The organism is Streptomyces griseoflavus, from assembly GCF_014649995.1.
GTDB classification, from domain to species: domain Bacteria; phylum Actinomycetota; class Actinomycetes; order Streptomycetales; family Streptomycetaceae; genus Streptomyces; species Streptomyces griseoflavus.
In genome coordinates, this window is the sequence record NZ_BMUC01000006.1 from 103,601 (window position 1) to 215,766 (window position 112,166).

At 74.6% G+C, this 112,166-nt stretch carries 101 protein-coding genes and 1 pseudogene (1 of these 102 cut by a window edge); 40 read left to right on the top strand and 62 right to left on the bottom strand.

What is annotated here, in order from left to right; all coding sequences use genetic code 11:
• The 5 genes and pseudogenes from IE172_RS34535 to IE172_RS14910 all read right to left on the bottom strand — a co-directional run.
• Positions 1-867: pseudogene (locus tag IE172_RS34535) on the bottom strand (hypothetical protein); the annotation flags it as partial.
• A complete protein-coding gene (locus IE172_RS14895; RefSeq protein ID WP_190097698.1) occupies positions 864-3,770 on the bottom strand; it encodes an SCO1167/SCO6262 family helicase in 2,907 nt (968 codons plus the stop codon). The pseudogene IE172_RS34535 and the gene IE172_RS14895, both read right to left, overlap by 4 nt.
• 97 nt (positions 3,771-3,867) lie before the next feature.
• Positions 3,868-4,437 carry a sugar kinase gene (locus tag IE172_RS14900; RefSeq protein ID WP_190097699.1) on the bottom strand — a complete coding sequence of 190 codons (570 nt, stop codon included), beginning with the start codon at positions 4,435-4,437 and terminating at the stop codon, positions 3,868-3,870.
• Positions 4,434-5,582, bottom strand: a complete 1,149-nt coding sequence (locus IE172_RS14905; protein WP_190097700.1) for an ROK family glucokinase — start codon at positions 5,580-5,582, stop codon at positions 4,434-4,436. Before IE172_RS14905 ends, IE172_RS14900 begins: the two co-directional genes overlap by 4 nt.
• Before the next feature lie 127 nt (positions 5,583-5,709).
• Complete coding sequence (locus IE172_RS14910) at positions 5,710-6,459, bottom strand: GntR family transcriptional regulator (protein WP_190097914.1); 750 nt, start codon at positions 6,457-6,459, stop codon at positions 5,710-5,712.
• A gap of 116 nt (positions 6,460-6,575) precedes the next feature.
• Here IE172_RS14910 and IE172_RS14915 point away from each other — a divergent pair, with 116 nt between their 5' ends.
• Positions 6,576-7,598 carry a Gfo/Idh/MocA family protein gene (locus IE172_RS14915; RefSeq protein WP_190097701.1) on the top strand — a complete coding sequence of 341 codons (1,023 nt, stop codon included), beginning with the start codon at positions 6,576-6,578 and terminating at the stop codon, positions 7,596-7,598.
• Between the two features lie 44 nt (positions 7,599-7,642).
• On the opposite strand, the gene IE172_RS14920 is transcribed toward IE172_RS14915, so the two are convergent.
• Both IE172_RS14920 and IE172_RS14925 read right to left on the bottom strand, forming a co-directional pair.
• Positions 7,643-8,317, bottom strand: coding sequence for a response regulator transcription factor (locus IE172_RS14920; RefSeq protein ID WP_190097702.1), 675 nt, complete (start codon positions 8,315-8,317; stop codon positions 7,643-7,645).
• A 69-nt stretch (positions 8,318-8,386) separates the two neighbouring features.
• Positions 8,387-9,646 carry a sensor histidine kinase gene (locus IE172_RS14925; RefSeq protein ID WP_438817015.1) on the bottom strand — a complete coding sequence of 420 codons (1,260 nt, stop codon included), beginning with the start codon at positions 9,644-9,646 and terminating at the stop codon, positions 8,387-8,389.
• A gap of 171 nt (positions 9,647-9,817) precedes the next feature.
• Here IE172_RS14925 and IE172_RS14930 point away from each other — a divergent pair, with 171 nt between their 5' ends.
• A complete protein-coding gene (locus IE172_RS14930; protein ID WP_190097704.1) occupies positions 9,818-10,018 on the top strand; it encodes a hypothetical protein in 201 nt (66 codons plus the stop codon).
• A gap of 4 nt (positions 10,019-10,022) precedes the next feature.
• Here the strand turns inward: IE172_RS14930 and IE172_RS14935 are convergent, their stop codons facing one another.
• Both IE172_RS14935 and IE172_RS14940 read right to left on the bottom strand, forming a co-directional pair.
• Complete coding sequence (locus IE172_RS14935; RefSeq protein ID WP_190097915.1) at positions 10,023-10,910, bottom strand: universal stress protein; 888 nt, start codon at positions 10,908-10,910, stop codon at positions 10,023-10,025.
• Between the two features lie 111 nt (positions 10,911-11,021).
• The gene (locus IE172_RS14940; RefSeq protein ID WP_190097705.1) at positions 11,022-11,648 is read right to left on the bottom strand and encodes a dihydrofolate reductase family protein; all 627 of its coding nucleotides are present in this window, start codon (positions 11,646-11,648) and stop codon (positions 11,022-11,024) included.
• A 146-nt stretch (positions 11,649-11,794) separates the two neighbouring features.
• Here IE172_RS14940 and IE172_RS14945 point away from each other — a divergent pair, with 146 nt between their 5' ends.
• On the top strand, positions 11,795-12,556 hold the full coding sequence (locus IE172_RS14945) for an SDR family NAD(P)-dependent oxidoreductase (RefSeq protein ID WP_190097706.1): 762 nt from the start codon (positions 11,795-11,797) through the stop codon (positions 12,554-12,556).
• Between the two features lie 62 nt (positions 12,557-12,618).
• On the opposite strand, the gene alc is transcribed toward IE172_RS14945, so the two are convergent.
• Together alc and allB are read right to left on the bottom strand one after the other, a co-directional pair.
• Complete coding sequence (alc, locus tag IE172_RS14950) at positions 12,619-13,713, bottom strand: allantoicase (protein WP_190097707.1); 1,095 nt, start codon at positions 13,711-13,713, stop codon at positions 12,619-12,621.
• Positions 13,710-15,086, bottom strand: a complete 1,377-nt coding sequence (gene allB / locus IE172_RS14955) for an allantoinase AllB (RefSeq protein ID WP_190097708.1) — start codon at positions 15,084-15,086, stop codon at positions 13,710-13,712. The genes alc and allB overlap by 4 nt, the downstream gene beginning before the upstream one ends.
• 263 nt (positions 15,087-15,349) lie before the next feature.
• On the opposite strand from allB, the gene IE172_RS14960 reads away from it, so the two are divergent.
• Positions 15,350-16,153, top strand: coding sequence for an IclR family transcriptional regulator (locus IE172_RS14960; protein ID WP_190097709.1), 804 nt, complete (start codon positions 15,350-15,352; stop codon positions 16,151-16,153).
• Positions 16,154-16,183: 30 nt separating this feature from the next.
• Here the strand turns inward: IE172_RS14960 and IE172_RS14965 are convergent, their stop codons facing one another.
• On the bottom strand, positions 16,184-16,444 hold the full coding sequence (locus tag IE172_RS14965; protein ID WP_229886079.1) for a DUF5955 family protein: 261 nt from the start codon (positions 16,442-16,444) through the stop codon (positions 16,184-16,186).
• Positions 16,445-16,708: 264 nt separating this feature from the next.
• On the opposite strand from IE172_RS14965, the gene IE172_RS14970 reads away from it, so the two are divergent.
• Together IE172_RS14970 and aceB are read left to right on the top strand one after the other, a co-directional pair.
• Positions 16,709-17,326 (top strand): nucleotidyltransferase family protein, encoded by a 618-nt coding sequence (locus tag IE172_RS14970; RefSeq protein WP_190097711.1) that lies wholly within the window; start codon positions 16,709-16,711, stop codon positions 17,324-17,326.
• A 185-nt stretch (positions 17,327-17,511) separates the two neighbouring features.
• Complete coding sequence (gene aceB, locus IE172_RS14975; RefSeq protein WP_190097712.1) at positions 17,512-19,137, top strand: malate synthase A; 1,626 nt, start codon at positions 17,512-17,514, stop codon at positions 19,135-19,137.
• 28 nt (positions 19,138-19,165) lie between these two features.
• Here aceB and IE172_RS14980 read toward each other — a convergent pair whose 3' ends face one another.
• The 4 genes from IE172_RS14980 to IE172_RS14995 form a co-directional block, all read right to left on the bottom strand.
• Positions 19,166-20,101 (bottom strand): HipA family kinase, encoded by a 936-nt coding sequence (locus IE172_RS14980; RefSeq protein ID WP_190097713.1) that lies wholly within the window; start codon positions 20,099-20,101, stop codon positions 19,166-19,168.
• A gap of 84 nt (positions 20,102-20,185) precedes the next feature.
• Positions 20,186-20,434 carry a hypothetical protein gene (locus IE172_RS14985; protein ID WP_190097931.1) on the bottom strand — a complete coding sequence of 83 codons (249 nt, stop codon included), beginning with the start codon at positions 20,432-20,434 and terminating at the stop codon, positions 20,186-20,188.
• 51 nt (positions 20,435-20,485) lie between these two features.
• Complete coding sequence (locus IE172_RS14990; protein ID WP_190097916.1) at positions 20,486-21,445, bottom strand: TerC family protein; 960 nt, start codon at positions 21,443-21,445, stop codon at positions 20,486-20,488.
• 81 nt (positions 21,446-21,526) lie between these two features.
• Positions 21,527-23,080, bottom strand: coding sequence for an IucA/IucC family protein (locus IE172_RS14995; protein ID WP_190097714.1), 1,554 nt, complete (start codon positions 23,078-23,080; stop codon positions 21,527-21,529).
• A 109-nt stretch (positions 23,081-23,189) separates the two neighbouring features.
• On the opposite strand from IE172_RS14995, the gene IE172_RS15000 reads away from it, so the two are divergent.
• From IE172_RS15000 to IE172_RS15010, 3 genes are read left to right on the top strand one after another with little or no spacing between them, the layout of a single operon-like run.
• Complete coding sequence (locus tag IE172_RS15000; RefSeq protein ID WP_190097715.1) at positions 23,190-24,695, top strand: IucA/IucC family protein; 1,506 nt, start codon at positions 23,190-23,192, stop codon at positions 24,693-24,695.
• Between the two features lie 45 nt (positions 24,696-24,740).
• Positions 24,741-26,012, top strand: a complete 1,272-nt coding sequence (locus tag IE172_RS15005; RefSeq protein WP_190097716.1) for a VWA domain-containing protein — start codon at positions 24,741-24,743, stop codon at positions 26,010-26,012.
• Positions 26,012-26,818 (top strand): hypothetical protein, encoded by an 807-nt coding sequence (locus tag IE172_RS15010; RefSeq protein WP_190097717.1) that lies wholly within the window; start codon positions 26,012-26,014, stop codon positions 26,816-26,818. Before IE172_RS15005 ends, IE172_RS15010 begins: the two co-directional genes overlap by 1 nt.
• Positions 26,819-26,864: 46 nt before the next feature.
• Here IE172_RS15010 and IE172_RS15015 read toward each other — a convergent pair whose 3' ends face one another.
• Complete coding sequence (locus tag IE172_RS15015; protein WP_190097718.1) at positions 26,865-27,500, bottom strand: winged helix-turn-helix transcriptional regulator; 636 nt, start codon at positions 27,498-27,500, stop codon at positions 26,865-26,867.
• Positions 27,501-27,581: 81 nt separating this feature from the next.
• Between IE172_RS15015 and IE172_RS15020 the strand changes: the two genes are divergently transcribed.
• The 6 genes from IE172_RS15020 (at position 27,582) to IE172_RS15045 (ending at position 32,354) form a co-directional block, all read left to right on the top strand.
• Positions 27,582-28,790 (top strand): pyridoxal phosphate-dependent aminotransferase, encoded by a 1,209-nt coding sequence (locus tag IE172_RS15020; RefSeq protein WP_190097719.1) that lies wholly within the window; start codon positions 27,582-27,584, stop codon positions 28,788-28,790.
• A 46-nt stretch (positions 28,791-28,836) separates the two neighbouring features.
• The gene (locus IE172_RS15025; protein ID WP_190097720.1) at positions 28,837-29,163 is read left to right on the top strand and encodes a hypothetical protein; all 327 of its coding nucleotides are present in this window, start codon (positions 28,837-28,839) and stop codon (positions 29,161-29,163) included.
• Between the two features lie 176 nt (positions 29,164-29,339).
• The gene (locus IE172_RS15030) at positions 29,340-29,969 is read left to right on the top strand and encodes a hypothetical protein (protein WP_190097721.1); all 630 of its coding nucleotides are present in this window, start codon (positions 29,340-29,342) and stop codon (positions 29,967-29,969) included.
• Positions 29,970-30,034: 65 nt separating this feature from the next.
• Positions 30,035-30,457 (top strand): acyl-CoA thioesterase, encoded by a 423-nt coding sequence (locus tag IE172_RS15035; protein WP_190097722.1) that lies wholly within the window; start codon positions 30,035-30,037, stop codon positions 30,455-30,457.
• A 240-nt stretch (positions 30,458-30,697) separates the two neighbouring features.
• Positions 30,698-31,582 carry a lysozyme gene (locus tag IE172_RS15040; RefSeq protein WP_190097723.1) on the top strand — a complete coding sequence of 295 codons (885 nt, stop codon included), beginning with the start codon at positions 30,698-30,700 and terminating at the stop codon, positions 31,580-31,582.
• A 112-nt stretch (positions 31,583-31,694) separates the two neighbouring features.
• Positions 31,695-32,354 (top strand): peptidoglycan recognition protein family protein, encoded by a 660-nt coding sequence (locus IE172_RS15045; protein WP_190097724.1) that lies wholly within the window; start codon positions 31,695-31,697, stop codon positions 32,352-32,354.
• 47 nt (positions 32,355-32,401) lie between these two features.
• On the opposite strand, the gene IE172_RS15050 is transcribed toward IE172_RS15045, so the two are convergent.
• From IE172_RS15050 to IE172_RS15085, 8 genes are all read right to left on the bottom strand, one after another.
• Positions 32,402-33,616 (bottom strand): glycosyltransferase, encoded by a 1,215-nt coding sequence (locus IE172_RS15050; RefSeq protein WP_190097725.1) that lies wholly within the window; start codon positions 33,614-33,616, stop codon positions 32,402-32,404.
• Positions 33,613-34,413: a MerR family transcriptional regulator gene (locus tag IE172_RS15055; RefSeq protein ID WP_190097726.1), complete on the bottom strand. Its 801-nt coding sequence runs from the start codon at positions 34,411-34,413 to the stop codon at positions 33,613-33,615. The genes IE172_RS15050 and IE172_RS15055 overlap by 4 nt, the downstream gene beginning before the upstream one ends.
• Before the next feature lie 130 nt (positions 34,414-34,543).
• A complete protein-coding gene (locus IE172_RS15060) occupies positions 34,544-35,923 on the bottom strand; it encodes an 8-oxoguanine deaminase (RefSeq protein ID WP_190097727.1) in 1,380 nt (459 codons plus the stop codon).
• A gap of 39 nt (positions 35,924-35,962) precedes the next feature.
• A complete protein-coding gene (gene pucL / locus IE172_RS15065) occupies positions 35,963-36,874 on the bottom strand; it encodes a factor-independent urate hydroxylase (RefSeq protein ID WP_190097728.1) in 912 nt (303 codons plus the stop codon).
• A 6-nt stretch (positions 36,875-36,880) separates the two neighbouring features.
• Positions 36,881-37,288, bottom strand: a complete 408-nt coding sequence (uraH, locus tag IE172_RS15070) for a hydroxyisourate hydrolase (RefSeq protein ID WP_190097729.1) — start codon at positions 37,286-37,288, stop codon at positions 36,881-36,883.
• Entirely contained in the window at positions 37,285-37,809 is a 525-nt protein-coding gene (uraD, locus tag IE172_RS15075) for a 2-oxo-4-hydroxy-4-carboxy-5-ureidoimidazoline decarboxylase (protein WP_190097730.1), read from the bottom strand. The genes uraH and uraD overlap by 4 nt, the downstream gene beginning before the upstream one ends.
• A 131-nt stretch (positions 37,810-37,940) precedes the next feature.
• Positions 37,941-38,309, bottom strand: a complete 369-nt coding sequence (locus tag IE172_RS15080; RefSeq protein WP_190097731.1) for a helix-turn-helix domain-containing protein — start codon at positions 38,307-38,309, stop codon at positions 37,941-37,943.
• Complete coding sequence (locus IE172_RS15085) at positions 38,306-38,557, bottom strand: YkoF family thiamine-binding protein (protein ID WP_190097732.1); 252 nt, start codon at positions 38,555-38,557, stop codon at positions 38,306-38,308. The genes IE172_RS15080 and IE172_RS15085 overlap by 4 nt, the downstream gene beginning before the upstream one ends.
• A gap of 233 nt (positions 38,558-38,790) precedes the next feature.
• Between IE172_RS15085 and IE172_RS15090 the strand changes: the two genes are divergently transcribed.
• The 4 genes from IE172_RS15090 to IE172_RS15105 all read left to right on the top strand — a co-directional run bounded on the left by IE172_RS15090 (position 38,791) and on the right by IE172_RS15105 (position 41,246).
• The gene (locus IE172_RS15090; RefSeq protein ID WP_190097733.1) at positions 38,791-39,027 is read left to right on the top strand and encodes a hypothetical protein; all 237 of its coding nucleotides are present in this window, start codon (positions 38,791-38,793) and stop codon (positions 39,025-39,027) included.
• A gap of 162 nt (positions 39,028-39,189) precedes the next feature.
• Entirely contained in the window at positions 39,190-39,882 is a 693-nt protein-coding gene (locus IE172_RS15095; protein ID WP_190097734.1) for a TIGR04222 domain-containing membrane protein, read from the top strand.
• 100 nt (positions 39,883-39,982) lie between these two features.
• A complete protein-coding gene (locus tag IE172_RS15100) occupies positions 39,983-40,654 on the top strand; it encodes a hypothetical protein (protein ID WP_190097735.1) in 672 nt (223 codons plus the stop codon).
• A gap of 43 nt (positions 40,655-40,697) precedes the next feature.
• Positions 40,698-41,246 carry a GNAT family N-acetyltransferase gene (locus IE172_RS15105; RefSeq protein ID WP_190097736.1) on the top strand — a complete coding sequence of 183 codons (549 nt, stop codon included), beginning with the start codon at positions 40,698-40,700 and terminating at the stop codon, positions 41,244-41,246.
• Positions 41,247-41,292: 46 nt separating this feature from the next.
• On the opposite strand, the gene IE172_RS15110 is transcribed toward IE172_RS15105, so the two are convergent.
• Positions 41,293-42,966 (bottom strand): AMP-binding protein, encoded by a 1,674-nt coding sequence (locus IE172_RS15110; protein WP_190097737.1) that lies wholly within the window; start codon positions 42,964-42,966, stop codon positions 41,293-41,295.
• 337 nt (positions 42,967-43,303) lie between these two features.
• Here IE172_RS15110 and IE172_RS15115 point away from each other — a divergent pair, with 337 nt between their 5' ends.
• The gene (locus tag IE172_RS15115; RefSeq protein ID WP_190097738.1) at positions 43,304-46,114 is read left to right on the top strand and encodes an ATP-binding protein; all 2,811 of its coding nucleotides are present in this window, start codon (positions 43,304-43,306) and stop codon (positions 46,112-46,114) included.
• Between the two features lie 402 nt (positions 46,115-46,516).
• Here the strand turns inward: IE172_RS15115 and IE172_RS15120 are convergent, their stop codons facing one another.
• Positions 46,517-47,635, bottom strand: coding sequence for a winged helix DNA-binding domain-containing protein (locus tag IE172_RS15120; RefSeq protein ID WP_190097739.1), 1,119 nt, complete (start codon positions 47,633-47,635; stop codon positions 46,517-46,519).
• Between the two features lie 202 nt (positions 47,636-47,837).
• On the opposite strand from IE172_RS15120, the gene IE172_RS15125 reads away from it, so the two are divergent.
• The 3 genes from IE172_RS15125 to IE172_RS15135 all read left to right on the top strand — a co-directional run bounded on the left by IE172_RS15125 (position 47,838) and on the right by IE172_RS15135 (position 49,425).
• Positions 47,838-48,020, top strand: coding sequence for a hypothetical protein (locus IE172_RS15125; protein WP_190097740.1), 183 nt, complete (start codon positions 47,838-47,840; stop codon positions 48,018-48,020).
• A gap of 60 nt (positions 48,021-48,080) precedes the next feature.
• Complete coding sequence (locus tag IE172_RS15130; RefSeq protein WP_190097741.1) at positions 48,081-49,010, top strand: polysaccharide pyruvyl transferase family protein; 930 nt, start codon at positions 48,081-48,083, stop codon at positions 49,008-49,010.
• 106 nt (positions 49,011-49,116) lie between these two features.
• Positions 49,117-49,425, top strand: a complete 309-nt coding sequence (locus IE172_RS15135) for a DUF3040 domain-containing protein (protein ID WP_190097742.1) — start codon at positions 49,117-49,119, stop codon at positions 49,423-49,425.
• Positions 49,426-49,450: 25 nt separating this feature from the next.
• Here the strand turns inward: IE172_RS15135 and IE172_RS15140 are convergent, their stop codons facing one another.
• Genes IE172_RS15140 through IE172_RS15165 form a run of 6 tightly spaced genes read right to left on the bottom strand, consistent with a single transcriptional unit; the run spans position 49,451 to position 55,022 of the window.
• Positions 49,451-50,347: a glycosyltransferase family 2 protein gene (locus IE172_RS15140; protein ID WP_190097743.1), complete on the bottom strand. Its 897-nt coding sequence runs from the start codon at positions 50,345-50,347 to the stop codon at positions 49,451-49,453.
• Positions 50,344-51,213 (bottom strand): glycosyltransferase family 2 protein, encoded by an 870-nt coding sequence (locus IE172_RS15145; protein ID WP_190097744.1) that lies wholly within the window; start codon positions 51,211-51,213, stop codon positions 50,344-50,346. Before IE172_RS15145 ends, IE172_RS15140 begins: the two co-directional genes overlap by 4 nt.
• Positions 51,210-52,199: a glycosyltransferase family 9 protein gene (locus tag IE172_RS15150; protein WP_190097745.1), complete on the bottom strand. Its 990-nt coding sequence runs from the start codon at positions 52,197-52,199 to the stop codon at positions 51,210-51,212. The genes IE172_RS15145 and IE172_RS15150 overlap by 4 nt, the downstream gene beginning before the upstream one ends.
• Positions 52,196-53,188, bottom strand: coding sequence for a glycosyltransferase family 9 protein (locus IE172_RS15155; protein ID WP_190097746.1), 993 nt, complete (start codon positions 53,186-53,188; stop codon positions 52,196-52,198). Before IE172_RS15155 ends, IE172_RS15150 begins: the two co-directional genes overlap by 4 nt.
• Positions 53,185-54,018, bottom strand: a complete 834-nt coding sequence (locus IE172_RS35435) for a D-glycero-alpha-D-manno-heptose-1,7-bisphosphate 7-phosphatase (RefSeq protein ID WP_431994481.1) — start codon at positions 54,016-54,018, stop codon at positions 53,185-53,187. Before IE172_RS35435 ends, IE172_RS15155 begins: the two co-directional genes overlap by 4 nt.
• Positions 54,019-54,023: 5 nt before the next feature.
• Positions 54,024-55,022, bottom strand: coding sequence for a glycosyltransferase family 2 protein (locus IE172_RS15165; protein WP_190097747.1), 999 nt, complete (start codon positions 55,020-55,022; stop codon positions 54,024-54,026).
• 284 nt (positions 55,023-55,306) lie between these two features.
• On the opposite strand from IE172_RS15165, the gene IE172_RS15170 reads away from it, so the two are divergent.
• Together IE172_RS15170 and IE172_RS15175 are read left to right on the top strand one after the other, a co-directional pair.
• Positions 55,307-56,083, top strand: coding sequence for a polysaccharide deacetylase family protein (locus tag IE172_RS15170; RefSeq protein ID WP_229886081.1), 777 nt, complete (start codon positions 55,307-55,309; stop codon positions 56,081-56,083).
• A 92-nt stretch (positions 56,084-56,175) separates the two neighbouring features.
• Positions 56,176-56,616 (top strand): SRPBCC family protein, encoded by a 441-nt coding sequence (locus IE172_RS15175; protein WP_190097748.1) that lies wholly within the window; start codon positions 56,176-56,178, stop codon positions 56,614-56,616.
• 75 nt (positions 56,617-56,691) lie between these two features.
• Here the strand turns inward: IE172_RS15175 and IE172_RS15180 are convergent, their stop codons facing one another.
• The 4 genes from IE172_RS15180 to IE172_RS15195 all read right to left on the bottom strand — a co-directional run bounded on the left by IE172_RS15180 (position 56,692) and on the right by IE172_RS15195 (position 61,774).
• Positions 56,692-57,861 (bottom strand): XdhC family protein, encoded by a 1,170-nt coding sequence (locus IE172_RS15180; RefSeq protein WP_190097749.1) that lies wholly within the window; start codon positions 57,859-57,861, stop codon positions 56,692-56,694.
• Positions 57,862-57,924: 63 nt separating this feature from the next.
• Positions 57,925-60,345: a xanthine dehydrogenase family protein molybdopterin-binding subunit gene (locus IE172_RS15185; RefSeq protein WP_190097750.1), complete on the bottom strand. Its 2,421-nt coding sequence runs from the start codon at positions 60,343-60,345 to the stop codon at positions 57,925-57,927.
• 2 nt (positions 60,346-60,347) lie between these two features.
• Entirely contained in the window at positions 60,348-60,884 is a 537-nt protein-coding gene (locus IE172_RS15190; protein WP_190097751.1) for a (2Fe-2S)-binding protein, read from the bottom strand.
• Positions 60,884-61,774 (bottom strand): FAD binding domain-containing protein, encoded by an 891-nt coding sequence (locus IE172_RS15195; protein WP_190097752.1) that lies wholly within the window; start codon positions 61,772-61,774, stop codon positions 60,884-60,886. Before IE172_RS15195 ends, IE172_RS15190 begins: the two co-directional genes overlap by 1 nt.
• Positions 61,775-62,116: 342 nt before the next feature.
• Between IE172_RS15195 and IE172_RS15200 the strand changes: the two genes are divergently transcribed.
• Both IE172_RS15200 and IE172_RS15205 read left to right on the top strand, forming a co-directional pair.
• Positions 62,117-63,820, top strand: a complete 1,704-nt coding sequence (locus IE172_RS15200; RefSeq protein ID WP_190097753.1) for a PucR family transcriptional regulator — start codon at positions 62,117-62,119, stop codon at positions 63,818-63,820.
• Between the two features lie 160 nt (positions 63,821-63,980).
• Positions 63,981-64,748 carry a hypothetical protein gene (locus IE172_RS15205; protein WP_190097918.1) on the top strand — a complete coding sequence of 256 codons (768 nt, stop codon included), beginning with the start codon at positions 63,981-63,983 and terminating at the stop codon, positions 64,746-64,748.
• A 183-nt stretch (positions 64,749-64,931) separates the two neighbouring features.
• Here IE172_RS15205 and IE172_RS15210 read toward each other — a convergent pair whose 3' ends face one another.
• The gene (locus IE172_RS15210; RefSeq protein WP_438817016.1) at positions 64,932-65,819 is read right to left on the bottom strand and encodes a GntR family transcriptional regulator; all 888 of its coding nucleotides are present in this window, start codon (positions 65,817-65,819) and stop codon (positions 64,932-64,934) included.
• A gap of 165 nt (positions 65,820-65,984) precedes the next feature.
• Between IE172_RS15210 and IE172_RS15215 the strand changes: the two genes are divergently transcribed.
• Positions 65,985-66,845, top strand: coding sequence for a (2Fe-2S)-binding protein (locus IE172_RS15215; protein WP_190097754.1), 861 nt, complete (start codon positions 65,985-65,987; stop codon positions 66,843-66,845).
• Between the two features lie 325 nt (positions 66,846-67,170).
• Positions 67,171-68,223 carry a DUF2637 domain-containing protein gene (locus IE172_RS15220; RefSeq protein WP_190097755.1) on the top strand — a complete coding sequence of 351 codons (1,053 nt, stop codon included), beginning with the start codon at positions 67,171-67,173 and terminating at the stop codon, positions 68,221-68,223.
• Positions 68,224-68,293: 70 nt separating this feature from the next.
• Here IE172_RS15220 and IE172_RS15225 read toward each other — a convergent pair whose 3' ends face one another.
• Positions 68,294-68,695 carry an ATP-binding protein gene (locus tag IE172_RS15225; protein WP_190097756.1) on the bottom strand — a complete coding sequence of 134 codons (402 nt, stop codon included), beginning with the start codon at positions 68,693-68,695 and terminating at the stop codon, positions 68,294-68,296.
• A gap of 215 nt (positions 68,696-68,910) precedes the next feature.
• A complete protein-coding gene (locus IE172_RS15230; RefSeq protein WP_190097757.1) occupies positions 68,911-69,543 on the bottom strand; it encodes a hypothetical protein in 633 nt (210 codons plus the stop codon).
• Positions 69,544-69,731: 188 nt separating this feature from the next.
• Between IE172_RS15230 and IE172_RS15235 the strand changes: the two genes are divergently transcribed.
• Positions 69,732-71,423, top strand: a complete 1,692-nt coding sequence (locus IE172_RS15235) for a helix-turn-helix domain-containing protein (protein WP_190097758.1) — start codon at positions 69,732-69,734, stop codon at positions 71,421-71,423.
• Positions 71,424-71,430: 7 nt separating this feature from the next.
• Here the strand turns inward: IE172_RS15235 and IE172_RS15240 are convergent, their stop codons facing one another.
• Positions 71,431-73,176, bottom strand: coding sequence for a pyruvate dehydrogenase (locus IE172_RS15240; RefSeq protein ID WP_190097759.1), 1,746 nt, complete (start codon positions 73,174-73,176; stop codon positions 71,431-71,433).
• 66 nt (positions 73,177-73,242) lie between these two features.
• Complete coding sequence (locus IE172_RS15245; RefSeq protein WP_190097760.1) at positions 73,243-74,856, bottom strand: protein phosphatase 2C domain-containing protein; 1,614 nt, start codon at positions 74,854-74,856, stop codon at positions 73,243-73,245.
• Between the two features lie 181 nt (positions 74,857-75,037).
• On the opposite strand from IE172_RS15245, the gene IE172_RS15250 reads away from it, so the two are divergent.
• Positions 75,038-75,520, top strand: a complete 483-nt coding sequence (locus IE172_RS15250; RefSeq protein ID WP_190097761.1) for a DUF456 domain-containing protein — start codon at positions 75,038-75,040, stop codon at positions 75,518-75,520.
• A 64-nt stretch (positions 75,521-75,584) separates the two neighbouring features.
• Here IE172_RS15250 and IE172_RS15255 read toward each other — a convergent pair whose 3' ends face one another.
• The 5 genes from IE172_RS15255 to IE172_RS15275 all read right to left on the bottom strand — a co-directional run bounded on the left by IE172_RS15255 (position 75,585) and on the right by IE172_RS15275 (position 82,039).
• Complete coding sequence (locus IE172_RS15255; RefSeq protein ID WP_190097762.1) at positions 75,585-76,079, bottom strand: methylated-DNA--[protein]-cysteine S-methyltransferase; 495 nt, start codon at positions 76,077-76,079, stop codon at positions 75,585-75,587.
• Between the two features lie 2 nt (positions 76,080-76,081).
• Entirely contained in the window at positions 76,082-77,521 is a 1,440-nt protein-coding gene (locus IE172_RS15260) for a bifunctional transcriptional activator/DNA repair enzyme AdaA (RefSeq protein ID WP_190097763.1), read from the bottom strand.
• A gap of 9 nt (positions 77,522-77,530) precedes the next feature.
• Positions 77,531-78,634, bottom strand: coding sequence for a ribosome small subunit-dependent GTPase A (gene rsgA, locus IE172_RS15265; RefSeq protein WP_190097764.1), 1,104 nt, complete (start codon positions 78,632-78,634; stop codon positions 77,531-77,533).
• A gap of 350 nt (positions 78,635-78,984) precedes the next feature.
• The gene (locus IE172_RS15270; protein ID WP_190097765.1) at positions 78,985-80,469 is read right to left on the bottom strand and encodes a cellulose-binding domain-containing protein; all 1,485 of its coding nucleotides are present in this window, start codon (positions 80,467-80,469) and stop codon (positions 78,985-78,987) included.
• A 238-nt stretch (positions 80,470-80,707) separates the two neighbouring features.
• Positions 80,708-82,039, bottom strand: coding sequence for a radical SAM protein (locus IE172_RS15275; RefSeq protein WP_190097766.1), 1,332 nt, complete (start codon positions 82,037-82,039; stop codon positions 80,708-80,710).
• A 153-nt stretch (positions 82,040-82,192) separates the two neighbouring features.
• Between IE172_RS15275 and IE172_RS15280 the strand changes: the two genes are divergently transcribed.
• The 3 genes from IE172_RS15280 to IE172_RS15290 all read left to right on the top strand — a co-directional run bounded on the left by IE172_RS15280 (position 82,193) and on the right by IE172_RS15290 (position 87,885).
• Entirely contained in the window at positions 82,193-83,446 is a 1,254-nt protein-coding gene (locus IE172_RS15280; protein WP_190097767.1) for an FAD-binding protein, read from the top strand.
• Between the two features lie 126 nt (positions 83,447-83,572).
• Entirely contained in the window at positions 83,573-84,799 is a 1,227-nt protein-coding gene (locus IE172_RS15285; RefSeq protein ID WP_190097768.1) for an ROK family transcriptional regulator, read from the top strand.
• A gap of 212 nt (positions 84,800-85,011) precedes the next feature.
• Positions 85,012-87,885, top strand: coding sequence for a glycoside hydrolase family 2 TIM barrel-domain containing protein (locus IE172_RS15290; RefSeq protein ID WP_190097769.1), 2,874 nt, complete (start codon positions 85,012-85,014; stop codon positions 87,883-87,885).
• Here the strand turns inward: IE172_RS15290 and IE172_RS15295 are convergent.
• Complete coding sequence (locus IE172_RS15295) at positions 87,828-88,658, bottom strand: isocitrate lyase/PEP mutase family protein (RefSeq protein WP_190097770.1); 831 nt, start codon at positions 88,656-88,658, stop codon at positions 87,828-87,830. The genes IE172_RS15290 and IE172_RS15295 overlap by 58 nt on opposite strands.
• Positions 88,655-89,116 carry a hypothetical protein gene (locus tag IE172_RS15300; RefSeq protein WP_190097771.1) on the bottom strand — a complete coding sequence of 154 codons (462 nt, stop codon included), beginning with the start codon at positions 89,114-89,116 and terminating at the stop codon, positions 88,655-88,657. Before IE172_RS15300 ends, IE172_RS15295 begins: the two co-directional genes overlap by 4 nt.
• A gap of 129 nt (positions 89,117-89,245) precedes the next feature.
• Here IE172_RS15300 and IE172_RS15305 point away from each other — a divergent pair, with 129 nt between their 5' ends.
• Complete coding sequence (locus tag IE172_RS15305) at positions 89,246-89,785, top strand: gluconokinase (protein ID WP_190097772.1); 540 nt, start codon at positions 89,246-89,248, stop codon at positions 89,783-89,785.
• A 29-nt stretch (positions 89,786-89,814) separates the two neighbouring features.
• Positions 89,815-90,909, top strand: coding sequence for a PP2C family protein-serine/threonine phosphatase (locus tag IE172_RS15310; protein WP_190097773.1), 1,095 nt, complete (start codon positions 89,815-89,817; stop codon positions 90,907-90,909).
• 18 nt (positions 90,910-90,927) lie between these two features.
• Here IE172_RS15310 and IE172_RS15315 read toward each other — a convergent pair whose 3' ends face one another.
• From IE172_RS15315 to IE172_RS15325, 3 genes are read right to left on the bottom strand one after another with little or no spacing between them, the layout of a single operon-like run.
• Entirely contained in the window at positions 90,928-92,352 is a 1,425-nt protein-coding gene (locus tag IE172_RS15315; RefSeq protein WP_190097774.1) for a sugar porter family MFS transporter, read from the bottom strand.
• Positions 92,349-93,752 carry a glucose-6-phosphate dehydrogenase gene (locus IE172_RS15320; protein WP_190097775.1) on the bottom strand — a complete coding sequence of 468 codons (1,404 nt, stop codon included), beginning with the start codon at positions 93,750-93,752 and terminating at the stop codon, positions 92,349-92,351. The genes IE172_RS15315 and IE172_RS15320 overlap by 4 nt, the downstream gene beginning before the upstream one ends.
• Entirely contained in the window at positions 93,749-94,606 is an 858-nt protein-coding gene (locus IE172_RS15325; protein WP_190097776.1) for an SMP-30/gluconolactonase/LRE family protein, read from the bottom strand. Before IE172_RS15325 ends, IE172_RS15320 begins: the two co-directional genes overlap by 4 nt.
• A gap of 92 nt (positions 94,607-94,698) precedes the next feature.
• Here IE172_RS15325 and IE172_RS15330 point away from each other — a divergent pair, with 92 nt between their 5' ends.
• Positions 94,699-95,892: an FUSC family protein gene (locus IE172_RS15330; RefSeq protein WP_190097777.1), complete on the top strand. Its 1,194-nt coding sequence runs from the start codon at positions 94,699-94,701 to the stop codon at positions 95,890-95,892.
• A 277-nt stretch (positions 95,893-96,169) separates the two neighbouring features.
• Here the strand turns inward: IE172_RS15330 and IE172_RS15335 are convergent, their stop codons facing one another.
• The 5 genes from IE172_RS15335 to IE172_RS15355 form a co-directional block, all read right to left on the bottom strand.
• Positions 96,170-96,991: a class II glutamine amidotransferase gene (locus IE172_RS15335; RefSeq protein WP_229886108.1), complete on the bottom strand. Its 822-nt coding sequence runs from the start codon at positions 96,989-96,991 to the stop codon at positions 96,170-96,172.
• Positions 96,879-98,330 (bottom strand): diacylglycerol/lipid kinase family protein, encoded by a 1,452-nt coding sequence (locus tag IE172_RS15340; protein ID WP_229886086.1) that lies wholly within the window; start codon positions 98,328-98,330, stop codon positions 96,879-96,881. Before IE172_RS15340 ends, IE172_RS15335 begins: the two co-directional genes overlap by 113 nt.
• Positions 98,331-98,342: 12 nt before the next feature.
• On the bottom strand, positions 98,343-98,789 hold the full coding sequence (locus IE172_RS15345; RefSeq protein WP_190097779.1) for a DUF7144 family membrane protein: 447 nt from the start codon (positions 98,787-98,789) through the stop codon (positions 98,343-98,345).
• 81 nt (positions 98,790-98,870) lie between these two features.
• Complete coding sequence (locus IE172_RS15350; protein ID WP_190097780.1) at positions 98,871-99,341, bottom strand: SHOCT domain-containing protein; 471 nt, start codon at positions 99,339-99,341, stop codon at positions 98,871-98,873.
• Between the two features lie 124 nt (positions 99,342-99,465).
• The gene (locus tag IE172_RS15355; RefSeq protein WP_190097781.1) at positions 99,466-100,107 is read right to left on the bottom strand and encodes an HdeD family acid-resistance protein; all 642 of its coding nucleotides are present in this window, start codon (positions 100,105-100,107) and stop codon (positions 99,466-99,468) included.
• Positions 100,108-100,267: 160 nt separating this feature from the next.
• On the opposite strand from IE172_RS15355, the gene IE172_RS15360 reads away from it, so the two are divergent.
• Positions 100,268-101,671, top strand: a complete 1,404-nt coding sequence (locus IE172_RS15360) for a DUF2252 domain-containing protein (RefSeq protein ID WP_190097782.1) — start codon at positions 100,268-100,270, stop codon at positions 101,669-101,671.
• Positions 101,672-101,687: 16 nt separating this feature from the next.
• On the opposite strand, the gene IE172_RS15365 is transcribed toward IE172_RS15360, so the two are convergent.
• From IE172_RS15365 to IE172_RS15380, 4 genes are all read right to left on the bottom strand, one after another.
• Positions 101,688-101,885 (bottom strand): DUF8691 family protein, encoded by a 198-nt coding sequence (locus IE172_RS15365; protein WP_190097783.1) that lies wholly within the window; start codon positions 101,883-101,885, stop codon positions 101,688-101,690.
• A gap of 143 nt (positions 101,886-102,028) precedes the next feature.
• Complete coding sequence (locus IE172_RS15370) at positions 102,029-102,553, bottom strand: hypothetical protein (RefSeq protein ID WP_190097784.1); 525 nt, start codon at positions 102,551-102,553, stop codon at positions 102,029-102,031.
• Positions 102,553-104,181, bottom strand: a complete 1,629-nt coding sequence (locus IE172_RS15375; RefSeq protein ID WP_190097785.1) for an MFS transporter — start codon at positions 104,179-104,181, stop codon at positions 102,553-102,555. Before IE172_RS15375 ends, IE172_RS15370 begins: the two co-directional genes overlap by 1 nt.
• 13 nt (positions 104,182-104,194) lie before the next feature.
• On the bottom strand, positions 104,195-106,861 hold the full coding sequence (locus IE172_RS15380) for a winged helix-turn-helix domain-containing protein (RefSeq protein WP_229886088.1): 2,667 nt from the start codon (positions 106,859-106,861) through the stop codon (positions 104,195-104,197).
• Positions 106,862-106,961: 100 nt separating this feature from the next.
• Between IE172_RS15380 and mmuM the strand changes: the two genes are divergently transcribed.
• Positions 106,962-107,885, top strand: a complete 924-nt coding sequence (gene mmuM, locus IE172_RS15385; RefSeq protein WP_190097787.1) for a homocysteine S-methyltransferase — start codon at positions 106,962-106,964, stop codon at positions 107,883-107,885.
• Positions 107,886-107,917: 32 nt separating this feature from the next.
• Here the strand turns inward: mmuM and IE172_RS15390 are convergent, their stop codons facing one another.
• Positions 107,918-110,413 (bottom strand): SpoIIE family protein phosphatase, encoded by a 2,496-nt coding sequence (locus tag IE172_RS15390; protein ID WP_190097788.1) that lies wholly within the window; start codon positions 110,411-110,413, stop codon positions 107,918-107,920.
• 368 nt (positions 110,414-110,781) lie between these two features.
• Between IE172_RS15390 and IE172_RS15395 the strand changes: the two genes are divergently transcribed.
• Positions 110,782-112,166, top strand: the 5' portion of a protein-coding gene (locus tag IE172_RS15395; RefSeq protein WP_190097789.1) for a SpoIIE family protein phosphatase. The gene runs 1,048 nt beyond the window's last position; 1,385 of the gene's 2,433 nt are visible here — the first part of the coding sequence; it begins with the start codon at positions 110,782-110,784; its stop codon lies beyond the right edge, outside the window.

Sequence of the window (112,166 nt, forward strand, 5' to 3'; positions counted from 1 at the left end):
CATGCGGAAGGCGTCGGCCAGTGCCGCGCGTACCTCACGCGCCCGTTCCCCGGCGACCCGGTCGCCGCGGGTGGTGCGGGGGACGCGGGGTGCGGGCGCGGCGCGCCGCCGGGCGGGCCCGCTCCGGTCGTCCGCCTGCGCGCGGGCGCGTTCCGCCTCCGCGCGCGCCGAGCGCAGCGCCTCCCGCGCGATGTCCCCGGGCCGCCGGTCCGGGCGGCCGTCCTCGCCCCGACCGGTGTCCGCCGGGTCGCCGGGCCCGGAGGCGGACCCCTCCCTCGCGGCCCCCGCACCCCGCGCGCCCGCCTCCGGCGAGGCGCCTGACCCCGAGGACGGTGTGCTCACGGAGCCGGCCGGTGCCGGGGTGGCCTCGGTCGCCGCGGTCCGCGCCGCGTCCCGCGCGGGCTGCTGGGCGCGGGGCGGTTCGGCCCGTATGACACCCCCGGCGTCATCCACCGTCTCGGCAGCCGCCGTCTCGGCAGCCGCCGTGCCGTCGGACGCTCCCCCGGCAGGGCCGGCCCCGGCCGCACGGGCGTGCGCTCCCCCGGTGGCCGGTGTCCCGGTGGCCGGTGTCCCGGGCCGGGCACCGGCGGGCGGCTCGTCGTCGCGCTTCGGCCCCTCGGCGGGCCGGACGCCGCCGGCGTCCGCCGAGGGGTCGGACAGGCCTGTCCCACTGTCCTCCCCGGCCGTCGGCGCCTCCCCGGGCCGGGCTTCGCGGCGGGCACGGCGGAGCGCCTCCCGGGCCGCGTCGCCCGGACGCTGTGACGGGCCGGCCGGCGGACCGGCCGCGTCGGCCGCCGGTTCGCGCTCCGCCCGTTCGCGTGCCGCGCGCAGGGCCTCGCGGGCCTCGTCGGACGGGCGGGGAGTCATGCCGGCCTCCGCAGGGAGACGAGGTCGGACAGGTCACGGTCGGAGAGTTCGGTGAGGGCCGACTCGCCCGAGCCGAGGATCGCGTCGGCCAGAGCCCGCTTGGACTCCAGCATCTCGGCGATCCGGTCCTCGACCGTGCCCTCGGTGACGAGACGGTGGACCTGGACGGGCTGGGTCTGCCCGATGCGGTAGGCACGGTCCGTGGCCTGCTCCTCGACCGCCGGGTTCCACCAGCGGTCGAAGTGGACGACGTGGCCGGCGCGCGTGAGGTTCAGGCCGGTTCCCGCGGCCTTCAGGGACAGGACGAGGACCGGGGTCGCGCCGCTCTGGAAGCGGTCCACCATGCGCTCCCGCTCCGGCACCGGCGTGCCGCCGTGGAGCAGGTCGACGGGGACCGCGCGCTCGGCGAGGTGCGCGGTGATCAGGCGGGCCATGCCGACGTACTGCGTGAACACGAGGGCCGAGCCGTCCTCGGCGAGCACCGTGTCCAGCAGTTCGTCCAGCAGGGCGAGTTTGCCGGAACGGGCCGCGAGCCGGTCCCCGCCGGCCCCCGCCCGGTCGTCCTTCAGGTAGAGCGCCGGGTGGTCGCAGATCTGCTTCAGCGCGGTGAGCAGCTTCAGCACCAGCCCGCGGCGGCCCATGCCCCGCGCGGTCTCGATGGCGGCCATCGACTCGCGCACCACCGCCTCGTACAGCGCGGCCTGTTCGCGGGTGAGCGGGACGGGGTGGTCGGTCTCCGTCTTGGGCGGCAGTTCGGGGACGATGCCGGGGTCGGACTTCCTGCGCCGCAGGAGGAACGGCCGGACCAGCCGGGCGAGGCGCTCGGCCGCCTCCTCGTCCTCGCCGGTCTCCACCGCGCGGGCGTGCCGGGCGCGGAAGGACTTCAGCGGGCCGAGGAGTCCCGGGGTCGTCCAGTCGAGGAGGGCCCACAGCTCGGAGAGGTTGTTCTCCACGGGTGTGCCGGTGAGCGCCACCCGTGCGGGGGCCGGGATGGTGCGCAGTGCCTTCGCGGTCGCGGAGTGCGGGTTCTTGACGTGCTGGGCCTCGTCGGCGACGACCATGCCCCAGGCGTGCTCGGCCAGGGCGGGCGCGGTGGAGCGCATGGTGCCGTAGGTGGTGAGGACGAAGCCGCCGTCCGCCCCGTCCAGCGTGCGGTCGCGGCCGTGGAAGCGGCGCACGGGGACGCCGGGCGCGAACCGGGTGATCTCCCGCTGCCAGTTGCCGAGCAGCGAGGCGGGGCAGACCACGAGGGTCGGCTCGTCGCGGGCCCGCTTCAGGTGCAGCGCAATGAGGGTGATCGTCTTGCCGAGGCCCATGTCGTCGGCGAGGCAGCCGCCGAGGCCGAGGGAGGTCATGAGGTCGAGCCAGGCGAGGCCCCGCAGCTGGTAGTCGCGCAGGGTGGCGTCCAGTCCGGGCGGTGGCGCGGCGGGCCGCACCCCGGCGGTCAGGCGGTCGCGGAGGGCGGCCAGGGCACCGGTGGGCACCGCCTCGACCGTCTCGCCGTCGATCTCGGCGTGGCCGGTGAGGGCGACGGAGAGCGCGTCGACGGGGTCGAGCAGTCCCAGCTCCCGTTTGCGGGCCTTGCGGACGAGGGCGGGGTCGACCAGCACCCACTGGTCGCGCAGGCGGACGACGGGGCGGTGGGCCTCGGCCAGGGCGTCCATCTCGGTCTCGGTGAGCGGGTCGCCGCCGAGGGCGATCTGCCAGCCGAAGCGCAGCAGGTCCTCGCTCTCGAAGAAGCCGGTGCCGTCGGTCGCCGAGCCGGGTGCCGGACGGACCACCGCCGTGGCGGTGAGGTCCTGGGCGAGGTCCCGGGGCCAGTGCACGGCGACCCCGGCCGCGGCGAGCCGGGTGGCGGCCACGCCGAGCAGGTCGTTCAGCTCGTCCTCGGAGAGCGCGAGCACGTCGGGCGCGTCCTGGCCGGAGAGCCGGTCCAGCGGCGGCCAGACGCGGGCCGCGCGGCGCACGGCGAGGGCGGTGTCCACGCGTGCGCGGGGGCCGAACGCGCGGTCCGCCGCGCCCGTCCAGAGGGCGGCGGCGTCGGCCACCAGGGTCGGGTCGGCGAGGCTGTGCACCTGCACGACCGCCGCGCCCGCGCCCCGCGCGCCGCCCTCGTCGCCGCCCGCTCCCCCGCCGGTGTCGAACAGGTCGTACGCGGACAGGTCCAGGCGCAGTGAGATCCGCACCCCGGCGTCCATCCCGGCGGCGACCTCGGCGGCCCAGTCGTGGGCGGCGGGCAGCCGCTGCGGCGCTCGCGCGGCGAACGGCAGGCCCGACGCGTACGGCGCGGCCGGGGTGCGGGGGAGGGTGTCGGCGACCGCGTCGAGGAAGGCGCGCACCAGTGCCTCCGGCCGGGGCAGCCGGAGCGGGCCCGGTCCGGGGAGCGGGACGGCGTGCCCCTCGTGGGGCAGGGCGGCGGCCACCGCGCGCAGGTGCGCCACGTCGTCCGGGTCGAGCGGGCCCGCCCGCCAGGCGTCGTGGCCGGCGGCGGTCAGTCCGGGGAGGAGCCGGCCGCGGGCCGTGAGCCGCAGCGCGTGCAGGGCGGCGGCGCCCCAGCAGGCGGTGGCGGGGTGGGCGGCGGGATCGTGCCGGGCGCGGACCAGCAGGGGCAGGGCCTCGTCGACGGGGAGGGCGAGGGCCGTGACGGGCCTGCGGCGCACCCCGGAGCCGTGCGCGCGGACGACGGTGAGGTCGGTGCGCCGCGCGGGGGCGCCGGGTCCTCCGGGGAACGGCGGGAGGTCCGAACCCGCGGGGTCCTCGGGGTCGTAGAAGGCGATCCGTCCGTCGCGTGGGAGCGGTGCGGGCAGGAAGACGGCCGCGAGCCGGACCGGGACGTCCGCCGCGTGCGTGTCTCCGGGCCCGGCGCCCGTGTCCCGTCCCGCTGCCGGGATCCGCTCATCCATACGTCCTGTCACCTCCCGCCCGCGTGTCGGCTCCGATCGTCTTCGACTCTACGGGCGGGGTCTGACAACCGGCCCCCGAGGGCCGGTGCGTCCGGGATCAGGGCACGGTGCGCGAGACGAGGTACACCCTCGGGTAGCCGGGCTTGTCGTGGTTGACGACGATGTCGTGGGTGGGTGCCGGGTCCTCCTGCTCGTGGACCAGTCCGGACCAGGTGCCGGGGCCGTCGAAGGTCCAGCCGGTGACGTCCCGGTCGCGCGCGCCGATGGTGAGGTCGCCCCGCTTCAGCTCGCTCTCCTGCACCCCGATGCCGGTGAGGAAGGCGCTCAGGCCGGCGTCGGTGGTCTCGAACTCGACGTACAGGCGGCTGGTCCTCCAGTTGTTGGTCTCGTAGTAGGCCACCCACCAGGCCGGGTGGGGCAGGGGGACCTGGTAGATGCGGCGCTGGAGCTTGGAGGGCCAGCCCTCGGTGAGGCCGGTCGCGGAGTACTTCGCCTCCTTGTCCTTGCCGCTGGCCCGGCTCTGGTTCGCCGAGATCACCAGGTAGCCGGCCGGGACGCCGATGAGCAGCACGATGATCAGCAGGGTGAGGGCCCGGCGGCGGTTGCGGTGGCGCCGGTCCTCGGCGGGGCCGGGTTCGCCCGGCTGCTGGGGGAGGTCGCCGGTCACAGGGACTCCTGGGTGGTGCGGCGGGCCTCCGCGTACCGCTCGTAGCGCTCGTAGCGTTCGACCCGGCGGCGCTTGGCGCGGCGGAAGCGGCGGGCGACCAGGCGGGCGAGGTCGGCGGCGCCGACCATGCCGGCCTCGGGGCCGAGCTGGGCGCGGACGATGTGGGCCTCGGGGCGGTAGCCGCGGCCGGTGAGGTGGCGTTTGAAGGCGTCCCGGGCGGGGCCGATCAGCAGGTCGTCGGCGGCGGAGACGCCCCCGCCGATGACGAAGCAGGACGGGTCGAGGGCGGCGGCGAGATTGGCGATGCCGACGCCGAGCCACTGGCCGATGTCCTGGAGCAGTTCGACGCACATGGCGTCGCCCTCGCGGGCCAGCTCGGTGATCATCGGGCCGCTGATGTCGGCGATGTTGCCTTTGACGTGCTCGATGATCCCGTAGGCGACGGGCGAGTCGGCGGCGGCCAGCTCGCGCGCCTCGCGGACCAGCGCGTTGCCGGAGCTGTACTGCTCCCAGCAGCCGCGGTTGCCGCAGGGGCAGCGGTGTCCGCCGGGGACGACCTGCATGTGGCCGAACTCGCCGGCGACTCCGTACTTGCCGCGCTTGACCTGGCCGTCCTCCAGGATCGCGCCGCCGATGCCGGTGCCGAGGGTGATCATGACGAGGTGGTCCTCGCCGCGTCCCGCGCCGAAGCGCCATTCGGCCCAGGCGGCGGAGTTGGCGTCGTTGTCGACCAGGACCGGGACGGCGAGACGGCCGGCGAGGCGGTCCCGCAGCGGCTCGTTGCGCCAGGACAGGTGGGGGGCGAACAGCACGCGGTTGCGGTCGGCGTCGACCCAGCCGGCCGCGCCGATGCCGACCGCGTGCACGTCGTGCCGGTCGGAGAGGTCCAGCACCAGTTCGACGATGGTGTCCTCGACGACCTTCGGGCTCTTGGACTTGTCCGGGGTCTCCGTGCGGAGCCGCTCCAGGATGTTGCCGTCGGCGTCGACGACGCCCGCCATCACCTTGGTGCCGCCGATGTCGATGCCCACCGTCGGGACGCGGGGCGCCGTCAGGTGGGAGCGGCGCTCCCGGGTGCCGACGGTTCTCAGGACCGGGGCGCGGCGGGAACCGATGGGGGCGGTGAAGTCGCGGTAGGTGCTCATCGTGTGCGATTCTGCCGCACGCTCGCGCCGGGAACCGAACGGATCCCGTGTGCAAGGGGTGCGGATCGCCGCCGCGGCGCACCGTGCCGGCGCCGGTCGCTTTGTCCGGACATTGCGACGTGGGCGGTCAGGAGCGCACGAGGAGCTGGAACTCGAAGGAGTACCGGTCGGGGCGGTAGGTGTGGGTGCCGAACTCCACCGCGCGGCCGGTGTCGTCGAAGGTGACGCGCTGCATGGTGAGCAGCGGGGCGCCGGTCCGCTCACCCAGCCGCTCGGCCTCGGCGGCGGTGGCGGCCCGGGCGCCGATGGTCTGGCGGGCGCTGTGCAGGGTGATGCCGGCGGCCCGCATGAGCCGGTACAGGCCGGTGGCCTCGAGCTGGCCGGTGTCCAGGTCGAGCAGCCCGGACGGCAGGTAGTTGCACAGGTAGGCCATCGGCTCCCCGTGGGTGAGCCGCAGCCGTTCGAGCCGGTGCACCTCGCTGTCCTCGGCCACGGCGAGCGCGGCGGCGACGTCGGCGGACGCGGTGACGACGGTGTTGACGAGCACCCTGGTGGCGGGGCGCTGGCCGGCCGCCTCCAGGTCGTCGTAGAGGCTGCTGAGTTCCAGTGGGCGCTTGACCTGGCTGTGCACCACCTGGGTGCCGACCCCGCGGCGGCGCACGAGCAGGCCCTTGTCGACGAGCGACTGGATGGCCTGGCGGACGGTCGGCCGGGACAGGCCGAGGCGTGCGGCGAGCTCGATCTCGTTGCCCAGCAGGGTGCCGGGCGTCAGCACGCCACGCTCGATCGCGGACTCCAGCTGCTGGGACAGCTGGAAGTACAACGGCACGGGGGAGCCGCGGTCGACGCCCAGCTCCAGTTGTACGGTCGGGTCCACTTCTGGTTTCGGCACGGGCCGAGCGTAGCCGCGTGCGCTGTTGACGGGAAGTCGTGTAGTTCGGTTGTCCGGACATACGGATTGACAGGGGACGGTGCGGGGCCCACTTTGATTCCATGCGCATCGGGGTCATCGGTACGGGCCGTATCGGCACCATTCACGCCCACACGCTCAGCAGGCACCGCGACGTCGGTTCCCTGATCCTCACGGACGTGGATCCGGCGCGGGCCCAGGCCCTCGCCCACCGGCTCGGCGAGACGGCGGCGCCCGGGGTGGACGAGATCTACACCTGGGGAGTGGACGCCGTGGTGATCACGGCGGCCACGTCCGCGCACGCCGAACTGATCGGCCGGGCGGCACGCGCGGGGCTGCCGGTGTTCTGCGAGAAGCCCGTCGCCCTGGACCTCGCGGGCACGTTACAGGCGATCACGGAGGTCGAGACCGCCGGGACGGTGCTGCAGATGGGCTTCCAGCGGCGGTTCGACGCCGGCTACGCCGGCGCGCGCGAGGCGGTGCGCTCGGGCAGGCTGGGGCGGCTGCACACCGTACGGGCGATGACCAGTGACGCGGAGCCGCCGCCGGCCGGGTATCTGGCCCAGTCCGGCGGACTGTACCGGGACACCCTGATCCACGACTTCGACATGCTGCGCTGGGTGACCGGGCGTGAGGTCGTGGACGTCTACGCCTGCGGTTCCGACGCCGGGCCCGCGATGTTCCGGGACGCGGGCGACGTCGACACCGGTGCGGCGCTGCTGACCCTCGACGACGGCACACTCGCCGCGGTCACCGCGACCAGGCTGAACGGCGCGGGCTACGACGTGCGGATGGAGCTCGCCGGGGAGCGGGACCAGATCGTCGTCGGTCTGGACGACCGTACGCCGATCGCGTCCACGGAGCCGACCGGCCCGCCGGCCGCGGACAAGCCGTGGTCGGGGTTCCTGGAGCGGTTCGGGCCCGCGTACGAGGCCGAGCTGATCGCGTTCGTGGAGGTGGTGCGGGGCGAGCGGCCCAATCCGTGCGACGGGCGGGAGGCCCTGCAGGCGCTGCTGGTCGCGGAGGCCTGCGAGAAGTCCCGGCGGGAGCGCCGGCCGGTCCGTCCCTCGGAGCTGCTGAGCGGGCCGGAAGCGGCGCTGCCCTGACGTGCGGGCGGCGGCCCGGGGAGCGTGGACGGGACGACGGCGGGTCAGGGTGTGTCGGTCTCCTCCAGGAGGCCGGCGTCGTGGACGAGCAGGGCGATCTGCACACGGTTGTTGAGGCCGAGCCTGGCCAGGACGCGGGAGACGTGGGCCTTGACGGTGGCGACGCTCATGTAGAGCTCGGCGGCGATCTCCGCGTTGGCCAGGCCCCTGCCGACCGCGACGGCGACCTCCCGCTCGCGGTCGCCCAGGCCGGCGAGGCGCGCCCGCGCGCGGGCGTTGCGGGTGTCGCCGCCGCTCGTGGCCGCGTGTGCCATCAGCTGCCGGGTGACCGCGGGCGACAGCACCGGGTCACCGGCCGCGACCCGGCGGACCGCGGCGACGATCTCGGCGGGCGGGGTGTCCTTGAGGACGAACCCGGCGGCACCCGCGCGCAGCGCGCGGAGCACCTGTTCGTCCGCGTGGAAGGTGGTGAGCACCACCACCTGCGGGGCGTCCTCGCGGTGGCGCAGCGACTCGGTCGCGGTGAGACCGTCCACCGTAGGCATCCGGATGTCCATCAGGACGACGTCCGGGCGGGTGCGGTCCACCAGCGCCTCGACCTCGCCGCCGTCGGCGGCCTCCCCGACGATCTCGATGTCGTCCGCGCCGCCCAGCATGAGGGACAGCCCGGCCCGCACCAGCGGGTCGTCGTCGACGAGGAGCAGTCTGATCGCAGTCATGGACGGTACGTAATCACGACGGCGCGCGACGGGGACACCGGGCCGCCCGGTCCGCCCGGACCCGGCGGCTCACTCCCACGGCAGCCGTGCCCGCACCGCGAACCCGCCGTCGGGGTCCGGCCCGTGTTCCAGGGCGCCGCCCGTCAGGGTGGCCCGTTCGGTGAGGCCGATCAGTCCCTGCCCGGCCCCGGGGACGTGCGGTACGTCCCCCTCCGGCGCCGGGTTGCGCACCGTCACGGTGAGCCCCTCCCCCGGCCCGCCGGCGACCGTCACGGTGACCTGCGTGCCGGGGGCGTGCTTGCGGGCGTTGGTCAGGCCCTCCTGTGCGATCCGGTAGGCGGTGCGGCCGACGGACGCGGGCACGGCGGCCGGGTCGGTGACCCGCTGGTCCAGGGTGACCTGCATGCCGGCCTCCCAGGACTCGGCGGCCAGCGTGCCGAGCGCCGCGAGGGTCGGCTGCGGCCGGCCCGTGTCCTCGGACTCGCCGGCCCGCAGCACCCCGATGATCTCCCGCAGGTCCTGCAGCGCCTCGTGCGCGCTCTCCCGGATCACGCCGGCGGCCCGCGCGATCTCCTCGCGGGGTGCGTCGGGCCGGAACTCCAGGGCACCCGCGTGCACGCTCAGCAGCGTCAGCCGGTGCGCGAGCACGTCGTGCATCTCCCGCGCGATGGCCTCCCGGGCGAGCCGCTGTGCCTGCTCGGCCCGCAGCCGCGCCTCCGTCTCGGCGCGCCGGGCCCGGTCCCTGAGGCTCAGCATGAGCTGGCGTTTGGAGCGGACGAACATGCCCCAGCCGACGACGGCGACGGTCAGCACCACGAGGAGGACGATCGCGGCGACGTACGGCAGATCGGGGTCGGGGCGCCACCAGAAGTAGAGCGGGACGAGCACCGTCTGGACACCGGCCACCCAGGCCACGTACCGGAAGGGCCGGTGCACGGCGAGCGTGAACAGGGCGATCACGGCCACGCCGCCGGAGGTCTCCGAGACGAAGCTCACCGGGACCATCACGACGGCCAGCCCGAGCGGCCACCGCCGGCGCAGCCAGAGGGCGCCGCAGGACAGCGCGCCGATCACATGGTCGGCGGCGACCAGCGCCGGGGAGAGGCGGGGGCTGTCGCTGAGCGTCTCGGCGCCGAGCAGGCCCACCAGGACGGCCAGCAGGAAGCAGGCGAAGTCGACGATCCAGTCGCGCGCGGTGCGCCGGGGCCGCCGCCCGGAGCGGCTCGCGTCGGGGTCGAGTTCGTGGACGAGGGCGGACGGGAAGAACCATCGGCGCCCCGTGAACACCGGGGCGGTCTGCGCCGCCTTGTCACCAGTCACGGTCGGCAAATCTACGCACGGCCGGCCCGGCGGGGTGCCGCCGGGGACGGATCGGCTACCGAAGTCGCGGCGGCGCAGACTTTCGGCGCGGTCACCGGCCCGCACGACCGCCTTCCGGCGGGCCGGCTCCCGTCCCGCGGCCGATGCGGGCGGGACGGCCGCGGGGCGAGAGTCGGTGGCATGAAGCAGACGCTGGAGGTCGTGGGGTTCCTCGCCCTGGTGCAGGGGGTGGCCGGTCTGGTGACCGGGTTCACCGGCTGGAACTGGGGGCTGGTGCACCGGTGGGGGTTCCTCGACGGCTACGAGATCTACGCGAGCATCGCCCTGCTGGTGCTGGCCGGTGCCCTGTTCGCGGCCGCCGAGAGCCGGGGGGCCGGCTGACCCCTCAGTGGCGGTCGCCCGTCCCCCGCACCACCGCGACCGGGCTGTGCGCGTGGTGCAGCAGCGCCTGGCTGACCGACCCCAGCAGCAGTCCGGTGAAACCGCCCCGCCCGCGTGCGCCGACGACGACGAGCTGCGCGGACCGGCTGGCCTCGATCAGTTCCTCCCGCGCCCCGCCCCGTACCGTCCGGTGCTCGACCTGGACGTCCGGGTAGCGCTCCCGGAAGCCGGCGAGCGCCTCGGACAGCAGGCTCTCCTCCTCGCTCACCAGCGCCCCCGGCTCGTTCGCGTACGGTGCCGACGCGTCCTGCGGGGCGGGCATCGGAGCGTTCCAGTCGGTCCAGGTGTGCAGCGCCACCAGCGGCGCCTTGCGCAGGGCTGCCTCGGCGAAGGCGAATTCCACCGCCCGCTGCCCGGCGGCCGAACCGTCGACGCCCAGCACGATCGGGCCGTCCGCCCGCGCTTCCTCGCGCACCACCAGGACCGGGCAGCGGCCGTGCGCCGCCAGGTGGACCGCGGTCGAGCCCACCAGCAGTCCGACGAACCCGCCCATGCCGCGGGTCCCGACCACCGCCAGTTCCGCGCCGCGCGACTGCGCCTCGAGCACGGTGAGGGCGTCACCGGTCACCACGACCTGGTCGACGGTGACCTCGGGCGCCGCCTCGCGGGCGCGTTCGACGGCCTCGGCCATGAGGCGGTCGATCATGTTCCGCAGCCCGCCCTCCGGCGGTCCCAGCGGGGACGGCCCCATCGGTACGTGCATGGCGGGCCAGACGCAGGCGTGCACCACCCGCAGCCCCGCCCCCCGCGACGCGGCCTCCCGCGCGGCGACCTCCACCGCGGCGAGCCCCGACGCCGAACCGTCCACGCCCACGACCACGAGACCGCTCACCATGACTCCTTCACCGACCCGTACTGGCTTCCGTCGTTCCGTCTCTCACGCCCCAGCATGGCGCCCGCGCCCCGCCGTTGTCTTGGGACCTTCGGCCCTCGATGCCTCCGGTCAGGAGCTCTCCGGGAGCGCGTACTCGCCGTACCGGGGACGTCCGTCGACGTCGTAGGACTGGACGGACACGCCCGCGGAGGTGATCCGTCCCCCGGTGTGCCGCAGGGCGGTCGGCGGCGAGCCCTCCGGGAACAGCCGGCGTCCGGCGCCGAGAACGACCGGGAAGGTCAGCAGGTGCAGGGTGTCCACGAGGTCCAGGGCGAACAGGGAGCGGACGAGGGCACCGCTGCCGTGCACCTGGAGTTCGCCGTCGGTGCGCTCCTTGAGGGCCGGGACCTCCCGCGCGAGATCACCCCCGATCACGGTGGTGCCGGCCCAGCCGGGGTCGGTGAGGCCGGCGGAGGCGACGTACTTCGGCAGCGCGTTCAGCTTCCCGGCGACCGGGTTGCCGGGGTCGGTCACCTTCGGCCAGTAGGAGGCGAAGATGTCGTACGTACGGCGGCCGAGGAGGAAGGCGCCCACGCGGGAGAAGACCTCGTCGACGAACCGTCCGAAGTCCTCGTCGCCGTAGGGGACGCTCCAGCCTCCCTGGTCGAAGCCGTCCCTGGTGTCCTCCCTGGGCCCGCCGGGGGCCTGGTAGACGCCGTCCAGGGTGCCGAAGGTGGTCACTACGAGCTTGCCCATGGCGGGTTCCTGCCTTCCGGTGCGTGGGTGGGGTCACGCCGTCATCCGTTCAGACCGGTACGGGGCCCGCAACTCATCGCCGGCCCGGCCAGGTCGACGTCCGTTCGCCGCCGGTGCCGGGGCTGCGGACGCGCTGGGATGGACCCATGACACATCAGACGACGCACACGACGGAGAAGAACCTGCTCGGCAGGGCGGCCCTGGTCACCGGCGGCAGCCGCGGCATCGGCGCGGCGACGGCACTGCGGCTCGCGCGGGAGGGCGCGGACGTCGCGGTGACCTATGTGAACGGCAAGGAGGCGGCCGGGGACGTCGTACGGGCCGTGGAGGCGCTGGGGCGCCGCGGTGTGGCCCTGCGGGCGGACGCCGGCGACCCGGAGGACGCGGCAGGGGCGGTGACGGCGGCCGCGCGGGAGCTGGGCGGGCTCGACGTCCTCGTGAACAACGCGGGCGTCGGCCTGCTCGGCCCGGTGGAGACACTGACCCCCGCCGATGTCGACCGGGTGCTCGCGGTCAACGTGCGCGGGGTGTTCCTCGCCTCCCGCGCGGCGGCCGCCGTGATGCCGCGCGGGGGGCGGATCATCACCGTCGGCACCTGCATGACGCAGCGGGTGCCGGGGCCCGGCGGGACGCTCTACGCGATGAGCAAGTCGGCACTGGTGGGGCTGACGAGGGCGCTGGCCCGGGAGCTGGGTGAGCGGGGGATCACGGCGAACATCGTGCACCCGGGGCCGATCGACACCGACATGAACCCGGCGGACGGACCGTACGCGCAGGGTCAGGCGGCGATGACCGCGCTGGGGCGCTTCGGGACCGCGGAGGAGGTCGCGGAGACGATCGCCCACCTGGCGGGGGCGTCCTACGTCACCGGCGCGGAGTTCTCCGTGGACGGAGGCCACGCGGCCTGACGTGCGTTCCTCCGCCCGGCGGCCGCACGACGGAGGGCGCGTGCCGGTCTCCGGGGGCGCGGTCAGGTGTGCAGGGTGCTCATGCCCTGGTCGGTCAGGGAGCCGAAGAGGCGCAGGCGGGAGATGCCGCCGTCGGGGTGGATGTCCAGGCGGGCGTGGGTGGCGGTCACCGGTTCCGGGAGGACGAAGCGGTGGCCGGTGTCCGGCTGGAGCCGGGTCCGCGGCAGGATCTCCCGCCAGTCGCCGTCGTCGCCGTCCCTGACCGACACCGACGCCCAGCCCGCGCTGTTGCCCTTCAGGTACGCCGTGTCGATCTCCAGGGCCCGGACGCGCGCCTGGGCGACCAGGACGTAGCGGATCCAGTCATGGCCCCGGTCGCGGCGGCGCCGGGTCTCCCAGCCGTCGTCCATCGTGCGGGAGCGCCCGGGCATGATGGTGTGGACGGCCGGTGAGTAGAAGCGGTCGGACACGTCCTCGACGCGGCCGCCGTTCTCCAGGGCGACGGCGTCGAAGGTGCCGAGCGCCGCCAGCCACGCCGGGTCCGGGACGACCTCGCCGTACACGCGCAGCCGGGCGATGCCCCCGTCGGGATGCTGCTTGAGGCGCAGGTGGGTGAGGCGTTCCCCGGCGGTGACGGCGAAGCCGTTGGCCGCGTGGCCGCCCACGGGGGTGCGCGGTACCAGCGTCGTCCACTCGACGTCGTCCGCGAGCAGTTCCCCGGGGGACGGGGTGCCGGAGACGGAGGTGCCCTCGACGGACACCGCCTGCGGGTGGTTGCCGCGGAAGTGGGCGGTGTCCACGACGATGCCGCGGACGATGCCGGGCGCGCCGAGCCGGATCAGCGCCCAGTCGTGGTCCTCGTCCGCCGGCCAGGGATGCCCGGCGGACGTGCCGCGCCGGCGCCGGGTCTCCCAGCCGTCCATGATCTTGCCCTTGTTCCCGAAGTGCTCGGGGTCGAACACGGGGCGTCCCGGCAGCAGGAGGTTCTCGCGCTGGGCGAAGAACTCGTCGTTGGCGGCGATGACCCCGGCGCCGAGCCGGCGGTCGGCGAGGTCGACGTGCTGGGTGAAGGGGAAGTCGGCGGTGCGGTAGTCCGCGTACGGGTCACCGCCGCCGTAGGGGTGCGCGTCGCCGGTGAATCTCTCGATCGCCGTCACGGTGTTCCGGTCCTGCCTCTCGGGTGTCGGTGTCCGTGGGAACGGGTGAGCAGTCGGCCCTTCGGTTCGGTGAACTCTCCGCCGGCCATGACGCGTCGGCCGCGCAGCCAGGTGGACCTGACGACGCCGTGCAGGGTTCTGCCCGCGTACGCCGTCACCCGGTTGCGGTGCTGGAGGGCCGCCGGGTCGACGGTGAAGGTCTCGTCGGGGGCGAGGACGGCGAAGTCGGCGTCGTGGCCGGGTGCGACGGCGCCCTTGCGGGTGCCGAGGCCGGCCAGGCGGGCGGTGTGCGCCGCCATCCAGCGCACCACGTCCTCCAGGCCGTGGCCGCGTGCGCGGGCCTCGGTCCAGACGGCGGGCAGGCTGAGCTGGAGTCCGGAGATGCCGCCCCAGGCGGTCGAGAAGTCGTCCGTCTTGAGGTCGGCGGTGGACGGGGAGTGGTCGGTGACGACGCAGTCGATGGTGCCGTCGGCCAGGGCCTGCCAGAGCAGGTCCCGGTTGGCGGCTTCGCGGATGGGCGGGCAGCATTTGAACTCGCTGGCCCCGTCGGGGATTTCCTCCGCGGTGAGGGTGAGGTAGTGGGGGCAGGTCTCCACCGTGACGCGTACGCCGTCGGCCTTGGCGGCGGCGATCACGGGCAGCGCGTCGCCGGAGGAGAGGTGCAGGACGTGCACCCGCGCGTCCAGGCGTCTCGCCAGGTCGACGAGGTGGGCGATGGCGGTGTCCTCCGCGCGGCGCGGGCGGGAGGCGAGGAAGTCGGCGTACCTGGGTCCGCCGCGCTGCGGGGCGGCGGCGAGGTGGCGCGGGTCCTCGGCGTGCACGGTCAGCAGTCCGTCGAAGGCGGCGATCTCCTCGAGGGAGCGGGCCAGTTGCTCCTGACCGAGGTGGGGGAACTCCGCCACCCCGGAGGGCGACAGGAACGCCTTGAAGCCGAAGACGCCGGCCTCGTGCAGGGGGCGCAGGTCCCGGACGTTGTCCGGCAGGGCTCCGCCCCAGAAGCCGACGTCGATGTGGGCCTTGCCGGCGGCGACCCGCCGTTTGGCGCGCAGGTGGCCGACGGTGGTGGTGGGCGGGAGGGAGTTGAGCGGCATGTCGATGAGGGTGGTGATGCCGCCGGCGGCCGCCGCGCGGGTGGCCGTCCGGAAACCCTCCCACTCGGTGCGGCCCGGGTCGTTGACGTGCACGTGGGTGTCGACGAGGCCGGGCAGCAGGACGTCGTCGCCGAGGTCCTCCAGACGGGCGCCGTCGGGGACGGGCGCGTCGTGCGCGGTGACCGCCGTGATCGTGCCGTCGGCGACCGCGACGGAGGCGGCCCGCGTCCCCTCGGGAGTGACGACGCGCGTCGAGCGCAGCACGAGTTCGGCGTCGGTCACCCGGATCCTCCTGGACGTCCGCCCGTGCGCGGGCACAGGGGCACGAGAACGATTTCAACGTTCCGTTGAAGGAGTGTTCCCCTCGGGTTCCACCCCGTCAAGGGCACCCTTCCCGGCACGACGGCCCGCCGGACACCCCTCTGGACAGTTTCACGAGGCGGAATGAGGATCTCCCCCGGCAGAAGGCGCCCGCGCACCAGCGGGCGGCCGACCGGCTGCCGGGTAGGCTCTGCCCGTCCCGCCAGTCCCGAAAGGAACGCGCCGTGCCGACGTCCAGCGCCAGCACCACCGACTCCGCCCGGTCCGCCGGCGGCGGCGTGCAGTCCCTCGAGCGCGCCTTCGACCTGCTCGAACGGATGGCGGACGCCGGAGGCGAGGTCGGCCTCAGCGAGTTGTCGGCGAGCAGCGGGCTGCCCCTGCCGACGATCCACCGCCTGATGCGCACCCTCGTCACCTGCGGCTACGTGCGCCAGCAGCCCAACCGCCGGTACGCCCTCGGCCCCCGTCTGATCCGGCTCGGTGAGTCCGCCTCCCGGCTGCTGGGCACCTGGGCGCGGCCGTACCTGGCCCGGCTGGTGGACGAGACCGGCGAGACGGCGAACATGGCGCTGCTCGACGGGGACGAGGTCGTGTACGTGGCGCAGGTGCCGTCCAGGCACTCCATGCGGATGTTCACCGAGGTCGGGCGACGTGTCCTGCCGCACTCCACGGGCGTGGGCAAGGCCCTGCTGTCCGGCTTCCCGCCGGAGGAGGTGCGGGCCCTGCTCGGCCGCACCGGCATGCCGGCCGCGACGGACAGGACCATCACCACCCCCGAGGGCTTCCTGGCCGCGCTGGAGGAGGTGCGCCGCCAGGGCTACGCGATCGACGACAACGAGCAGGAGATCGGGGTGCGCTGCCTCGCGGTGCCCGTGCCGGACTCCCCCACCGCGGCCGCGATCTCCATCTCCGGTCCGGCCGGCCGGGTCACGGAGTCGGCGACGGAGCGGATCGTGCCGGTACTCCGGCAGGTCGCCGTGGAGCTCTCGCAGGCCCTCGCGGCCCCGGGCACCGCGCCGGCCGTCTGACGGCACGCGCCGCGGCCCCGGGGCGGTCCGTCAGCCGCGCGGCGACGGGCCGAACAGGTCCACCGCCTCGCGCAGTTCCCGCACGCCCGGCCCGAGGGCGCTGACCGAGCCGATCGCCCCGGCGACCAGCAGCAGCGAGCGGCGCAGGCCGGGAACGTCGGGGTGGTCATCGGCGGCCAGGTCCGCCAGGATGGCGAGTTCCTCCTCCGCGACGCCCCGGTCCCGGAACTCCACGGGATGGGCGGCGAGGAGACGACGTAACCGGGCCACGGCGGAGCGCAGCCCCGTCACCCGTGGATCCACCTGACTGCCGGTCGCACGCCGGTGCTCAACGCTCCGCAACACGGTCCTCCCCCTGACAGGTCGTCGCGCGCCTCCCCGGCCGGCCCCCGCACCCCGCCGCCGGTCGGTGCGCGCCAGTAAACGCCACCACGGGGCCTTTGCGCCAGTCCGCTGCGTCATCGACTTGCTCCACAGCGTGACAGCCGTGGCCCGGGGCCCACGCGTTCTCCGCGCCGCCCCGGCGACGCCCGGCGGGTGCGGTATGCAGGACCCATGACGGACGACGAGGACCGGATCACGGGAATCCTGCTGGCGGCCGGGGGCGGGCGGCGTCTGGGCGGGCACCCCAAGGCGCTGCTCACCCACCGCGGCCGGCCACTGGTGGAGCACGCGGCGGAGGTGCTGCGGGCCGGCGGCTGCGCGCGGGTGCACGTGGTGCTCGGCGCCGGGGCGGACGAGGTGCGCGCCCGCGCCTGTCTGCCCGGCTGCGTCCTCGTCGACAACCCGGCGTGGGAGCGGGGCATGGGCGGCTCGCTGCGCGCCGGGCTGGACTCCCTGGCCGGCACGGGCGCGCGGGCCGCGCTGGTGCTCCTGGTGGACCAGCCGGGGATCGGGCCGGAGGCGGTCTCCCGGGTGCTCGGCGCGTACCGGTCGCCCGCGTCGCTCGTCTGCGCCGCCTACGACGGCGTGCGCGGCCATCCCGTCCTGTTCGGCGCCGGGCACTGGGCCGGCGTCGCCGCGGCCGCGACGGGCGACCGGGGAGCGCGCGCCTATCTGAGGGAACACGCGGACCGGGTCGCGCTCGTCGAGTGCGGTGACGTGGCCGAGACGTACGACATCGACACCGCGGCGGATCTGGCGCGCCTCGATCCGGCCGGGGGCCGCGGGTGAGGGGTACGGACACCGGAGCCGCCTCCCCGCCCCCGGAGCGCCTCCGCGTCAACGGAACGTTGAACTTCCACCATGAGGAAATTACCATCCACCGATCAGAAGTACCCACGTCCGTACGGCCGTTCCGAGCCGCTCCCGCGCCGACCGGCACCCCGAGCCCCGCACGCCGAAGGAAGTGACAGCCGATGTCCGCACCAGCGCCGTCCCCGCTGGCCATCGTCGACGCCGCGCCCCTGCCCCGGCAGGAGGAGGTCCTCACCGAGCCGGCGCTCGCCTTCGTGGCCGCGCTGCACCGGCGGTTCACGCCCCGGCGTGACGAACTCCTCGCCCGCCGCGCGGAGCGCCGCGCCGAGATCGCCCGCACCTGCACGCTCGACTTCCTCCCGGAGACCGCCGCGATCCGCGCCGACGACTCCTGGCGGGTGGCGCCGGCCCCGGAGGCCCTGAACGACCGCCGTGTCGAGATCACCGGCCCCACCGACCGCAAGATGACCGTCAACGCCCTCAACTCCGGTGCCCGGGTGTGGCTGGCGGACTTCGAGGACGCCTCGGCTCCCACCTGGGAGAACGTGGTCACCGGACAGCTGAGCCTGATCGACGCCTACAACCGGACCATCGACTTCACCGACCCGGCGTCCGGCAAGTCCTACGCCCTGCGCCCCGACGAGGAACTGGCGACGGTCGTCGTGCGCCCGCGCGGCTGGCACCTGGACGAACGGCACCTCACGGACCCGGACGGCACCCCGGTGCCCGGCGCGCTCGTCGACTTCGGCCTGTACTTCTTCCACAACGCGGCGCGGCTGACCGAGCGCGGCAAGGGCCCCTACTTCTACCTCCCCAAGACGGAGTCCCACCTGGAGGCCCGGCTGTGGAACGAGGTGTTCGTCTTCGCCCAGGAGTACCTGGGCATCCCCCGCGGCACCGTCCGCGCCACCGTCCTGATCGAGACGATCACGGCAGCCTACGAGATGGAGGAGATCCTCTACGAACTGCGCGAACACGCCTCGGGGCTGAACGCCGGCCGCTGGGACTACCTCTTCTCCCTCGTCAAGAACTTCCGTGACGCCGGACCGAGGTTCGTCCTCCCGGACCGCAACGCGGTCAGCATGACCGCCCCGTTCATGCGCGCCTATACCGAACTCCTCGTGCGCACCTGCCACAGGCGCGGCGCGCACGCCATCGGCGGCATGGCGGCGTTCATCCCCTCCCGCCGGGACCCGGAGGTCAACAAGGTCGCCTTCGAGAAGGTCCGCGCCGACAAGGACCGCGAGGCGGGCGACGGTTTCGACGGCTCCTGGGTCGCCCACCCCGACCTGGTGCCGATCGCCATGGAGTCCTTCGACCGCGTGCTCGGCGACCGGCCGCATCAGAAGGACCGCCTCCGCGAGGACGTCGACGTGCGCGCCGGGGACCTCATCGCCGTCGACACCCTGGACGCCAGGCCGACGTACGCGGGCCTGGTCAACGCGGTGCAGGTCGGCATCCGCTACATCGAGGCCTGGCTGCGCGGACTCGGCGCGGTCGCCATCTTCGACCTGATGGAGGACGCGGCCACGGCCGAGATCTCCCGCTCCCAGATCTGGCAGTGGATCAACGCGGGCGTCGTCCTCGACAACGGCGAGCGGGTCACCGCCGAGCTGGCCCGCGAGATCGCCGCCCGGGAACTGGCGGACATCCGCGCGGAGCTCGGCGAGGAGGCGTTCGCCGCGGGCAACTGGCAGCAGGCCCACGACCTGCTGCTGAAGGTCTCCCTGGACGAGGAGTACGCCGACTTCCTCACCCTCCCGGCGTACGAGCAGCTCAAGGGCTGAGCCCCGCGCCCGGGCGGGTGGCCCGAGGTCACCCGCCCGGGCGCGGCCGTCCGCCCAGGTGGACCGACCAGTCCTGTTCCGCCGCGGGCTTGCCGTGCAGGTCCGGGACGCGTTTGAGCCAGTCGGGGCGCCCCTGCCGCGTGCGGGCCGCGCGCCGGGCGTTCTCCTCGGCGAGTTCCCGCGCGCCGGGGAAGTCGGTGGGCAGCCAGGACGCCGAGGAGCGTACGCGCGCGTGGAGGTACGTCACGTACGCGTCCCGGACCTCGTCGGGCGTGGCGAAGCGCGGGTCGCCGGTCAGCCAGTCGTCGGGGACCTCCGCGGCGACGGACCGCAGCAGTTCCCGGGTCACCTTCGGCGCCAGCTCGGCGTCCGCCGCGCGGACGTCGGGCCCGTACCGGCCCAGGGCGTGGTGCCGGAAGTCGTACGCCTTGGCGGGGTCGGAGCCCTCCCAGCGGTGGTGGAACACGAGGGCGGCACCGTGGTCGATGAGCCAGAGCCGCGGTGGTGCGACGCCGAGCGTCGGCCACACCACCAGGTTGGAACTGTGCACGGTGCGGTCCACGTTCACCGTCAGCGCGTCCAGCCAGACGATCCGCCCGGCCTCCAGCGGATCCACGGGGAAGTCCCGGGCGACCTCCGGGGTGAAGTCCCGGGCCCGCGGCAGGTGGTCCATGCCGAGATTGACGCCGGCGCTGGCGGCGTGCAGTTCCCGCACCTCCTGGTGCGGCTCGCGGGCCGCCACCGCCGGATCGAAGTGCACCAGGACCAGCTCGGGGAACCGCAGTCCGAGCGCCCGCGCCAGCTCCCCCACGATCACCTCGGCGACCAGCGCCTTGCGGCCCTGCGCCGACCCGGTGAACTTGACGACGTACGTGCCCAGGTTGTCGGCCTCGCACAGGCCGGGGACGGAACCGCCGGAGTGCAGCGGCTCGACGTAGCGGACGGCCGTGACCTGCTTCAGCATGCTCCCGGTCCACCCCGTCCTCGTCCGGCGTCCAGTGGGCATCCTAACCGGGCGTGACCTCGGGGCACGGGCGGCAGGGCGCGGTCAGGCGGGCGGCCCGGTCGGTGCGCGGCGGTGGCCGGCCTCGGCGCGCACGGCGCGCGGCGGGTGCGCGGGCACGTACTCGGGGACGTAGTGCTCGCAGTCGGGGTTGTGGCAGGGGCCCGCGGTCCACCGCGGGACGTTGATCCCGAAGGTCTTGTGCCGATGCACGACGGTGTCCACCGGCTGCCGGCACGAGCCGCACACGCGCCCGGCGGACCGGGTCCCGTCACGGTTCCGGTCGCTGCCCATACCACCACTTTATGCCTGCTTTGCTCTTTTCGGGCGGTGGGCGGGTCCCGGTCATCCCCCCTGCTCGGACTTCTTCTCCGGTGGCGGGCGCAGCATGCTGAGCCCGATGGACGCGGCCAGCACGACGACGATGACGGCGAGGCTGACGAGGGAGGGGATCTCGGGCACGGACGTGCTGATCGTCTTGTGGGACGCCTGGAGGACGAGCTTGACGCCGATGAAGGCGAGGATCAGGGCGAGGCCGACGCTGAGGTAGTGGAAGCGGTCCAGCAGGCCGGCGAGCAGGAAGTACAGGGCGCGCAGACCGAGGATGGCGAAGGCGTTGCTGGTGTAGACGATGAAGATGTCACTGCTGACGGCCAGCACCGCGGGCACGCTGTCGACGGCGAAGACGAGGTCGGCCGCCTCGATCGCGGCCACGACGGCCAGCAGCGGGGTCCCCACCCGTTTGCCCGCCTCCTTGACGAAGAAGTGCGGGCCCGCGTACTCGTCCCGGACGGGGATGAACTTGCGCAGCAGCCTGACCGCGAAGCTCTTGCCCGGGTCGAAGCTCTCGTCCTCGCCCTTGAGGATCTTGTAGGTGCTGTAGAAGAGGATCGCCGCGAAGACGAACAGCACGGCCGTGAAACGGTTGACCACGGCCACACCGGCGGCCAGGAAGATGCCGCGGAAGACCAGGGCGCCCAGGACACCGAGGAACAGCACGCGGTGCTGGTAGGCCCTCGGCACCTTGAAGTAGCCGAAGATGAGGGCGAAGACGAACAGGTTGTCGACGGACAGGCTCTTCTCCAGCAGCCAGGCCGTGGTGTACTCCACCCCCGCGTCCGTTCCGACGACGAGGAAGACGAGGCCCCCGAAGGCGAGGGCCAGTCCGATCCAGGCCCCGCTCCAGGCGGCCGCCTCACGGAAGCCGATGACGTGCGCCGTGCGGTGCGCGAGAAGATCGACCGCGAGGGACACCAGCACGAGGACACCGAACACGATCCACAGCCACAACGGCACGTCATGCACAAGCACGCCTCCTCGGGCGCGATCCGCCGGCAGTCACCTCTCAGAGTCTGGGGCATCCGGCGGGTTGCCGCCTGTTCGTCCTCACCCGGTCGCCAGCGGGCTGGGCAGCGGCCGGTAGCGGGCGGCGGCGCCGTCCGCCGCCGTCCAGCGCAGGAGGAGGTTGGTCTTGGCGGGGAGGGTCGGGGCACGGAGCAGGGCGGGGATCTCGGGGAGGTCGTGGCGGGCCAGTTCGCGGCGGACGGCGGGCCAGGGGTCGAGGCCGGGGTGGCGTTCGGCCAGGGCGGCGGCGATCTCCATGAGGTGGTTGACGACCAGGCAGTACACCAGGCGTTCCCAGCCGGCCGCCCGGGACACCGTGGGCAGCGAGGCCGTCCCGGAGGCCCCGCTCAGCAGCTTGACGCCCTCGGCGTCCCGGAACAGGGCCTGGACGGGCATGCCGTCCCGGCCGAAGGCGATCAGGGTGTTCTGCAGGTGGGCCTCCAGGACGACGCCGTGCTCGGCGAAGGCCGTCAGGGCCGGGGGCACCACACGGTCCAGATAGCTCTCCCACCAGTCCGCCGGACGGGCGGTGCCGGCGAGCGGGCTCCCGTCGAAGCCCTCGGCCAGCGCCGCCGCGAGGCAGGGGGTCGCGCCCGGCACGACATGGCCGCGCGGTCCGTCGCGGACGACGACGGCCAGTTGTTCGAAGGCGAAGTCCGCGGTGCGGTGGCCCCGGTCGCTCAGCCAGGCCGCGGCCGCCGGGCCGTCCGGCGCGGCGAAGGCGCGGCGCACGGCCGTGTCCGTCGCGCGCAGTCCGAGCAGGTCGTGGCGCCACAGCCGGCGGATGTCGTTGGTGATGCGCACATCGAGGCTGAACTTGAGGAACAGGTCGTCGCCGGGCGCGTACACCGTGCGGACCGCCGCCGTGGGCCACACCGGGAAGGGGGTCGTGCCCAGCCGGAGGAGGCGGCCGTCGGCGAAGGCGGGGGCGAGGGCGCGGGCGGCGAGGGCGAGCTGCCAGGGGTGCGCGGGCAGCAGGCGGTAGCCGGGCGGGGCGGCGCCCAGACGGTCGAGGGCGGCGGTGTCGCCGTCCTCCACCACCGTGTCCTCGCGCAGGGCCAGCAGCGTCAGCGGGAAACGGGCGTGGGCCTCGGGCGCGTACGGCAGCCAGCGGGCCGCGGGGCCGCCGCCCCTGGCCTTCGGGGCGGGGTGGTGGGGGTGGCCGGTGAGCAGGGACTGCTCGGAGCGCAGGTAGGGGTCGTCGGGCGGGGTGGCCCGCGCGCGGGCGTCCAGCAGCGCGGCCACCGCGTCCCGGCTGTCGAGCATCTCGGCGGGCAGTTCGTGGTTGGCCAGGCCGGTGTGCCGGCGCAGTTCCTCGGCGACGAGTTCGACCAGTTCCGGGTGGCCGACGCGGTGCCAGGCGCCCGCGGTGAACACCTCGGGGGCGGTGGGGCGGCGGGTGCCGTACACCCTCAGCAGCCGGTCCGTACCGGGGAGCCGGTACGTCCGCCGGGCGTCCGTGTCCCCGGCGGGCGCGGGCAGGGGCTCGGCCACTTCGCGCAGCAGGCAGTTCAGCAGCGGCACGGCCGCGTACGCGTCGGCGCGCCCGGCCGGTCCGGCGCGGCTCGCCGCGTGGTCGTCTGCGGGCGGAGGCATGAGGTCCACGCGTTCTGATTCCCTACGGTCTGTCCGGCGGAGACGATCAGTATGTCTGCCGCTGTCCCCCCGTCCGTCGCATTCCGGTACGTACCCGAGGAGACCGCCCGTGCACCGTCCCCCCACCGCCGAGGCCGAGGTCGCCGACGAGCTGGCCTCCGTACGGCCGGGTCTCCTGGCCGGGTACGCGGGAGAGCTCTCCGGCGCCCGCGCGGCCGTGCTGACCCGGCTGTGGCGCGGTCTGGCGCACGAGCCGCTGCCCTGGGTCACCCGTCGTGAACCGGGGAGCGAAGGGCTCACCCTGCGGCTGGCGGACGGGCGCCGGCTGCACGGGCCGCGGGCGGACCCGTACGCCACCGGCGCGCACGTCACGGCCGTGCGGCTGGACGAGGTGGCGTACGACGACCCGGCGCGGCTGATGGCGGACCTGGCCGTACCGCATTCGGCTCCGTTCGCGGCCGAACTCGGGCACAGCGTGGCGTCGTTGGCGCTGTCGCGGGCCGGGCGGGGCAGCGGTCCCCGGGAGTGGCCGGCGCGGGACTGGGAGTGGGAGCAGCGGGTGACCGACGGGCACCCGTTCCACCCCAACTGCCGTTCCCGGCCCGGCTTCTCGGTGGCGGAGCAGCTCGGCTACGGGCCCGAGCACCGGCCGGTGGTGGAGCTGGAGCTGATGCCGGTGCCGGCCGGTGAGTGCCTGGTGACGGGGGTGTGGCCGCGGTGGCTGCGGGAGGCGGGGCGGCTGCTCGTGCCGGTCCATCCCTGGCAGGCGGCCCATGTGCTGAAGCGGACGGGTGAGGGACGGCTCGCGGCGCATCCGCTGATGGCGCTGCGCACCCTGGCGCTGCCGGACGGGCCGCACGTCAAGACGGCGCTGAGCGCGCGGCTGACCTCCTCGGTGCGGGACATCTCGCTGGGTTCGGTCGCCGCGTCGGCGGTGCTGTCGGACTTCGGGGAGGCGGTGGCGGCGCGGACCGGCGGGCTGCTGCACATCACCCGCACGCTGGGCGCGGTGGCGGCCGGGTCGCCCGATCTCGCGGCGGTGCTGCGCGAGTCGCCGCGGGTGTACGCGGCGGACGGGGAGCGGGTCGTGCCGGTGGCGGCGCTGGCCACCACCGGACTGCCGCGCTCACCGGCCTGGCTGGGCCGCTTCACCGCGCTCGCGCTGGCCGTCGGGCTGCGGTTGCTGGAGCTGGGGGTGGCGTTGGAGGCGCACGGTCAGAACCTGCTCGTGGTGCTGTCGCAGGACGGGGACCCGGTGCGGCTGGTCTACCGCGATCTGGCCGACATGCGGGTGGGACCGGCGCGGCTGTCCCGGCACGGCGTCCCGCTCCCCGGGCTGCCCGCCCGCATGGTCACGGACGACGAACGCGTCCTGCGGCGCAAGCTGTTCGGTTCGCTGGTGGCGGGGGCGCTGGCGGGGACGGCGGGGTCGGGGACGGCGCTGCGGGCGGCGCTGGAGAGCGCGGTACGGGAACTGCCGCGCACCCCGGACCTGGCCGCGCTGACCGGTGAGCCGCTGCCGGCGAAGGCGCTGACGCTGATGCGGCTGTCGCCGCGCACTTCCGGCGACCAGTGGGCGGAACTGCCCAACCCCCTGCGGGACGACCGCCTGTGACACCCCGTTTTGGAGCGCGGCACCCCTGATCAATAGGATCCGCCGATGATCAGAAGAAAACGGCCGGTGGCAGGCGCCTGCGTCCTGCTCGCCGCACTGACGGCCGGGCTCGCCTTCCCGGCCGGGGCGGCCGCCGACGAACCCACGGGCCGGAACGCGCCCAAGGTCAATCTGCTCCTCGACGTGAGCGGCTCGATGCGGGCCAAGGACATCGACGGCCAGTCCCGGATGGCGGCGGCGAAGCAGGCGTTCAACGAGGTGCTGGACGCGACGCCGGAGGAGGTCGAACTGGGCATCCGCACGCTCGGCGCCGACTACGCCGGTGACGACCGCAAGGAGGGCTGCAAGGACACCGCGCAGCTCTACCCGGTCGGCCCGCTGAACCGCACCGAGGCCAAGACCGCGGTGGCCACGCTCGTGCCGACCGGCTGGACCCCCATCGGCCCGGCGCTGCTGAAGGCGGCCGACGACCTCGGGGACGGCGACGGCTCCAAGCGCATCGTTCTGATCAGCGACGGCGAGGACACCTGCGCCCCGCTCGACCCGTGCGAGGTGGCCCGGGAGATCGCGGCCAAGGGCATCGGACTGACCATCGACACCCTGGGCCTGGTGCCGAACGCCAAGCTCAGCCGGCAGCTCAGCTGCATCGCGGAGGCGACCGGCGGCACCTACGCCTCGGTCGAGCACCAGGACGAACTCACCGACCGGGTCAACGAACTGGTGGACCGGGCGGCCGAGCCCGTGGTGACCCCGGTGGCCGTGCGGGGCGCCGACTCGTGCGCGAAGGCGCCCACGGTGGAGTCCGGCCTCTACACCGACCGCGAGGAGTTCGGACAGCAGCGCTGGTACCGCGTGGAACTGCTCGCCGGGCAGGAGCTGCGGACCTCGGTGAGCGTGGCGGCGGACCGTGCGGTGCGTCCCGACTACGGCGTGCTGCTGCGGGCCCTCACGGTGCACGGCCGGGAGATCGTCCGCGGTGAGGCCGCGGGCAACGGCCGTACGGACGTCCTCTCCACCGGTCTGCGGTACCCGAAGCCCGAGCGGGACGACGACAGCGGCAAGCCGGCCGCCGAGGTGGTGTGCCTGGCGGTGACCCACTCCTTCTCGGCCGGCTCCGGGGTGAAGACCACCCCCGGTCTTCCGCTGGAACTGACCGTCGACGTCGTGGACGGCCCGGACGGCGCGAGCGACGTGGCGTCCTTCGGTCTCGGCCGGGGCTGGTGGCTGCTCGGCGCACTGGTCGTGACCGGTTTCGTCGCCGGCCTGCTCTGGGGCTGGCTGTCCCGCTGGCGGTTCGCTGTCTGGAGGACCCACTGATGCGTGCTCTACGTGTCCTGGGCGCGGCCCTGCTGACGCTCGGACTGGCCGCGGCCCCCGCGGCGGCGGACTCACCTTCCCCGAAGGCGGCCGAGGAGAGCGGCGGACCCACCCGCGCGGGCACCTCGTTCCGCACCGCGACGGAGGTCGAGCAGGGGCAGACCGCCACCGCGCGCGCCTCCACGGGCGACTACCTGTACTGGTCGTTCCCCGCGGACGCCGGACAGCGCCCCACGGTGCGGGCGACGGTGAAGCTGCCGGAGAGCCACGCGGCCGAGACCTGGCAGGTCGACGTGTACGACGGTCTGCGCCGCCGCCAGGCCTGCCAGTACGGGGCGCAGACCCGCACCGCGGGCACCGACGCGCCCTCGGTGGAGCTGGAGTGCGTGCTGCGCACGGTCCGCGCCTGGTCGGAGCCGTGGGCCGACGACCCGCTGCCGGGCACGTACTACGTGCGGCTCACCGCGCTCAGGCTGTCGGCGTCCGATCTGGGGCAGCCGGTCTCCGCCGAACTGCGGGTGGAGTCCAAGGACATGGGCGGCGCGGCGGCGGTGGACGGCACCCTGTCCGAGCCGCTGGTGCCGGGCATCGCGGCCCGTGCCGAGCAGGACCTGGCGGAGGACGACGACTCGCCCACCGCGGTCCTGGCCGGCCTGGAACCGGACGACGGCTGGACCTCCGGCTGGTGGTCCGACCGCTGGATCTGGACCGCCGCGGGCGGTGCGCTGGCCGCCCTCGCGGGGGTCGCCGGCTACCGCCTGACGAGGGGTTCCGGGCGTCCGCCCGGAGTACCGCCGACACTGTGACCCACTCCCGGAAGGCCCGCTCCGCGCGGGCCTTCCGCCTTTCCCCTCACCTCTCCCGCAGTTCCCTGGCCAGCGGGGTCCCGCCCGCCACCTCCACCCGCCCGGCGCGGACCGCGTCGGCCAGGGTCAGTTCGCCGCGGCTGATCGCCGTGCAGGTGGCGGTGTCCAGGGACAGCCGGGCGTCGGGTTCCCCCGGGGCCGGGCCGTCGCCGTAGACGGGTCCCGCACCTTCGCCGGAACCGGCACGCAGGTGGAACACGCCCTCGTCGAGACGGACTTCGACGAGTCCCGTCCCGCCCTCCAGGGCCCGCAGCAGGGGCAGGGCGAACCAGTGGGCGCGTACCGCGTCCGTGGGGCGCCGCCCGCCCAGTTCCGGCTCGCCCCAGGCGCCCAGGGCCTGCAGGACGGGCAGCAACCCGGCTCCACGCCCGGTGAGTTCGTAGACGTAGGCCGCGCCGGGCGGGGGGAGCCGGCGGCGGGTGGTGAGGCCGTCGCGCTCCATGTCCTTCAGCCGCGAGGCCAGCACGTCCGTGCTGACGCCCGGCAGGTCCGCGTGCAGGTCGGTGTAGCGCCGCGGGCCGGCGAGGAGTTCGCGGACGATCAGCAGGGTCCAGCGGTCGCCGACGGTGTCGAGCGCACGCGCGGCGGAACAGTACTGGTCGTAGCTTCGGCGTGGTGACATGCGACGCAGTCTAGACATGTTGTTGGACTTTCCAAGCTCTCACTTGGTAAAACCAAGCAACACCAGAATCCGGAGGGGCGCATGGAGTTCCGGCAGTCGAGCAAGCTCAGCGAGGTCTGTTACGAGATCCGCGGTCCGGTGATCGAGCACGCCAACGCGCTGGAGGAGGCGGGGCACAGCGTGCTGCGCCTGAACACCGGCAATCCGGCCCTGTTCGGCTTCGAGGCGCCGGAGGAGATCCTCCAGGACATGATCCGCATGCTCCCCCGGGCGCACGGCTACACGGACTCGCGCGGTGTCCTCTCCGCCCGCCGCGCGGTCGCCCAGCGCTACCAGACACTGGGCCTGGAGGTCGACGTGGACGACGTCTTCCTCGGCAACGGCGTCTCCGAGCTGGTCTCGATGGCCGTGCAGGCCCTGCTGGAGGACGGCGACGAAATCCTCATCCCCGCACCGGACTTCCCCCTCTGGACGGCGGTGACCACCCTCTCCGGCGGCAAGGCGGTCCACTACCTCTGCGACGAGCGGGCCGACTGGTACCCCGACCTGGACGACATGGCCGCGAAGATCACCGACCGCACCAAGGCCGTGGTCATCATCAACCCCAACAACCCCACGGGCGCGGTCTACCCGAAGGAGATCGTCGAGGGCATCCTCGACCTCGCGCGCCGCCACGGCCTGATGGTGCTGGCCGACGAGATCTACGACCAGATCCTCTACGACGACGCCGTGCACCACTCGGCCGCGGCTCTCGCCCCCGACCTGGTCGTCCTCACCTTCTGCGGCCTGTCCAAGACCTACCGGGTGGCGGGCTTCCGCTCCGGCTGGCTGGTGGTCACCGGCCCGAAGCAGCACGCCAGGGACTACCTCGAGGGCCTGACCATGCTGGCGTCCATGCGACTGTGCGCCAACGCGCCCGCCCAGTACGCCATCCAGGCCGCCCTCGGCGGGCGGCAGTCGATCCGCGAACTGACCGCGCCGGGCGGCAGGCTGCGCGAACAGCGCGACATCGCCTGGGAGAAGCTGAACGAGATCCCCGGCGTGAGCTGCGTGAAGCCGAAGGGCGCCCTGTACGCGTTCGCGCGCCTGGACCCGAAGGTGCACCGGATCCACGACGACGAGAGGTTCGTCCTCGACCTGCTGCTCCGCGAGAAGATCCAGGTCGTCCAGGGCACCGGCTTCAACTGGCCCTCCCCCGACCACTTCCGCGTCCTCACCCTCCCCCACGCGGACGTCCTGGAGACGGCGATCGGCCGCATCGGGCGGTTCCTGGGCGGATACCGGCAGTGAGACGTCGGAGGGAACCGCCGAGACGATGATCGCGTCGGATCAGATCATGAGGGAACACAGAACCGGCTGCTTCGGGCTGCTCCTGGCGGCCGCGGGCGCCATCACGGCGGTGCTCGTCTGGGCGCCGAAGGCACGGGTCAGCGTCCACGGCGGGTTCGAGGGCATGCACCGGGACCTGAGCGTCCTCTACGTCGACCTCCCCCTCATCGCCGCCGGCGGCGCGCTCGTCCCGCTCGCCGCCTGGCTGCTCGGCCTGCGGGCGCTGCGCCGCCCCTGGCTCGCGGCCGTGATCGCGGCGGGCACCTTCGCACTCGCCGTCTGGGGCCTGCTCAGCTGGTGGACGCCCTACCAGCGACCCGAGTTCATGGGCTGACGACACCGCTCGCCAGGCCGGTCGGCCGACGAGCCGAAACCGCCGTCACCCGACGCGGGTCGTGGGATCATCCGAGCTCAGGCCCGCACGCCTCGAAAGCACTGAACCGCATCGCCAAACCGCTGGAGCGAGATGAGTCCCCTCCCCACGCACCTGCCGGACGCCCCGGGACGCCGGTGACCCGGCCGCCCACCGCCGCGCAGCGTCGTCTCATCGAGGCCGCCGATCCTGTGACCGGGCGGCTGAAGGGTCCGGAGGCGCAGCTTGCCGCGCTGGTGAAGCGAGGGCTGGCGTTCCGGCACGCGAGGCCGCCGCACGACCACTTCCTGACTCCCGCGGGGCACCGCGTCCGGGAGGCGGAGCCCGGGCCCGAGCGGGTGGAGCAGCCCGCCGCGACCGGCGGGTTCGCCGCGCGGGTGGGCGGTGAGGAGGCGGCGCCCGGAGACGGCCCCGCCCGGCTGCGGGAGGTGCGCGGCGCCTGGCAGGGCATGCTGGAGCTGCGCCGGATGACCAACCCCGACGGTGCGACGGACCGGCCCTGCGGCTGGGAACGCTCGCACCTGGTGCGGGCCGCCGCGCTCGCCCTGGAAGCCGCCGGACACCGCGCGGCCGGCGCCGACCCCGGGGACGGCGGTTACCGCGTGCGGGCGACGCCGCAGCCGGAGGCGGTCGCCGTGTACGAGCCGGACGGCGAGGCGCTGCGGGCCTGCGCGGCCACCCTGGAGGAGGCGGGCTGGCAGGCCGGTGAGTACACGGAGCCGAGGACGCGGGCGCGCTATCTGCTGGCCTCGCCGCGCCGCGTCTGAGGCGCGTGCCAGGATCGGTGGGTCGGGCAGGCGATCGAACAGGCATGAAGAAGGGGACAGCCGCGATGAGCGAGCCGTTTTCCGTCCGGGTGACCGTGCGCGGGTACGAGACCGATGTGCAGGGCCACCTCAACCAGGCCGTGTACCTCAACTACGCGGAGCACGCGCGCTGGTCGCTGCTCCAGGCCGCGGGCATCACCCAGTCCGGCCTGCTCTCCCGGGGCGTGGGGCCGGTCGCCCTGGAGACCACCATCCGCTACAAACGGGAACTGCTGGCCGGTGACGAGGCCGACGTGAGCTGCGCCTTCCTCTGGAGCGGCGGCAAGGTGTTCACCATCGAGCAGACGATCACCAAGGCCGACGGCACCGTGGCCGCCGAGCTCACGGGTGTCGGCGGGCTGATGGACCTGAAGCAGCGCAAGCTCCTGCCGCGTCCGCAGGACGTGTTCCGGGACCTGGCGAAGGACCCGGCCCTGTTCGGGCTGTAGCGGGGGTTTCACTCCCTGAAAGTTTCCGCCGTCCGGATCCCAAGTTTCCTGGCCATCCGCTCCTACAGTGGACCAGACCACCAGAGAGGGCCGAAGGCTCTTTACACGCCAGGAATCTACGTGCGTAACTAATGACGCGCGCACGTCAAAGACACGTCTCGCAGTACGGATCTGCCCAGGTGGCAGCGGCCGACGTCACCTCCTTCGCTCATCCCCACATGTGCCCCAGGAGGCAGCCCCATGTTCTCTCTCCCCCGCCCCTCGACCGGCACCCGCAGACGCACCGTCACGGCGCTCGGCGTCCTCGGTGCCGCCCTCGCCCTGACGGCCACCACCGCCGGCGGCGCGAGTGCCGCTCCCCGGCCCGACCGGGACCGCGTCGCCATCGAACCCGGCGAGGCGTACATGGGCGCGGGCACCCGCGTCCACGAGGGCGTCCCCGCCGGCGAGCCGTCGATGGGCGTGCTCGCCCCGACCGACGGCGTCCAGGGCATCGACGTCTCCCACTGGCAGGGCGCCATCAACTGGACGTCGGTACGCGGCTCCGGCATCCAGTTCGCCTGGATGAAGGCGACCGAGGGCACCGGCTACAAGGACCCGCGCTTCAACACCAACTACCCCGCCGCCCACGCCGCCGGCGTGATCCGCGGCGCGTACCACTTCGCCCTGCCCAACGCCTCCAGCGGCGCGACCCAGGCGAACTACTTCGCCACCAACGGCGGCGGCTGGTCGCGCGACAACCTGACCCTGCCCGGCGTGCTGGACATCGAGCACAACCCGTACGGCGCCATGTGCTACGGCCTGTCCACCACGCAGATGCGCACCTGGATCAACGACTTCTACACCGCCTACAAGGCGCGCACCAGCCGTGACGTCGTCATCTACACGACGGCGAGCTGGTGGAACACCTGCACCGGCAACTGGACCGGCATGTCCGCCAAGAGCCCGTTGTGGGTGGCGCACTGGACCTCGGCCTCCGCCCCGACCCTCCCCAGCGGCTTCCCCACCTGGACGGTCTGGCAGTACACCAGCACCGGTTCGGTGGCCGGCGTCGCCGGCAACGTGGACCGCAACAAGTTCAACGGCTCCCGCGACCGGCTCCTGGCGCTCGCCAACAACACCTGACGGCGCCGGTCCCGTCCCGCACGCGATCACGCGGGGGAGCCGGCGGCGGTCCGCCGTCCGCTCCCCCGCGCCCCGCTTCCCCCCACCCTCTCCCCTCCGACGAGGAGCGACCGTGCACCCCGAGAACGCCTCACGACGCCGCCTGTTGATCGCCGGCGCGGCCGGCCTGGCCGCCGCCACCGCCCTGCCGGGCCTCGCGCAGGCGCGGGAGACCGGCGCCGTCGAGCCGGACATCGACTCCACCGCGGCCTGGGGCGCCCGTGCCCCCCGCGGCACGATCAGCCTCCTGCAGTACCGGCCGAGCCGGATCGTCGTCCACCACACGGTGAGCACCAACTCCGCCGACTTCTCCCGCGCCCAGGCGCACGCGCACGCCCACTGGGTGCAGGACCTGCATCTGGACAAGAACCGCTGGGTGGACACCGGGTACCACTTCCTGGTCAGCCGGGGCGGCTGGATCACCGAGGGCCGCCACGGCAGCCTCCAGGCACTGACCGGAGGCCGGAACTTCGTCCTCGGCTCCCACACCTCCGGGCAGAACGACTACGCCGTCGGGATCGCGTGCGAGGGCGCCTACCACGACGGCGCGGTACCGCCCACCGCCCAGTGGGACGTCCTGGTGGCCCTGTGCGCGTACACGTGCGACCGGTACGGCATCCCCTCCACGCAGCTCTACGGCCACAAGGACTACGGCGCGACCCTGTGCCCCGGCGTCTACCACGACATGCTGCCCCGGCTGCGGCAGGAAGTGGCCGCGGCCCGGGCGGCGTAGGGGGGCCACCGGTCGCGCGGCCGGAGTGCGGCGGGGGCCCTCGGGCGTCATCCGCCGGACAGTTCCCCGACGGCCTTCAGGACGTGGCCCGCTCCGTCCTCGGCCGCCATGTGCCGTGCCGCCGTCGCGGCGGCCCGCGCGTACGTCTGCCGCCGCACCGCACGGTCGAGGGCGTCGGCGAGCCGTTCGGCGGTGAGCGACCGGAACGGGATCGGCCCGGTCGCGGCGCCGAGGGCGGCGACTCGTCCCGCCCAGAACGGCTGGTCGGCGGTGACCGGCACGGGGACCGCCGGCACCCCGGCGCGCAGCGCGGCCGCGGTGGTGCCGGCTCCGGCGTGGTGGACCACGGCGGCCAGGCGCGGGAACAGCAGGGCGTGCGGTACGTCCCCGACGGTGAGGACGTCGTCGCCGTCGGCGTCGAGTCCGGCGCTCCCGGTCTGGAGGATGCCGCGCAGTCCCGCGCCGCGCAGGGCGCGCACCGCGATGTCGCTCAGCCGTTCCCCGTGGCCGGCCGCCATGCTGCCGAAGCCGATGAGGACGGGCGGGGGGCCGGCGCTCAGGAAGTCCTCCACTCGCCCGGGGAGCCGTTCGGCCGCCCCGTGGTGGGGCCACCAGGTGCCCGCCACCCGCAGACCGGGGCGCCAGTCGGAGGGGCGGGGCACCAGGGCGGTGCTGAAGCCGTGCAGGACGGGCCAGTCCGCCCGCTCCTGGCGCCGGCGCGTCCGGGCGGCGGAGAGGGAAGGCAGGCCGAGGCGCCGGCGCAGCCGTGCGACCGCCTGTTCGTAGAGGCGGTCGGTCATGCGCAGGGCGAAGCGTCCGGCCAGCCGGTTGGGCAGACGGCCCAGTGAGCGTGCGCCCGTGACGACGGGCGGGAAGTCCCCGGTGGGCGCGGTGGGCTGGAGGTACACCCCGAGGCTCGGAGTGCCCGTGGCCTCGGCCAGATGCCAGCCGAGCGGGGCCGTGGTGGCCGACAGCAGGAGCAGGTCGGTGCCCTCGGCCATCGCGTCGGCGAATCCCTGGCCCAGCTCGTCGATGAACGCGGCGGCGCTGCGCATCAGTTCACGCCTGCCGGTGACGGCGCCGCGCCCGCGCGGGTCGGCGGGCAGGGAGCGGAAGGCCGGCCCGGCGTCGCGTACCAGGGACGCGAAGGCGTCCGTGGTGGCCAGCGTGACGTCGTGTCCGGCCCGGCCCAGTGCGGCTCCCAGGCCCGTGTAGGGCGCGACGTCACCGCGCGATCCGGCCGCGGCGATCAGGATCCTCATGGCGTCTCCCCGACATCGGTACGGTCGTCCGTGCGGCGGGCGGCGTTGGCGTGGACCGCCTCGCACAGGTAGGCGGCCAGGCCCGGGCGCTGCTGCGAGGCCGGTACGACCAGGGCGAAGGCGCGCGGGTCGGCGGCGAAGTCGTCCGCGATGCGCCGGTGCATGTCGGACGGGCAGGCGGTGAACCAGCGTGAGATGTGCAGGCGGTGCTCCTCGGCGAGGTCCATGGCCCGTTCGCCGTCGCTCGGCTCCCCCTGGTCGAAGGCGGTGAGCAGCTCCGCACGCCAGGCGGCGGCCTCACCCATGAGGCGGCGCCAGTCCTCCTTGGTGTGGGCGTCCGCGCGCTCCATAGCCTCCCGCTGCCCTGCCGAACGCGCCCACTTCAGCTCCGCCTCGGTGGCGTAGCTCAGGTCGAAGGTGATCTCGCCGAACACCTCGAAGCGCTCCTGCGGAGTCATCGGCACCCCGGTCCGCTGCACCTCGATCGCCCGCTGCGCCACCTCGGACAGCCGCCGCAGCCGGGTGATCTCCTCCTCCAGCTGCCGCTGCCGGGTCCGCAGGTACTCCAGGGCGTTCGCCTGCGGGTCCTTGAAGATGCCGGCGATGTCGTCGAGGGAGAAGCCCAGTTCCCGGTAGAAGAGGATCTGCTGCAGGCGCACCAGGTCGGCGTCGCCGTAGAGCCGGTAGCCGGCCGGACTGCGCTCGCCGGGCGAGAGCAGCCCCGCCTTGTCGTAGTGGTGCAGCGTCCGCACCGTCACCCCGGCGAAGGCCGCCACCTGGCCAACGGAATAACTCACCCACCCGCCCCTTTCGTCGCTCAGCAGTCTCGAGCCTGACGTAAGGGGAGGGTCAAACCGCGGTCGCCCGGTCCGCCGGCCGCACCGGCGGTCCGGGAGCCGTCCCTCCCGGCGGGAGACTCCGGGGCGCTCAGCCCTGTGCGGTGATCCGGGCCAGCCGCCGCGCCTCGGCACGGGTGGAGCGGGCGATCTCGTCCTCGTCGGCGGTGAGCAGGCGGCCGTTCTCCACGATCTGCCGGCCGCCGACGAACGACGCGGTGACCGGGGCCGCCGCGCCGAGGACCAGCGCGGTCACCGGGTCGGCGATGGAGGCGTGCGCGAGGGTGTCCATCCGCCACAGCACCAGGTCGGCGAGCTTGCCCGGCTCCAGGGAGCCGGTCTCCCCCGCGCGGCCCAGCACGCGGGCCCCGCCGTGGGTGCCCAGGCGCAGCGCCTGGCGGGCGGTCAGGGCGGCCTCGCGGTGGGCGCCCAGACGGTTGACGAGGAGGGCGTTGCGCAGCTCGGTGTGGAGTTCGCCGGACTCGTTGGAGGCGGTGCCGTCCACGCCGAGACCGACGGGGACCCCGGCCGCGAGCAGGTCGGGGACGCGGGCGATGCCCGCGGCGAGGCGGGCGTTGGAGGAAGGACAGTGGGCGACGCCGGTCCCGGTGCGGGCGAAGGCGGCGATGTCGGAGTCGTTCATGTGGACGCAGTGCGCCATCCACACGTCCTCGCCGAGCCAGCCGGTGGACTCGAAGTAGTCGGTCGGGCCCATGCCGAACCGTTCGTGGCAGAACTTCTCCTCCTCCACGGTCTCCGAGCCGTGGGTGTGCAGGCGCACGCCGAGCCGACGGGCCAGCTCCGCTCCGTGGCGCATCAGTCCGGTGGAGACGGAGAAGGGGGAGCAGGGGGCGACGGCGACCTGGGTCATGGCGTCGAAGGAGGCGTCGTGGTGGCGCCGTACGGTCTCCTCGGTGGCGGCGAGGGCGTCGTCGGGGCTCTCGACGGCGAAGTCCGGGGGCAGGCCGCCGTCCTTCTCGCCGCGGTCCATGGAGCCTCGGGCGAGGGTGAAGCGGACGCCCAGGTCGCGGGCGGCGGTGATGATCGCGCCGGACAGGTCGCCGGAGCCGCGGGGGAAGACGTAGTGGTGGTCCATGGCGGTGGTGACGCCGCCGCGGGCCATCATGGCGAGCGAGCCCCGGGCGGCGGCGCGCACCATCGGCTCGTCGATGCGCGCCCAGGTCGGGTAGAGGGCGACGAGCCAGTCGAACAGGTTGTGGTCGGTGGCCAGGCCCCGGGTGATCCACTGGTAGAAGTGGTGGTGGGTGTTGACCAGGCCGGGGGTCGCCAGGTGCCCGGTGGCGTCGATCCGCCGTGCGACGTCGTGGAGTCCCTCGGGGGCCCGGCCCGCGCCGAGCGATTCGATGCGGTTGCCGGCGAGGACGAGGTGACCGGACGCGTACTCGGTGTCGTCGCCGTCGACGGTCGCGATCGCGCAGTTCTCGATGACGATGCGCCGGTCTGCTGCCATGGTCCGTCCTTCTCGCTGTCGCTGCCGATGGGGGTGCGGTCAGAAGCTGGTGAGGTCCACCGGGATGCGCGCCTCGCAGCCGTCCCGCAGGACGGTGCCCTCGATCAGGCCGTAGGGCCGGTCGGCGGCGAAGTAGACGGCTCCGTCGGCGGTGTCGTTCTCCAGCCCGAACGGCTCCAGGTCGACCAGGAAGTGGTGGCTGTTGGGGAGGGAGAAGCGGATCTCGTCTATCTCGTCGCGGTGGTCGATGACGCGCGCGCCCATCCGGTGGAGCGTCTGCTGGAGCGAGAGGGAGTAGGTCTCGGCGAAGGCCTCCAGCATGTGCCGTGCGACCTGGCGGTAGGAGTCGTCCCAGTCGGGCATCGGCTGGTCGTCATCGGTCCAGTGGAAACGCCAGCGGCCGGAGACCGAGGTGGCGAGGACGCGGTCGTGGGCCTCCTCCAGTGTCGTGTACCTGTCCTTCACGAAGCCCCGGAACTCGGAGTCGGTGGAGTTCAGCACCGTGAGGTCCTTCAGTCCGGAGACGACCTCCCACCGCTCGCCGTCGTAGGTGATCTGCGCCGTGCGGGTCTCCCGGCCCGCGCGGACGAAGGAGTGTCCCGCCCTGCCGGCGTCGGAGACCGCGATGCGCTCCCAGGCGTACTCCTCGACGCGGACGCGGGCCCGGTGGATGGCGTCCTGCGAGGTGACGAAGTGGCGGGCGAGGTGGATGCCGAACTGCTCGGCCGACTCGACGCCGTGCTCCTTGGCGAAGGCGAACACGGTGTTCTTGGTGGTGTCGGTGGGCAGGACGTTGGCGTTCGATCCGGAGTAGTGGGCCTCCTCCATGTCGCCGGAGAGGGCGACGGAGACGTTCAGGTCCTTGATGTGGTGGGTGGCGCCGTCCCGGGTGATCTTGACGACGCGGGTCTCGGCCTTGCCGTACTGGTTCTGTCCCAGGATCGTGGGCATGGTGTGCTAGCTCCCTCGGTAGACGGAGTAGCCGAACGGGCTGAGCAGCAGCGGTACGTGGTAGTGCTCCCCCGGGACGACGGCGAACGTGACCGTCACCTCCGGGAAGAACGCTCCGGTGCCGCTGCCCCGGTCCGCGGGGGCGTCCTGCCGCGCCTCGGCCCGTCTCTCGGCGTCCTGCTCCTCGGCGTACGGCTCCACGGCGAAGTCGAGCCGTACGTGGGTGGTGCCCTGCGGCGGGGCCGGCAGGTCGGCGCACCGCCCGTCCGCGTCGGTGCGGGAGCCGCCGAGCGGCTGCCAGCCGGCCTCCCGGCCGGGACGGGCGGAGAGGCGGACGGCGACGCCCGCGGCGGGGCGGCCGGTGCTGGTGTCCAGGATGTGCGTGGACACGGAGGCGGTGGTGTCGGTGTTCATGTGCGTCGGTCCTCCGCGACGTCGACGAGGCGGGCCAGCCGGATGCGGTTGATCTTCCCCAGTTCGCGGCGGACGATCTCGCGCTCCCGGTCCGGCGGGTTGCCGAGGCGTTCGCGGACGGCGTCGCGCATCTGCTCGCCGGTCCGGCCGGTGGCGCAGATGAGGAACACGTGGCCGAACCTCTCCCGGTAGGCGAGGTCGAGTTCGAGCATCTCGGCCCTGAGGCCGTCCGGGGCGCCGGCCATCGCGCTCTGCTCGCGTGCGGAGACCGGGTCGCCTGGCCGGGGGCGGCCGATCGGCGGGTGTCCCGCCATCGCCTCGTGCAGGTCCGCCGCGGTCAGGTCGGCCGTGGCGGTGTCACTGGCGGCGTACAGGTCGTCGGCGGTGGCGAAGGGGCGGGCGGCGAGCAGCCGGCGGGCCCAGGCACCGGCGGCGCACACCTCGTGGAGCGCGGCGAGCGCCGCGGGCTCCGCCAGGGCGTTGAACCGGGCCAGACCGGGTGGCGGGGGTGTCGACGTCACGGGAGCCTCCGTGGCCGCGAACGGCCTGACGCTGCGAACGGGCGTGCCGACAGTGAACGCCGTCCCGCACCGCGCGTCAACAGTTTGTTGAACATTGTGGGCGGGGAGGGGCACCCCCGTCACCGGGAGGGTCAGACGCCCTTCTCGCGGTTCAGGTAGTTGTAGACGGTGAAACGGCTGACTCCGAGCGCGCTCGCCACGGTCTCCACGCCGTGCCGCACGGCGAAGGCTCCGCGCGCCTCCAGACCGCGCACGATCTCCTGCTTGGCCCTGCGGTCCAGGTCCGCCAGCGGCACGCCCCTGCGGCGTTCGAGGGCCGCGAGGATGTGGTCGAGGGAGTCCCCGAGCTGCGGCAGCCGGACGGCGACGGCGGCGGCGCCCTCCCAGGAGAGCACGACGTCGTCGGTCCCCGCCTCGTCCGGCGGGAGCATCTCGCCGCCCATGGCGTCCACCAGCGGCTTCACCGCCGCGATGAAGGCGTCCTCGCCGGCACCGGTCACCGGTCCTCCTCCTCGACCACGTTGATCTGGAGGGAGACGCGGGTGGCGCCGGCCGCCAGGCTCCGGCGCAGCAGCGCGTCCACGGCGGTGAGCACGGCGTCGGCGGCGCCCTCGCCGGTGTTGCCGAACGGACCGACGTCCACCGCGTCCAGTTCGGCGGCCTCGATCACCTGCCGGGCCACCACGGCGTGCGCGGGCGCCTCGTCGAGGTCGAAGGGTTCGGTCGTGAACTCCACTCTCAGTCGCACGGGGCCCAACCTAGCCGCTGCGGCGCGGGCGGGGGAGCCACGCTCCCCCGCCCGGGAGCCGCGCTCCCCCGCCGACGGCCGCTCCCGGACGCGGGCCGGCTTCCGGACCCGGGCCGGCTTCCGGACGCACGCCGGCTCCGGACCCGGGCCGGCGGCCGGACGCGGACGGTCCCGCGCCCGGGCGCCCTCGGCCTCCGGGTGCGGATCCGCGCGCGGCGCAGCAGCCTGGGGGCATGGCAGAACCAACCGAGCACCCCCACATCGTGGTGCACTCCCCCGCGCTGGACGGCTCCCGGCGGGTGACCTCGGGCGAGGAGACGCTGGGGCTCGCCACGCACGCCGACGACGTGGGCGAGATCCTCCGGCTGGCCGACCTGTACGTCACCGACGTCGAGGAGACCGACCTCATCGAGTGGCAGGGCGGCGGCCCCGACGACTGGCCCGGCCTGTCGGAACACCACGAGCCGTGAGCGCCGCTACGGCATCGGCCGTAGCCCGGCTACGGAAGCCTCAAATGAACCTCTGAAGACGGCCCCGGCAGGCTTCGGCCGTCCCCGGCGGCGGGCACACTCCTCCCACACGGGGCCCGCCGCACGGGGGTGGCGGGCCCCGGTCGGAGGGGGTGTGCCGCCATGGCCGACACCGGGCGCGTCCGGGGGACGCCGCACGAGATCGCCCTGCTGGCCGGCGGCCCGCGCGCCGCGGTCACCGTCGCCGTCGTCGCCCTGCACCTGCGGGGCGCCGTCGAGGCGGGCGCGCCCGGCACGGTCCACGCGGTCGACGGCGAGGCGGGGCGCGCCCTGCCGCCGCTCCCGGCGCCGGAGGGCGAGCCCGGGGACCTCACGGGCGCGATGCGGGCGGCGTACCTGGAGAGCGCCGTGTACCACGGTCTGCAAGAGCCGTCCGGGATACGGGACCTGGTCCGGGACCTGGACGTCCGGTGGGCGCTGGCCGAGCTGCGCGTCGGGCTCGCCGAGGCGGGCATGCTGCGCTACCCGCTGCTGGGGTCCACCCGGGCGGCCCGGCGCCGGACACAGGTGCTGCGCAAGGCGTTCCCGCTGCCGGCCGTCCGGCGCGACCTGCCGGACGACCGGCGGCTCCTCGCCGTGGCCCTGCACGGCGAGGACGCGCTGCGGCTGCTCGTGCCCCGCTTCGCCCTCCGGGCGGGACTGACCGAGCGGGTGAGCCTCAGGGGCAAGCGCCTGCTCCGCCACTCACCCCGCGGTGACGCCTACGGCAGCGCCGGGCACCTCTACTGCGGCGGTGGCTCCGGCGAGGGGTGCGGGGGCGGCGGCGGCTGCGGAGGAGGCGGCGGCTCGGACTGAGACCGCAGTGCGCGCGGTGCGGGGAGAAGGGGCAACCACCGGACAGAGGGGGGCCCGGCGGAGGACGATGGGCAGCGCCTCGAGAACACGGGAGTGGGCCATGCCCGAGAGCGTGCCGGTGCGCTGTCCCGCCTGTCGGCGCGCGCACCGTTTCACGACACCGTCGTACCCCTGCGCGTGCGGCGCGCCCGTCGCCCCGCCGCTGGATCCCGGCGGGGTGCCCCGCACCGTCGACCACCGCTCCTGGCGGGAGGAATGGATCACCCTGCGCTGCGGCTGCTGCGGTCTGCGCGGTGAGTGGCCCCGGCCGGAGCTGGGCTGCCCCTGCGGCACGGTGCTGCGCATCCCGGTGGCGGGCCCCGGGTCCGCGGTCCCCGCCGGCCGGTCCGGGCGTGCCGCCTCCCGCCCGGTGCCGGTCCGCACCGCCCGGGACGCGGTCACGGCCGCCGTGCGGTATCTGCGCCGTCTGGGCCACGAGGACATCCGGCGCGCGGACCGGCGGCCCCCGTCCGGCATCGCCCTGGCCGGCCGGGGCGTCCTCGCCCGGGTCGGCCCGTCGGACCGGCCGGTGACCGCGCGGGACGTGGAGTGCCTGTGGCTGACGGCGATGACGGAGTCGTCGGCGTGCCTGTACTTCTCCCTCACCGGGTACACCGGACAGGCCCGGTCCCGCGCCGACACGCTGCGCGTCCCGCTGTTCCTGCTCGACCTCACCGGCGACCCGCGGCCGGTGAACGGCCCCGCCGACACGCTGGACGCCGACGGGGCGTGAAAACTCCGGAGACGGCAGGCACCCGGCGCCCGATACTCGACGGATGCGCATCCGCCCCGCCACCCCCGAAGACCTCCCCGTCCTCCAGGACATCGAACGGGCGGCCGGCGCCCCGTTCCGGGCCCTCGGCATGCCGGACGTCGCCGACGACGCGCCGCCCGCCCTGGAGGAACTGGAACGCTACCGGCGGGCACGGCGCTGCTGGGTCGCGGACGAGGACGGGCACGAGGGCCGCCCCGTGGCCTATCTGATCGCCGAACCGGTGGACGGCGCCCTGCACATCGAGCAGGTCTCCGTCCACCCGGCCGCGGCCCGCCGGGGCGTCGGCCGCGCCCTGCTCGCCCGTGCCGCGGGCCGGGCGCGCGCCGAGGGGCTGACCGCGCTGACGCTGACCACGTTCGCCGGGGTCCCGTGGAACGCCCCGTACTACGCGCGTCTCGGCTTCCGCACCCTCACCGAGGCCGAACTTACCCCGGGGCTGCGGCGGATCCGCGCCGAGGAGGCCGCGCACGGCCTCGACCGGTGGCCGCGCGTGTGCATGCGCGCCGACGTCCCGCGCGCCGGCGGGACCTTCGCGGGACCACCGGAATGACGACCCGGCCCGCGCCGGGGCCTCCCCCGGCCCGACGGGCGTGCGGTCACCGGAAGTCCTCCTCGCGGTACTCGCCGGCGGAGCCGGCCGCCGTGGCCTCGCGCAGGGCGATGCGCCGGATCTTGCCGGAGACGGTCTTGGGCAGCTCACCGAACTCCAGCCGGCGGATCCGCTTGTAGGGGGCGAGCACCTTACGGGAGTGCTCGAAGAGCACCTTCGCGGTGTCCGGGCCCGGCTCCCAGCCCTCCGCGAGCACGACGTACGCCTTGGGCACGGCCAGCCGCAGCTCGTCCGGCGCGGGCACGACCGCCGCCTCGGCGACCGCCGCGTGCTCCAGCAGGGCGCTCTCCAGCTCGAAGGGGCTGATCTTGTAGTCACTCGCCTTGAAGACGTCGTCGCTCCGCCCGACGTACGTCAGGTACCCGTCCTCGTCCCGCGCGCCGATGTCGCCCGTGCGGTAGTAGCCGCCCGCCATCACCTCCGCCGTCCGCTCCGGGTCCCCGTGGTAGCCGGTCATCAGGCCCACCGGGCGGTCGGAGAGGTCGAGGGCGATCTCGCCCTCGGCGGCGCCGGGCGCGCCGGAGACCGGGTCGAGGAGTTCGACGCGGTAGCCGGGGCTCGGGCGGCCCATGGAGCCGGTCTTGAGGACCTGGCCGGGGCTGTTGGACACCTGCACGGCGGTCTCGGTCTGCCCGAAGCCGTCCCGGACGGTGACGCCCCAGGCGCGCCTGACCTGCTCGATCACCTCGGGGTTGAGCGGCTCGCCGGCGGCGACGACCTCGCGGGGCGGGGTGCGCAGCCGGCCGAGGTCGGCCTGGACGAGCATGCGCCACACGGTCGGCGGGGCGCAGAAGGTGGTGACGCCCGCCTTGTCCATCTCCGCCATCAGACGGGGCGCGTCGAAGCGGGTGTAGTTGTGCAGGAAGACGGTCGCCTCGGCGTTCCACGGGGCGAAGAGGTTCGACCAGGCGTGCTTGGCCCAGCCCGGCGAGGAGATGTTGAGGTGCACGTCCCCGGGCCGCAGCCCGATCCAGTACATGGTCGCCAGGTGCCCGACCGGGTACGAGGTGTGGGTGTGCTCGACCAGCTTGGGCCGGGCGGTGGTGCCGGAGGTGAAGTACAGCATCAGGGGGTCGTCGGCGAGGGTCGGCCCGTCGGGCGCGAACCGCTCGGCGGCGGCGTGGGTGTCGGCGTACGGCAGCCAGCTCCCGCCGGCTCCCTCCCCGACCGCGACCCGGGTGTAGTCACCGGGCACCTCGTCGAACTTCGTGGTGTCCGCGGCGCGCGCGATGACGTGGGCCACGCGGCCCCGGTCGACACGGTCGCGCAGATCGGCGGGGCCGAGCAGCGGGGTGGCCGGGATGACGACGGCGCGCAGCTTCATCGCGGCGAGGGCCGTCTCCCACAGTTCCGCCTGGTTGCCGAGCATGACCAGCACCCGGTCCCCGGCGGCCACCCCCCGCTCCCGCAGCCAGCCGGCGACCTGGTCGGAGCGGCGGGAGAGCGCGGCGAAGGACAGCCGGGTCTCGTCGCCGTTCTCCTCGACGAGGTGCAGGGCGGTGCGGTCGCTGCCGTCCGCGATCACGTCGAACCAGTCGAGCGCCCAGTTGAAGCGGTCGGGCCGGGGCCAGACGAAGTCACGGTAGGCGGTGGCGTAGTCCTCGCGGTGTTCCAGCAGGAAATCCCGGGCCCTGCGGAACATGTCCGTCCCCGTTGTCATGTCTCCTCCTTGTACCGGACCATGGCCGGGCGGCTCGTGGTCATCGTGCAATCCGTGACGCAGGTCTCACTACCCCGAACGAGGAGTGTGCGTCGCACAGGAGCCGTGGTGAAGGGGCGGAGCAGGCGAACGCCGACCCGGAAGCGGTGGTCGCGGCCCGGCGGGCGGGGTGGTTGCCCTAGATTTACGGCGATGACCCGAACCGGGCATTACCACTGGTACATGTTTGGATTTATCGTTGCCGCGCCCGCTGTAATTTGCCTCACTACACCGTCCGTCCGGAATTGAGGAGCCTGTTGCCTAATATTGGCCAGGACACGCCACACGGAGGGGAGCGGTGACCGTGCGACGGGACTTCAAGGAGTCTGCCAGGTACCGCCCCGACCTGGTCATCGGCAGGGAGGAGCTGTTCTCCGACGCGCGGGAGCAGCTCGCCCGGGGCGGCAGCGTGCTGCTCCACGGGCCCGCCGGAATAGGAAAATCGACCGTGCTGCGGGCACTGGCGGCGGAAAACGCCGGGGCGGCGCGCACGGTGTTGCGCTGCTCGGCCACGGAGTCCGAATCACATCTTCCGTTCCTGGCGCTGGCCGACCTGTTCGGCCTGGTCCTCGACGAGGTGGCCCCCCGGCTGCCCGCCGCCCAGCGCACCGCCCTGGAGTCGGCGCTCACCGGACGCGGCGAGTCCACGCTCCAGCGGGACGGGCTCGCGCTGCGGCTCGCGGTGCTGTCCACGCTGCGCGCGCTGGCCGCCGAGGGGCCGGTACTGGTCGTCGCCGACGACCAGCAGTGGCTGGATCCGGCCAGCGCCGAGCTGCTCGGCTTCGCCGCCCGCCGGCTGGGCGACAGCCCGGTCCGGATGCTGTGCGCGGTGCGCACGGACGGCGAGGAGTACGACCGTCATCTGCGCGCCTGCCCGCCGGACACGCTCGCGGTGCGGCTGGGCCCGTTCTCCCGCACGCAGGTGTCCGCGCTGCTGGACCACCGCGGCTACACCGGCCTGTCCCGTTCCACGGTCCGTGACATCCACCGCACCAGTGCCGGCAATCCGCTGTTCGCGCTGGAGCTGGGCCGCGCCCTCGCGGAGAGTCCCGCCCGGCCCCGCCCGGGCGAGCCGCTGCCGGTGCCGACGTCGCTGCGGGCGCTGGTGCTGAGCCGGCTGGAGATGCTGTCGGACGAGGCGCGCCGCACCCTGCTCGTGGCGAGCGCGGGCGCCCGCCCCACGCTGGCGCTGCTGCACGCGGCCGGCCGGGACAACGCCGAGGCCGAGACGGCGCAGGCCGCCGCCCTGGGACTGCTGGCGACGGACCCGGAGGAACCGGCCGTACGGTTCGCGCATCCGCTGATCTCGGCCGCGCTGTACGCGGAGGCGCCGGCGCGGGAGCGGCGGGCCGTGCACACGGCGCTGTCCACGGCGGCGTCCGATCCCATCGAGCGGGCCCGCCATCTGGCGCTGGCCGCCACCGGCGCCGACCCGGAGGTGGCGGCCCGGCTCGCGGAGGCCGCCGCGCTGGCCCGGGACCGGGGCGCGCCGTCGGTCGCCGCCTCGCTCGGGCTGCTCGCCGCCCGGCACACCCCGGCCGACGTCGAGCCGGGACCGGACGAGCGGCGGCTCCAGGCCGCCGAGGACGCGATCACCGCGGGCGAGGCCGACCTGGCCCGGGACATAGCCCGGGAGGTGCTGACCCGGGCGACGGTGCCGGCGGAGCGGGTGCGGGCCTGGATGGTGGTCATCGAGGCGGCCGGGCAGGCGCTGGGCGAGGTCGACGCCGTCTTCCCGCAGGTGCTGGCCGACGCCGGCGACGACCCCCGGCTGCTGGCGCTGGTCCACTACCAGCTGGCCTGGCGGGAGGTGGTGGTGGACGGCGACTTCGCCAAGTCCCGCGAGGAGGCCGCCCACGCCGCGGAGCTGGCCGCCCGGGGCGGGGACCGGCGCACCGAACTGATGGCGCTCGCCTTCCAGTCGTCCACCGAGACGCTGATGGGCCACCCCGACGCTCCCCGGACGATCCAGCGGGCGCTCCAGGAACCGCAGGACCCCGATGTGGCCTCCCACCACAACGGCGCGGCGATGGCGAGGTTCCGCTGGCTGCTGATGAGCGACCAGCTGCCCGAGGCGCGTACGGCCATCACCGCGCTGCTGCGGGAGGCGCGGCGGCGCGGCATGGTCGAGAGCGAGGTGCACTTCTCGCGGCTGCTCGCCGACACCGAACTGCGCTTCGGGCACTGCGGGCGCGCCCTCGACGTGGCCGGGGAGAGCCTGCGGCTGGCCCGCGACTCCGGCATCGGGGAGAGCGCGTCGGCCATGCTCGCCTCCCTCGCGGAGGCGTCGGGCGGTGACGTGGACCGGGCACTGGCGCTGGCCCGCGAGTCCGCGGACCACGCCGAGGTGGACGGCGACCAGTTGTACCTCTCGCTGGCCCTGGCCGCCCTGGGTTACGCCCAGTTGGTGGCCGGGGACGCGCAGGCCGCCGTGCGGTCGCTGCGCCGGGTGCGGGAGCTGGAGCACGCCATGGGCATCAACGACCCCGCGCGGGGCCGCTGGCAGGGCGACCTGGCCGAGGCGCTGGTGCGGATCGGTGAGCCCGGCGAGGCCCAGGAGCTCATCAACCGCACCCGGGTGCACGCGGTGCGGCTGAACCGGGCGAGCGTGCTGGCCGTGCTGGACCGGGCGGAGGCCCTGGTGCGCGCCGCGCGCGGGGAACACCAGGCGGCCCTGGCCCAGTTGTCGTCGGCGCAGGACCGGCTCGCCCAGCTCGGGTACGGCCTGGAGGAGGCCCGTGCCGCGTTCGCGCTGGCCCGGCTGCGCTCCCGGAACCCGGGACCGGGCGGGTACGAAGAGGCGGCCCGGCTGTTCCGGCGCTGCCGCGCGCTGCCGTGGCTGCGCCAGGTGGACAAGGCCGTCGCCGCGGGTCCCGCGGAGGCGGAGCCCGTGCCGGCGGCCACGCCGGCCGTGCTGGACGGGCTCGCCTCGATGGAACGCCAGGTCGCCGCGCTGGTGATGGAGGGCGCCACCAACCGGGAGATCGCCGGCCGCCTGTTCATCAGCGTGAAGACGGTGGAGGCGACGCTCACCCGCGTGTACCGCAAGCTGGGCATACGGTCGCGGGTGGACATCGTCCGGCTGGCGGCGGGCCGCCACACGACGTGAGCCCGCCCCCCGGAGGAAGGGACCGAGGGTTTTCCCTGCCCCGGTCCGCCTAGGGGGTTCCCTCATTGGGACGGCCGCGCCCCGGTCGTAGCGTGAACGCCGTGCCGCCCGCCGGGCACACGGAGGCCGGAGCCCCCGGGCTCGACCTCCGACCCGCGCGACCCCCCACCGGCAACCCCGTGAGGAGACCCCATGTCAGGGCTCACCCGCGCACCACAGGCCGCCACCGCCGCCGGCCTCTTCGCCCCGCTGCCCGCCTACGGGGCTTCCTCCTCCGCGTCACCGCGTCCGGACCGCCGGACGGGCGTTCCCACGAGTTCCTGAGTACCCCTCAGGCAGCAGGCCAGGGGGCGTTGCGGGCTTCCACGAGCAGCCCGCAACGCCCCCTATCCACGGCCGGGTTCAGCCACGGACCGTCCCGAAGCGGATGTCGTACGCCGTGTCCGGGTGCATCACCCGCAGCATCCGCTCCCCCTCCGCCGTGACCTTTTCCCGGCGTGCCCTGCCGAGCGGGGCGAACTCCTCGATGACGAGGGCTTGTCCGTCCAGCCGCCACAGTCCCGCCAGGAACCCGTCGACGAGGAGCGTGCGGTGGGCGACGTTGCCGTTCCAGCTGCGGCCCCGGTACTCGGGCGGTACGACGCGGGTGCGGTCGGCGTGGGAGAGGAGCAGGTTGTCGAACTCGGGCAGGAAGCGGGGCGGGGCCGGGGTGTCCGGGTCGGGGCGGGGTGCGTCGGGGAGGTCGAAGAGCTCGGTGCCGCCCTCGTCCCGGAAGGTGACGAGCCGGGGACGCAGCCGTTCGAAGGCGTCGCGCAGCCGGGTCAGTCCGGCCCAGGTCTGCATGTCCTTCACGGAGGCCGGTCCGAAGGCGGCGAGGTAGCGCAGCACCGTCGCGTCGGGCGTCGCGGGGGCCGGTTCGGCGGGGCGGCCCAGCCAGTGCTCGGCGGTGGTGAGCACGACCTGCCCGCCCCGTCCCCACAGGCCGCGCGGGGTGATCTGGACGAGGGGCAGCTTGCAGCGGGCGGCGAGGGCGAGGGCCTGCGGGTCGGCGTCGGGCCACTCGGCCGACAGGGCCTCCCGCAGCTGCCCCATCGTGCGCGGCTCGGTCTCGACGAGCTCCCGGGCGAGGGCGGCGAGCCGGTCCAGGTCGACGCCGGTGAGGCCCGCGCGGAACTGGTTGATCTCGCGGTCGCGGGCGGGCTGCACGAGCGGCCGCAGGGTGAGGCAGTCGCGGACGGTGTGGGTGTGGATCGTCGAACGCAGGGTGACGATGCGGACGACCTCGCGGTCGGCCATCGGCCGGGACAGCGCCTCGGGGGTGAACCCGTCGAGGCGGGCGGCGAGCGCGTAGTAGGGCGGCTTGACGTTCTGCGCCTGGAGGCCCAGCAGATGGCCGACCGCGTCCACGGGGGACATCGGCGAGCGGCGCAGCAGCAGCTGCCGCTCGAGCGTGGCCCGGTTGAGGGCCCGCGCACCGAGCACCGCGGCCGACGGGGTGACGCTCCGCTTCGTCTTCGTCATACCGGCACGCTAGCGGGGATCGCGGTCAGCTCCTGTCCGCGATGGCGCCGCCCGCTCACATTCGGGACATCCCGCGGACGGGAGTAACACCGCGGCGACCGGACGGCGCTGTCCTCTACGGGCCCGTACGGCCGTCCTGGACATCGCGGGACGGTTCGGCCGCGCCCGGTACGACTCCCCCACACAGAAGGACGGGCCCTCCGTGACATCCCATCCCCCCGCCGCCGATCATCTGCCGGTCTACGACGGTCTGGTCCGCGAACGCGGTGACGTCGTGGCCGAGGTGCGCGAGGTCGCCGAACAGGCGCTGGACGAGGCCCGGCGGGGCCTGGCCGGCCACCCCGTCTCCTCCCCGGGCCCCCGCCGGGAGCGGGCCGCGGGCTGAGCCCGTACGGCCCGTGGCCCGGCCGATTGCGTGTCCCCGGAGCGGGGCACTCGGCGTCCCGTGGACGAACGAGAACGCTCCGGACCGGAGAGGGTCCTGCTGACCGGGTGGTTCAGCTTCCGCGACGGCGAGGCCACCGCCGGTGACGTGCTGGCGCTGCGCCGCGTGGAGGAGGTGCTGCGGGGCTCCGGGACGGCGTACGACGTCGCCTGGAGCCCCGCGTTCCTGCCGGACGCCCCGCACCTCGACGACGTGCGGCCCCGTGACTACTCGCACCTGGTGTTCGTGTGCGGGCCGCTGCACGGGCCGCAGATCGAGGAACTGCACCGGCGTTTCGCGCACTGCGTGCGGATCGCCGTGGGCACCTCGGTGATCGACCCGGAGGACCCGGCGGCGACCGGCTTCCACAGCGTGCTGGCGCGGGACGCCCCCGGCCGCGAGCCGTCCGAGGACCTGGCGGCCCACGCCCCGGCGGTGCCCGCGCGGCCCGTGGTCGGGGTGATCCTCACCCACGGGCAGCGGGAGTACGGGGAGCAGCGGCGGCACAAGGAGGTCGCTGACGCGGTGACGCGCTGGCTGGCCGGGAAGGACTGCGCCCGGCTGGAGCTGGAGACCCGGCTGGACACCCGGGACTGGCACCTGAGCGCGACACCCGCGCAGGTGCAGTCGGTGCTGGCGCGCCTCGACCTCGTCGTCACCGACCGGCTGCACGGGCTGGTGCTCGCGCTGCGCGTCGGCACTCCGGTGCTGGCGGTGGACCCGGTGGCGGGCGGCGCCAAGGTGAGCGCGCAGGCCCGGGCGTGCGGCTGGCCGGCGCTGCTGTCGGCCGAGCAGGTGGACGAGCGCCGGCTGGAGCGCTGGTGGGACTGGTGTCTGACCTCGGGCCGGGTGGCCGCGCGGCTGACCCGTGACGCGTTCCGGGACGGGCGGGCACCGGACGGGGCGGACCGTCTGGCGGAGGTGCTGACGCCCCGCGCCACCGCCGGTTAGTACCCCGCCCCGCCGGGCACTCAGGCGTCTCGCGGTCGTCCCTGACCTCGCGGTCGTCCCGGACCTCGCGGTCCCCCCGCCTCGCGGTCGTCCTTGGAGGAGAGACGTGTCCACCGGCCGGCTTTCCGCACACGAGCGGCACCTCCTCGACGGGATCGAGCGGGGCCTGAGCCGCGACCGCCGGCTCGACCGGCGGCTGCGCACGCTGAGGATCCACCGGGGCCCCGACGTGAGGCGGATCGTGTCCTTCCGCCCGCACGGACGGACCGTCGCCGTCCTCCTCGCGGTCTCCGTCACGCTGATGGTGACCGGCATCGTCACCTCGGCCCCGTGGGCGATCTGCTCCTTCGCCGTCCTGTGGCCGCTGACGCTCTTCGCGGGGTTCCGGCTGCTGTGCCGGTGGTCCGGCGGCTGAGCGTCCGCGGGCCCCGGCGTGCCGCTCAGCCGGTGTAGCGGCGGGCGGTGGAACCGCGCTGGGAGGGTTCGAGGAGACGCAGCCTGGACTCCACCTCACGGGGCAGGACGCGGCGTTCGCGCAGGACCCAGGGCAGCGCGGCGGCCGCCTCGGCGAAGGCGAGCAGGGAGGCGGTGTCGCGCGGGACGGTGCGCGCCAGGTTCAGGGTGCGGCGCAGCGCGGGCCCGGCCGGGCGGCGCAGCCAGGTGAACCACAGGGTGTTGCGGATGCCGTGCCTGCGGCGCAGGGTGGGGTCCCTCGCCGTCGAGGCCTGGTGGTGGACCGTCAGCGCGTCGGCGTAGGTGAGCCACCAGCCGTCGGCCGCGAGGTCGGCGGCCAGCAGTTCCTCCTCGCCGCCCAGCCAGAGCCTCGGGTGGAAGCCGCCGGCGGTGCGGAAGGCGTCGGTGCGCAGCACGGTCGCGGCGGCCAGGAACGAGCCGAGCGCCGGGCCGGGCAGCCAGGACGGGCGGGGCAGGGGCGAGTCGCGCAGCTCGCGGACGATCGGGTCCTCGGTGCCGCCGGGTTCGACGATGATCCGCGCGGTGACCGTGCCGAGCGCCGGGTGCCGGTCGAGCAGGTCGGCGGCGCCGGCCAGCGAGCCGGGCGACCACCAGGAGTCGTCGTCGCAGAAGGCGACGTAGGGCGTGCGGACCTCCCGCACGGCCAGGTTGCGGCCGACGGCGCCGAGGTTGCGGCCGGGCCGCAGCAGCCGCACGCCGGGGTGGTGGCGGGCGACGGCTTCGGCGGTGCCGTCGGTGGAGCCGTTGTCGGTGACGATCACCCGCGGTTTCTCGGGGAGTTCGGCGAGGAGGCGGAGGGTGCGCAGGAGTTCGGGGCGCCGGTTGTGGGTGATGACGACGACGGTGGTGCGCGGGTCGGTCATGCGCCGGTCTCCTCCAGGAGTCGGACGGCTCGCTCCACCTGCGGAGGCAGGGGCCTGCGGTCGCGCAGGGCGGCCGGCAGCCGGACGAGGGCCTCGCGCAGGGCGCGCCGTGCGTGGTGGTCGCCGCGGGCGTCCGCGGCGAGGGCCCCGGTGCGGGCGAGGGCGTACGGGACGGGGCGGCGCAGCCAGGCGGTCAGCAGTGCGTTGCGGCGCTGGAGCGCGGGACGGCCGGTGCGGGGTGCGGGGGCCGGGTGGTGGTGGGCGACGACCTCGGGGCAGTGGGTGACGCCCCAGCCGCATGCGGCGAGGTCGTAGGCGAGCAGGGTCTCCTCGCCGCCGAAGAAGAGCAGCCGGTGGAATCCGCCGGCGTCGAGGTAGGCGCTGCGGCGGACGACGGCGCCGCAGGCGAGGAAGCCGAGCACCTGGGTGCCGGGGAGGTCGGTGGCCGGGCCGAGCGGTGACCTCGCCAGGACGTCGTTGAGGGGGTCGGGGGTGGCGGCCGGGCCGACGAGCGTGCGGGCGGCGATCAGGCCGAGCCGGGGATGCGCGTCGAACAGTTCGGCCGCCCGGCCGAGCGAGCCGGGCGCCCACCAGGAGTCGTCGTCGCTGAACGCCACGTACGGGGTGGTGAGGGCGCGCGCCCCGTGGTTGCGGGCGAGGGCACCGTGGTTCACGGGGAGCGCCAGCACCCGCACCTGGGGGAAGTCGCGGGCGACCATCTCGCGGGTGCCGTCGGCGGAGGCGTTGTCGGCGACCAGGATCTCGGGCCGTTCGGGCAGGTCCAGCAGCCGCCGCAGGGTGACGGCGAGCCGGTCGCGGCGGTCGCGGGTGGCGATGACGACGCCGAGGGGGTGGTGGTCCGTCATGGGGCGTTCCCCTCGGGCAGGCGGGTCAGGGCGTGGAGGACCTCGTCGGGGGTGATGCGCAGGAGGGCCGGGTCGGGGCGCGCGCCGTGGGGGTCGCCCGGCGGGCCGTGCCACAGCGCGATGTGACGCGGCAGCGCGGGAGGCCCCCACTGGGCGGGCGGGACCGGGCCGAACAGGGTGACGGTCGGGGCGGCGTGGGCGACCGCCAGGTGGGCGATGCCGGTGTCGCCGCTGACGACGGCGCGGGCGTCCGCGACGAGGGCGGAGAGCAGGCCGAAGGGCGGGCCGCCAGCGAAGACGTCGGTGTCGGGCAGGGCGGCCTGCTTGGCGAGGCGTGCCACCAGGTCGTCCTCGGCCGCTCCGCCGGTGACCACGACCCGCCGGCCGCGGGCGCGCAGGGCGGTCGCGACGGCGGCGTACCGTTCGGCCGGCCAGCAGCGGGCGGGGGAGCCGGCGCCGGGGTGCAGGACGACCGCGCCGGGGGCGGGGGACGCGGTGTGCGGGCGGGGCAGCAGCAGGTCCGTGGGGTCGGCGTCGATGCCGTACCACCGCAGCAGCCGGCACCAGCGGTCCCGTTCGTGTTCCCCGGCGTGCCAGGCGGGGCCCTCGATCTCCGGGGTCGCGGGGTGGGCGAACGCCAGCAGCCGCGGGGGGCGCAGGGCCTGCAGCAGGCGGTGGCTGGGGGGTCCGTTGCCGTGCAGGTCGACCGCGACGTCCGGGGGCGGGCCGGTCCAGTCGAGGGTGCGCGGTACGGCGCGGCAGGGCGCGGCGGCGGGCAGCAGCCGGTCGACGGCCCCGGAGGCTTCGGCGGCCGGCGCCAGTGCGGCGGGGGCGGCCAGGACGATCTCGTGGCGGGGGTGGGCCCGCCGCAGCGCCCGGAGCGCGGGAACGCCGGCCAGCAGGTCCCCGAGGCCGAGGGCGCGCAGGACGAGCAGGCGCGGCCGGGACGCGGGGGCGGCCGTGCCGGATGCGGTGCGGCCGTTCACCGGAGGACCTCCGCGAGTTTGTCGACGGCGGCGACGACGTCGTACGGGGTGACCTCCTCCAGGCACGGGTGGCCCGGTACGGGGCACTGCCGGGCCCTGGTGCCGGCACACGGTGCCCGCTGGTCGCCGAGGAGTACGCAGGGCACGCCGTAGGGCCGCCAGCGTTCGGCGGGGACGACCGGGGAGAAGAGGGACACCACGGGGGTGCCGACGGCGGCGGCGAGGTGGGCGGGTCCGGTGTTGCCGGTGACCACGCAGTCGGCCCCGGCGAGCACCCCGGCCAGTTCGGCGGCGCCGGTGCGGCCGCCGAGGTCGACGGCGCGGCCGCCGGCCACGTACGCGGTCAGCTCCCGCTCCGCCGCGCCGCCGGTGACCACGACCCTGCGTCCGGCGGCGGCGAGTTCGCGCACCGTCTGCGCACACCGGCCGGGGCTCCAGGCGCGGGCGGGCACGCTGGCGCCCGGGTGGACGACGACGTATCCGGGAGGGCCGGTCAGCGCCTCGGCCGGGGGCGGCGGGAGCACCCGCAGCCGTGTGTCGCCGGGCCGGGGGAAGCCGGCCGCCTCGGCGAGGTCGAGGGCGGCCTCGGCCTCGTGGGCGTGCGGGGCCCGGTGGTGCCGTACGTCGAGCAGGGAGCCGGGGTAGTCCTCGCTGTCGGCGGCGATGAAGCGGACCCCGGCCAGGCGCAGCAGCAGGGCGGTCGGCAGGGGCGACTGATGGAAGGAGGTGAGGACGAGCGCGGCGTCGGCGTCGACGGCGGCGATCAGCGACTCGGTCGCCGCACGGCTGACCCGGGGCGGCTGGAACCCGGTCCAGGGGGAGTCCCAGACGAGCACCTCGTCGACGCCGGGAAGCAGCCGGGCGGCGGGTTCCCCGTGCGGCCCGCAGAGCAGGGTGACGTGGTCGGCCCGTTCGGCGACGGCCCGCACGGCGGGCCCGGCGAGCAGGACGTCGCCGAAGCTGTCGAGCCGGGTGACCAGGGCTTTCACGCGTCCCTCCCCTGCGGGGTGCGTACGTCGTGGGCCGGGAGGCGCGCGAGGCCGGCGGTGGGGCGCCCCTCCGGCGCGCGGGGCACGGTGCCGACGCTCACGTCCGGGTGCCGCGTCCGCGCCGGGCCGGCGCCGGAGCCGCCCGGGGCGGAGGCCGCCGCGCTGCGGTCAACGCCGCCGGTGGACCGCCCCGTCCGGTCGGCGGCGGGAGCGGACGGGCCGGGGCCGGTGGCAGGCCGGTCGTCGGGGGCGCCACGTCCCGGCGGCGGGTCCTGGCCGTGGGCGGCGGGGCGCGGGGAGTCCGGGACGCGGTCCCAGGGCGGGGTGCCGAGGAGCAGGCGTACCGCCGACGGGAGGTCCGGGGCGACATGGGGGGCCGCGGCCGTCTCCTCGGGGCGGGTCTGCGGGGTGGGGACGAGGATGCCGTGGGCGCCGGCCCGGCGGGCGGCCTCCACGTCGGCGCCGATGTCGCCGATGACGACGCAGTCGGCGGGGTCCGCGCCGATCCGGGCCGCCGCCCACAGCACCATGCCCGGCCGGGGTTTGCGGCAGGGGCAGCCGTCGTCGGGGCCGTGCGGGCACAAAGCCCACACGTCGAAGGGGCCGAGGAGTTCGTCGACGCGCCGGTTGACGCGGCGGGCGTCGGCCTCGGTGAGCAGCCCGCGGGCGATGCCGGACTGGTTGGTGACGACGCCGGTGCGGATGCCGTGGGCGCGCAGCGCGTCGAGTGCCGCGCGGGCGCCGTCGACGGGCCGTACGCGTGCCGGGTCGGCGTTGTAGGGGACGTCGTGGACCAGTGTGCCGTCGCGGTCGAAGAGGACCGCGTTCACCGGGCTCACCGGACCGCCGCCGGGCGGGCGGGGACGTCGCGGTGGCGCCAGGCCCCGGCCAGCCGGTGCCAGGTCGCGGCGGGCGGTATGGCCACGCTGGTGGCGAGGACCGTCGTCACCTCGTCGCGGGTGCGCGGTCCGGGTCCGATGCGGGCGCGGGCGAACTCGGCGGTTCCCGCGGCCCAGCCGAGCGCGCAGACGGTGGCCGCCCGGCGGTGTCCGGTCGCGCCGAGCACGCAGGCGGCGGTGCCGGCGGCGGTGATCGCGGCGTGCCGGCGGATCCGGCCGCGCGGTGCGACCGCCTTGTCCCACCAGTCCGGTCCGTGCAGCCGGCGCATCAGGGCGTCGTCGGCGTGGCCGCGCTGCTGCGCCACGGTCGCCCAGCGGGAGGCCGGCCGCACGGGGTGCAGGGTGGCGCGGCGGCCCCGGCGGATGCGCCAGCCCGCGTCGAGGAGGCGCAGTGCGAGGTCGGCGTCCTCGCGGGAGGCCCGGGAGAAGCGTTCGTCGAAGCCGCCTGCCCGCTTCAGTGCCTCGGTGCGGTAGGCCATGTCGGCGGTGGTCCAGCGGGCCCGGGCCAGCCCGTCGGTGCCGCGTTCCCAGTCGGTGGGGCGCCGCCCGCGGGGCAGCGGCACCGTGATGACGCCCTGCACGCCGGCCGTGTCGGGGGACGCCTCCCGGAGGTCCCGGACCAGTTCGGCGCACCAGTGCGGCCCGACCTGGACGTCGTCGTGGAGGAAGGCGACCCAGGGCGCGGTGACGGTGCGCAGCCCGCGGTTGCGCGCGGCGGCGGGCCCGCGGCCGCCGCCGGCCAGGACGGTGGTGCGCTCCCGCAGGTCGCCCAGTACGCTCAGCGCGTGGCCCATCGCCTCCGGTGAGGGGTCGGGCCGGTCGTCCACGAGGACGATCGCGTCCGGACGCGGCCCGTTCGCCGCGGCCAGGGCGGCGAGGCAGTCGGGGAGGGTGTCCCGCACCAGGGTGGGGATCACGACGGCGTACGAGGTCACGCGAACGCCCTCCCCCGGACTCTGGTACCAAGGCTGCGCATCGGGGCTGTGCTCCGTCCCTGAGAGGCGTGAGGAACTACCGGGACGCGGGTGCCGCATTCGCGGTTGTCTCAAACACTTGGACACAGCTTGTCCCACTACGACCGGACAGGGGACTTTTCCGGGCCGATCAGGTCACCGCCGCCCGCACCCCGTGACGACTCTCACACGCCCGGGCCGACCGGCACACGGGCACGCGAATCGGACTATACGTGCCGTGTATAGACAATTTGTATAGTCCGGCCATGCCTTTTCTGACCAGGAAGATGAGAAGACCGGGCTCCGGGTTCCGGGGGGTGTCGGCACTGGCCGCGGTCGCGGCGCTGACGCTGCCGCTCGGCGGCTGCACGCAGGTGGAGACGACCGCGCCCAGCGCCGTCCGCACCACCGACGTCCGGGCCCGCTTCGGCACCGTCGACTGCCGCGAGGTCAAGTGCGTCGCGCTCACCTTCGACGCCGGCCCCAGCCGGAACTCCGCCCGGCTGCTGGACATCCTGAAGGACGAACAGGTCCCGGCGACCTTCTTCCTCCTGGGCAGACGGCACATCGACACGTACCCGGAGCTGGTGCGACGGATGGCCGACGAGGGTCACGAGGTGGCCAGCCACACCTGGACCCACCGCATCCTGACGGAGCTGGAACCGGGCGAGATACGCGAGGAACTCCGGCGCACCAACGAGGAGATAGAACGCCTCACCGGCCGCCGCCCCACCCTGATGCGCCCGCCCCAGGGCCGGACGAACGACACCGTGCAGGGCATCAGCCGCGAGCTGGGCCTCGCGGAGGTCCTGTGGAGCGTGACGGCGAAGGACTACCGGACCACCGACTCCGGCCTGATCACCCGCCGCGTCCTCGACCAGGCCTCCCGCGACGGCATCATCCTGCTCCACGACCTCTACGACGGGACCGTCCCCGCCGTGCCCGGCATCATCGACGGGCTGAGGAAGCGGGGCTTCGTGTTCGTGACGGTGCCGCAGCTCCTCGCCCCCGGCAGGGCCGAGCCGGGCAAGGTGTACCGGTGAGGGAACGGGCGCGGGGCGCCGGCGACTGCGCCGGACGGGTGAGCGACCGCCGGGCGTGCCACCGCGCCGCCGGGATTTCCTAGGATTCCCCCGTGGCCACCTTCCAGCTCCGGCGCACGGCGCCCCTCCCGCCCGACGAGGCCTGGCGCAGGCTCACGACGTGGCCCCGCCACGGCGACGTGGTGCCGATGACCCGGGTCACGGTGACCACTCCCCCGCCCACCGGTGAGGGCACCGTGTTCGTCGCCCGCACGGGTCTGGGCCCGCTCGCCTTCGACGACCCGATGGAGGTGACGGTGTGGCGGCCCCCGGCAGGCGACGCCCCGGGGCTGTGCCGCCTGGAGAAGCGGGGCCGGGTCGTCACCGGCTGGGCCGAGATCGAGGTGCGGCCGGGCCCCGGCGGGCGGGCGCGGGTGGTGTGGCGGGAGGACATCCGGGTCCGCTTCCTGCCCGCCTTCGGCGACGCCGCACTGGCCCGGGCGGGCCGCCACGTCTTCGGCCGCGCGGTGAACCGGCTGCTGCGCCGGGCGTGAACCGGCACCCCAGGTCGGCGCCCCCCACGCGTTGCGGCGATCGCGTCCTCGGCGCCCACCGGCCCGGGAACGCCGTCAGGCAGGACGTTCCCCACTGAACCCGTCGCACCACGACGGCTCGGGCACGCCCGGGTCGTCGTGGTGGATCGGGGTGTGGGCGCCGGTGAGGGAGGTGCCGCTGCCGCCGCGACGGTTCGCGACGATCTCCGCGGCGATGGACAGCGCCGTCTCCTCCGGCGTACGGGCGCCCAGGTCCAGGCCGATGGGCGACCTGAGGCGGGCCAGTTCCCGGTCCGTCACGCCGACCTCGCGCAGCCGGGCGGTACGGTCCAGGTGGGTGCGGCGGGAGCCCATCGCGCCGACGTAGGCGACCGGCAGGCGCAGGGCGAGCTTCAGCAGCGGTACGTCGAACTTGGCGTCGTGGGTCAGGACGCACAGGACCGTACGGGCGTCGACGGAGGTGCGCTCCAGGTAGGTGTGCGGCCACTCCACGACGATCTCGTCGGCCTCGGGGAAGCGGGCCCGGGTGGCGAACACGGGGCGCGCGTCGCACACCGTGACGTGGTGGCCGAGGAACTTGCCGACCCGTACCAGCGCCGCCGCGAAGTCGATCGCGCCGAAGACGATCATCCGGGGCGGGGGGACGGAGGACTCGACCAGGACGGTGAGCGGTGCTCCGCGGCGCGCGTCCCGCTCCCCGATCTCCAGGGTGCCGGTGCGGCCCGCGTCCAGGAGCGCGCCCGCCTCGGCCGCCACCGTACGGTCCAGTTCCGGGCGGTCACCGAAGCCGCCCTCGTACGAGCCGTCGGGGCGCAGGGTCAGCGCGCGGCGCGTCAGTTCCGCCGGGCCGCCCACGATCCGGGCCACCGCCACCGCCTCCCCCCGCGCCGCCCCGGTCAGGGCGGCCGCCAGCACCGGGCGGGCGGGGTCCGCCGCCCGTACCGGAGTGACCAGGACGTCGATGACGCCGCCGCAGGTCAGGCCGACGGCGAAGGCGTCCTCGTCGCTGTAGCCGAAGCGTTGAAGGACGACGTCGCCGTCCCTCAGCGCCTGCTCGCACAGCTCGTAGACCGCGCCCTCCACGCAACCGCCGGAGACCGAGCCGACGGCCGTGCCGTCGGTGTCGACCGCGAGCGCGGCGCCCGGTGGGCGGGGCGCGCTGCCGACGGCCGCCACGACGGTGGCGACCGCGAAGTCACGGCCCTGCCCGACCCACCGGTTCAGCTCCTCGGCGATGTCCAGCATGTCTCGCTCTCCTCGGCTCGGACGGCACTGGGGGAGGCACGACTGCCCGCGACGGCCGGGGGCTCACCCCGTGCCCGTGAGATGTTCCGGGCGGACCGGGGTCCTGTCCAGTGCCAGGCCCGTGGCGTCGCGGACGGCTGCCAGGACCGCCGGCGTGGACGACAGGGTGGGCGCTTCGCCGACGCCGCGCACACCGTACGGGGCGTGGTCGTCGGCGAGTTCGAGCATGTCGACGGGGATGGTGGGCGTGTCGAGGATGGTGGGGATGAGGTAGTCGGTGAAGGACGGGTTGCGCACCCTGGCGGTTCTCGGGTCGACGACGATCTCCTCCATGACCGCCATGCCCAGGCCCTGGGCGGTGCCGCCCTGGATCTGGCCGATCACGGACAGCGGGTTGAGCGCCTTGCCGACGTCCTGCGCGCAGGCCAGTTCGACGACCTTGACCAGGCCGAGTTCGGTGTCGACCTCGACGACGGCCCGGTGCGCGGCGAAGGAGTACTGGACGTGGCCGTTGCCCTGGCCGGTGCGCGGGTCGAAAGGTTCGGTCGGCCGGTGCCGCCACTCCCGCTCGACCTCGACGGCCTCCTCGCCGAGGACGTCCGCCAGGCCGGCGAGCACCTCGCCGCCGTCGGTGACGACCTTGCCGCCCTCCAGGAGCAGTTCGGCACTCGCCCAGGCCGGGTGGTACGACCCGAATCTGCGCCGGCCGAGTTCCAGCACCCGCTCACGGACCAGTTCGCAGGCGTGCCGGACCGCGCCGCCGGTGACGTACGTCTGCCGGGAAGCCGACGTCGAACCGGCCGACCCCACCCGGGTGTCGGCGGGACGGATCGTCACCCGTGCGACGCCCAGCTCGGTGCGCGCGATCTGGGCGTGGACGGTGACGCCGCCCTGGCCGACCTCCGCCATCGCGGTGTGCACGGTGGCGACCGGCTCACCGCCCACGACCTCCATGCGGACGCGGGCGGTGGAGTAGTCGTCGAAGCCCTCGGAGAAGCCGACGTTCTTGATGCCGACCGCGTAGCCGACACCGCGTACGACGCCCTCGCCGTGCGTGGTGTTGGACAGGCCGCCCGGCAGCCGGCGCACGTCGGCGCCCTCGCTGGACTCCCACTGGCGCTCCGGCGGCATGGGCATCGCCTTGACGCGGCGCAGGAGCTCGGCGACCGGCGCCGGTGAGTCGACGGCCTGTCCGGTGGGCAGGAGCGAGCCCTGTTCCATGGCGTTGAGCTGTCTGAACTCCACCGGGTCCATGCCGAGCCGGGCCGCCAGCCGGTCCATCTGCGCCTCGTAGGCGAAGCACGCCTGGACCGCGCCGAAGCCGCGCATGGCGCCGCAGGGCGGGTTGTTGGTGTAGAGGGCGATGGCCTCGATGTCGACGTCGTCGACGACGTACGGACCGATGCCGAGGGAGGAAGCGTTGCCGACCACGGCCGGGGAGGCGGAGGCGTACGCGCCGCCGTCGAGGACGATGCGGCACTTGACGTGGGTGAGCCTGCCGTCCGCCGTGGCGCCGTGCTCGTAGGACAGCTTGGCCGGGTGGCGGTGGACATGGCCGAAGAAGGACTCGAACCGGTTGTAGACGATCTTGACGGGTCTGCCGGTGCGCAGGGCGAGCAGACAGGCGTGGATCTGCATGGACAGGTCCTCGCGTCCGCCGAACGCGCCGCCGACGCCGGCCAGCGTCATCCGCACCTTGTCCTCGGGCAGGCCGAGCACGGGCGCCATCTGGCGCAGGTCCGAGTGGAGCCACTGGGTGGCGATGTAGAGGTGGACGCCACCGTCCTCCTCGGGAACGGCGAGACCGGACTCGGGGCCGAGGAAGGCCTGGTCCTGCATGCCGAAGGTGTACTCGCCCTCGACGATCACGTCCGCGCGCTCCCGCGCGGACGTCACGTCGCCGCGCACGATGGGCTGCCGGTGGACGACGTTGGGGTGCGGGACGTGGCCGACGGTGGGGGTCCCCCCGGTCGAACGAAGCTGAGACTGGAGGAGGTCGTCGCGGTGCTCGTGGACCAGGGGCGCGTCCGGGGCGAGGGCGGAGGCCTCGTCGGTGACGACGGGCAGTTCGCGGTACTCGACCCGGATCCTGGCGGCGGCGCGGCGGGCGGTCTCCGGGTGGTCGGCGGCGACGATCGCGACGGGTTCGCCGTGGTGGCGGACCTTGCCGTGGGCGAGGACGGGGGTGTCCTGGATCTCCAGGCCGTAGTGCCTCACCCCGGTCGGCAGGTCGTCGTAGGTCATGACGGCGTACACACCGGGCACGGCGAGTGCCTGGCTCGTGTCGATGGACACGATCTCGGCGTGGGCGACGGTGGAGCGCAGGATCTGGCCCCAGAGCATGTCCTCGTGCCACAGGTCGGAGGAGTACGCGAACTCGCCGGTGACCTTCAGGATGCCGTCCGGGCGGAGGGTGGACTCGCCGATGCCGCCCCTGGTGCCCGAGCCCTGGGTGATCTTGGTGGGAACACCGTTCGTCGGCATGCTCAGCCCTCCTCGGACTGGCGGGCGGCCGCCAGCCGGACCGCGTCCATGATCTTCTCGTAGCCGGTGCAGCGGCACAGGTTGCCGGACAGGGCCTCGCGGATGTCCGCGTCGGTCGGGTCGGGGTTGCGCTCCAGCATCTCGTCGGCGGCGACCAGCAGCCCGGGGGTGCAGAAGCCGCACTGCACGGCGCCGGCGTCGAGGAACGCCTGCTGGATCGGGGCCAGTGCGCCGCCCTCACCGGTCCGCGAGCCGGTGCCCGTGACCTCCGGTGAGCCGCCGGAGCGCTGCCGGGCGAAGTCCGCCAGGCCCTCCACGGTGACGACGTCGCGGCCCTGGACCTGACCGGCGGCGACGAGACACGCGCACACGGGCACGCCGTCGAGCCGCACGGTGCACGAGCCGCACTCGCCCTGTTCGCAGGCGTTCTTGGATCCGGGCAGGCCGAGCCGCTCGCGCAGCACGTACAGCAGGGACTCGCCCTCCCAGACGTCGTCGGCCTCCTGGGGGCGTCCGTTGACGGTGAAGTCGATGCGCATTACGCGGCTCCCTCCGTGGTGCGGCGGGCGCCGCGGTAGGACTCCCAGGTCCAGGTCAGGGTGCGGCGGGCCATGACCCCCACCGCGTGGCGCCGGTAGCCCGCGGTGCCGCGCACGTCGTCGATCGGGCTGCAGGCGGCGGCGCACAGGTCGGCGAACCGTCCGGCCAGGGACGGCGTGATGATCTTCCCGTTGTCCCAGAAGCCGCCCTCCTCCAGGGCCGCTTCCAGGAACTCCTCGGCGGTCCGCGCCCGGACGGGCGTGGGGGCGGCGGAGCCGATCCCCGTGCGTACCGTCCGGGTCTCCGGGTGGAGGGCGAGGCCGAAGGCGCACACGGCGATGACCATGGCGTTGCGGGTGCCGACCTTGGAGTACTGCTGCGGGCCCCCCGCCTTCTCGATGTGGACGGCGCGGATCAGTTCGTCGGGCGCCAGCGCGTTGCGCTTCACGCCCGTGTAGAACGCGTCGATCGGAATGCGGCGCGACCCGCGCACCGACTCGGCCTCGACCTCGGCACCGGCCGCGAGCAGCGCCGGGTGGGCGTCCCCGGCCGGGGAGGAGGTGCCGAGGTTGCCGCCGACGCCGCCGCGGTTGCGGATCTGCGGGGAGGCCACCGTGTGCGCGGCGAGGGCGAGCCCCGGCAGCTCGGTGCGCAGGTGCTCCATGATCCGGGAGTAGGGCACCGAGGCGCCGAGCCGTACGCTGTCCTCGCCGACCTCCCACTCCTCCAGGTCGCCGATGCGGTTCAGGTCCATCAGGTGCTCGGGCCGGCGGTGGTCGAAGTTGATCTCGACCATCACGTCGGTGCCGCCCGCGATCGGCACGGCGGCGGGGTGCTCGGCCTTCGCGGCGAGCGCCTCCTCCCAGCTGGCGGGGCGCAGGAAGTCCATGACCGGCTCTCTTCCTCATCGGGTGGATGTCCGGATCGAGCCCATCCGTGTGCGGCGGTCCCGGCTCGTTCATGCGGTCTTCACGCGGAGTGGCCCCAGTACACCGCCGTGTGCTCCGCATGGGTCAGTCACGGAAACCATGAAGGAGTTGGCTGGCCAGCACAGGCATCTTGTAGATTCATATGAATGGAGGCCTTCCGTAACCTCCGCACCTTCCTCCCGAAACAGAGGACACGGTCCGAGGACCGGCCGGCACCCCGGATCAGCCAGGCCGAGGGCCCCACCGGAAGATCCCCCCACGGTTCTTCACAGACATCGAGACAGAGAACGGCGGCGACGAGAATGCGGCTGCGCGCACTGCTGGACACCGACGCGCTGGGCCTGAAGCTGCTCGGCGGCGAGGAGGAGCTGGACCGCGGTGTGCGGGGCGTGATGACCACCGACCTGAGGGACCCCAGCCGCTACCTCTCCGGCGGGGAGCTGGTGCTCACGGGTCTGGCCTGGCGCCGGGACGCCGCCGACTCCGAGCCGTTCGTACGGCTGCTGGTGCAGGCCGGGGTGGCCGCGCTCGCGGCCGGCACGGCCGAACTGGGCCACGTGCCGGAGGACCTGGTGACGGCCTGCGCCCGGCACCGGCTGCCGCTGTTCGCGGTGCACGAGTCGGTGGCCTTCGCGACCGTCACCGAGCACGTCGTGCGGCAGGTCTCCGGCGAGCGCGCCGGGGATCTCGCGGCCGTCGTGGACCGGCACCGCAGGATGATGACGTCCGGCCCGGCGGGCGGCGGCCCCGACGTGGTGCTCGACCTGCTCGGCTCCGACCTGGACCTGCGGGCCTGGCTGCTGTCGCCCACCGGCCGGCTGATCGCGGGATCGAGGGCCGCCGGGGCGACGGCGGACGGGCCGACGCTGCCCGCCGAGGTGTGCGCGCGGCTCGCCGCGGAGCAGCTCACCGCCACCCGCACCGGCCGGCTCGGACCCCACCGGGTGACGCAGGGGCAGACGACGTACAGCGTGTTCCCCGTGCGGGGCAGCGGGCGCTCCGCGGCGGACGCGCGGGACACGCGCGGGAGCATGCTGTCCGACTGGCTGCTGGCCGTCGAGGCGGACGCCGGGGACTGGGCCGAGGAACGGCTGGACCTGCTGCACGGCGTCACCCAGCTGATCGCCGTGGAACGGGACCGCCGGGACGCGGCACGCACGGTGAGACGCCGGCTCGCGCAGGAGGTGCTGGAACTGGTCCAGGCGGGCGCCGCGCCCGCCGAGATCGCGGCGCGGCTGCGGGTGGCCGCGCCGGTGCTGCTGCCCGGGCTCGGAACCGCGCCGCACTGGCAGGTCGTGGTGGCCCACGTCGACTGGGACGGCGGCGAGGCCGAGGAGGGCGGGAGCGACGGCGGCCCGGTGGCGCAGGCACTGCTGGAGGAGATTCTGGTCGACCCGGCGTCGACGGGGACCGAGCACGCCGACCGCATCGCGGTGGCGCACACCGGGGACGAGGCGGTCGCGCTGGTACCGCTCCCCGCGGTGACCGGCGACGACGACCACCCCGGCACGGGGGTCCTCGCCGAGACACTGCTGGAATCGGTGCGCGACCCGCTCACGGCCGGCCTGGACGGCGACGGCCGGCTCACCCTCGGCGTCTCCGCCGCCGTGCACTCCGCGGAGGGGCTGCGCGGCGCACTGGAGGAGGCACGGCACGCCCGGCGCGTGGCCGCGGCCCGCCCGGGCCGGGTCTGCGCGGCCGGCCACCAGGAACTCGCCTCGCACGTCCTGCTGCTCCCCTTCGTCCCCGACGACGTGCGCCGCGCCTTCACCGCCCGGCTCCTGGACCCCCTGCGCGCGTACGACCGCCGGCACCGCGCCGAGCTGATCCCCACCCTGGAGGCGTTCCTCGACTGCGACGGCTCCTGGACCCGCTGCGCCTCCCGTCTCCACCTGCACGTCAACACGCTGCGCTACCGCGTCGGCCGAATCGAGCAGTTGACGGGCCGTGACCTCTCCCGGCTGGAGGACAAGCTGGACTTCTTCCTTGCCCTGCGCATGAGTTGAGCCGATGACCACGCGTCCGGGCGGTTCGGACACGCGGCGCGCGACTTTGTGAAATCCTTCACCCACCCTCTTGGCCGGGCCGTGTGGTTCGTGCTGAGATGCGGCCACCACTCAACAGCTCGATGGCGTGCTCGGGGAGGGCAACGTGGCGCATACCGCCATGTCCGGTGACGGAACGACCGCCGATGACGATCCTCTCCAGACGGCGGTGTGGCGGCTGCGCTCCCGCGCCTGCTGGGCGGACGCCGCCGCGCTGCTCGCACCGGACACCCCGGACACGGCACTGCAGCGGGCGTCGCTGCTGGTCGAACGGTGCCTCTACACCGAGGCGGGGTGGGAGGAGGCCGAGGACGCGCTGCGTACGGCCGAGGCGCTGGCGCACAGCGACGACGAGCGCGGGGCGGCCGCCTGTGAACGCGGGTGCCTGGCCTACGCGGCCACGCTGTTCCGGGTGCGCGACCGGGCGGACGAGGCGCGGGCCGCGCTCGGACGGGCGGCGGCGCTGATCGCGCCCGGAGCGTCGGGGCGGGCGTTGCTGGACTTCCGGCGCGGTCTGATCGCGGAGAACCTCACCCGTTCCCCGCAGGCGGCACGGGCCGCCTACCGCCGCGCCCACGCGGGCGCCACCGCGCACGCCGACCCGCTGCTGCTGTCCGCCACATGGCGCCACCTCGCCGGACTCGCCCTGCGCGACGGTGAGTTGGCGGAGGCCCGGCAGGGCTTCGCCGAATCCCTCCGCATCCGCGAGGAATTGGGCTACCTCGTCGGCACGGCCCCCGCCCTGGTCTCCCTCGCCGAGACGGAGACCGAGCCGGAGGCCTCCCGCCTCCGCGAGGAGGCCCGCCGCCTCTTCCGCCTCCTCGGCGGCGTCCCCACCTGGCTGACCACCCAACTCGCCCCACCGACCCCGGGAACGGCAACGGCGTAGAGCCTTCGACAACGAGGCCCCCCACCCAGCCCGTCGGCCGTTCGAGAACGAGGCCCCCCACCCAGCCCGTCCGGCGTTTGAGGACGAGGCCCGTTCAGGGCCGAAGGGGGGTCCGGGGGCACAGCCCCCGGGGACGGGACTGGGAAGGGGCGGCGGGGGCGAAAACCCTGGGGAAACGCCCCCTCACCCCACCCCGCCGAAATGCTCCCCCACCAACGCCCGCACCACCTCCAGATCCCCCGCGATCAACGCGTCCAGCAGCGCCGTGTGCTCATGCGCGTCCGCCACCAACTCCCCCGGACGCCCCCGCCCACCGGCCCCACCACGCCCCCCGCCGGCGCCGGCGCCACCGCCACCGACCATCGACCACTGAGCCCGCCGCTGAAGATCCTCCGCGACCCGCACCAACTGCTCGTTCCCGGCCAGCCCCAGCACCGCACGGTGAAACGCACGATCGGCCTCCGCGTACGCGGCCCGGCTCCCGGAGGACGCCGCCCGCACCGTGGCCTCCGCGAGCGGCCGCAGTTCGGCCCACCGCTCCGCCGGCACCGTCCGGGCCAGCCGCAGCACCACCGGCATCTCGATCAGCGCCCGCACCTCGGCGAGTTCCGCCAGTTCCCGCGCCCCGCGCTCGACGACCCGGAATCCCTTGTTGGGCACGACCTCGACCGCGCCCTCCAGGGCGAGCTGCTGCATGGCCTCCCGGACGGGCGTCGCGGAGACACCGAACCGCTCGCCCAGCACCGGCGCCGAGTACACCTCACCGGGACGCAGTTCCCCCGTCACCAGCGCCGTGCGCAGCGCGTCGAGGACCTGCCCGCGCACGGAGGAGCGCCGCACGACGGCTCCCCGCGGACGGGGAGGAGCCGACTCACCATGCCTCTGCTCACCGTGCGTGTGCTCACCGCGCGCGGCACGGCCCTCCCCACCACGGCCACCCGCTCGGCCACTCCCGCCGCCCGTCCGCGCCTCCACCGTCTCCCGCGCCGCCCGTGCCGCCCGCTGGACAGGCACCCGCGGGGGCCGCGCCTGCGCCGCCCCTTCCGCGGGGCCCTGCATGTCCTGCTTCACCAGGTCCTCCTGCGGACGTGTCGGTACGTGCGGTCATCACGGCGGGTTGTCGCCTCGCCGTCAAGCACGATAGGCGCACCGGACGCCAGTTCACATCTCGCGGATCTTCGGTAAGGTGAGGCTTACCTTTTTTACCCGGCTCCACGAGACGTGAAGGGTGGCCCCATGCCTGTGTCCGGTTCGGCCGTCGCGGACGCGTACGCCCGCCTGGCGGAGGTCTTCCCCGCCCTGGCCGTCACCGAGCTCGGCGCGGACGAGAGGGCCCCGCGGGGCGGCGGCTGGGTCGCCGCGTCCGGCCTCGCCGAGGGCGGGACCGCCCTGGATGCCTTCCTGTCCTGGGACGACACCCAGGTGCTGCGGGACTACGGCCAGCAGGCCCGCCCGGACGTGATCGCCAGCTTCGGCCTGCACCGCTACGCGTGGCCCGCCTGCCTGCTGATCACCGTCCCGTGGTTCCTGCACCGCCGCGTGCCCCGCTACCCCGTGACGCACGTCTCGTTCGACCGTACGGCCCCCGGCCTCGCCGTGGGCCGCATGGCCGTCCGGCCGGACGGATTCGCCTGCCTGCCCGGCGACCCGGCCGCCGCCCTGCCCGGCGCACGGGTGGTGCCCGACGAGGAGGCACTGCGCGCGGAGGTGCGGGCGGCGGTCGCCCAGCACCTGGAGCCCGTGCTGACCGGATTCGGACCCCGGATGCGCCGGCGCGGCCGCGCCCTGTGGGGCATGGCGACCGACGAGATCGTCGAGAGCCTCTGGTACGTCGCCCAGCTGCTCGGCGAGGAGGAGCGGGGACTGCGCGAGCTGGAGCTGCTCCTGCCGGGAGCGACCAAGCCGTACGTCGGCGCGGCGGCCTTCCGCCGCCCGGCCGGTCCGGAGGCGCAGCGGGAGCGCGCCACCCGGGACCGGGTCAGCTGCTGCATGTTCTACACGCTGCGCCCCGCCGACATCTGCGCCACCTGCCCCCGCACCTGCGGCACGGAAGGCACCGCCGGGCGGGCCACCGCCGTGGTCGCGCGGGCCGGCTGACGGGTCGCGCAAGCCAGTTGACGCCGGGTCGGACGACAGCACCCCGCGGCGGACCGTAAGATCATCCGCGTGAGGCACCCGCGGAGGTCACGGGTGATTCACGATTCCCTCACCCGTCACGGGAACTATCCGTGGAACCACCCGTACGGGTAGTGTTATTCGCACTCAACTCCCGCCCCTCATACGGCAGTTCGAGCAGATCGCCGCCCTGGGCACCCCCCTCGCACTCCCTTGGCGGCCTCTTGCCCCGAAACCCCCTGAGGGTCGCTGGGATTGGGCCACTATGGCGGGCGTTACGCCCTATCCCAATGCAAGGGACCCCTAGATGAGACTGACCGACATATCGCTGAACTGGCTGCTTCCGGGCGCCGTGCTGCTCCTCGGCATGCTGGCGGCGGTGGCGGTGCTGGCGCGCGGGAAGCGCTCCTCGGTCAAGGACACGAGCGCGGACGACTCGTGGGAGCGCAACGAGGAGCGCCGCCGGCGCAAGGAAGCCGTCTACGGCACCGTCTCCTACGTCCTGCTGTTCTGCTGTGCGGCGGTCGCCGCGGCACTCTCCTTCCACGGTCTGGTCGGCTTCGGCGAGCAGAACCTCGGCCTGTCCGGCGGCTGGCAGTACCTCGTCCCCTTCGGTCTGGACGGCGCGGCGATGTTCTGCTCGGTGCTCGCCGTGCGTGAGGCCAGTCACGGTGACGCGGCGCTCGGCTCGCGGATACTCGTATGGACGTTCGCCTTCGCCGCGGCCTGGTTCAACTGGGTCCACGCCCCCCGGGGCATCGGCCACGCGGGCGCCCCGCACTTCTTCGCGGGCATGTCCCTGTCGGCGGCGGTCCTCTTCGACCGCGCGCTGAAGCAGACCCGGCGGGCCGCGCTGCGCGAGCAGGGCCTGGTCCCGCGTCCGCTCCCGCAGATCCGTATCGTGCGCTGGCTGCGCGCCCCCCGGGAGACCTACCGCGCCTGGTCGCTGATGCTGCTCGAGGGCGTGCGCAGCCTCGACGAGGCGGTCGAGGAGGTCCGCGAGGACAAGATCCGCAAGGACGAGGCGAAGCAGCGCAGGCGGGACCAGCAGCGGCTGGAGCGGGCCCGGCTGAAGGCGATCAGCCGCGGCCACCGGGGTCTGCCCGGCCGGGGCGGCGGCGGTGGGCGGGAGCTGGAGACGGCGACCGTGGAGCGCGAGTCCGACATGGTTTCCGCGGAGCCTGCCATATCGGCGCCGGAGGCCCTGCCCGTCCGCGCGCGTCCCTCCCTGCAGCCGGTACGCACCGGTGGCGCTGACCCGGTGACCGTCGACCTCACCGCCGAGGACGACACGCAGGCGCTGCCGCGCCTGGACTCCCTGGAGCGCAAACTCAAGGACCTGGAGAAGCAGTTCGGCTGACGTCGCTCGCCGGACCGACGGGGGTGCGGCCCGCCCGGGGCCGCACCCCCGCTCCCGTGCCGGCGGTCCCTCAGGCGGCGTCCGCCTCCAGTTCGAACCAGACGGACTTGCCCACGTCGTGCTTCCTGACGCCCCACTCGTCGGCGAGGGACTCGACCAGCGCGAGACCCCGGCCGTTGGTTCCCTCGTGGGCGTCCGGCCGGCGCGGGCGGGGATCACGGGCCACGAAGTCCCGTACCTCGACCCGCAGTCCACGAGGTCCGACGGTGGCGGTCAGCACCGCCCCGTCGCCGGTGTGGACCAGCGCGTTGGTGACGAGCTCGCTGGTGAGCAGTTCCGCGACCGCGGAGCGTTCCGGTGTGCCCCAGTGCGCGAGCAGTTCACGCAGTGCCCTGCGGGACTCCGGCACCGCTCGCAGATCCGCCCGTCCCAGTGTGCGCCTCAGCTGAGCCGCCGAAGCCTGACTCTTCATGGCCCCCGCCCGCGTGCCGGTGTCGATTCCCCCTGCTGATCGAACGCGTTCACGGAAATCATTGCCCGGTCACCCACGCGGCAGTCATGCCGCCCGTCGACGAACCGTTGTTGGCCGAAGTGCAGTGGCCACGTATGCGTGCGGGGCCGTCCTCCCGACCCCCGTGGCGAGAGGACGACCCCGTGTTCCGCGGTGGTCGTGGCGGACGCGCGGGCTCAGTGGAGCTTGTTCACCGCCTTCTTCGTCGTCTTCTTGAAGGCCGCCACCGGCGCGTCGTCGAAGTCGCCCATCTGCCCCCAGCCGACGACGGTCACCGTCCTGCCGTCCCGTCCCACGGACAGCAGGTGGATGTCCGTGGCGCCCCAGGAGGCCTCGGTGTGCAGTCCGTGCACCGTCGCGCCCTCCTCGACCGGCAGCGTGCCGTAGAAACGGCCCTCGGCCTCGACCTCCGGGTCCGACGCCTCGATCCGGTCGGCGCAGGAGCGGATCTCCTTGTTCAGCAGGGCGGCCAGCGCCTTGCCCTTCGCGGCGGAGCCGGTGACGACGGTGACCTGGACGGCGCTCGTGTCCAGATCGGTGTGGAAGACGCGGTGCCGGTAGTCGTAGGCCGGTACGCCCTCGCCCAGGCAGTACGCGAGCTCCACCGGGAAGCCGTCGCCGACCGGGCCCGCGGTCCAGGCGGACGACGGGTGCGGGGGCAGCTCGGAGGCGGCGAGGAACCGGGGCGGGGCGGCCTTCGCCGCGGTGGCCTTCGGCGCGGCGCCGGCCGGAGCGGTGAGTACGGTGCCGGCCGCGAGCGCGGCGACGGTGAGCGCGGCGAGTGCGGCGGCCCGGGTGCGGATGGGCATGGGTGTCCCCCGTGGGATGTGCGTGATGGAAGGATGGAGCGGCGCCCCGCAAGGACCGGACCGGTCCGTCCGGCGGTCGTCGGGGCGGTGCCAAGAGCATCGGCCGCCGTGGGATCCGGACGCAAGGACCGTCGCCGGATTCACCTGCATGGAACCATCCCAGCCCCTTTGACGTGCAGGTACAGGGGATGCCTGGGACGCCGTCCCGGGGCACGGTCCGGGGTCCGAGCGAGTGCGGGGTGACGGGGTCGGTGTCGGCACAGGACGACGTGGCTGAATTCGCGGCGCTGCTGCGGAGGCTGAAGGAACGCACGGACCGCAGCTACGGCTCGCTGGCCCGCCGCCTGAACATGAACACCTCGACGCTGCACCGCTATTGCGCCGGCGAGGCGGTTCCCGTGGACTTCGCCCCCGTGGAGCGTTTCGCCGCCCTGTGCGGCGCCTCGGACGCGGAACGCCTGGACCTCCACCGCCACTGGCTCCGCGCGCTGGACGCCCGCCGGCGCCCCCGGGGCACGGACGGCCCGGCGGGCGCGAGGGCGACCACCGAAGCACCGGCGGGCCCGGACCGCGACCTGGACACGGGGTCCGGGCCGGCTGCACACTCCGGGCCGGACTCTCCTCCCGGTCCGGACGACGCGTCCGACCCGGACTCACACCCCGGCCCGGGCCCGCACCCCAGCCGGGACCCGCATCCCGGCCCGGACTCACACCCCAGCCGGGACCCGCACCCCCGCCCGACTTCGCACCCCCGGCCGGACTCACGCCCCGGCCCGGGCGCGCCGGCCCGTTCGGATTCGGCCATCCCCGGCGCCGCCGGCCCTCCGTCGCACCGCCCCGGGCGGGCCGCCGAACCGGGCCCGGAGTCCGCCGTCCCGCGGCCGGGCGATCCCCCGGCCGGCGGGGACGTCGCGAGCGGCCCCCCGCCGCACGGGGTGGAGGGCCGGCGGCCCTGGTACCGGCGGCGGAAGCGGATGGCCGTCGCCCTGGCCGCCGTGTGCGCGCTGATGGCGACCGTGGGGAGTCTGTCCGCGCTGCCGGAGGACCGGGAGACCGCCGCCGGGCGCGAGAGCCCCGGGGCGCCGGCCGGCCCCACGGCGACCGCCCCCGCGGCCCCGCCCGGCAGCCGTGCCTCCTCGCCGTCCCCGTCCCCGGGTTCCGCCGTCCCCTCCGCGACACCGGAGGGAAGCCCCACCTCCGCCGGCGGCCGGCGCGCTTCCTCCGCCCCGCCGGCTTCCGAGGGGCGGGCGCCCGCCGGATCACCGCCCCTGACCTGGTCCGCCGACTCCCACGTGTGGGCGTACGGGTGCGGTCACGACTACGTGGTCGCCCGGCCCCCCGGGCTGGTCCCCCCGCCCCCGGCCCCGCAGGACGCCCGGACCTGGGCGGGGACGCAGGCGGCCGTGCACGGGGGCGAGACGAGGGTGGAGCTGTCGGTGCAGGGGACGTCCCGGGCGGCCGTCGTCCTCACCGCGCTGCGGGTGCGGGTGACCGGCCGCGCCGCACCCGCCTCCGGGAACGCCTACGCCATGGACCAGGGCTGCGGCGGCGCGCTCACCCCCCGGTACTTCGACGTGGACCTGGACAAGGACCGGCCCATCGCCCGCGCGGTCGCCGGGAACGACAGCGGTACGCCGATCCCGGCCGTGCGGATGCCCTACAGCGTCTCCGCGAGCGACCCGGAGGTGCTGGTGGTCACCGCCCGGACCGCGCGCTGCGACTGCCGCTGGTACCTGGAGCTGGACTGGTCCTCGCAGGGCCGCACCGGCACGGTCCGCGTCGACGACCGCGGACTCCCCTTCCGCACCAGCGGTATCGGGGGCCTGCCCCACTACGAGTACGACACCTCCGCGCGCGGCTGGCGGCCGCGCGCGAAGTGAACCGGCGTCACGGCCGGGGCACGTTGCGCAGGTTGGAGCGGGCCATCTGCACCATCCGGCCGACTCCGCCGTCCAGCACCATCTTGGAGGCGGACAGGGCGAACCCGGTCACCATCTCCTTGCTGATCTTCGGCGGGATGGACAGCGCGTTGGGGTCGGTGACGATGTCGACGAGCGCCGGGCCCTTGTGCTTGAACGCCGACTTCAGCGCCCCGGCGAGGTCCTTCGGCTTCTCCACCCGCACCCCGTAGGCGCCGCAGGCGCGGGCGACCGCGGCGAAGTCGGGATTCTTCATGGCCGTGCCGTGCGAGGGCAGGCCCGCGACCAGCATCTCCAACTCCACCATGCTGAGCGAGGAGTTGTTGAAGAGCACCACCTTCACCGGCAGGTCGTACTGGACCAGGGTGAGGAAGTCGCCCATCAGCATGGTGAATCCGCCGTCGCCGGACATCGACACGACCTGCCGGCCCCGGTCGGTGAACTGCGCCCCGATCGCCATCGGCAGCGCGTTGGCCATCGAGCCGTGCGAGAAGGAACCGATCACCCGGCGGCGGCCGTTGGGCGAGATGTAGCGGGCCGCCCAGACGTTGCACATGCCGGTGTCGACGGTGAACACCGCGTCGTCGTCGGCCATCTCGTCCAGTACCGACGCCACGTACTCGGGGTGGATCGGTACGTGCTTCTCCACCTTCCGGGTGTACGCCTTCACCACGCCTTCCAGCGCGTCCGCGTGCTTCTTCAGCATCCGGTCGAGGAACTTGCGGTTGTCCTTGGCGCGGACCCTGGGCGTCAGACAGCGCAGGGTCTCCTTGACGTCCCCCCACACCGCGAGGTCCAGCTTGGAGCGCCGGCCGAGGATCTCGGGCCGCACGTCGACCTGGACGATCTTCACGTCGTCGCCGGGGAGGAAGGCGTTGTACGGGAAGTCGGTGCCGAGCAGGATCAGCAGGTCGCACTCGTGGGTGGCCTCGTAGGCGGCCCCGTAGCCGAGCAGCCCGCTCATGCCGACGTCGTACGGGTTGTCGTACTGGATCCATTCCTTGCCGCGCAGGGCGTGCCCGACCGGGGCTTTGATCTTCCCGGCGAACTCCATGACCTCCGCGTGCGCGCCCTTCGTTCCGGCGCCGCAGAACAGGGTGACCTTCTCGGCCCGGTCGATCATGTCGATGAGCCGGTCGATCTCGTCGTCGCCGGGGCGGACCGTGGGCCGGGAGGTGACCAGGGCGGTCTCGGGGGCCTGGTCCGGGGCGGGCTCGTCGGCGAGGTCGCCGGGGAGGGAGACGACGCTCACGCCGGAGCGGCCGACCGCGTGCTGGATGGCGGTGTCCAGCAGCCGGGGCATCTGCTTCGGGCTGGAGATCAGCTCGCTGTAGTGGCTGCACTCGCGGAACAGCTGGTCGGGGTGGGTCTCCTGGAAGTAGCCGAGGCCGATCTCGCTGGAGGGGATGTGCGAGGCGAGGGCGAGGACCGGGGCCATGGAGCGGTGGGCGTCGTAGAGGCCGTTGATGAGGTGCAGGTTGCCGGGGCCGCAGGAACCGGCGCAGGCGGCGAGCTTGCCGGTGACCTGCGCCTCGGCACCGGCGGCGAAGGCGGCGGTCTCCTCGTGCCGGACGTGGATCCAGTCGATGGCGGAGTTGCGGCGCACGGCGTCCACGACCGGGTTGAGACTGTCCCCGACGACGCCGTAGAGGCGCTTGACTCCCGCGCGGGTGAGGATGTCGACGAACTGTTCCGCGATGTTCTGTTTGGCCATGGGTTCCGTCTGCCCCTCCGGTGCCGAAGATGCCTGACGGGTTCCATCAAGTCATACCGGGCGCGCTCACGCCTCCCAAACGGCGACGGCCGTACGGTCGTCGGCGTAGCCCTTGACCCGCACCTGGGTGTCGGCGAGGAAGGCGGCGAGACCGGGCGGTTCGGGGCGGTTCCACCGGTCGGCCAGGTGCGCGCGGAGTTCCGCCTCGCCCCGCATCGGGTCGGCGAGGCCGGTGCCGCACATCAGCAGGGTGTCACCCGGGCGGGCTACGGAGGTGCGGAAACGGAAGGGTTCGCGGGGCGGTTCGGGGGCCGGCTCGTAGGGGCTCGGGGGCGTGGGGATGCCCAGGTCCATGGTGAGGCGGTCGCCGCCGCGGGTCTCGGAGGGCGGTGAGCCGAAACCGAGCACGGGTTCGCCCCTGACCTCGGCGACCTCGGGTTCAATGTCCTGCCACTCGCCGTCCCGCAGCCGGAACAGCCCGCCGGGGCCGACCCCGAAGAAGACCCGGGTGCGGCACTCGGGGTCGGCGGGCAGCAGGAGGACGCGCAGGGTGGCCGCGTAGGCGTCGGGTTCGAGGCCCTGTTCGGCGGCGCCGGCGCGGAGTCTGCCGAGGCTGCGGTCGGTGAGCCGGTGCAGGCCCGACTTGAGGTCGCCGCGCCGGGCGGCCCGGATGTCGTCGACGAGGCGGGCGTGGCTGCGTCCCACCTCGCGCCCGATCCAGCGGCATGCCTCGGCGGCGGCCAGATGCGCCCCGGGCGCGGTCCGGGTGCCGGTCGCCAGGGCCACGAGGAGCAGTGCCCGCTCGCCCGTGCCGAACCGGGCGGTCAGCAGGGCGTCGCGCCGGGATTCGCCCCGGTAGCGCGCGGAGTCCCCGCGCACCGAGGCGGCGCGCAGGGTGCAGGCGCCGTACCGGGCGCCCTCCAGCACGGTGTCCGGCACCAGACCGTCCAGCTCGTCGGGGCCGGCCTCGGGGAGGGCGGTGGGTTCGGCCTCGTAGGTGGGCGGCCGGGATCCGACGTGGCCCCGGGAGGGGGGTGCCGGGCGCGGTTCGACGCGCGGGCCGGCGGGGGGCGGTGCGTCCGCGGGCACGGGGGTGACGCCGTCGGTGAGGGGGCCCTGCTCGTCGGCGGCCGGGTCGGGGAAGGGCGTCCACGTGCCGAAGGCCATGGGCGCCAGGGAGGTGGTCGCCTCCCCCGGACCACCGGTGTCCGGCGGATCGTCCCGGCGGGGATCCTGTGGGGCGTCGCCGCCCACGCCCTGCCGGGCGTCCCGGCCGGCGTCGGGCGGGGCGGACCGGTCGGGTGGCGGCGGGGCGGACCGGTCGAGTGGCTGCGGGGCGGACCGGCCGGGTGGCTGCGGGGTGTGGGGGACCGTGTCCTGCGGGGGCTGTGGGGCGGGTGGGCGGTGGGGCTTCGGGGGGAAGGTGACCGGGGCCGTGGGGGCGGTGGACGGGGGCTCCCACGGGGCGCGGGACGGAGGGGCGTGGCGGGGCGGGGGGATTCTCGTCGCGGAGGGCGGCGGGGCCGGCCGGCCGGTGTCCAGCGTGCCGGACGCCGAGGCGAAGCGGTCGTCCAGGGAATCGGGCGCCGGCGTGGGACCCGTGTCGCCGGCGTCGTCGTCGTAGAGCTGTGCCCACCAGTCGTCCTCAGGACCGGTGGGCCTTCCCCCCTGCTGACTCATGCCCCCAATTCTCGCCCCCGCGGGCCGGATGAAAACGGCGCATCCGGAAAATCCCCGCCCGTGGCCGCGGGCCGGAGGGCCGCTCGGGTGAAGGGCGGGGCGGTTGTGCGGCGGGGGGCGCGACGGCCATGGCGCGGCGGCCCGCTGTGCGCCGGTCCCCCGCCTCCTGCACCCTGGACAGATGGGAGCGTGGGACCTCCTGCTGGCCGGACTGGTGCTTCTGCTCGGCCTGTGCGGAGTGCTGCTGCCAGGGGTGCCCGGGTCGTGGCTGGTGTGGGCCGGGGTCCTGTGGTGGGCGCTGAAGGACCCCCGGCCCGTCGCGTGGTGGGTGTCCGTGGGGGCGACCGCGGTGCTGCTGCTGTCGCAGGCGGTGCGCTGGGCCCTGCCGCCCCGCCGGCTGCGCGCGGGCGGCGCCGACGCGCGGCTGCCGGTGTACGCGGGCTGCGGCTCGTTCCTGGGGTTCGTCCTGCTGCCCGTGGTCGGCGCGGTCCCGGGCTTCCTCGGCGGTATCTACCTCCATGAGCGGCTCCGCCTGGGCCGCCGCGGGGAGGCGGTCGCGGCGACGCGGTCGGCGATGCGCTCGGGCGGCTGGAGCCTGCTGACGGAGCTGTTCGCCTGCCAGCTGGTCGCGGCGGCCTGGCTGGGGGCGGTGATCTGGGGCTGACGGGTCGGCGGCGGCCCGCCGGCCCGGCGGCCGCCGCCGGCCCGGCGGCCGCCGCCTGGCCCGCTCAGGGCCGCAGCGCGCCCTCGTGGGTCAGCAGCCGCACCTTCCGCTCCAGACCACCCGCGTACCCGGTGAGTGAGCCGTCGGAGCCGATCACCCGGTGGCAGGGGCGGACGATGAGCAGCGGGTTGGCGCCGATCGCGCCGCCCACGGCACGTACGGCGGGCCGGGTCGCGCCGATCCGGGCCGCGATCTCGCCGTAGGAGACGGTCGCCCCGTAGGGGACGTCGTCGAGGGCGGCCCACACCTTCTGCCGGAAGGGTGTGCCGACGGCGCTCATGGCCAGCCGGAACTCCTTGAGCTCTCCGGCGAAGTACGCGGCGAGCTGCCGCTCGGCCTCGCGGAACGGCCCCGCGTCGCGCCGCCGGCCGTCGAGCACGGTGCGCCCGCCCTTCTGGCCGGGCACGGAGAGCGAGGTCAGCTCGCCGGTCGGGGCGGCGGTGAGCAGCAGCGGCCCGACGGGGCTGTCGACCTCCGTCCAGTACGTCACGGTCTCCATGATCACTCCAACTCCCCTGCGGCACGCAGGTGGTTCAGGGCGTACGAGCGCCAGGGGCGCCAGTCGTCGGGGACGTCCGGGCCGGGCGGGGCCACGTCCGGGTCGCCCAGGGCACGGGTGCGGATCGCCGCGATCGTACGGTCGTCGAGGCCGGGGACGGCGGCGAGGGCGTCCCGGGCCGCGTCCCGGTCGGCGCCGGGTCCGAGGCGTACCGTGCCGTCGGCGAGGGCGGCGGTGAGCGCGCCCAGCGTGCCGTCGGGCTCGGCCGAGGCGAGGACGCCGGGGTCGGGGAACAGGTGGGTGAGACGTCCGCAGGGGGCGTCGAGCCGCTTGCCGTAGCGCCGGACCAGCTCCGCGGCCTTCTCGCGGCCCACCAGCGCGCGTACCGCCAGTTCGTCGGGGTCGGCGGCTCCCGGGGAGCGCAGCCCGGGCCGGGCGGCGACCAGCGGGGCGAGCCGGGCGTCGGCGCCGAGGCGTTCGTCGACGGCGTACGGGTCGGCGTCCAGGTCGAACAGCCGCCGCAGGCGCTGGACGGCGGTGGTCAGGTCGCGCGGGTCGGTGAGGTGGAGCCTGGCGTCCAGCCAGCCGCCGGGGTGGGTGCCGGAGCCGGTGTGCGTGCGCTCGCCGACGGCGGCGATGCCGGTGCCGTGCGGGAGGCGCAGGGTGCGCCGGTAGGTGCGGGCGCCGGGGGTGCCGCTGACCTCCTCGACGCCCGGGACGGCCTCGTGCTCCAGCAGGTCCAGGACGGGCCCCGCCCGGTAGGGGCCGCGGTGGGCGAGCCGCAGGGGGATCCCGGCGGAGGGGGTGCCACCGCGTGCCCGGCCGCCGCGGGACGGCGCGGTGGCGCGCAGCGTGCTGGGCGTGGTGGCGTACACGGCGCGCACGGTGTCGTTGAACTGCCGCACGCTGGCGAATCCGGCGGCGAAGGCGATCTCGGTGACCGGGAGGCCGGTGGTCTGCAGGAGGACGCGGGCGGCGTGCGCCCGCTGGGCCCGGGCGAGTGCGACGGGTCCGGCGCCGAGTTCGCCGGTGAGCTGGCGCTGCACCTGGCGGGCGCTGTAGCCGAGCCGGGAGGCGAGGCCGGCGACGCCCTCGCGGTCGACGACGCCGTCGGCGATCAGCCGTACGGCCCGGCCCACGACGTCGGCCCGTGCGTTCCATTCGGCGGAGCCGGGGACGGAGTCCGGGCGGCACCGCCGGCAGGCCCGGAATCCGGAGCCCTGCGCGGCGGCGGCGGTCGGGAAGAAGCGCACGTTGGGCCGTTTGGGGGTGACGGCGGGGCAGCTGGGCCGGCAGTAGATGCCGGTCGTCTCCACGGCGAAGAAGAACACCCCGTCGAACCGGGCGTCCCGGCTGCGCACCGCCTCGTACCTGCTGTCGTCGTCCCTCACACCGTCCAGTCTCCGCCGGCCGGGGGGTCCCGGCTGGCGGAAATCGGACATGGCGGTGTGCTACTGGAAACGGCCGCGCTTGGCCTCCATCGCCGCCTTCCCGATGGCGCCCTTGCGCTTCCAGTCCTTGCGCATCTCCGCGCGCAGCCGGGCGTCGGTCTTGGCGACGATGTACTGGTTCTCCCGGAGCAGCTTGCGGTAGCTGTCCAGTCGGCGCCGCGGCAGCTCACCGGTCTCGACGGCGTCGAGGACCGCGCAGCCGGGCTCGCTCTCGTGGGCGCAGTCGTGGAACCGGCAGTCCCCGGCGAGTTCCTCGATCTCGGCGAACACCTGGCCGACGCCGGTTCCGGCGTCCCACAGCCCGACGCCCCGCAGCCCCGGGGTGTCGATGAGGACTCCCCCGCCGGGCAGGGCCAGCAGGTTGCGGGTGGTCGTGGTGTGGCGCCCCTTGCCGTCGACGTCCCGGACCGCGCGGACGTCCATCACGTCCTCGCCGAGGAGGGCGTTGGCCAGGGTGGACTTGCCGGCGCCGGACTGCCCGAGGAGCACCGTGGTGCCGTCGGCGGTGAGGGCGGCGAGCACGTCGATCCCGTCGCCGTCCCTGGCGCTGACGGTGATCACCGGCACGCCGGGGGCGCTGGTCTCCACGTCGTGGACGAGGTGACTCCGGGTCGGGGCGTCCGGCACCAGGTCGGCCTTGGTGAGCACGACCACCGGCTGGGCCCCGGACTCCCAGGCGAGCGCGAGGAACCGTTCGATCCGGGCCAGGTCGAGTTCGGCGGCTAGGGAGACGGCGACGACGGCGTGGTCGACGTTGGCGGCGAGGATCTGCCCCTCGGACCGCTTCGACGAGGTGGACCTGACGAACGCCGTCCGCCGCGGCAGCAGCGACCGCACATAGCGAGGACCGGCGCCCTCCGGGTCCACGGCGGCCCAGTCCCCCGTGCACACGACCTTCATCGGGTCACGGGGCACGACGAACTCGGTGTCCGCGCGGATCACACCGTCCGCGGTGACCACGTCGCACAGGCCGCGGTCGACGCGGGCCACCCGGCCCGGCACCAGGCCCTGCGCGGCGTACGGAGCGAACTCGGCGTCCCACCCCTCGTCCCAGCCGAAGGGGGCGAGAGAGTGCGACGACGCCGAAGGAGAAGAGAGATTCAAGGGAAACCCTTCGAAGGGCGGCCCCGGCACGGCGCGTTCACCGACGCGCGAAGGAGAGAGGTGTCAGCCGGAGGCCACGGAGGTGGAGGAAACGAACGACTGGATGCGGGCAGGGCCCGTCACGGAAACAGCCATCGGTCACACCTCCCGGGAATCTCGACTCGCACGAACAGCGCTCACTCACCGAGCGCTTCTCCGACACGGCACAGCCTAGAGCCCGCCGCCGGTCGCGCGCCATCCGATTTCCGCGCCCTCTTCCGCCCGCCCCCGTGCGACGGCCCCGGGGAGCCCGGAGGCGGGCGGAGGGTATGCGGCGAGAGGCGGTCGCGGCGATCCGGCCGGTACCGGCGTCACGCGGGCACGCAGGGGCGGCCGTTGAGGGTGAAGGTGGTCGGCGGGGCGTTGGTGCCGCTCCAGGAGGCGAGGAAGCCGAAGGCGAGTTTCCCGCCGGCGGCGACCGTCTTGTTGTAGTCGGCGGCGGTGGCGGTGACGCGGGCGCCGTCCTGGTGCGCCGAGGCGTCCCACGCCTGGGTGACGCGCTGGCCGTCCGGGAAGGTGAAGCCGACGCGCCAGGAGTCGAGCGGGTGCGGCGCGGTCACGGTGACGGTGGCCTGGAAGCCGTCGGGCCACTGGTTGACGAGGGCGTAGTCGACCCGGCAGGGGGCGGGGCCGCCGCGGGCGGCGGTGGTCTCGGGCGCGGCGGTGGCGGACGAGGTGCCCTGGGGTTCGGGGTCGGGGTGCTTCCCCTCCGGTGTGCGCCCGGGGGTGTGCCCGGCGGAGGGGCCCGGGGAGCCGGGGGTGGTGTCGTCCGGCTGGACGGTGGGGGCGGGCGGCAGCGAGGGTCCGGAGTCGGCGGTCGGCGGGCGGTCGGTGTCGGGGCGGGCGGCGCTCTCGGCGGCGCCGTCCCCGAACGGCATCAGGGAGACCGCGAGCGCGAGGAGGGAAACGAGAGCGGCGGCGGCCAGCAGCCCGTGCCGGGCGACGCGGGTCCTGCCGTCGCCGTCGGCCGGGTCGTCGTGGTCGGGCCGGTCCGGGCGTCCGGCTCCGAGCCGTACCTCGGCGGCGCGGCGGCGGCGTTCCAGATAGGCGAGGCCGCCCCAGCCGATCACGCCGCCGGCCAGCGCGCCGGGCAGACCTCCGCCGTGCAGCCGCAGGCAGGCGGCGGCCTCGGCGCACGGGTGGCAGGTGGCGAGGTGCCGGGAGAGGTCGCCGGGGGTGTCGGCGGCGGGCGAGCGGGTGACGGCGTCGAGGAGCCGGGCGTAGCTGCGGCACTCGGCGTCCAGCGGGGAGTCGAGGTGGTTGCGGTGGCAGCGGTCCCGGAACAGGCGTCCGACCTGGGCGAGTTCGTCGGCGGCCGTGTCCGGGTCGAGGCCGAGCCGGCGGGCGACCAGGGGCAGGGGCAGGGCCTCCACCTCGGCCAGCCACAGCAGTTCGGCGTCCGCCTGCTGGAGGTCGCGCAGTCCGCGCACGGCGACCGGACGCTGCAGCGGCGGCCCGGTGTAGCGGCCGGCCTGCCCGGAGTGGAGCCACAGCCGGAGGTCGGGATCGAGCTTGTGTCCCTGTCCGGCTTCCTCCCAGGCGGCCGCGGTGGTGCGTACGGCGGTCAGCAGCAGGGGTATCCGGGGCAGCCGGGAGGAACGGCGGCCGGTGCCGCGCGGGGAGCCGGTCTCCGCGGCCCGCAGTTCTCCTATGCCCTGGGTGAAGGCCTCGCGGGCCAGCTCCGCGGCGGCGGTGGACCCCGCGGTGCACAGGTCGGCGTAGGAGAGCACCGCGTCCCAGCACTCGGTGAACAGGGCCGCTTCGGTGGCGTCCTGAGGGCTCGGCAGGTCGGGCATGAGACTCCTGCATCCACGAACGAGGTCAACTCGCCTTATTGGCAGTGGAGTTGAGGGAACCTCGCGGAGGTGGACGAGAGCTTTTCACGTCTTCGACACAACTGACAAGCGCTGCCTTCACTTTCCGTGGCCGCGCGGCAACCCCTCGCGTGGACAATACGCAAGGAAGGCCGGAACGTCTCGGTTCCGGCCTTCCCGATTCCTCTTCGACGGCCGTTCGACGACGGCCCCCGGTGTCTCAGACGGTCTCCGCGGCCTCCGCGACGTCCCGCGCGGGAAGGCTGTCCATGAAGGAGCTGACCGAGAACACCGCCTGGCCGGGTCCGGGCGGCCCGTAGCCGGGGGGCGAGGAGAGGCCGAAGTCCTCCATCGTCTGCCGGTAGGCCTGGAGCAGCCGGATGTGGTACTCCAGCGGGGCGCCCTGCGGGTTGGCCTTGCCGAGCGGGGTGGTCGGCTCCGGGCACCAGGTGGTGAAGCGGGGCGTGATGCCGTGCGACATGAAGAAGCGCAGCCCCTCGGTGGTGGAGGCGATGGCCTCGTCGACCGTCTTGAAGCCGAACGGCTGGGCCATCTCCACGCCCGCCACGAAGTTGGGGATCACGTTGCGCGCGCCGAAGACGTCCGCGGAGTCCAGGACGCGACGGTGCCACTCGTCACGGCCGACGTAACGTTCCTTGCCCGGGCAGAAGATCTTGAAGAGGTACTCGTCCCACACCTCGTAGTTGGGGTGGTAGATCTGCACCCCGTAGTCCTTGAAGCGCCGCACGTCGTCCTTGGGCAGCGCCTGCGCGACGACCTTGCCGATCCAGCGCCCGGGGAAGCGCTCCTCGATGGCCTTGGCGTAGTGGCCGTAGAAGTCGGCCTCGTCGCGCCCGGAGACGGTGCTGGTGATGGCGCCGCCGGTCAGGGTGTAGGCGGTGGAGGCCTTCGCCGTGTCGTACCGGTCGATGATCTCCAGTGCCTCCAGCACCTCCTCGACGTCCTTCACGCCGGTGTAGGGCCGGCCGGCCGCCTTGTGCTGCCGCCAGTTGTGATTGATGTCGCAGTACTGGCACTCCTCCTTGGCGCCGAAGTACTGGCAGACCCGGAAGACCGTCAGGTAGATCAGGTAGCCCCACTGGATGGTGGGGGCGACCTCCATGACGGACTTCCCGTTGGAGAGGGTGTGCCGGTAGTACTCGGGCATGGGCGGCACGCCCACGTCGGAGATCCGCCTGCCGTCGAGGTACAGGCCGAGCACGCCGTGTTCGTCGGCGGCGACCCGGTAGGGCGAGGCGGGGTTCACCCGCACCGACACCACCGTGCGGCGCAGGTCGTACGGGCCGCCCGTCAGGATGATCTCCTCCGGCGGGCGCCGCAGCGCGGCCTCGCCCAGCTCGGGCAGCGTGCCGTGGTCGAAGGAGAAGATGAAGTACGACTTCGGTTTGACCTCGCCGCTCTCGTTGTCGCTGAGCGCGGACGGGTCGAAGGCCACACCGCCGCGCAGCAGGTCCTCCTTGAAAACGGCCTCGCGCGGCACGTGCGGGAACCGCTCCATCAGATCCTCGACCAGCGCGGTACGGCTGCCCATCCCGTGTTCTCCTCCCGGTTCGGACGTACGACTCCTCACGGTATGCCCCCGGCCGGACGTCCGCGGTGGCGGGTCCCCCCACATGGCGTGGGTCACTCCCGGGATAGGTTCCGACCGGGGTCCCTTCCGGCCCCGGGCAGGGAGGGACGAGGGATGGCAGAGAGCGTCACCAACTGGGCGGGCAACATCACGTACGCCGCGAAGGAGCTGCACCGCCCGCGGAGCCTGGACGCGCTGCGGGATCTGGTCGCCGGGAGCTCGCGCGTGCGGGTCCTCGGCAGCGGGCACTCCTTCAACGCGATCGCCGAGCCCGGCGAGGACGGTGTCCTGCTCTCCCTGGACGCCCTGGCTCCCGGGATCGACGTCGACACCACCGCCCGGACGGTACGGGTCGGGGGCGGCGTGCGGTACGCGGAGCTGGCCCGGGAGGTGCACCGGCACGGGCTGGCGCTGGCGAACATGGCGTCGCTGCCGCACATCTCGGTGGCCGGTTCGGTCGCCACCGGCACCCACGGCTCCGGGGTCGGCAACGGTCCGCTCGCCTCCTCCGTGCGCGCGGTGCACCTGGTCACGGCGGACGGCACGGAGGTGACCCTGGCCCGCGGCGACGAGCGGTTCGGCGGCGCGGTCACCTCGCTGGGCGCGCTCGGCGTGGTCACCGCGCTCACCCTGGACCTGGAGCCGGCGTTCGAGGTGGAGCAGTACGTGTTCACCGGGCTGCCCCTCCAGGGGATGGACGACGCCGTGTTCGAGGCGGTGATGTCGGCGGCGTACAGCGTGAGCCTGTTCACCGACTGGCGGGCGCCGGGCTTCCGTCAGGTGTGGGTGAAGCGGCGCACCGACCAGCCGCTGGGGGACTTCCCGTGGGCGCCGGCGGCGGCCGGGAAGGCACACCCGGTGCCGGGGATGCCGGCGGTGAACTGCACGGAGCAGTTCGGGGTGCCCGGGCCGTGGCACGAGCGACTGCCGCACTTCCGGGCGGAGTTCACTCCGAGCAGCGGGGCGGAGCTCCAGTCGGAGTACCTGCTGCCACGCGGATCGGCCGTCGGCGTGCTGCGGGCGCTGGACGCGATCCGGGAGACCGTCGCCCCGGTGCTGCAGACCTGCGAGGTGCGCACCGTCGCCGCCGACGACCAGTGGCTCGGCCCCTCGTACGGCCGGGACACGGTGGCCGTCCACTTCACCTGGGTCGAGGACACCCGGACGGTGCTGCCCGTGGTGACGCGGGTGGAGGAGGCGCTGGCGCCGTTCGGCGCGCGGCCGCACTGGGGGAAGGTGTTCACCACACCGGCGGCCCGGCTGCACGCCCTCTACCCGCGCCTGCGCGACTTCCGGGCGCTGGTCCGGGAGCTGGACCCGGCCGGCACGTTCACCAACGCCTTCGTCCGGGACGTCCTGGGCGCCTGAGGACCGTCGGCCGCGCCGGCTTCGTCGAGCCCCTTTCCGAACCCCTTGTCGAAGGTTGCGCTCCGCCCATAGCCTTGCCGCCCGCGGTGCCGGGCCGGCCCGGCCGGCAGGGACGGGGGCAGCTCGGTGAAGCGCACATCACGGGACATCCGCACGGCCAACCGCTACCAGGTGCTGCGCCGGATCATCGCCGCGTCGCCCACCTCACGGCAGGAACTGGCGGCCGCCACCGGTCTGAGTGCGGCCACCGTGGCCACCCTGGTCGGTGAGCTGCTCGGCCTCCGGCTGATCACCGAGGCCGGATTCGAGGACTCGGCCGGAGGCCGCCCCCGGGGTCTGGTGTCCGTCGACGCGTCCGGCGGCGCGCTGATCGGCGTGGATCTGGCCGAGACCTACGTCCGGGTCGAACTGTTCGACCTCGCGTTGAACGTCCTGGCCCGCGCCGAGGAGGAGACGCGCCCCGGTGACACCCGCCCCGAACCGGTCGTGGCGCGGATCGCCACGGCCGTCGGATCGGTGGTGGCGCAGGCCGGGGTGGCGGGCGCGCGGGTGCTCGGAGCGGGCGTGAGCGTGCCGGGCCTGGTGGACCGGCACACCGGTGTCTGCGAGTACGCGCCGAACTGGGGCTGGCACGACGTACCGCTGCTCGACCTGCTCGCCGAGCACATCGCGTACCCGCTGTACCTGGACAATCCGCTGCGGGCCTGCGCAGTGGCCGAGCTGTGGTTCGGGGCGGCGCGCGGGCACGGGGACGCGGTGGTGGTGAACCTGGGGACGGGAGTGGGCGCGGGCCTGGTGCTGGGCGGCGGGGTGCACCGGGGGGTGAGCAACAGCGCCGGCGAGTGGGGGCACACCACGCTCGTGCTGGACGGACGTTCCTGCCACTGCGGCAACCGCGGCTGCGTGGAGACGTACACCGGCGCGCCCGGGATCATGCAGAACCTGCGGGAGTCGGCCCCGGACAGCCCTCTGCTGCACGCGGAGGACCAGACGGCCACCGTCGACGCGCTCGCCCGGGCCGTACGGGCGGGTGATCCGGTGGCGCTGCGGGTGCTCCGGCACACCGCCCGCTACCTGGGCGCCGGTATCGCCGATCTGGTGAACCTCCTCAATCCGGAGGTGGTCGTGCTCAGCAGCTGGGTCGCGGCCGCGTTCGGCGAGCCGCTGCTGAAGGAGGTGCGCACGGCCGTGGCCCGGCACGCGCTGCCCCGTCCGCTGGCCGCCACCCGGATCGTCCTCTCCCCGGTCCCGACCGACCCGGTCTGTCTGGGAGCGGCGACGTTCGCACTGGAGGGCGCGTTGCAGTCGGCGGGCCGGGGCGGCCGGAACCGCGCGGCGGGCAGCGGCCGGTAACTCCCCCGTTCCTGGGCCTTGTTCGCCGTCCCGAACGAGCCGCAGCGCTTCGGGACGGACTTCGTCCGACCCCTTGCCGAAGCATTGGCTGAAGGTTAACGTCCCGCGCACCGCACGTCCGTGAGTGCCCATCGCAGCAGTCGTCGTGCCGAACTCCTCGTCCATGACCAACCAGACGGTGAACGTCCACCGAGGGCCGAGCTAGGAGATTCATGTCATCGCACACCCCGGCAACGGACCCGACCGGCTACGTCGAGGACGTCGCCCCCGGCCGCGGGACCCTGCCCCCGCGCGCCTGGTACGCGTCCTCCGACGCGGTGTCCCTGTCCCTGAACGGCACCTGGCGCCTGCGGGTGTCCCCCACCGCCGGCGCCGAGGACGCGTCGTTCGCCGCGCCCGGCTGCGACGCGGGCGACTGGGCGGAGGTGGCCGTGCCCGGCCACTGGGTCCTCCAGGGGCACGGCGCGCCGATCTACACCAACCACCTCTATCCCTTCCCCGTGGATCCTCCGCACGTCCCCACGGAGAACCCCACCGGGGACCACCTGCGCGTCTTCGCCCTGCCCGGCGACTGGCCGGAGGGCGGTGAGAGCGTGCTCCGCTTCGACGGGGTCGAGTCGTGCGCCCGGGTCTGGCTGAACGGCACGGACATCGGGGAGTTCAAGGGGTCCCGGCTGCCGCACGAGTTCGCCGTCGGGCACCTGCTGAAACCGTCGGGGAACGTCCTGGCGGTCCGGGTGCACCAGTGGTCGGCGGGCTCGTACCTGGAGGACCAGGACCAGTGGTGGCTGCCCGGCATCTTCCGTGACGTGACCCTGCTGCACCGTCCGGCGGGCTGCGCGGGCGACTTCTTCGTGCACGCCTCCTACGACCACGTCACCGGCGAGGGCACGCTGCGCGTCGACTCCGACACCGAAGGCCGCGTGACCGTACCGGAGTTGGGGGTCGACGTCGCCACCGGCGAGCCGGTGACGCTCCCCGTCGCGCCGTGGACGGCGGAGACACCCCGGCTGTACGACGGCGAACTGGCCACGGCGGGCGAACGCGTCCCGCTGCGCATCGGCTTCCGTACGGTCGCCCTGGACGACGGCGTGATCAAGGTGAACGGGACGCCGCTGCTGTTCAAGGGAGTCAACCGGCACGAGTGGCACCCGCGCCGGGGCCGCGCGCTGGACCTCGCCACCATGCGCGAGGACGTGCTGCTGATGAAGCGGCACAACATCAACGCCGTCCGCACCTCCCACTACCCGCCGCACCCCGCCTTCCTCGGCCTGTGCGACGAGTACGGGCTGTGGGTGATCGACGAGTGCGACCTGGAGACCCACGGGTTCATCGAGCAGGACTGGCGCGACAACCCCGTCGACGACGACCGGTGGACCCCCGCCCTGCTGGACCGCGCGGCCCGCATGGTGGAGCGGGACAAGAACCATCCGTCGGTGGTGATGTGGTCGCTCGGCAACGAGGCGGGCACCGGACGGGGACTGACCGCGATGGCCGGCTGGATCCACGGCCGCGACCCGTCCCGCCCGGTGCACTACGAGGGGGACTTCGGCTGCCGCGACACGGACGTGTACTCGCGGATGTACCTGTCGCACACGGACCTGGAGCGGGCCGCCCGGGGCCTGGACGGCGGCACCCGCCGCAGGCGCGGACTGCCGGTGATCCTCTGCGAGTACGCGCACGCCATGGGCAACGGGCCCGGCGGACTCCGCGAGTACCAGGAGCTGTTCGAGCGGTACGGCCGGCTCCAGGGCGGTTTCGTCTGGGAGTGGATCGACCACGGCGTCGAGCACCCGGAGCTGGGCTACGCCTACGGCGGCGACTTCGGCGAGGAACTGCACGACGGCAACTTCGTCTGCGACGGGCTGGTCTTCCCCGACCGCACCCCCTCACCGGGGCTGACCGAGTACAAGAAGGTGATCGAGCCGGTCCGGATCGAGGCGGGCGGCACGGACGGCACCGTACGGGTGACCAACCGGTACGACTTCGCGGACCTGTCCCACCTGGAGTTCACGCTCTCCCACCAGGTGGACGGCCGGCCGGCCGGGACGCACCCGCTCCTCGTGCCGCCGCTCGCCCCCGGGGAGTCGGCGGAGGTCGAGCTGCCCGCGGCCCCGGACGGCGGGGGCGAGGAGGTGCAGTGGACGGTGGAGGCGCTGCTCGCCGGGGACGCGCCCTGGGCCGGCAAGGGCCACACGGTCGCCTGGGCGCAGGGCACGGTGACCCGCCGCGCCCCGCTGCCCGCCGCGGCAGGCGTGCGTCCCGCCGCCGACGCGGACCGGATCACGCTGGGTCCCGCGGTCTTCGACGCCCGGACCGGCGCGCCCCGCACCCTCATGGGTGTGCCGGTGCGGGATCTGCGCCTGGACGTGTGGCGGGCCACCACCGACAACGACGACGGCGCGCCCTGGCAGCCGGACACCCGGTACGGCCCGCTCTGGCGCGAGCTGGGACTGCACCGGATGCGGCACCGCGTCGAGGCCGTCGAGACGGGCGACGACGGCCTGACGGTACGGACCCGGGTGGCGCCCGCCGGCCGGGAGGCGGGACTGCGGACGGTGTACCGCTGGACCTCCGACGGCACGCGCGTGCGGCTGACGGTGTCCGTCGTGCCGGAGGGCGACTGGCGGGTTCCGCTGCCCCGGCTCGGCATCCGCTTCGGCCTCGCCGGGGCGGGCCCCGAGGAGGCCGTCGCCTGGTTCGGCGGGGGCGGCGAGTCGTATCCGGACTCCCGTGCCGCCGCCCGGGACCTGCGGTGGGACGCGAGCGTCCGGGAACTCCAGACGCCCTACGTCCGACCGCAGGAGAACGGCGCCCGCGCGCACGTGCGCTGGGCGGAGATCGGCGGTCTGCGGGCCGACGGCGACCCGGAGTTCTGGTTCACGGCCCGCCCGTGGACCACCGAGCACCTGGACGCCGCCCGGCACCGCACCGACCTCGTCCCCGGCAACACGGTCTGGGTCAACCTGGACCACCGCCTGCACGGTGTCGGCTCCCAGTCCTGCGGCCCGGGCCCGCTCCCCCGGTACTACCTGTGGCCCGAGCCCGAGGAGTTCTCCTTCGTCTTCTCGCAGCCGCGCGACTGACCGGGGTCCAGCGGTCCGCGCGCCGGCCGGCCCGGCGGCTGGATCTCCTCGTACGAGGGTGCCGGGCCGTCCGGCGCGCGGCCCGCCCGGACACCGGCCGCCGTCTCCACCGCCGCCCCCAGCGCCCGCCGGTACAGCAGCGAGCCGAGGCTGACCCGGCGCACGCCGAGGTCGGCGAGGTGGGGCACGGAGGGGCCGGTGGGCGAGTAGAGGATGTTGAGGGGGACGCCGTCCAGGCCGCGCACCAGGGCGGCGATCGTCCGGGGATCGGTGAGGCCGGGGACGAACACGCCGTGCGCGCCCGCCCGTACGTAGGCGTCGAGCCGACGGGTGGTGTCCCCGCCGTCGCCGAGCCAGTACGTGTCGGTGCGGGCGTTCACGAAGAGGCCGGGGGCCGCCGCCCGGACGGCGGCGATCTTCGCGGCGTGCCGGTCGGCGGGGCCGAGTCCGTCCTCCAGGTTGATGCCGACGGCACCCAGCGCGTACAGCTCACGGGCCAGCCCGGCCACGTCGTCGGGGTCGTCGCCGAAGCCGCCCTCCGCGTCGACGGAGAGCAGGAAGGGCCCGTGGCCGAGGGTGCGCGCGAGCCGCAGCGTCTCCTCCCGGGTGGCCGCGGCCCCGTCGGGCAGCCCGGCCGCGGCGGCGACGGCCAGGCTGGTGGTGCCGATGGCCCGGAAGCCCTCTGCGGCCAGCGCGTGGGCGGACGCGTGGTCCCAGGCGCCCGGCAGCAGCAGGGGCTCGGCGGCGTGGTGGAGGTCGGCGAAGGCGGTCATGAGAGGTCCCCCACCGCGTCGGCGTAGTAGACGGACTCGTGGACGTGGTGGGCGAGTTCGCGGAAGCTCCAGCCCTCGCCGGGCGAGTCGTCGAGCTGTTCCGCGGTGAGCGCGTCGAGGCGGACGGCCCACACACGGGCGAGCCGGGTGAGGCGGCTGCGGGCCTCGTCGAGGTCCTGCGGGGTGAAGGGGGCGAGGTCGGCCTCCGTGGTGATCGCGGAGGCGTGCCAGTGGTCGGGCTGCGGCCGCTCACCGGCGAGGCGGGCCTCCAGCTCGGCGAGGTGGTCGATGAGGTGGTCGGTGACGCGGCGGACCGCCTTGTGGGGGGTGTGGACGCGGCCGTCGGCGTGCAGGGGTTCGCCGTTCCAGCGGGGCCAGGTGGCGGCCAGCGCGAGGACGTGGTCGACCATGCCGGTGACGGCCGCGGAGGGGTTTGCGGTCTGCGTGCTCTCGTTCATGCGGTCACGCTACGAGCGGGACGCTTCGGTGACGGCCGAAGTGTTCCGGTCCGGCGGGCGGGGGCGGGCAGGGTCCGGCCGTGCCGCTCCCGGACTGCCGCCGTGCCGGTTCCCTGAGAGGATCGCGCCATGGCACAGGGAAGCGGGCACGGCCCCCGGGTCGTGGCGGTCATGGGCGTCACCGGTACCGGCAAGACCACCATCGGTGTCCTGCTGGCGGCCCGGCTCGGTGTTCCGTACGCGGAGGGCGACGACTTCCACGCGCCGGCGGCCGTCGCCAAGATGTCCTCCGGTGTGCCGCTCACGGACGCCGACCGGGAACCCTGGCTGGACCGGATCGGGGCGTGGGCGCGCGGGCGGGCCGGGCTCGGCGGGGTGATCAGCGGTTCCGCGCTGCACAGGGCGTACCGCGACCGGGTGCGGGCGGCGGCTCCCGGCATCGTGTTCGCGCACCTCACGGGCGACCGTGGGCTGATCGAGGAGCGGCTGGCGCGCCGGCAGGGGCACTTCATGCGCCGGGAACTGCTGGACTCCCAGCTCGCCGAGCTGCAGCCGCTGGAGCCGGACGAGGCGGGTGTGACGGTGGACGTGTCGGGCACCCCGGAAGAGATCACCGACCGCGTCGTGGACGCGCTGCGCGACCTGGACCGGTCCGCGGCCACACGGTAGACCCCTCCCAGCCGATGCGGGGACAGGAGATGCCCGAGCAGCTCAGGGAAGCGGAAGAGCGCCGGCAGCGGCTGCGGTGGCTGCCCGCCGCGGTGATCGTCGGCGCGCTCGTCATCGACCTCGCCATCCCGAAGGGCGTCAATGTCTTCCCCCTGCTCGCGGCCGCCCCCGGAGTGGCCGCGCCCCTGCTCTCCCTGCGCGGGACGATCGCCACCGGAGTGGCGGCGAACGTCGCGGGCCTGGCCCTGGTGTACGTCGAGAGGGACCCCACCTGGGACGACCTCGTCCCCTTCACCAGCCTGATCCTGCTCACCGTCGTCGCGGCGGTGCTCAACGTGCTGCTGGCGCGCGACCGGCGGCAGCTGAGGACGAGCCGCGAGGTGGCGGCCGAGGTGCAGCGCGCGGTCCTCCCGGAACTGCCCCGGCGGGTGGGGCGGCTGGCCGTTGCCTCCCGGTACGAGGTCGCCCACGAGGAGGCCGCCATCGGCGGGGACCTCTTCGCGGTCCACGAGACGCCGCACGGCGTGCGGATCATCCTCGCCGACGTGCGCGGCAAGGGACTCCGGGCGATCCGTACGGTCAACGCCCTGCTCGGCGCCTTCCGCGAGGCGTGCGACCACCAGCCGGAGCTGGCGGGGGTCGTCCGGCAGCTGGAGATCAGGATGCAGGCGGATACCGCGCGGGCGACCGGGGCGGAGGCCGAGGCGTTCGCCACCGCCCTCGTCGCGGAGCTCGCCCCGGGCCGGTCCGAGCTGCGGCTCGCCAACCGGGGCCACGAGCCGCCGCTGCTGCTGCACGACGGCACGGTGCGGGCCCTGGAGCCGGCCGCGCCGTCGCTGCCCCTGGGGCTGGGCTCCCTGGGCCTGGGCCCCCTGGGCGGCGACGACAGCCCGGTCGACGTCTTCGACCTGCCCCTGGGCGCCACCCTGGTGCTGTTCACCGACGGCATCGACGAGGCCCGCGACGAGGAGGGCGTCTTCTTCGACCCGGTACCGGCGCTCTCCCGGCCCTTTCCCGGGGACCCGGAGACGGTGCTCGACACCCTCCTCACCGCCGTCCTGCGCCACACCGGCGGACGCCTCCAGGACGACGCGGCGCTCCTCGCCGTCACCCGGGTCGAGTGACTCCGCCCGGTCCGGCGGTCAGCCGGTCCGCACGTTCCATCTGCGGTGCAGGTCGGCGCCCACCTCCGCGGCCCGGCGACTGCGCGTCTCGGGGACGAACCGGGCGACGAACCCCACCCCGAGCAGGCAGATCCCGCCGAAGATCCAGAAGGTGGGCCCCTCCCCGATGGCCGAGATGAGGGGCAGGAACAGCAGGCTGACCACGAAGTTGGAGAGCCAGTTCACGGTCGCGCCGGCACCGGATCCCTCGGCGCGCTGCTCAGGGGGGAAGAGTTCGCCGAGCAGGACCCAGAAGACCGGGCCCAGGCCGACCCCGAACCCCACGATGTACAGCAGCATGAAGACGAGCATGAGCACCGGATCGAGGTCCGCGGCGAACGCCATGCCGAGCAGCGCGATGGAGACCGCCATCGCCACGAGGGAGACCAGCAGCAGGACGCGCCGGCCGACGCGGTCCACGAGGTTGAGGGCGACCACGGTGATCACGACGTTGATGACGCCGATGAAGACCGAGTAGTAGATCGAGTTCGAGGCGGAGAGGCCGGCCTTGCCCATGATCGTCGGTGCGTAGTAGAGGATCGTGTTGATCCCTGAGAACTGCTGCAGCGCGGCGAGGATCACGCCGACCAGGAGCGCGGGGCGGACCGCCGGTACGAGCAGCGCCCGCACACCGCCCGATCCGCCCCCGGCGCCCCGGTCACGCTGTCCGCCGTCCCGGTCGGGGCGGCCGAACTGGGAGACGACGAGGTCCGTGCCGCCGGGTTCGGTGACCTTGTCCAGCGTCCTTCGCGCCGCCTTCGTCCTGCCGTGGGTGAGCTGCCACACCGGGGACTCGGGCAGCCACAGGCAGGCCAGGACGAGGAGCGCGGAGGGGATGCCGCCGACCCAGAACATCCCGCGCCAGTTCTCCGAGCCGGAGAAGGCCCAGTTCACGAGGTAGGAGGTGAGCAGACCGGCGCTGATGAGCAGCTGGTTCAGACTGAGGACGCGGCCGCGGACCTGCGCGGGTGCCATCTCGCCGAGGTAGGTCGGCACCGTGGCCGACACTCCCCCGACGGCGAGGCCCATGACGACGCGGCCCAGCATCAGCACCCCGTAGCCGTTCGCGACCGCTGCGGCGACGATGCCGATGAAGAACAGGACACCGAGGCCGGCGAGGAGCGGGCGCCGTCCGTAGCGGTCCGCGATCCTTCCGCTGGCCAGCGCGCCGACGACCGCGCCGAGCAGCAGGACGCTCACCAGCGAGCTCTGCTCGAAGGAGCTGAGGCCGAAGTCCTCCCGGATGAACAGCAGCGCGCCGGAGATGATCCCGGTGTCGAAGCCGAACAGGAAGCTGCCGAGGGTGATGGACATCGCCCATCCGCGGACGCGGTGCACTCCCGCCGGGGTGAGGTGGACGAAGCGGCTCTCCTCCCCGGGGCGCGTGTTCAGTGCCTGGCTCACGACGGACCGCCTTCCCGTGCCGCGGGGCCGAGGCTTCCGGCCGGGTACTCCTCCAGCGGGACGCGGCCCTCGCGCCACGCGTCCAGCACGGGTTCGACGATGCGCCAGGACTCCACCGACATGTCGTCCCGCACCGACAGGGGCTTGACGTCCTCCAGGACGCCCCGGAGCACCTCGCCGTACTCGAGCAGTTCGCCCGGGCCGAAGCTGGTGTCGAGCGACACCGGGGAGATGGTGGACGGGTCGCCGGGGCCGTTGATGTTGAGGTCCAGCCGGAGCCGGCGCGGCCCGATGCCGATGCGCAGCCGGTTGCCGGGGACCTCACCGGCGAGCCCGTCGGGGACGTGCTGGGGTGCCTTGAACCAGAAGGTGACCTCCTGCCGGGGCGAGCCGATCGCCTTGCCCGAGCGGACCCGGAACGGCACGCCGGCCCACCGCCAGGTGTCGACGGCCAGCACGATCTCGGCCAGCGTCTCGGTTTCGCGGGCCGGGTCGATGCCCGGCTCGTCGGTGTAGGAGGGCAGCGCGCGGCCGTCGACGGTGCCGGCGGTGTAGCGGGCGCGCCGGCTGAACCGTTCGGGGTCGTGTTCCCAGACGTGGGTGGCGCGCAGGACGTGTGCCTTGGCGTCCCGCACGTCCACCGGGTCCAGGGTGCTCGGCGCGGGCATCGCCACCAGCGCCAGCACCTGGAGCAGATGGCTCTGCAGCATGTCGCGCAGGGCGCCGGTCGCGTCGTAGAAGCCGGCGCGGCCCTCCAGCCCGAGCGTCTCGTCGAAGACGATGTCGACCGCTGCGACGTGTTCCGACGTCAGCAGCGGTTCGATCACCCGGTTGGCGAAGCGGACGCCGAGGATGTTGAGCACCGTCGACATGCCGAGGAAGTGGTCGACGCGGTGGACGTGGTCCTCGGGGACGAAACCGTGCAGCAGGTCGTTCAGGGCGGTGGCACTGGCCGCGTCGGTCCCGAAGGGCTTCTCCAGCACCAGCCGGGTCCCCTCCGGCACACCGATCCGGGACAGCGCCCGGCACGCCTCGACCGTGACGGCCGCCGGCAGCGCGAAGTACAGCGTGAGGCGGCCGCGACGGCAGTCCAGCAGGCGGCGCAGGTCGTCCTCGTCGGTGGCGTCGGCGGCCACGTAGCGGGCGTCGCGGACGACGGCGTCGACGGCCGCGCCGCCGGCGCCGCCCTCGGCGAACGCCCCGGCGACGAGCGTCCGCCACTCCTCGTCGGTCCCTTCTCCCCGGTCGCTGCCGACGAGGTGGAGGCCGCTCAGCGAGGAGGAGGCGACCAGGCCGCCGAGCCCCGGCAGGAGCAGTCGCGCGGTGAGGTCGCCGTTCGCGCCGAGGACGACCAGCGTCTGCGTCCGCCCGGTCCCGCCGCGGGCGCCGTCGGCGCTCATCCGGCGAACTCCCGCACGGCCCGGCCCCGGACTCCCGGGGTGCGGGTGAAGAGCGCTCCGGCCCGCGGCTGGGCGTCCGGCGGGAGGTGCTCGCGCGAGGTGGTGATGAACGGCCGGTCGAGCGCGGGCCCGCCGAAGGTGCAGGCCGTCGCCTTGGTGACGGGGAGTTCGACGACCTCGTCGAGGGTGCCGTCGGGTGCGTACCGGTGGACCGCGCCACCGTCGTACAGGGCGGCCCCCACCCCGCCCTCCGCGTCCACCGTCAGCCCGTCGGGCCTGCCGGGCGCGTCGGGACCGGCCGGTGCGACGACGAACGGCCGCCGTCCTGTCGGGCCGCCCTCACGGTCGTGGTCGAGGACGTCGACGCGGTCGGTGGCGGTGTCGGCGTAGTGGGCGCGGCTCCCGTCGGGGCTCCACGCCAGGCCGTTGGAGACGGTCACCCCGTCGAGGACGGCCGTCGCCGATCCGTCCGGGTCCAGGCGGTACGGGGACCCCGTGCCCTCCCGGCCGTCGGTGGCCGCGGAGCCGCAGTGGAACCGGCCGTCGGGATCACAGTCTCCTTCGTTCATGCGCACCCGGTCATCACTCCACAGCGGTTCCAAGATGGTCATCGTTCCGTCCGTGTCCTCGAGGGCGAAGCCGCGTTCGACACCGATCACGGCGCCGCCGCGGCGTCGGGGCCGGACCGCGGCGACGACGGTGTCGATGTGCCGCCGTGCCACGGTCCCGTCGGGGGCGAGCGACAGCACGTCGCCCGCGAGCATGTCCAGCCGGCGCAGGCCGCCCCACGCCTCGGACCGGACCGGCCCCTCGCCGTGGTAGGCGAGCGGCTCGGTGAGCTGTTCGGTCCTCACCGTGGTGGTCTCCCTCCGGGTCGGGGCCGGGCGGCTCGCCGGAGCCGGGCGGTGCCGGGCGGGCGGGCGGGCCCGGTGGCAGGATGCGGGGGATGAGCGCACCGCGGCCCCGCACCGTCCACGGGGCGCTGCGCCGGGCGACAGCCGGCCTGCCGGCCGCCGGCCGACGGGCGGTGGCCGACGGATGGCTGCTGCTCCAGGCGACCGTCAGCGCCACGGCGGCATGGGCGGTGGCCCGTTACCTCCTCGACCACCCCGCGCCGTACTTCGCCCCCATCTCGGCGCTCATCGCGCTGACCGCGAACCTGGGAGAACGCGGTCTGCACGCGCTGCGGCTGCTGGGGGGCGTGGTCCTGGGCCTCGTGGTCGGCGAGCTGGTGCTGCTCACCGTGGGAACCGGTCCGGGTTCGATGGCCCTGGGCATCTTCGTCGCCCTCACGGCCGCACGGCTGACGCGCGGCCCGCAGGTCGTCGTCGTGCAGGCCGCGGTGAGCGCCATCCTGGTGGTGGCGCTGGGTGATCAGTCGAACGGCGTGCAGCGCCTGGTGGACGTGCTGGTCGGTGCGGGCATCGCCCTGCTGTTCACCCAGGTCCTGTTCCCGCCGGAGCCCCTGGCCCTGCTGCGCGGGGCCGAGAAGACGGCGCTCACCGCGATCGCCGGCGGGCTCGCCGTCACGGCCGCCGCCGTCGCGGAGGACGACGACGAGCTCGCCGGGCGGGCGGTCGAGGAGCTCCGGCACGTACGGGACGACCTGGCGGAGCTGCACCGGGTGGGCCGGGCCAGTACGGGCATCACCCGCCGGGCGCTGGTGTGGCGGGCGAAGGTCGTCGTGCGCGAGCAGGAGAACGCGGGGCATCTCGACCTGCTGGGTGCCGGCTGTCTCACGCTCGCGCGTCTCGTGGCGTCGGCCGGCTCCGGCGCGCGTGCCCGGTTCCGGGAGCCGGTGCGGGACCTGGCGGACGTCGTCGACTCGCTGGCCCACGGGCTCGGCGACCGTGAGGTGCGCCAGCGGGCGGCGGACCGCGCGCTGGCGCTCGCCACCCGGATCACCTCGGACAGCGCCGCGGCCACCCCGGACGGGCCCTTCCTGGCGCACGGTCTGCGCATGGTCGCCGCCGACGTCATCGCCTTCGCCGGGGTTCACCCCGCCGAGGCGGTCAGGGCGATCCGCGAAGGGGCCCTGGAGCAGCGCCTGCCTCCGGATCCGCCCGCGCCCGGACGGCTCGTGGGCTGGCTCCGGCTGCGGGGCCGGCCCGGTGGCGGGCCGCGGGGCGGGCCTCGCTAGCGGCGCGCGGCGGGCGGGCCGGTCGGACGGGGGGCGCCGGCCCGGAGGGCGGGGCGGTCCCCCCTCGTTCCTGGCGGTCATGGGGAGTCCCTGGACGGTGCGGGCCTGGCAGCGGACGGTGTGGAGCGGCCTCCACCGATCGTCCCCGCCCACCCCGCCGTCCCGCATGTCACCGACCGCCATCCGGACCAGGACGCGGTCCGCGCGCCGGTCGGGGGCAGGCCACCACCTCGTCGAGGTGCGGCCTCCCGTCCGTACGCCCCGCCCGGTGGGAGCCCTACGCCGCCTGCGGAGTGAAGTCGGCCATCCGGTCGCCCTCCGGCTGGACGACTCCGTACGCCCCCTCCGGTACGGCGTTCCAGACGCCCGGGAGGTCGCCCAGGGGTTCGGAGACGATGAGGCGGGTGTCGTCGGAGGCGCCGCGCAGGAAGTCCAGGTCCGGGTGGAGCGAGCGCAGGGTCTCCACGCGAGTGCTGTAGAAGAGGGAGCGGGACCGCTTCTGGCTGGAGTAGCGGAACGCCCACAGCCGCGTGCCGTCGGTCACCGCGAGCGTCATCTGCAGCGGGAACTCCACGCCGTGCGCGTGCCCGGTGCGTTCCACCAGGCCGGCCATCCGGGCGACGGCGCCCGGGGGGTCCTCCTCCAGGCCGAGGGTGAGCGCCAGGTAGAACATCATCTCGGAGTCCGTGGACCCCTCGATGTCGGCGAACAGTCCCGGGTCGACGGACATCGCGAGGTCGCGCCGGATGAGGTGGAAGCCCTCGATCGCGCCGTTGTGCATCCACATCCAGGGGCCGTGGCGGAACGGATGGCAGTTGGTCTGCTGCACCGCCGTCCCCGTGGAGGCCCGGATGTGGCCGAAGAACAGCGGCGAGACGACGTGCCGGGAGATCTCCCGCAGGTTGCGGTCGCTCCAGGCCGGCCCGATGTCACGGACGACCGCGGGACTGTCGCTGTCCGGCCCGTACCAGCCGACGCCGAACCCGTCACCGTTGGTGGTCTCCACGCCCATCTTCGCGTGCAGGCTCTGGTCGATCAGCGAGTGGGCCGGCTTGTAGAGGAGGGTGTCGAGCAGGATCGGAGTGCCCGAATAGGCCAGCCAACGGCACATGTCCACCGCCTTCCCGGTCGTCGGCGCGACCGTCGTCCCGGCGTCCCAGCGCAAGCGCGGTCACCCGCGGCCAGTCGGGTTCCCCGCTCCGGCGCCGTCCACTCACCGCCGCGCGGGGAACGCGCACGCGCAGCGCTCCGGGGACGATCCGGCACACCACCGGGGCCGGCAGCAGGACGTGCTCCCCGTCGACGCCCGCCGGGACGGCCGGGGTGTCCGCCTCGACGACCACCTCCCCGGCGGTCAGCCGCAGCAGCCCGGCCGCCCGGGAGCCGCGCGCCATGCCGGCGGCCCGTACGGCGCCCTCCACCCGTACCCCCAGCACGCCGAGCCGTCCGGAGTCCAGCCGCTCGCGGCGCCCCGGGCGGGCCGCGTCGACCGCGCGCAGGTAGGGGTTGTTGCTGACCAGCACGGCCTGCAACCCCTCCGCCAGGCTCCCGCCGGCCCTCAGGCGCAGCCGCGGCGCCGACGGGCCGGACAGCAGCCCGGGCAGTGTCCGCAGGGTGGTCCGGGTCTTGTCGTCCCGGTAGGCGGGCTCCGCCACGACGGCCGCGTACGTGCCGAAGGAGGCGTTGTTGACGAACACCCGCCCGGCGGCGAAGCCGAGGTCGACGCGGAGTTCGACGCCGTCGGTGAGGGCGTCGAGGGCCTTCGCCGGGTCGTTCCGGTCGAGCCCGAGGTCGAGGGCGAAGTGGTTGCGGGTGCCGGCCGGGATCACCAGGAACGGCAGGCCGTGCCGGGCGGCCACCTCGGCCACCAGCGCCTGCGTGCCGTCCCCGCCGGCCACCGCCAGCAGGTCCGCCCCGTCGCGTACGGCGTCCTCGGCGAGCGCGGCCACGTCCTGGTGCCCGGCGCCGAGCAGCACCACCCGGACGCCCGCCGTCCGGGCCCGCTCCGCCAGCCGGAACCGGTCGACCTTGCCGCCGCCGGAGCGCGGGTTCATCAGGGCCCAGGGACGGGCCGGCGGCGGGGCGGGCACCGGCGCGGCACGCGCGGACGCGGACGCCGAACGCGCCGCGCCCGCGGCGAGCACCCACAGGGCCAGCGACAGCGCGGCCGGGGCGAGCATCCCGCCCGCGGCGTACAGCGCCAGGACGGTCAGCGGAGCGGTCACGCACAGCACCGCGCCGAGGACGCGCACCGCGCCGGAGTGGGCGAGCGTCCACCACAGTCCCACGGCCGCCACCGCCAGTCCGGCGAGCCCGAGCAGCACCCAGAGCACGCCGCGCGGGCCGGCGGCGACCAGGGGGACCAGCACGGCGGCGGCGAGCGCGAGGAGCGCCAGCCGCGCCCGCGCCACGTCCGTGCGGGCGGCGGTCCGCGACATGGCGCCTCCGGCTCAGCGCTCGGACCGGGAGCCCGAGCGCGACACGCACAGGGCCCAGATGATGAACCCGGAGAAGGCGATCATCACCACGGACCAGACCGGGTAGTACGGCAGGGACAGGAAGTTGGCGATGATGAGGAGACCGGCGATCGTCACTCCGGCGACGCGGGCCCACAGGGCTCCCCGTACCAGGCCGAGGCTGACGAGCACCGCGAGCGCGCCGAGCGCCAGGTGGGTCCAGCCCCAGGCGGTGAGGTCGAACTGGAAGACGTAGTTCTGCGTCGACACGAAGACGTCGTCCTCGGCGATGCCCATGATGCCCCGGAGGATGTCGAGCACTCCCACGATCATGAGCGAGACGGCGGCGAAGACCGTCAGGCCCTCGGCCCACTGCCGCTTCGCCGTGGGCGCCGTGGTGCCGGTCGCGCCGGCTCCGTGTGTCGGGTGTGTCGCTGCCATTCCGCTGCCTCGATTCGGTCGGTGCGGCCGGCCCGGTCCGTGCGGCCGGCCCCGTGCGTACGGTCGGCTCGGTTCGTGCCCTCAGCGCCCCGTGGACGAGGCGAACGGCTTCGCCTGCTCCGCCGGGCCGTGGCCGCTGAGGACCAGTTCCTTCGCCCTGCGGAACTCGTCGTCCGAGATGTCGCCGCGGGCCTTGATCTCCGACAGCCGGGCGAGTTGGTCCACGCTGCCGGCGGGTCCGGCCGCACCCTTGGCGGTCTCCCGGACGTAACGGTCGAACGCGTCCTGCTGTGCGCGCGCCTGGGCGATCTCACGGCGTCCCATGTTCTTGCCGCGGGCGATCACGTAGACGAGAACGCCCAGGAAGGGCAGGACGATCGCGAACGCCAGCCAGCCGGCCTTGCCCCAGCCGCTCAGGTCGTCGTCGCGGAAGATGTCCATGACGACCCGGAAGAGCAGGATGAACCACATGATCCACAGGAAGAACACCAGCAGCGTCCAGAAGGCGCTCAGCAGGGGGAAGTCGTACGCGAGATAGGTCGCGACATTCATCTCGTCCTCCGTTCCGGGCCGTCCGTGCCCGACGTCGCGTCGTGTGCCGACTTCAGGGTGTGGGCGGCAGGGGGGTGCTGCCTCACCCGGGGCGGGTGAACCGTCCCGGGTGAGGTCCCGCGGTTCAGCCGGTCCCGGCGGGACCGCGGGCCCCGCGCGTGACGCCGGCCCGGGTCAGGGCGGAGCGCCAGGCGAGGGCGACGGCCGCCTCGACCAGTCCGAGCAGGACGAGCCACAGGCCCAGGAGCCGGGTCAGCGCCCGGGCCGATTCGGCGGGCAGGGCCAGGACGACGATGCCCGCCACGACGGCGAGCAGCGCGGCGCCGATGACGACTGCGCGGTGCGGCAGGTCGCGCGAGGCGAGGGCGGTGAAGAGGGTGAGCATCCCCGACACCAGCCAGACCACCCCGACGATCAGGGAGAGGGCGGCGACGGTCTGCAGCGGGTTGCGCAGGCACAGCACTCCGGCCAGTACGAACAGTACGGCCAGCAGGAGCCCGGGCAGCCGCTCCCCCTGTTCCTCCCGGCCGAAGACGCCGACGAAGCGGATGACCCCCGTCACCAGCAGGTACAGGCCGACGAGCACGGCGAGGACGTGCAGCGTGGTCTCCGGCCACACCAGCACGATGACGCCCGGCACCAGGGTGGCGACCGCGGAGGCGAGGATCCACTGCCACGAGCGCCCGAGTGCCTCCAGGATCTCGGCGGGGCCGCCCGGCAGGGGTTCGGGACCGGCGCCGGGTGCCGTACCGCGTGTCACGGACATGACTCCTCCTCGCTCGCAGGGGGCGCCTCGCGGGCGCACCGCCAGCCTTCCGCCCGGGCCCCCTCGCGGGCGTCACCCCCGACGGGTGATCCGGCCGGATCGGGGGGACGATGGGATGGCGGTGAGCAGGCGTCGTTCGCGGTGCAGGCGGGAGACAGCGATGACCGTGCCGAGTACGTACCACGCCTCTCCGTCCCCGGCCGAGCGGGCCGCGTACGGCAGGGACGCGCGCAGGCGTGTCCCCCGGTCGTCCCACGGCTCGTTCGAGGCCGCCCCCGGCCGGCAGGACCCGGTCGGCGTGATCGAGCGGCAGTCCGCGACCCGGCTGCCCGAGCTGGTGCCGGTCCGGTACGGCCGGATGCTGGAGTCCCCCTTCCGGTTCTACCGCGGGGCGGCGGCCATCATGGCGGCGGATCTCGGTCCGCGCCCGCACACCGGTCTGACGGTGCAGCTGTGCGGCGACGCCCATCTGCTCAACTTCCGGCTGCTGGCCTCCCCGGAGCGCCATCTCGTCTTCGACATCAACGACTTCGACGAGACCCACGAGGGCCCCTTCGAGTGGGACGTCAAACGGCTGGCGGCGAGCATCGCCATCGCCGGGCGGGCGAACGGCTTCCCGGCCGGCACGCAGAACGGCGCGGTACGGGCCTGCGTGGAGGCGTACCGGCGGCGCATGCGGGAGTTCGCCGGGATGCGCACCCTGGACATCTGGTACGCGCAGGACGACGCCGACCGGCTGCGGGAGCTGATGGACTCGTCGATGGACCGCGAGGCCCGGCGCCGCACCACCGAGGCGACCGACCGGGCCCGCACCCGCACCCATCTCCAGGCCTTCACGAAGCTCACCCGCCCGACGGCCGAGGGGCGGCGCATCGCCGCCGACCCGCCGCTGATCACGCCGCTGCGGGACCTGGTGGAGGACCCCGCCGCCGAGGAGAAGGCCCTGCGCGAGGTCCTGGAGGGCTACGCGCGCTCGCTGTCGTCGGAGCGCCGGCACCTGCTGGGGCGCTACCACCTGGTCGACGTCGCCCGGAAGGTGGTGGGCGTCGGCAGTGTCGGCACCCGCTGCTGGATCGTGCTGCTGCTGGGCAGGGACGACGACGATCCCCTGCTGCTGCAGGCCAAGGAGGCGCAGGAGTCGGTGCTCGCCCCGCACGCGGACGGCGAACACCACGACAACCAGGGCCGCCGTGTGGTGGCGGGGCAGCGGCTGATCCAGACGACCAGCGACATCCTGCTCGGCTGGACGCACGCCGTGGGCCTCGACGGCAGGCCCCGCGACTTCTACGTACGGCAGTTGCGCGACTGGAAGGGCATCGCCCGCCCGGAGACCATGGACCCGGGGCTGATGCGGCTGTTCGCGCGGCTGTGCGGGGCGAGCCTGGCGCGGGCCCACGCCCGCTCCGGCGACCCCGTCGCCATCGCCGCCTACCTGGGCGGGGGCGACCGCTTCGACCGGGCGCTCGCCGGGTTCGCCCAGGACTACGCGGACCGCAACGAGCGGGACTTCGAGGCGCTGGGCGCCGCCGTGCGGGCGGGCCGGGTGCGCGCCGAGAACCGGTGACCGGACGGCCGCGGCGTCACTCCGGCACCTGGCGCATCTCCAGCACCCGCAGGCCCAGGGACTGGCACCGGGCCAGCAGTCCGTAGAAGTGCGCCTCGTCGACGACATGCCCGAAGAGCAGGGTCTGCCCCGACATGGTCACGTGTTCGAGTTCCGGGAACACCCTGATGAGCGGTTCCGAGAGATGGCCCTCGACACGGATCTCGTAGCGCATGAGCTGCTCCCCGGATGGCCTGGATCGCGTGGGCCGCGCGCCCGTACCTGCGAGCGTGCGCCTCCGGGCGCCGGGCGGGCTCACCCCGTACAGGTGAGAGACCGTGGGTGAGGGCCCGGTGAGGGCTTTCCCTGACGCGCGGGTCAGTGCTTCAGCCAGAGCTTGCAGGAGAGGATCACGAGGCCGAGCAGGAGGTTCACCGAGGCCGACAGGACGATCAGCCGCCGTCCGGCACCGGCCCGGCGGGAGGCCGCCACCGACCAGCCCACCTGGCCCGCCACGGCGACGGACAGGGCGAACCACTGGGTGCCCTGCACACCGAGGCCGAGCAGAGGGCTGACGGCCACCGCGGCCGCCGGCGGTACGGCGGCCTTCACGACGGTCCACTCCTCGCGGCACACCCGCAGGACGACCCGGCGGTCCGGCCTGTGCCGCGCCAGCCGCTCCCCGAACAGCTGTGCGTGCACATGGGCGATCCAGAACACCCCGCCGGTGAGCAACAGCAGCAGCACCAGCTCCACCCGTGGGAACGAGCCGAGCGTGCCCGCCCCGACGATCACCGAGGCCGCGAGCATGGAGCCGTAGACGCCACCCGTGTAGTCGGCGTGCGTCCTGCGGCCGGCGGCCCGTGCGGGCGGGTGCCCGGCCGCGTGTCCGGCGCCGGACATCACGGCTCCCTCCGAACGGCCGGGCCCCGGCCCGCCGTGTCCGGACCCCGGCCGCGCCCGGGTGCCGGCCCCGGAAGGCCGGGGGTGACCAGGAAGCTCGCGAGGGTGATGCCGCCGGTGGCGAGGATCGCCGCCTTCAGACCGTCGAGCTGCGCCGACGCGTAGGAGTCGGTCACGGCGTCCACCTCCTGCGGCGGCAGTCCGGCGCGGACGGCCGCCTCGCGCACCTGCCCGGTGGGGACGAAGGTGACGCCGGCCTGGAGGGCGACACCGACCTGCTGCCGGGCCTCCTGCGACAGCCGGGCGTCGTCCTCCACCTGCGAGGTGAAGGCCTGCGCCAGGGAGCCGACGAGCAGCGACCCGATCAGCGCCGTGCCGAGGGCCGAGCCCAGGTTCTGGGCCGTGTACTGGAGTCCGCCGACCTCGCTGCGCTCCTCCTCCCCCGCGGCGGACTGGACGACGTTGCCGAGCTGCGAGGCGAACAGGCCCATGCCCACGCCCAGCAGGGCCATCGCCCCGGCGAACTGCGCGTCGTCGATGACCGGGTCGATGGTGGCCAGGAGCCACACGACGGACGCCGCCACCGTGACCAGCGCCAGCCGGACGATCCGGCGGGGGCCCGCCAGGCGGCCCAGCCGGGCCGCGCCGAGCGAGGTCACCAGCATGGTCGCGGACACCGGCAGCAGCCGGAGCCCCGTCTCGAAGGCGTCGAAGCCCTGCACGACCTGGAGGTACAGCGGGATCGTGAAGAACAGCCCCAGCAGGATCAGGTTCTGGCCGACCAGGGACATCAGGCCGGACCTCAGCGCGGGCCTGCGCAGCAGGGGCAGGTGCACCAGCGGTTCGGCGCCGCGCCGGTCCCGGTGGTGCTCCCAGCGGCGGAAGGCCGCGAGGACGGCCACCCCGGCGCCGATGACGAACAGCGTCGGCGCGAAGCCGAGGACGGTGAAGGGCGGATTGCGCGGCTGCACCCAGCCCCAGGTGCCGCTCTGCAGCACACCGAGGACGCCGAGCGCCAGGCCCGCCGCGGACAGCGCGGCGCCGACCCCGTCCAGCCGGGGGCGCGCCCCCGTCCTCGGTGCCTCGGTGATCGCGCCGCGCAGCAGCAGGATCGCCAGCACGACCACGACCTCGCCCGCGAAGACCAGCCGCCAGGTGAGGTACGTGGTCACCCAGCCGCCGAGCAGGGGCCCCACGGCGATGCCGGCACCGGCCAGTCCGCCGACGACGCCGTAGGCGACGGCCCGGTCCCGCCCGCGGTAGGACTCGGCGACGAGCGCCGCCATCGCGGGCAGCACCAGCGCGGCGCCGAGGCCCTCGATGACGGACCAGCCGAGGACCAGCACCCACAGGGTGGGCGCTACGGCGGTCAGCGCCGAGCCGGTGGCGTAGACGGCCAGCCCGCCGAGGAAGACGCGCCGCCGTCCGAGGATGTCCCCCAGCCGCCCACCGATGATCATGAAGGCGGCCATGACCAGCGCGTACAGCGTGATGACGGCCTGGATCGCGGTGACCTCGGTGTCGAAGTCGTCGACGAGTTGGCTGATGGACACGTTCATGACCGAGGTGTCCAGGACCATCAGGAACTGCGCGGTCCCCAGGACGACCAGCGCCCGCCAGTGCTTCACGGCGTCTCCCTCGTCACAGCAGGTCCAGTTCGCGGGCGCGGCGTACCGCCTCGTTGCGGCGGTTGACCGACAGTTTCCGGTAGACGCTCTTCAGGTGGGTCTTCACCGTGTTCACCGACACGTACAGGTCGGCGGCGATCTCCTCGGTGGACATCGTCATCGCCAGCCGCCGCAGCACGTCGCGCTCGCGCCCGCTGAGTTCCTCGACGAGCGGGGGCGGTGGCCCGGGGCGGCGCGGCGCGGGACCGGTGCCGGGCGTGAGCCAGTGCGGGGCCGTGCCCAGGTACGGCCGTATCCACGGCCCGGCCTCGCGGAAGGGCCGGCGCAGTCGCTCCCGCCGCGCCTGGGCCAGGGCCCGCGCCACGAGCCGCCGCGCGGTCGCGCCGTCCCCGGCCTCGTGCGCCGCCTGCGCCCGCACCAGCGCGGCCCGCACGGTCACCGCGGGACCGGCCCTCTCCTCCGGGCGCACCCGGTCGAGCAGGCGTACCGCCTCGGCGGCCCGCCCGGTGGCGAGGTGGAGCCGCGCGGCCCCCACCGCGCACGCCACCTGCTCGTCGGGCACCTCGGCCAGCAGCTCCTCGGCCGTCCGCGTGCGGCCCTCGGCGAGGTGCGCGGCGGCCGCGACGAGCGCCGTCTCCGCGCGCGCCCACGGTGAGGCCGCCTCGGCCGCCACGTCCGCCTCCACCGCCTTGAGCGCGGCCTCCGCGTCGCCCCGCGCCAACCGCAGCCGCCCGGCCGTCAGCGCCCGTCCGGCCTGCAGTACGGGGTCCCGCATCGCGGGGTGCGACCCGGCCGAGGTGTCGAGCAGGGCCTGCGCCTGCCCCAGTTCGTCGCGGTCCACGGCGACGGCGGCCAGGACGAGCCGTTCGACACCGGACCCGGACGGCCGGGGCAGACCGAAGCGCTCCGTCTCGGCGAGGGCCTCGCGGGCCTGGTGTTCGGCACTGCCCAGCCGGCCGTCCAGGTAGTCGATCAGGGCGAGCCTGCCCAGCGAGTCCTCACGCGGGAGCGCCGTGGCCGCGCCCGGAGCGGCGTCCGCCACCGCCGCCAGGGCGGCCCGCGCCTCCGTGAAGCGCCCCGCCCACAGCCGTGCCGACCCCAGGTGGTCCAGCAGCAGCGCGGTGAGCTCCGGATGCCGGTCCAGCAGCGCCTCGGGGACCGCGCCCCACAGCTCCCCGGCCGCGCGCGCCGCGTCCTCCGCCCGGTCAGGCGCGCCGGCCATCCGGGCGGCGAGCGCCTCCAGCAGCGCGCACGTCAATTGGACGGGCGCCGCGTCCGGCGTGCCGTCGTACTCCCCCAGCTCGTCCCGCGCGCGGCGCAGATGGGTCAGCCCCGCGTCGAGTTCGCACCGGGCCAGCCGGCCGGCCGCCCGCACCAGCTCGGGGGCGGGTCCCGCGCCCTCCCGCCCCATGCGGGCGAACAGCCCGGTCAGCGCGTCGGAGCGCAGCCCGGTGAAGAACTGTCCGATGGCGAGGTCGTCGACCAGGGCACCGGCGGTGAACTCCCAGTCGCCGGCGGCGGCGCCGTGCCCGAGCGCCTCCGCGAGCGCCCCGGAGCGCCGCAGCCACGCGGCGGCCCGCAGGTGCAGTTCGGGTTCCCGGCCGGGCCGGCGCATCCGCAGGTGGGCGCGGAGGATCTCCGCGAACAGGGGGTGGAGCCGGTACAGGCCGTGCCCGACGTGCTCGACGAACGCGTTGTCCCGGCTCAGCCGCGCCAGGATGCCCTCGGCGTCGTCGCGCCCGGTGACCGCGTTGGCCAGGCCGGGGGAGAACCGGTCGAGCACGCTGACCCGCAGCAGCAGCTCCTGGGTCCCGGTGTCCTGCCGTTTCAGCACCTCCGCCAGCAGGAAGTCGGCGATCGCGCTGCGGTCCGCCTCGAACTCCTCCAGATACGCCCGCGGGTCCGGGCTCTGCCCCGCCGCCAGCGCGGACAGCCTCAGTCCGGCGGCCCATCCCCGGGTGCGTTCCACGAGTCCGCGCACCGCGGCCGGGGGCAGCCGCAGCCCGTGCAGTTCCATCAGCCGGGCCGCCTCGTGCGGGGTGAACGCCAGTTCGGCGTCCCTGATCTCCGTCAGTTCCCCGGCGGCCCGGTAGCGGTGCAGGGGCAGCAGCGGCTCGGTGCGGGTGACGAGGACCAGCCGCAGTCCCGGACCGGCGTGGCGCAGGACGAACTCCAGCTGTTCGGCGATCTCCGGGGAGGTGACCCGGTCGAACTCGTCGAGCACGACGATCACGGGCCGTTCGCGCGCGCTCAGCTCGGCGGCGAGCCGGGCCCGCAGGGTGGGGCTCAGCCGGCTGGCGTCCGCCGGGAACCCGATGTCCGCGGCCGGCGGGACCCCGGCGACCCGCAGGGCCTGCAGCAGGTACGCCCAGAACATCCCGGGCGCGTCCCCGACCGCGTCGGTGGTGAGCCAGGCGACGGGCAGTCCGCCCGGCCGGTCCGGACGGCGCACCCAGTCGGCGACCAGCAGGCTCTTCCCGGCTCCGGCCGCCCCGTTGACCAGGGTCAGCGGAGTGCGCAGGGCCTCGTCGAGGTGCCGGGTCAGCCGGGGGCGCGGCAGGAACGTCACGGGACGCGGCGGAACGGCGAACCTCGTCCGCAGGAACGGGTCCCCGTGCGGGTCGACGAACCGTCTCCGCGAGGCCGATCCCTGTTCATCGACTCCGTTCACGGCACCCACCGCCCCTGTTCTCTCCGGCCACGGCTGTGCTCCCTCCCAGCATCCCAGCAGTGCGGCCGGACGGCGCGCCGTGGCCGGTGCGCGCACTACCGTCGGGGTCATGAGCACCGGCACCACGTCCTCCCTCGCCGAGGCACTGGCGGAAGGCCGCACGGTCGTCCTCGACGGCGGCCTGTCGAACCAGCTCGCGTCGGCGGGGCACGACCTGGGCGACGAGCTGTGGTCGGCCCGGCTGCTCGCCGAGGACCCCGAGGCGGTGACCGAGGCGCACCTGGCCTACTTCGCGGCGGGCGCGGACGTGGCGATCACGGCGAGCTACCAGGCGACGTTCGAGGGCTTCGCGCGGCGCGGCACCGGCCGGGACGAGGCGGCCGCCCTGCTCGCGCTGAGCGTCGGGTGCGCCCGTACGGCGGCCCGGCGGGCCCGGACGTCCCGCCCGCTCCGGGTGGCCGCCTCGGTCGGCCCGTACGGGGCGATGCTCGCGGACGGCTCCGAGTACCGGGGCCGGTACGGTCTGTCGGTCGCGGAGCTGGAACGCTTCCACCGCCCCCGGATGGAGGTGCTGGCCGCCGCCGCCCCGGACGTGCTGGCCCTGGAGACGGTCCCCGACACGGACGAGGCCGAGGCACTGCTGCGCGCGCTGCGCGGCCTGGGAGTGCCGGCCTGGCTGTCGTACTCGGTGTCCGGCGGTCGCACCCGCGCCGGTCAGCGGCTGGAGGACGCCTTCGCGCTCGCCGCGCGGGCGGACGAGGTGATCGCGGTCGGGGTGAACTGCTGCACCCCCGAGGACGCCGACCACGCGGTCGCCCTCGCCGCCCGCGTCACCGGCAAACCGGTCGTGGTGTACCCCAACAGCGGCGAGAGGTGGGACGCGGGGGCGCGGGCGTGGACCGGCCGGCCGACGTTCACCGCCTCCCGCGTCGCGGGGTGGCGTGAGTCGGGGGCCCGGCTGATCGGCGGGTGCTGCCGGGTGGGGCCGGGGACGATCGCGTCGGTCGCCGGGGTGCTGCGGGAACGGACGTAGCGCCCTCGCACGCCCGGCTCCCCGCGCCCGCGTCAGCGGTCGTCGTCCGCCCCGTGCGGTCCGGGTACGCCGAGCAGGAGAAGGGTCACGTCGTCGTCGTGGTCGTCCGGGGCGGTGATGAGGGTGCTGATCAGCCGGTCCGCCGCCCGGTCCAGGGTCGGCGGGTCGGCGCGGGCGCCCCTCAGCGTGGCGCCGGCGGTGCGGGCGAGGACGTCGATCCGCGCCTCGATGTCGGTGCCGGGCTGTTCGACCAGTCCGTCGGTGTAGAGGACCAGGACGCTGTCCGGCGGCAGCGGCACCGTCGTCTCCTCGAACGGCAGCCCGCCTCCGCCCGGGTCGTTGACCCCGAGGGGCACGCCGACCGGTGTGCCCAGCCGGCCGGGGGGCCCGCCGGGCGGCAGGACGATGACGGGCAGGTGGCCGGCCGAGCAGACGGCCACCTCGGAGGTGTCCTGGTCCACTATCAGGTAGAGGCAGGTGACGAGCTGGTCGGCGAGGTCACCGACGAACGCGTCCAGTGAGGTCATCAGCCCGCTGGGCGTCGCGCCCGTACGGGCCAGCGCGTGGGAGGCGGCGCGCAGCTGCCCCATGACGGCCGCCGCCTCCAGTCCCCGGCCCATCACGTCGCCGATGATGACGCCGGTGCGGTGGCCGCCGAGGGGGATGATGTCGAACCAGTCGCCACCGACCCCGGGGTCCTGCACGGAGGCCAGGTACCGGTGCGCACTGGGCAGGTACGCGAGGGCGGGGGGCTCTCCCATCAGGCTGTGCTGCAGGGTGTAGGCGATGTGCCGCTGCTGCTCGTACCGTTCGGCGCGTGCGGCCTCCGTCCGCCTGCGCTCGGTGATGTCCCGTACGGACAGCACGGCGAGGGTCTCCCGCTCGGTCTGGAGACTGCTGACGCTGACCTCGACGGGGAAGGTGGAGCCGTCTCCGCGCAGCCCGTGGAGGTTCCGGTCCACGACCGCCGGCTGCGGGTCACGCCGTCGCAGGTAGGCGTCGAGGAGGGCGCCCTGCCGCCGGCGCGTCGCCTCGGGCGCCAGGTCGGCGGCCCGGGTGCCGACGAGGTCGCCCGGCGGCCGGCCGAAGACCCGCTCCACCTGGGTGTTGGCCATGACGATGGTGCCGCTGCCGTCCGTGATGAGCGTGGCGTCGGGTGCGGACTCCAGGAGCGCGCGGAACCGCCGGTGCGACCGCTGCACCTCACGCTGGGCGGCGACACGCTCGGTGATGTCGGTGACCACGCCGCACACGGCGTAGGGGGTACCGGAGGCGTCGTTGAGCGCGAACAGGGTGGTCAGGAACTCCTGCGGACCGCCGGACAGGGTGAGCTGTTCCTCCCGCTGCACGGGTTCGCCCCGGGCCAGCATCGCCAGGTCGGCCTCCCGCGCGTGCCGGCCGAGTCCGGCCGGCATGACGTCCAGGTCGCGGCGGCCCAGCACCCGGTCGCGGGTCAGCCCCAGGCTCTCCTCGAACCTCGTGTTGACCGCCAGGAAACGGCCCTCCAGGTCCTTGATGAACACCAACGCGGGCGTGTGGTCCATGAAGGCCTGCAGCAGTCTGTTCTGGCGCACCTGCCACTCGAGACGGGCGTGGGCCACCTCGATGCGGCGGCCCACGGCCAGGACCGGGAAGATCACCACGGTGAGGGCGGCCACGTGGCCCCACACCAGCAGGGTGATCCCCAGCCTCACCCCGAACAGGCCGGCGTTCTCCCCCTCCAGGACGGCCCAGCCGAGCAGGGGCGGCACGACCACGGCGATGACGAGCAGACGGCGCCCCAGCGCCCCCGTCGTGCCCGCGTTCATGACGAGCCCGGTCAGCCCTTCGTCCGGCCGCGCCAGGAAGACGGCCGCGCCCAGGAGAACCAGGGCCGGGGCGATGTGCAGGGCCATCCCCGTGTAGGCACTGAACCGCTCCAGCTCGGGTACCTCGTAGGCGGCCCCGTAGATGCGCAGCATGCCGAAGGCCCCGACCACCAGCCCGAGGGCCTGACTGATCCACGCGGGGAGCCGGCGCGCGCTCGCGCACAGGGATGCCGCGCCCGCGAGCGTCACGGCCACGGCGGTGTTCGGCGCCATCCGTCCGGGCGCCTCGGTCTGGACGGAGGCGGTGTCGTCCTGGAAGAGGAGCTCGTCGATGCCGAAGCCGGTCCCGGTGGCGTACTCGGCCAGCGTGAGCGCCCCGAGCAGCAGGGCCAGGGCCGCTGCCGCGCGGGCCACCGCGGTGATCCACGGGTTGCGGCCCGGGCCGCTCGCGACGGGGGTCAGCGAGACTCCCAGCGCCACGACGGCCACGGCCGAGTTCGCCTTCATGGACACCGCGACACCGGGCAGTACGCTCTTCAGCGCCGCGATGTCGAGGATCCACCCGGTCAGGCCCACCAGGCCCGCGACAGCGGCGAGCAGCGCCATGACCCTGGCCGCCGTCCGGACGGTGGCCAGGGCGGGCGGGTGGAACGGCAGCCTGTCCGTGCGCTCCGCTCCCTGAACGCCGGGCAGCCCGGACGCGTGCTGCTGTCTCGTCACCGCGTTCTCGTCCCTGACGGATGGCACACCCGCCGCATCGATCGGCACACACCATGCTAAAGAACGCGGATCGGATGGGCATGCGCCGGACACCGGGCGAGGGGCGGGCGACGCGCGCCGTGACCGGGGCGGGCGTCGGACGAGGAGAGTCGCCGGCCGCCGCGGGCCCGCGCACCGCGTGACGCGCGCTCGCGGGTGCAGGACGATGGAAGGGGAGTGAGGGGGAGAGGCCGGGCGCCGGAAGGCGCCGGGGCGGGATCGTCCCGGCGGGGCGGACCTCCGGCCCACCGGTCCCGGGAGACCGCTCGGCCACCGGCCCCCCGGTCCGAGGCGCCGGCGGCCCCGAGGACAGAACGGGCGATGATCATATGCGCGACGCCATCCCGCTCGACGGCGACGCCGACGACCTCCCGGACCGGGCGGCCCCGGCCCTGGCCGTCGTCGACACGCAGGGAGTCGTGGCGGGCTGGAGCCCGGGTGCCGAGCGCCTGTTCGGCTACCCGCCCCGGGCGGCCATCGGGCGCCCCGTGGACCGTCTGTTCGGCGCGGACGCCGGCACGGACACGGGGGCCGCGATCCGCGCGGTCCTCGACGGGCGGGAGACGACGGCCCTGCTCCGGCACCGGGACGGCGGGCGGGTGGAGGTAAGGCTGCGGGCGTATCCCTGGGTCGACGGGGAGGGCCGCGCCCGGCGCCTCGTCGTGGCCACGCCGCCCCGTCCGCCGCCGGAGGCGGGCAGGGCGACGGAGGACGCGGTGTTCGCGCAGTGCCGTCTTCCGGTCATGGTGTTCGACTCCGCGCTGCGGGCCGTACGGGCAAGCGCCGGCGCCCGGCGCGAGCTCGGCCGGAGCGAGGAGGAGATGGCGGGCCTTCTGGTCACCGACATCCTGCCCTCCCCCATCTGCCGGGACGTGGAGGACAGCATGCGCCGGGTGCTGCGCACGGGAGAGACCGAGCAGTTCCGCGTGCGGGGCAGGGTCCGGCCGGCGGCACCCGAAGGGGTCTGGTCCGTCACCGTGTCCCCGCTCAGGGACCCCGGCGGGCGGGCCCGGCACCTCGAGGTGTCCGCCATCGACGTTACCGAGCAGCACCTGGCCCGGGAGCGGCTCACCCTCCTGAACGACGTGAGCACACGGATCGGCACCACCCTGGACGTGATGCGGACGGCGCAGGAGATGGCCGACCTGGTGGCGGGCCGGCTGGCGGACTTCGTCACCGTGGACCTGCTGGACTCCCTGTTCCGCGGGGTCGAGCCGCGCCCCTCCCCCACCGGCTCCGTCACCCTGCGCCGCGCGGCGCAGCAGTCCGTGCTGTCCGGGCTGCCCGAGGCGCTGTACCGGCCGGGCGACCTGGACGACTACCCCCCGTCCACACCGCCCGCCCGCTGCCTGGCCACCGGCGAGGCCTCGCTGCACCGCACCATCGACCCGGCCATCAGGGCGTGGGCGCGGGTCGACGCGGTCCGCGAGAGGATGCTGCGGACCTTCGGGGTGCATTCGGTGATGGTCATCCCGCTGCGCGCCCGGGCCGTCACCCTCGGCGTGGCACTCCTCTTCCGGCACCTGCGCGAGGAGCCCTTCACGGAGGACGACCTGATGCTGGCCGAGGAGATCGGCGCGCGGGCCGCCGTGGCCGTGGACAACGCCCGCCGCTACACCCTCGAACGCGAGACCGCCCTCGGCCTGCAGCGGAGCCTGCTGCCCCGGCGGATCGCCACCCAGGAGGCGGCCGAGGTGGCCCACCGCTACCTTCC

What these genes read in the sequence shown, in the direction of transcription:
- IE172_RS14895 (WP_190097698.1), bottom strand. Translation starts at nt 3,770, where the DNA reads ATGGATGAGCGGATCCCGGCAGCGGGACGGGACACGGGCGCCGGGCCC.
- IE172_RS14905 (WP_190097700.1), bottom strand. Translation starts at nt 5,582, where the DNA reads ATGAGCACCTACCGCGACTTCACCGCCCCCATCGGTTCCCGCCGCGCC.
- IE172_RS14915 (WP_190097701.1), top strand. Translation starts at nt 6,576, where the DNA reads ATGCGCATCGGGGTCATCGGTACGGGCCGTATCGGCACCATTCACGCC.
- IE172_RS14920 (WP_190097702.1), bottom strand. Translation starts at nt 8,317, where the DNA reads ATGACTGCGATCAGACTGCTCCTCGTCGACGACGACCCGCTGGTGCGG.
- IE172_RS14930 (WP_190097704.1), top strand. Translation starts at nt 9,818, where the DNA reads ATGAAGCAGACGCTGGAGGTCGTGGGGTTCCTCGCCCTGGTGCAGGGG.
- IE172_RS14940 (WP_190097705.1), bottom strand. Translation starts at nt 11,648, where the DNA reads ATGGGCAAGCTCGTAGTGACCACCTTCGGCACCCTGGACGGCGTCTAC.
- IE172_RS14945 (WP_190097706.1), top strand. Translation starts at nt 11,795, where the DNA reads ATGACACATCAGACGACGCACACGACGGAGAAGAACCTGCTCGGCAGG.
- IE172_RS14970 (WP_190097711.1), top strand. Translation starts at nt 16,709, where the DNA reads ATGACGGACGACGAGGACCGGATCACGGGAATCCTGCTGGCGGCCGGG.
- aceB (WP_190097712.1), top strand. Translation starts at nt 17,512, where the DNA reads ATGTCCGCACCAGCGCCGTCCCCGCTGGCCATCGTCGACGCCGCGCCC.
- IE172_RS14980 (WP_190097713.1), bottom strand. Translation starts at nt 20,101, where the DNA reads ATGCTGAAGCAGGTCACGGCCGTCCGCTACGTCGAGCCGCTGCACTCC.
- IE172_RS14985 (WP_190097931.1), bottom strand. Translation starts at nt 20,434, where the DNA reads ATGGGCAGCGACCGGAACCGTGACGGGACCCGGTCCGCCGGGCGCGTG.
- IE172_RS14995 (WP_190097714.1), bottom strand. Translation starts at nt 23,080, where the DNA reads ATGCCTCCGCCCGCAGACGACCACGCGGCGAGCCGCGCCGGACCGGCC.
- IE172_RS15005 (WP_190097716.1), top strand. Translation starts at nt 24,741, where the DNA reads ATGATCAGAAGAAAACGGCCGGTGGCAGGCGCCTGCGTCCTGCTCGCC.
- IE172_RS15010 (WP_190097717.1), top strand. Translation starts at nt 26,012, where the DNA reads ATGCGTGCTCTACGTGTCCTGGGCGCGGCCCTGCTGACGCTCGGACTG.
- IE172_RS15015 (WP_190097718.1), bottom strand. Translation starts at nt 27,500, where the DNA reads ATGTCACCACGCCGAAGCTACGACCAGTACTGTTCCGCCGCGCGTGCG.
- IE172_RS15020 (WP_190097719.1), top strand. Translation starts at nt 27,582, where the DNA reads ATGGAGTTCCGGCAGTCGAGCAAGCTCAGCGAGGTCTGTTACGAGATC.
- IE172_RS15025 (WP_190097720.1), top strand. Translation starts at nt 28,837, where the DNA reads ATGAGGGAACACAGAACCGGCTGCTTCGGGCTGCTCCTGGCGGCCGCG.
- IE172_RS15035 (WP_190097722.1), top strand. Translation starts at nt 30,035, where the DNA reads ATGAGCGAGCCGTTTTCCGTCCGGGTGACCGTGCGCGGGTACGAGACC.
- IE172_RS15040 (WP_190097723.1), top strand. Translation starts at nt 30,698, where the DNA reads ATGTTCTCTCTCCCCCGCCCCTCGACCGGCACCCGCAGACGCACCGTC.
- IE172_RS15050 (WP_190097725.1), bottom strand. Translation starts at nt 33,616, where the DNA reads ATGAGGATCCTGATCGCCGCGGCCGGATCGCGCGGTGACGTCGCGCCC.
- IE172_RS15060 (WP_190097727.1), bottom strand. Translation starts at nt 35,923, where the DNA reads ATGGCAGCAGACCGGCGCATCGTCATCGAGAACTGCGCGATCGCGACC.
- pucL (WP_190097728.1), bottom strand. Translation starts at nt 36,874, where the DNA reads ATGCCCACGATCCTGGGACAGAACCAGTACGGCAAGGCCGAGACCCGC.
- uraH (WP_190097729.1), bottom strand. Translation starts at nt 37,288, where the DNA reads ATGAACACCGACACCACCGCCTCCGTGTCCACGCACATCCTGGACACC.
- IE172_RS15090 (WP_190097733.1), top strand. Translation starts at nt 38,791, where the DNA reads ATGGCAGAACCAACCGAGCACCCCCACATCGTGGTGCACTCCCCCGCG.
- IE172_RS15095 (WP_190097734.1), top strand. Translation starts at nt 39,190, where the DNA reads ATGGCCGACACCGGGCGCGTCCGGGGGACGCCGCACGAGATCGCCCTG.
- IE172_RS15100 (WP_190097735.1), top strand. Translation starts at nt 39,983, where the DNA reads ATGCCCGAGAGCGTGCCGGTGCGCTGTCCCGCCTGTCGGCGCGCGCAC.
- IE172_RS15105 (WP_190097736.1), top strand. Translation starts at nt 40,698, where the DNA reads ATGCGCATCCGCCCCGCCACCCCCGAAGACCTCCCCGTCCTCCAGGAC.
- IE172_RS15110 (WP_190097737.1), bottom strand. Translation starts at nt 42,966, where the DNA reads ATGACAACGGGGACGGACATGTTCCGCAGGGCCCGGGATTTCCTGCTG.
- IE172_RS15120 (WP_190097739.1), bottom strand. Translation starts at nt 47,635, where the DNA reads ATGACGAAGACGAAGCGGAGCGTCACCCCGTCGGCCGCGGTGCTCGGT.
- IE172_RS15140 (WP_190097743.1), bottom strand. Translation starts at nt 50,347, where the DNA reads ATGACCGACCCGCGCACCACCGTCGTCGTCATCACCCACAACCGGCGC.
- IE172_RS15145 (WP_190097744.1), bottom strand. Translation starts at nt 51,213, where the DNA reads ATGACGGACCACCACCCCCTCGGCGTCGTCATCGCCACCCGCGACCGC.
- IE172_RS15170 (WP_229886081.1), top strand. Translation starts at nt 55,307, where the DNA reads ATGCCTTTTCTGACCAGGAAGATGAGAAGACCGGGCTCCGGGTTCCGG.
- IE172_RS15180 (WP_190097749.1), bottom strand. Translation starts at nt 57,861, where the DNA reads ATGCTGGACATCGCCGAGGAGCTGAACCGGTGGGTCGGGCAGGGCCGT.
- IE172_RS15185 (WP_190097750.1), bottom strand. Translation starts at nt 60,345, where the DNA reads ATGCCGACGAACGGTGTTCCCACCAAGATCACCCAGGGCTCGGGCACC.
- IE172_RS15190 (WP_190097751.1), bottom strand. Translation starts at nt 60,884, where the DNA reads ATGCGCATCGACTTCACCGTCAACGGACGCCCCCAGGAGGCCGACGAC.
- IE172_RS15195 (WP_190097752.1), bottom strand. Translation starts at nt 61,774, where the DNA reads ATGGACTTCCTGCGCCCCGCCAGCTGGGAGGAGGCGCTCGCCGCGAAG.
- IE172_RS15200 (WP_190097753.1), top strand. Translation starts at nt 62,117, where the DNA reads ATGCGGCTGCGCGCACTGCTGGACACCGACGCGCTGGGCCTGAAGCTG.
- IE172_RS15205 (WP_190097918.1), top strand. Translation starts at nt 63,981, where the DNA reads ATGTCCGGTGACGGAACGACCGCCGATGACGATCCTCTCCAGACGGCG.
- IE172_RS15215 (WP_190097754.1), top strand. Translation starts at nt 65,985, where the DNA reads ATGCCTGTGTCCGGTTCGGCCGTCGCGGACGCGTACGCCCGCCTGGCG.
- IE172_RS15220 (WP_190097755.1), top strand. Translation starts at nt 67,171, where the DNA reads ATGAGACTGACCGACATATCGCTGAACTGGCTGCTTCCGGGCGCCGTG.
- IE172_RS15225 (WP_190097756.1), bottom strand. Translation starts at nt 68,695, where the DNA reads ATGAAGAGTCAGGCTTCGGCGGCTCAGCTGAGGCGCACACTGGGACGG.
- IE172_RS15230 (WP_190097757.1), bottom strand. Translation starts at nt 69,543, where the DNA reads ATGCCCATCCGCACCCGGGCCGCCGCACTCGCCGCGCTCACCGTCGCC.
- IE172_RS15235 (WP_190097758.1), top strand. Translation starts at nt 69,732, where the DNA reads ATGCCTGGGACGCCGTCCCGGGGCACGGTCCGGGGTCCGAGCGAGTGC.
- IE172_RS15240 (WP_190097759.1), bottom strand. Translation starts at nt 73,176, where the DNA reads ATGGCCAAACAGAACATCGCGGAACAGTTCGTCGACATCCTCACCCGC.
- IE172_RS15245 (WP_190097760.1), bottom strand. Translation starts at nt 74,856, where the DNA reads ATGAGTCAGCAGGGGGGAAGGCCCACCGGTCCTGAGGACGACTGGTGG.
- IE172_RS15250 (WP_190097761.1), top strand. Translation starts at nt 75,038, where the DNA reads ATGGGAGCGTGGGACCTCCTGCTGGCCGGACTGGTGCTTCTGCTCGGC.
- IE172_RS15255 (WP_190097762.1), bottom strand. Translation starts at nt 76,079, where the DNA reads ATGGAGACCGTGACGTACTGGACGGAGGTCGACAGCCCCGTCGGGCCG.
- IE172_RS15260 (WP_190097763.1), bottom strand. Translation starts at nt 77,521, where the DNA reads ATGTCCGATTTCCGCCAGCCGGGACCCCCCGGCCGGCGGAGACTGGAC.
- IE172_RS15270 (WP_190097765.1), bottom strand. Translation starts at nt 80,469, where the DNA reads ATGCCCGACCTGCCGAGCCCTCAGGACGCCACCGAAGCGGCCCTGTTC.
- IE172_RS15275 (WP_190097766.1), bottom strand. Translation starts at nt 82,039, where the DNA reads ATGGGCAGCCGTACCGCGCTGGTCGAGGATCTGATGGAGCGGTTCCCG.
- IE172_RS15280 (WP_190097767.1), top strand. Translation starts at nt 82,193, where the DNA reads ATGGCAGAGAGCGTCACCAACTGGGCGGGCAACATCACGTACGCCGCG.
- IE172_RS15290 (WP_190097769.1), top strand. Translation starts at nt 85,012, where the DNA reads ATGTCATCGCACACCCCGGCAACGGACCCGACCGGCTACGTCGAGGAC.
- IE172_RS15295 (WP_190097770.1), bottom strand. Translation starts at nt 88,658, where the DNA reads ATGACCGCCTTCGCCGACCTCCACCACGCCGCCGAGCCCCTGCTGCTG.
- IE172_RS15300 (WP_190097771.1), bottom strand. Translation starts at nt 89,116, where the DNA reads ATGAACGAGAGCACGCAGACCGCAAACCCCTCCGCGGCCGTCACCGGC.
- IE172_RS15305 (WP_190097772.1), top strand. Translation starts at nt 89,246, where the DNA reads ATGGCACAGGGAAGCGGGCACGGCCCCCGGGTCGTGGCGGTCATGGGC.
- IE172_RS15310 (WP_190097773.1), top strand. Translation starts at nt 89,815, where the DNA reads ATGCCCGAGCAGCTCAGGGAAGCGGAAGAGCGCCGGCAGCGGCTGCGG.
- IE172_RS15320 (WP_190097775.1), bottom strand. Translation starts at nt 93,752, where the DNA reads ATGAGCGCCGACGGCGCCCGCGGCGGGACCGGGCGGACGCAGACGCTG.
- IE172_RS15330 (WP_190097777.1), top strand. Translation starts at nt 94,699, where the DNA reads ATGAGCGCACCGCGGCCCCGCACCGTCCACGGGGCGCTGCGCCGGGCG.
- IE172_RS15340 (WP_229886086.1), bottom strand. Translation starts at nt 98,330, where the DNA reads ATGTCGCGGACCGCCGCCCGCACGGACGTGGCGCGGGCGCGGCTGGCG.
- IE172_RS15345 (WP_190097779.1), bottom strand. Translation starts at nt 98,789, where the DNA reads ATGGCAGCGACACACCCGACACACGGAGCCGGCGCGACCGGCACCACG.
- IE172_RS15350 (WP_190097780.1), bottom strand. Translation starts at nt 99,341, where the DNA reads ATGAATGTCGCGACCTATCTCGCGTACGACTTCCCCCTGCTGAGCGCC.
- IE172_RS15355 (WP_190097781.1), bottom strand. Translation starts at nt 100,107, where the DNA reads ATGTCCGTGACACGCGGTACGGCACCCGGCGCCGGTCCCGAACCCCTG.
- IE172_RS15360 (WP_190097782.1), top strand. Translation starts at nt 100,268, where the DNA reads ATGACCGTGCCGAGTACGTACCACGCCTCTCCGTCCCCGGCCGAGCGG.
- IE172_RS15365 (WP_190097783.1), bottom strand. Translation starts at nt 101,885, where the DNA reads ATGCGCTACGAGATCCGTGTCGAGGGCCATCTCTCGGAACCGCTCATC.
- IE172_RS15370 (WP_190097784.1), bottom strand. Translation starts at nt 102,553, where the DNA reads ATGTCCGGCGCCGGACACGCGGCCGGGCACCCGCCCGCACGGGCCGCC.
- mmuM (WP_190097787.1), top strand. Translation starts at nt 106,962, where the DNA reads ATGAGCACCGGCACCACGTCCTCCCTCGCCGAGGCACTGGCGGAAGGC.